Raw genomic sequence first — 115,343 nt, 5'->3', positions numbered from 1 at the left:
TTCCGTTTACTATTTGTCCATTGTTTGGTATTGGTGTTGTAGAAGTAGCTGATGGATACCATACTAATTCTGCACCCGGTATTTGATTTAAATTAACGTTACCGTAATTTAACGTACCACATATTGAAATGGTTTGTGGTGTTAATGATGCTGGTGCTGCGTTAATATCAACCAATACAGCTATTCTACCTGACTCACATGCTCCTAACATTTGCGAAGCATAATAAGTGGTGTTATCAACCAACGGAGTGGTAGATGCCAATGGAGTAGTAGATGTTGCTGAACTATACCATCTGATTTGAGAGCCGCTTACACCTGAAGCTATTAAGGCTGATACTGTTCCGCCGCCACAAACTACTTGTGTAAATTGCGCAGTTGGCAGTGCCAATGGTGTTACCGTTGCTGTAAATGGCACACGTACCGATTTACAATTACCTTGGGTTGCTTCTACATAGTACGTACCTGTTTGGGTAATGTTGGTGATAGGTGTTGTTGCTGTTGCTGAACTATAAAATTCAAAAGTTGCATTTGCACCACCTGTTACAACTACATTACTTACCGGTGTTGCCTGACAAAAAGTTTGACTTTGTACCACTGGTGTAACCACGTCTGCTACGTTTATGGTAATTGCTTTTGTGGTTTCACAACCCGATGGTGCTGTTAACAATGCATTATACACTTGATTCATGGCTACACCCGATGTGGTATAAACCGTTAAAGCATTTGTACCTGCTGTGTATGGAACAGTTGCTGCCGCATCCACATATAAATTGTTTATTGGCGACCACGTTACGTTTGATTGTTCTAAACCAAATTGAACATCTAAACGATCGGTTGTACGTGTTCCTGCAGTAGGGTTTGGATCAGTAGCACTTGTTGCATACATACCTACATTGGAACCTGGTGTGGTTGTAAAATAGGTTTGTGCGTTGTTACCTGAACCCATACCTTCTTGGGTGATTTCTACCAATATGTTTGATTGTCCATCCCAATAGAAAGGACTGTCAAATTGTATAGTTTGCATACCTTGGAAGGTGTGTGTATGATTCACTTCTGAATATACAGTTGATAAATTACCCGTAGCAAAGTTAGTCGTACCAAATGTAGTATTTGGTGTTAACATCATTTTCACAGTGTACATTGGGTTGCTAAAACTTGCTCCTGAATTAATGGTTTCAAATGACAAGCTGTTAATGTATCCTGATGTATTTACACCTTGTGCAATCAATTCTGCTGCCGTATAAATATATTGTTGTTTAGAGTACATTGCACTTTGTACAAAAGCAGACACTTCGCTTGTTGCAGCTGTGGTAGTTAATTTACTACCTATTGATGCCATAGCAGGTATGCTTTCTAAAGCTTCTAACTCTTGAATTTCGTTTTTACAAATGTCGTAAGAACTAGCCAATGTGGTTAATGCTTCCGGTTTTTTACCTGCATATACACGAACTGTTTTAATGTGCTCACAAATACCGTTTGATTGTGTAGCAGATAATACATATTCTTGTTCCACGTTGGTAGCGAAAGTCCAACCATTTACTGCGTCACCGCTTACTCCCGCACTTGGTGTCCATACAAATGTATCGTAGTTACCCAAGTTGGTGGTAATGGTTACAGGATCTGATACTCCGCCCTCACATGAGGTAATGCTCGCTGTGGAAAGTTCAAATGCCGGTTTTAATGAAACCGTTACCGGAATTTCTATCGCTGGGGATATACAGCCTGCGTTTCCAACAAATACTGTGTTTGGACGAATACTAGTTGTTGTAGCTCCAATAAACGGGCTTGAAACACCTGCGTTAGTAACAAGTAATTGAGCTGCACTTGAATTATCAGAATAAAGAATAGCAGTTCTATTAACAGGTGTTGTATGGGTTCTTAATGATCCGTAAGGACTTCCCCAAGCACCATTATATGATACAATTTGAACAACCACATCGCTTACACCATCCCATAGATAAGGCGTAGTGAAAGTAATTGTTTTTATACCCGTTGGAACTGGTTCACTTGGGCTAGAATATACATTAGTTAATGTAGAGTTATCAACCATTGGGAAAGACGCTACCGGTGAAGATGCCGCACCTAAAGAAACACTAAAATCTACTAAAGGATTATTTGATCCTGAGACTGCTATGTCAAACTTTAAAGCTGTTATAGGCCCTGCTACTAGACCAAGAGAACCTAATTCTTCAGCGGTGTATATATAGTGATGCTTATAACCTTCATAATTTGAGTAGTTAAAAGACGAATTATTAGTGGTAGTAGAAGTTCCATTTCCAACTTGGATATCTGAATTTGGCACAACTTTTTGACTGCGTAACCAGAAACTTCTGTTTTGCGTTACATCGTCTTCCGAAACAAAGTTAGATCCAACAAATAATGGCTCTACATCTGTTGCGCTGTCAAACCACGCTGCTTCAAAAGTAGTATCTACTAAAGTGGCGTCTAACACCGCTTTTTGTGGTCCACACAATGCCAACGAAGGCGTGTAAGTTACAAAGTCAGAGTAGTTACACAAAGTAGTTACCGATGGACCTTTTGCCCAATCACTTTGATCTGTTGCCGAACATACTGCACGTACATAAACTGTATAGCCTGTTGACGGTGCTAAACCAGGTACAGTAATATTGGTTACACCAACAGCTGTTACCGTGCTATAAATTGCTCCTGGTGTTCCTGGATTGCCACTTGTGCGCACTTCCACTTCGTAAGCCATTTGGTTCAGGTTGTATATATCCTGCCAAGAAACATCAAATGAGTTTTTGCTTAGATTCGATATTGAAATTGTACTTTCTTCAATTGGTCTACAACTTGGTGCATCTTCGTAATAAATATCATCAATAAAGATGTATTTATTCATACTTTCATTATCAAAAGAAAATGCAAAATAATCATCGGTAGTGCTAATTGGTAAATAAACAATATATTCTTGATAAGCTGTTGATGAAACATTAATGGTTTTAATCAATGTTTTTGTTGCACTTGCTGTATTTCCATCCATACTGTAAATACTCAATTTTTCACCATAACTACCTGAAAAATACAAACGCGCTGAAAAACGTAAACGCTTCGTACCGTTGCCTAAATTATCGGTTTGTGGTGAAACCAAGGTAACTTCACCATCATAAGATGAACCTTGATAAGTATAGAAATGTTTAGAGCCAGTCTTCGGACCAGTTGTGCCAGTATAACCATATGGATAAGTACTATTAGACCCCGTTCTTAAATAGGTCCAACAGTTAGGTACTGTGTTATTTGAAGTGCCTCCTGTATCGGTGTTTTCAAAACCTTCAAAGAATGAACCAGTTATCACGCCACATAAAGTGTTGAATTTAATAGGGAATGATGTCCAAAGTCCATCTGTAGTTCCACATTTACTGCGTATATATACCGTATAACTTGTAGAATGATCTAACCCTGAAATATTAACAGAAGTTGTCGGCGCATTTACGGTGCTTGTTTGAGCCAATCCGGTTGCACCTGAACCAGCAGTACCTGATGTACGAATTTCATATTCATAACCAGTTACACCTGCTGCCAATGATGCATCCCATGAAATGGTAGCCGATGTTTGCGTAATATTCGCTGCTTGCAAGTTCATAGGGAAAACACATGGCGACAAATCTTCGTAATATACATCATCGAGATAAACATATGTAGTTCCGTTTTGACTATCAAAAGAAAAAGCAAAGTAATCATCGGTGCCTGCTGGCAAAGGAATTATAAACTCTTGCCATGTAGTTGTTAGCGGAAAGTTATTCTGTAACAAAGTTAATGTACCAGTGGCTGTAGGATCATTCATTGTATAAAATCCTAGTTTTTGAGTAGCTTCGTAAGTCGTTGAAGATACACGCGCCCAGAAGCGAACTTGTTTTGTGCCATTGCCTAAATTGTTAGTTTCAGGAGAAATTAATAGCATTTCATTACTTGTGCTAGGGCGGTAAGTGTAAAATCCTTTACCTGTTCTACCGGCTGATGTTGTGGTATAACCGTAGCCAGAAGAAGCCTTATTTAGGTATGTCCAACAATTTGGAATGGTAGGATTTGTACTACCACCTGTATCAACACCATCAAAATTTTCATAGAAATTAGCTGTGTAAACTGGGCACAATGTAGTGAACTTGACAGGGAAAGTGGTCCATACCCCTTTATTTGTACCACAGACAGCTCTTACATATACATAATAAGTAGTTGCACCTGATAAGATATTTGTAGTGGCTGTAGTTGAAGGAGCCGTAGTACTGCCGCTAGCAACAGCACCTGCTGTTCCTGGTGTGCCAGATGTACGTACTTCCCACTCATAACCCGTAACTCCCGGAGCCAATGATGGATTCCAAGTAAAAGTTGCGCCAGTGATTGTAATGTTGTTCGCTGCTAAATTAACAGGAAAAATACATGGTGATAAATCTTCATAATACACATCGTCAAGATATACATATGCGGTTCCATTTTGGTTATCAAACGAAAATGCAAAATAATCGTCTGTAGTTACAGGTAATGGAACAATAAATTCTTGCCAAGTAGTTGTTAAAGGAATGTTGTTTTCCACTAATGATAAAACTCCTGTAGATGTAGGGTCGCTCATAGTGTAAACACCTAATTTCTGTGTAGTTTCGTAAGTTGTCGATGATACACGAGCCCAGAATCGAACTTGTTTCGTTCCGTTTCCTAAATTGTTTGTTTGAGGTGAGATCAACAACATTTCGCCCGTTGTATTGGGTCTGTATGTATAAAAACCTTTCCCAGATCTTGCAGCAGTAGTTGTGGTATAACCATAACCCGATGATGCTTTATTCAGATAAGTCCAACATTCTGGTACAGTCGGGGTTGTTGTATTACCTGTTGCTACAGCGTCAAAACTTTCGTAGAAATTAACTGCTGCTAAAGGCTGCCCAACGGTTACAATGTTAGATGTACTAACACCGTTACTATTTGTACAAGTAACAACACAACGGTAATCTGTATCAGCTGTTTGGTTAGTTACTGTATGTGTATTGCCAGTTGCGTTTGGTATTGGTGACCAAGTACCTAATCCGGCAGGAGAACTTTCCCATTGTAAAGAAATTCCACCTCCTAAAGTATAGCTGTTAAGTGTTAAAGTAAAAGGTTGACTTGCACAAGCTCTTGAGCTAGCGGTTGCAGTACCTCCATTTGGTGTTCCGGTACAAGGGATGGTTGATGTAATAATAACAGTACCGTTTCCTGAAGTATCTGGATTAGCAATAAAACCAGATTGCGTGTGATCTCTAGTGATGCCACTAGTTACTCCCGATCCGTTAATATAGCCTGATCCGCCACCGCCACCATTACTAGTGTTGCCTGCGACACTTCCGCCACCGGCTCCACCGCCGTACCAGCCACCACCACCGGCTCCAGCCATATCCAGCGATTGTCCACCTTGCCCGGCTGTACCTGGAGAACCAGAAGTTCCAGCTCCTGCAGCACCTCCTGAGGTTTGGGTTCCGCCTTGTCCTGGATTCGATCCATTGCTGTTAACTCCGGTGAGACCGCCGCCGCCGCCAACTCCGGTACCAGAATTTGAACCACCTCCAGCACCTCCAGCAACTACTATGATGTTGCTACGTACCGTTGCATCTGTTAATAAACCACTTGAGCGGGAAACATGTGTAGCGCCACCTCCAGATCCACGAGTTGCACCTCCTGGGTTTGGTCTAGCACCACCTCCATTATAACCTCCATTAATATCCGCAGGAAGTCCTCCTGTTGCGCCGGCTCCACCAACTACAATGTATAGTGTGCCCCCTGTGTGTGTGTATGAAACTTTTGAATATCCTCCTATACCACCTTGCGAACCTCCTCCATTGGCTCCCCATACTTCAATATCGTATGTTCCCGCCGCTAGGGTAACGCTCTGAACATTTCCTGTATAAGAGAAAGTTTGAGCAATCATTTGAAAACTTGGAAAAAGTAAGCCTAAAATGAATAATATCAAGGTTTTAGTGGTTAACCACCGTATCTTAAACCTAGATAATTGTGTAATTTTTTTCATAAAATACAATATTTAGAATTTGTTGTTTGAACGATAAATTTAAGAGTTTATTTTTAGTTATTTAATTTTTTATATAGTATTTTTTAATTTTTAACATTAAAACATGTTTTTTTTATTAAATTAAAAGCAATTATTGCGTTTTTTGTTTGCGGTTAATCTATTGTATATGTAAAAGGTTAATGGAGTAGAACAAATAAAATAAAAACAAACAAATTTGTATAGTAAAATAAATTGTTTAATTTTGCACTCCCTTTATTGGGAATGGAATGTTTAATTAAAAATAATTTATTGTGGAAAGTTTAAGCTACAAGACAGTATCAGCAAACAAAGCAACTGTTCAAAAAGAATGGGTTGTTGTAGACGCTGAAGGTCATAACTTAGGACGCCTTGCTTCAAAAGTTGCAATGATTTTGAGAGGTAAGTACAAACCAAGTTATACACCTCACGTAGATTGTGGTGATAACGTAATTGTTATCAACGCAGAAAAGATCAACTTAACGGGTAACAAATTGAATGACAAAACGTACATTCGTCACACAGGTTACCCAGGTGGTCAAAGAGAATTAACAGCAAAAGTAATGCAACAAAAAAATCCTGCATTATTAGTAGAAAAAGCTGTAAAAGGAATGTTGCCTAAAAATAAATTAGGTGCACAATTATTCCGTAATTTAAATGTAAATGTTGGTTCAGCTCACAAACACGAGGCTCAGAAACCAAAAACCGTTAATTTAAACGAAATTAAGTAATGGCAGTTATTCACAAAATCGGTAGAAGAAAAACCGCAGTAGCTCGTGTTTATGTTACAGAAGGTTCTGGTAACATCACAGTGAACAAAAAAGATTTCGCAACTTACTTCCCAACGGCAACTTTACAATACAAAGTAATGCAACCACTTTCTATGACAGAAAATGCAGAAAACTTTGATGTGAAAGTAAACGTGTACGGTGGTGGAACAACAGGGCAGGCAGAAGCTGTACGTATGGCTATTGCACGTGCAATGTGTGAAGTTGACGCAGAAAACAGAGCAATCTTAAAACCAGAAGGTTTATTAACGCGTGACCCACGTATGGTAGAGCGTAAGAAATTCGGTCAGAAGAAAGCTCGTAAGAGATTCCAATTCTCTAAACGTTAATATTTTATATTATTATTTAATAAAAAATCTAAGTTTTTGTTGTCGCTGGCTGAGGTCAGAGGTAGTTTAGCATCTAAATGAAGCCTCATAGCAAAGGCATAACGCTACCGCTTGATGGAACATTGCTAATCACAAGAACGTAAACTATTACAAAAATGGCAAACAAAGTAGAAGTTAAAGAATTACTAGAAGCAGGTGTTCACTTTGGACACATGACTAGAAAGTGGGATCCAAACATGGCTCCTTATATCTATATGGAGCGTAATGGAATCCACATTATCAATCTATATAAAACAGCAGCTAAAATCGAAGAAGCAAACGAAGCTTTAAAGAAAATAGCAGCATCAGGTCGTAAAGTATTATTCGTAGCGACTAAAAAACAAGCAAAAGATATCGTTGCTGAAAAAGCAGCAGCAGCAAACATGCCATACATCACTGAGCGTTGGCCAGGTGGTATGTTGACCAATTTCGTTACAATCCGTAAAGCTGTTAAAAAAATGGCTTCTATCGATCGTATGAAAAAAGACGGTACATTTATGACTCTTTCTAAAAAAGAGCGTTTACAAGTTGACCGTTTACGTGCAAAATTAGAAAAGAACTTAGGTTCTATTGCTGATATGACACGTTTACCGGCTGCATTATTTGTAGTTGATATCAAAGCTGAACACATCGCAGTAAAAGAAGCTCAAAAATTAAACATTCCAGTTTTTGCAATGGTTGATACAAACTCTGACCCACGCGAGGTTGATTATGTAATTCCAGCAAATGACGATGCTTCTAAATCAATCGATAAAGTATTATCTTTAGTAACTGGCGCTATCATTGAAGGAAATTCTGAAAGAAAATCTGAAAAAGAAGAAGCTGCTAAAACTGAAGCACAACCTACTGCACAAGAGTAATCTTAACAGTATCTTAAAGTCGTTATGCTGATGGTTTCCTATTTTTGGGTCTGTCAAATAACGACTTTTTCTATTTAATCAAATAATTAATTTAATTCTCAATAAAATGGCAAATATTACTGCTGCAGACGTAAATAAATTAAGACAAACTACAGGTGCCGGAATGATGGACTGTAAAAAAGCTTTGGTAGAAGCTGAAGGCGATTTTGACAAAGCAATCCAAATTTTGCGCGAAAAAGGGCAAAAAGTTGCTGCAAACCGTTCAGACCGTGAATCTACTGAAGGTGCTGCTGTATCTTTTATCAATGCAGACCACACCAAAGGTGCAATTATCACTTTGAACTGTGAAACAGATTTCGTTGGTAAAAATGAATCATTCGTTGCATTGGCAAACGAATTGGTAGAAAAAGCAATCAACTTCTCTTCTAAAGAAGAATTTTTGGCTTCTCCATACAATGAATCAATGACTGTTGCTGAAAAATTAATTGAGCAAACAGGTGTGATTGGTGAAAAAATCGAAATCGGTGGTTTCGAAATTTTAGAAGGTGCTTTTGTGGGAACGTATGTTCATGGTAACAAAATCGCTGCTTTAACTGCTTTATCTTCTAAAATTGACAACGCAGAAGCATTGGCAAAAGACGTTTCTATGCAAGTTGCTTCTATGGGTGCAGAAACATTATCTTACAAAGATTTTGATCCAACATTTGTTGCAAACGAAACAGCTGCGCGCATTGCAGTAATCGAAAAAGACAATGAAGAATTAGCTCGTTTAGGTAAAACTTTGAAAAATGTTCCTAAATACATTTCGTATGCACAAATTACAGATGCTGTTTTGGCACAAGCTGAAGAAGATGCAAAAGCAGAATTGAAAGCAGAAGGCAAACCAGAGCAAATCTGGGATAAAATTTTACCAGGTAAAATTGCGCGTTTTATTTCTGATAACACTACTTTAGATCAAGAAAAAGCGTTATTAGACCAAAACTTTATTAAAGACGATTCTAAAAAAGTAGGTGATTATGTAAAAGGATACAACGTAGAAATCGCAGGTTTCAAACGTGTTTCTTTAGGATAATTCGTCATTTTTAATGATACCAAAAACCCCAAATTCAACTGAGTTTGGGGTTTTGTTTTTACCTCAGCGGGCTTATACTTAAAGTGAACAAGTTTATGATGTTTTATTTCTTTAACTCTAAAATCTGAATGGTGTTTGTGCCATCGGTCGATTTCCATTTTTGAAATTTACGCTCGTTTTCCATAATAATCCATGTTTTTGAAAATTCAGAGCCTTCGCTTTCAATCGAAATGTATTTGTCGTCATTCCATTCCCATTTAAAAGGCAATTCATCGTTTCGATCGATCCCTAAAACCGAGTAATTCAGTTTTTTTTCGCCATCTCCATTCCCTTTAAATTCCATAGTTCCTACATTGTTCAGAGTAATAGATTGTTCGCCAGGTGTAGTGGTTTCAAATTTTGAAACATTCCAAGTACCCACCATTCGGTGTGCACACGATGAGATACAAGTCATCACTATTAATAAAGCCGTAATTTTTGTAAATTTTAAAGTCATTTCTAAATTTTTTTATATACTCAATATAAGTAAAATAAAGCAATTTTCCTAATTTTTAAAAGTCTTTTTTTTGATTTAAAGATCCGATATATATTGCCGAGGATGAAAAATCAATTGTTTTTGTAACAAAACACTGCAATCATTTACTAATTAAAAAAATAATGATGAAAAACATTTTACTTGCTTGCACGTTGCTTTTTGCAGGTTTGCTACACGCTCAAAACATAAAGATTGAAGGATTGGTTACTTTTGAAGGCGAACCTATTCCTGAAACTTTTATTACTATTAAAACAGAAAAGGTTTACCATGCTACTACAAACGATAGCGGCTATTTTATGGTCGAAATTCCTGAAAATGTAACACAATACACTATTACTTGGGAACATTCGCAGTTTAAGGCAGTAACAAAATCATTCCAATACAGTGCAGATGCACCGCTAAATTTACAATTCACAGAACAGCAAGAAGAAGTGCTGAGCGGAATCGTTATTGATCAAACCAATAAAAACATTCGCAGATTTGCCGATAAAACGGTGGTTGATGTGGAAAAGTTGACCGTTTTAAACGCAGGTAGTGTGTTTGATGCGGTGAATAAATTACCCGGAGTGTTGGTTACAGCCAATGGGCAAATTGCGCACAACGGAAAACTGGCAACGATTTTTTTAGATGGCGAACCAACTGGGATGAGTGGTGATCAGCTGACCAATTTTCTGAAAAACCTTCCTGCAAATACGGTGAAAAGCATCGAAATTATTGATCGCCCTGGTGCAAAATACAGCGCAACTTTTAACGGAACCATTATCAATGTCATTACCAAATCGGCGAAAATTGAAGGTATTAGTGGCAGTATCACGCAAGAGAACATCGTGAATAGTCGTATTAAAAATAATACTTCGGCACAAATCATGTTTAAAAAGAACAAATTAAGCTGGAATATGAACACGGGTTATACCCACCATGAGGGCAACACCAATTCTTTGAACGAGTTTAGTTATAACAGTAACGGAGTTGCTGTAAAAGCACGCGAAAATTACTGGAACAATGGCTGGTATCAAAACTATTATCTGCGAAACAATTGGCAGTACAAAATCACCGATTTAGCCAACCTAACGTTTAAATACAACTATAACCACACCTACAGCAAACCAAAATCATACGGCACTATGTTTAATGCTTTTGGCGATACTGAGCTTACCTACAAGCAACAAACTGCCAACCGAAGCAATAACAACATGCACGAATTGCAGTTTATTTATGCGCAAAAACTGGATACTATTGGTACGAATTTCACATTGACATCAAACACCGAATTTCAAAACAATACCAACAGCAATCAATTGTTTGTGGAAGGTGAAAATGTTTCTACTATTTTGGCTGATAATAATTTTGTGTACAGCCAAACCCGAGCCGATTTTGAAACACCTTTTAAGGCAGCAAACGGTACTTTATCTTTAGGCGCACACTACACGCATTCGGTTTCTGGCAACAACGGTTCTTATATTTGGGAGCAGGCACGAACCTATATTCCGTATGATTTTAAATACACCAACAAGGCAGCTTATGCAAGTGTTTCCGGAAAAATTCATTCATTAATGATTTCGGCCGGAGTGCGATTAGAAAACTTAACGTATCAATCAGAAACCGCAGTTGATTCCCTCGATTTAAAGCAAGATTTCACCAATTTGTTTCCAACGGTGAGCTTAAAATATAATTTAATGTCTGGTGTTTATTTAAGCGCGGGATACAGTAAACGCATGAATTTGCCAGGTGCGCAAGCATTTAATCCTAACATCACCTCGCAGAACAGTTTGTTGGTAGCAAATGCAGGAAATCCAAACCTGAAACCGCAAATAAGCCATAATATGAATGCTACCTTAACCGTGTTTGATTATATTTATTTCAATTACAACCTGTCAAAAATGCCTAATCAAAACGTGGTGTTTTACGAAATAGCCGATAATGGTACGTTAGAATCGAAATCGAATAATATAGAAAACGGTTTTTCGCAGAGTTTCAATATGGGATTGCCAATTCCTTATGCCATGTTTACCAAAGGAATTAAAAACATGATCAACGACCGAAACGGATTGAATGTGGATGAGTTGTCGTTCACATATTTGAATGCCGGATATTTTAAAACCACGTATGATGAGGTGATTCCCGATCGATTTCAAAGAGGTGCTTTTTATATATTCACCTATTCGCAGTTTTATTTGGGCAACAACACACGGGCTTTTGTTACCTATTACAACATGTTTAAAGGAGTGATGAATTTGTACGAACTCAACAAACCAGCGCAAAACTTGAATATTTCAGTGAACAAGAAATTTATGGATAATAAATTAACTTTGAATGTAGGGGTTGATAATGTGCTGAATACCGATGGTTTTGATGTGAACGTTTTTGGAAACGGTTTGCAAATGCGTACCGAAACCTTAAACGAACGCCGCATGTTTAAAGTGGGATTAACCTTCAATTTTGGATCGTTTAAAGATCAAAACCAGCAACTATTTCCACAAGGAACTCCGCCTTTTAAGACGAATTAGTATAGAAAAGATAAACCCCAAATTTGTTAGAATTTGGGGTTATTTTACAACTTTAAGTTCAAAGTATAAATCTTCATTTAATGGTATTTCTTTGTAATATTTACCTCGTACCTCATCATTAAATAAAAAGGAGTATAATTTAGTTTCTAAATGAGGACTGTTTATTTCTTTTACTGAGGCAAACATAAGATTGTCGCTAACGTTTACATTAGTTAAATCATTAGGAACAAATTCTACACCTATATAAATTTCTTCCCCTTTTTTTAGTTCAATAATATTGTTAAATATAAATTCTACTCTAAAATCTTTATTATTTAATTTACCGGTATTGTTTTTTGGAATAGTAAATACTTGAACTTCGGAATCAATTTGCGTAGAAGAAGGTTCAATTGTTTTTTTAAAAACAAGCGGTCTTAATCTTTTGGTTAAATAGATACCATTGTTTTTTGCAATAAAGCATATACCATTAAACTTTACATCGGTAGTTGCTTTAAATTTTGTTATTAATGAAAAGCCCTCAATTGCAGGGACAATTGATGCCCATAAATGAGCTTTAGATTTTTTGAAAAATTTTTCCCAACCAGAATTTATAACATCTATTACAATTTCATCTAATAAAAAATCAGCCTTTTTTAATTCAATTTTAATAGAATTATTATCAGCAACTTTTACATTTTTATCTTCATACCCTATACATTTAATGGTGATGGTTTCATTTTGATTTATATTTTTTAAATGAAACGTACCTAAACTATCCGAATATACAGGACGTTCTGATGCTTTTGAATAAATTTGTGCATAAGGTACTGGTTCATTTTCTGAAGTAATTGAACCTTTTATATTTTGTTGAGAAAAACTTATTTGTTGAAATAAGATGAATACAATAAGATAGTATTTATTTGTAATGCTCATATTTATTTTAAAACCTTTAAATATCTTTGTAAAAGATAAATATAATAAAAACAATGAAAAAAATACGTTGCAATTGGGTGTCAAACGATGAGTTGTATATAAAATACCACGACGAAGAATGGGGAAAACCTGTTTATGATGACAACGTTTTGTTTGAATTTTTGGTGCTAGAATCTTTTCAGGCGGGTTTAAGTTGGATTACGATTTTAAAAAAGCGTGAAAATTTCCGTACAGCTTTTGATCAATTCAATTATAAAAAAATAGCAAAATACAACCCCGAAAAAGTGGAAGAATTGTTGCAAAACGAAGGAATTATTCGCCACCGTGGTAAAATTGAAGCTACTATAAACAACGCACGCATTTTTCAGGAAATTCAAAAAGAATTTGGTTCGTTTTCTGAATATGTATGGAACTATGTAAACGGTAAACCGATTGACAATAAACTGAAAAGCATAAAAGACGCTGTTGCAAAAACCGATATTTCAGATGCCATTGCAAAAGATTTAAAAAAGCGTGGTTTTAAATTTATGGGATCTACTACCGTTTATGCTTTTATGCAAGCGGTGGGAATGGTAAATGATCATATTACAGAATGTTTTTGCTATAAAAGCCACTAATGAAACTCACTAAAAAACAAATCGTATTTATACTGTTAGGAGGTGTTTTTATAACAAATGCCATTGTTGCCGAATTAATTGGTGGCAAACTAATAAACGTTGGTCCTTTTATTCTGAGTGTAGGTATTTTGCCTTGGCCCATCGTGTTTGTGGTTACCGATTTAATCAACGAATATTTTGGTAAAGAAGGCGTGAAAAAGCTAACATTTTTAACAACTGGCTTAATTTCCTATACGTTTTGTATGGTTTTTTTGGCGATACAAATTCCGACTTCTAATGTTTCTGCGGTCAGTTTCAGTGCTTTTCAAGAAGTATTTGGTCAGGGTTTGTGGATTATTATTGCCAGTATTATTGCTTTTGTGTGTTCGCAACTGATAGATGCCGCTTTGTTTGTCTTTTTTAAAAAACGAACAGGTGGCAAAATGATTTGGCTTCGCAGCACCGGGTCAACTGTGATTTCGCAGTTGTTTGATAGTTTTATTGTAACCGGAATTGCCTTTTGGCTCACTGGCAAGCTTAGCTTTCAAGATTATGTGAATATGGCAGCAACGGGCTACTCCTTTAAGCTTCTATTAGCTGTTGGCTTAACGCCATTGATCTACTTGGGGCATTACCTCATTAAGAACTTTTTAGAAAGAGAATCAAGTGTTTCATCTTCATAAACAACCTTTAACTGCCTGTTTAGAATTTGCATAAATAACTCGCGTGGAATTTCTTCGGCTCCCAATTGTGCCAAATAATCATTATAAACCTGACAGTCTATCAATTGATAATTCTCGGCTTTTAATTTTTGGGTCAATGCAATAAACGCCATTTTTGAAGCATTTGATACTTTAGAAAACATGCTTTCACCACAAAAAATATGTCCTAAATCGATACCATACAAACCGCCAACAAGCTCCTCATTCTGCCACACTTCCACTGATTTTGCATAACCCATTTCGTGTAATTTAAGGTAGGCTTTTAGCATATCATCTGTAATCCAAGTGCCTAATTGACCGCTGCGTTTTATTTGTTGGCATTGCGTAATTACGTTTTCAAAAGCGGTGTTGAACGTGGTTTTAAAAATGTTTCTGTTGATGAGGTTTCTGGTTGATTTGGATATTTTTAATTGGTTTAAAAACAATACCATTCGCTCTTCAGGTGCAAACCATGTAATTTCTTCTCCGTCTTCAAACCACGGAAAAATCCCACTTTTGTAAGCCAAAATTAGTCTTTCGGGAGATAAATCGCCACCAAAAGCCACAATGCCCGACGAATGGGCGGTTTCCACATTTGGGAAATAGAGTTCTTTGGTAAGTTTGTACATTTAATAAGATATTTGAAACCACATAGTCACATAGCTTTTACCACAGATTAACAGATTAAAAAAAATAAAAATCGGTGCATCTGTGGCAATAATGTTCAATGCTTCAAGCTTCTATCTGGTCAAGATAAAAAAAATCCCGATTACAAATGTAATCAGGATTCAAAATTATTGTTTTTGCGCTATTAAAAAGGCAAATCGTCTTCTGCTTCTTCGTTTTGATTGAAATTTGGAGCAGGAGGAAAGCCTGAATTGTTATTGTTGGCATAACCACCACCTTGGTTTTCAAACGGATTTGGTTGCCCTTGTCCTTGCTGTGGTTGCTGGCTGTAACCTTGTTGTGGTGGTGCATAACCACCGCCTTGAGGTGCTCCGTAACCTTGTTGTGGTTGGTTGTAAGCAGGTTGTTGCATTTGCGGACGATCGATTCTCCAACCTTGGATCGAGTTGAAATAACGCGTTTCTCCTTGTGGATTAACCCATTCTCTTCCGCGCAAATTAATGCCTATACGCACTTGCTCTCCCAATTGAAAAGTGTTCAATAAATCGCATTTATCTTGCGTGAATTCGATTAAAATATGTTGCGGATATTGCTCTTCGGTTGTTACAACCAATTCTCTTTTTCTGAATGTTGGACTTACATCTTGTACAGGTCCAATTACTTTAATTCTTCCTAAAACTTCCATTTGTTATATTTTTGCTGCTAAAATTGTTTTCCAAGCCGATGTTACATCATTTTCGCTTAAAAATTCTTTAGCTTTTTTATAAATTAATTCGTTGTTTTTCTCGTTGCTCCAATTTTTTATTTGAACGTGCTCTTTTAAAAATGCATCAATCTCACTTTCAGTAGGTAAAACCTCTACATTTCCTAAAATTCCCAAGTCATTTCCTGCAAATATACCACTTTTTTTGGCATCTTCGGGTATGGCATCAACACCAATTCCTAAAGTGGTTAGTGGTTTTTCTACTTCGAACATTCCCGGTGTGGCACGTGTGTACCAATTGCCTCCCATGCGGGCAATTAAGTCGATTTTATGTTGATCGATTCCGCCTTTGCCATCTAAAACAGCTTCCGAAATATGAATTTTCACAACTTCGCAAATAATCATGTTTCCAGCACCACCTTGATCGCCCAAAGCAATAATATCGTTTACTTTGCATTCTAATTGTACTGGACTTTCGGCTACGCGAAACGGTTTCACCACATCTGAAGGCAGTTTGGAAAACCCCGACTTTATAAACTCGTCCACCCCATCGCCATACTCGGTAGAAGCCAGCGAAAGTTGCTGCACCATATCATAATTGGCAATGTTTATAACCACTTCTTTAGTAGCTTCACAGTTTAAAAGGGTGTGTTTTACGGTGTTGTTTCGAACCCTACGCGCTGGTGAAAAAACCACAATCGGCGGATTAGAGCTAAAAATATTAAAAAAACTAAAAGGCGATAAATTGGGTGTTCCGTCTTCGCTTATCGTACTGGCAAAAGCAATAGGACGAGGACCAATAGCACCTTGCAAATATGCTTGAACTTGTACCGGCGTTAAATCGGTGGGATGAATGCTGAACATAACTTAAAATTGGTTTCAACAAATATAAGTATTGCATAGAAAATTTTTGGTTCATTTTCCAAAATATTATTAACAAAATAACGTTTTAAAATAGTATCTTGTCATTTACAATCTTATTTATTTAAATGAAAAACGTTGTTCTGATTTTTGTTTCTCTTTTTGCACTGTCTTGTAATAAAGTGTCTAATAAACCTGTTGATTTCAATGAAATGTCTTTTGAATGGATAGGTGAAATTGATAAACCGTTGTATAAGCTTGTTTTGTGTGTGGATTGTTTTTCTCAAAAGGATTTTCTCTTACATAAAATTAAAATATCTGAAGAATGTATGCAAAAAGTCAAAGCAATTGGTTTTGATAATAATCAAGTGAAAATTGATAAAAAGAATAAAGAAGTTATTATGCAAAAATTAAAACAGATTGATAAAATTCTTGATAATGATTTGTGTTCTCATATAGATTGCGATGATGTAAAAATATTTATAAAAAGAATTCCCTAATTTTATTGATTATAAAAAGTAAGCATGTCTATACTTAAAAGAAGTTTGTACACCCGTTGGTTTCTCTTAATTTTTTCGTTGGGAATTTTAATTTTAATTCTTTGGAACACCTATTTGCTTTTTCAAACGTTTAAACATGAAGAACGTGTGAAAATGGAAATTTGGGCGGAAGCTAATAAAAGTATGATTAACACAGATAAAAATAGTGTTGATTTACCTTTGGCAGTTTTAAGTGGAAATACAACTATTCCTGCAATTCTTACTACAAAAACAGACAGTATTATTAGCCACTACAACTTACCAGAAGAAGTTGAAGATGATTTGAAATTACAATATAAGTTTTTAAATGATTTAAAAAAAGAAAACGCTCCGCTTGAAGTAAGATTTTTAGATGAAATTCAATATGTTTATTACGGCAACTCATCATTAATCACCAAATTAAAATATTATCCTTTGGCTTTGGTGGCTATTTTGGTTTTGTTTGGCTTGCTGGTTTATAGTTATTTTCGTACCAGCAGAATATCTTCTGAAAACAAGTTGTGGGCAGGTATGGCAAAAGAAACCGCACACCAAATTGGAACGCCGCTTTCTTCGTTAATGGGGTGGATCGAAATCATGAAGTTAGAAGAAATGGATGCGAATATTGTGGAGGAGGTGCAGAAAGATGTAAATCGTTTACAGACCATTGCCGATCGTTTTTCAAAAATTGGATCCGAACCCAATTTGGAATTGTTGAATATTGTGACCGAAACCAAAAAATCATTTGATTATTTGCAATCACGCAGTTCTAAACAAATCGATTTTGATTTTGAAACCAATACCGATGTGGTAAACTTAATGCTGAACCCCACTTTGCACAGTTGGACAATTGAAAACCTTGTGAAAAACGCTATTGATGCCATTAAAGGCAAAGGAAAAATCAAGGTTGAAATTAAAAATAGCGATGCTTTTATTCATATTTTAGTAACCGATACCGGTAAAGGAATTCCCAAAAGCCAATTCCGAAAAATATTTGAACCAGGTTTTTCAACCAAAAAGCGCGGTTGGGGATTGGGACTTTCGCTTACGCAACGCATTGTTGAAAAATATCACAAAGGAACAATCCGCGTTTTAAAATCAGAAATAGGCAAGGGAACAACTTTTTCTATTCAGTATAAGAAAATTTAGAAAACGTTTACACCGTTAAAGTCATGGTAAGGTTGTCAAAATACGTGTTGTTTTGTTTAAAAAAGTTTGGAATAATTCCGTTTGCTACAAACCCCATTTTTTGGTATAACTGCACTCCCAATTCATTGTCGGTATAAACCTGAAGCCACAGCAATTCTAATATAGGATTGTTTCTTGCCCATTCAATAGTTGCTGAAAGAAATGCTGTACCCAATCCTATATTTTGCCATTCTTGCAGCATGCCCATGCCAATAACGGCTGTATGTTCCATGATTTTTCTGCGACTTCCTGTTGCATCAATATTCCCGATGATTTTGTTTTCATATTCGGCAACCAAAAGCAAAGAATTATCATTTACTAAAAACGAGTTGATCCATTCTTTTTCTTGATCTACTGTTAAAGTAACTTCACTTTCTAATTTTGGAATAAAGTTGCTGGTAGGAATGTAAGTTTTTATACAGTTTAAAAGATTTTCTGCGTCAGAAATTGCTGCCTGTCTTATTAAAACTGTTTTTCTGTTTTTTAGGATGATTTGTTTTGGTTCGAATTTCATTTTATTCTTCTTGCTCTGATTCATCTGCTTCATTTGCTATTTTTTCAACAGCTTCCATTGTCATTATTTCATAGGTATTGTCGTGAATCATCCACATATTTAGATAATTTTTAGAAACTACTATATGATTTTTCCATGAGGTGTATTTTCCATACAACATTAAAGTACAAACATCGGTTGGTGTTAAAAAATCGCCTGTTTCTGGTAAATGTGAATGCATAGTAGATTCCACTTCTTGTTCATGATCACCAAATTCAATAGGAATAATATTTTGATGAAGGCTTTTTTTACTTATTAGTTCATTCTTTTTATTAAATGTTAAAAGATAATCGTTTCCAAAAATAACCACGCCACTTATTGCCGGTCCGGTTAATACATACACCTTATTTATATCTTTCTCAATTAAAGGAATTAAATTGTATTTAGTGTTATTATAATGTTTAAATAAAACGGTATCATTTTCTATAACCTTTTGGGCGCTTTTTCTTAAAAGATAAATCTCGTTTTCATTGCTTTTGAAGTTTCGCTCTGTTAAATCTATAATCGCCTTATCTAAATCAAATTGATTATTATTAAATGTAACGGTTCCAATCACTTTTGGATTCTGGTCGTTTGAATAAAAAGTACAAATATTGTTATTGTTTTCAGCATAGGAAAAATAGCCGCCAATTCTGTCTTTTGTGGAATACTGCGCAATGAACAAGTCGGTTCCGTGCCATGATGCCATTTCAGAATTGTACAGTTTAATTCCTTCTTTTTTTATTTCATTTATTTGTTCTTCTGCTGATTTTTGGGCATATAGGTTTATGCATGCTAGCAATGTAAGTAAATAAGTGATTTTTTTCATAAAGATTATTTTTTAAGGTATCTAAAATACAAAAAAATCCCTTTGAAATTTCAAAGGGATGCATTTTATAAATTTGCTGCTATTTTTTGGGCAGTTTCTTCAAATTCTTCTTTTGTGAGTGCCGCTTTTCGCTGAAAACGCATATCGTCCATATCTTGAAGCGGAATTAAATGCACATGCACATGAGGAACTTCTAAGCCAACAACTGCAACACCTACGCGTTTGCAAGGAACTGCTTTTTCAATTGCTTGGGCCACATCGTACGAAAATTCCATTAAACGGCTATATAAACCTTTTTCCATTTCAAAAATCTTATTGATTTCTTGCTTGGGCACGCACAATGTATGTCCTTTTGCGTTTGGATTGATATCTAAAAAAGCAATAAACTCATCGTTTTCTGCTACTTTGTATGATGGAATTTCTCCGTTGATGATTTTTGTGAAAATACTCATGTTTTTCTGGAATTAATCTCTAGTGATTTCTAAAATTTCAAATTTCAAAGTGCCATTTGGTACGCTGATTTCAGCAATTTCGCCAACCGATTTGCCCAACAAACCTTTTCCAATAGGTGAGGTAACCGAAATTTTCCCGGCTTTTAAATCGGCTTCGCTTTCTGCAACCAATTTATATTTAATCTCCATTCCGTTGGTTTGGTTTTTAATGCGAACAGTAGATAACACCAATACTTTAGAGGTGTCTAACTGTGATTCGTCAATTAAACGAGCGTTTGCCAAAACTTCTTCCATTTTCGCAATTTTTAGTTCTAACAAACCTTGTGCTTCTTTGGCAGCATCGTATTCTGCATTTTCAGACAAATCACCTTTGTCGCGCGCATCTGCAATTGCCTGTGAGGCTTTCGGACGTTCCACGCTTTTTAAATGCTCAACTTCATCTCTTAATTTCTTTAAGCCTTCTGCGGTGTAATAGGATACGTTACTCATTTTCAATTCAATTTATAAAACAGAAAAAATCCCATACATACGGGATTTTGTTTCTTATGCGTTTATTATGTTAATATTTGTTACATTTTTATATAGGTCAAAGTTAAATAATTAAATTTGTTTTTCAAATGTTTTGTAATGAAAAAATTGTTTACTGTAATAATTGGGGCTGCATTCACTTTGAGTGCTTGTTCGAAAGATGAATGGGATACCCGAAACCCATATTTACCTGAAATTGCGGTGAATGTACCCATAAATACGGCTTTGCCCACCTATAATAAATTGCAATATCCAGGCAATGCCGTGTATGTGGCGGGTTATGGTATTAATGGTTTTTTTGTGATTAATACCGGAACAGGTATTCGGGCTTTTGAAGCTACTTGCGCGAACCATGCCATTAATGGTTGTTCCAAATTAACGTTGAATGGGGTGGAAGCTACTTGTGGTTGTTCAGATGCTTTGATTTATAATTTATATTTGGGATTAGCTACAACCGAAGCGCAATATCCACTTAAAGAATATAGGGTGATGCAAAGCGGAACTATTCTGAATGTTTATAATTAAATAGAAACGAGCACCTTTAAAAGATGCTCGTTTTTGGTTGTTGATTATTAAGGTTGATTAGACTAAAATTTAAGGGTTACACCACCCAGAATGTTGAATTGTGCTTGCGGATAGTATCCTGCGCCTTCAATTGTTTGAACAGTTCCTGGGTTCGACCAATCGTCATCATAGGTGTAATAATACCCGTTTGAAATATATTTTACGTTAAAAATATTATTTGCCAATAAATTAAAGGAAACCGATTGAAACCATTTTTTTAAAGGCATTTTATACACCACATTGATATCGTTTGTTAGGTACGAATCCAACTTTGATGCATCGGAATCGGTGTTCCCCATATATTGTTCGCCCACAAATTTGGTAAGCCATGTAAGGTTTAGTTGCTTAACGGGAGAAAAAGTTAAGGCATTCCCCACAATTACGTTGGGCGAAAACGATATATTGGTGTTTCCTAAATGAACCAACGAACCATCTATTTGTGCTTTGTAATCGATGTTTTTATTGGAACTTAAAGTAATATTTGGGTTAATCAACCATTTCGGAGCAAATTGCCACGAACCATCTATTTCAATTCCCAAGCGGTAGCTGTTTCCGCTGTTTTCACGCAATGCTGCACCAACATCGTTCAAAGCACCAGTTAACACCAATTGATCTTTGTACAACATATAATATCCGTTTACGTTTACCGCCAATTTTTGTGAAGCATATCTCCATCCTAATTCAAAATCATTCAATTTTTCAGGGCGCGGATTGCCGTTTTCATAATCGCTGCGATTTGGCTCGCGATTTGCTCTCGCATACGAAAAATAAGCACTGCTGGCATCGTTCATTTTATAGGTGACACCTGCTTTTGGGTTAAAGAAATTAAAGGTGTCGTTTACCAAACCTGTTTCGTTTCCGTTGGCTTTATACGCCACATTGCGCAACTGTAAATCTCCGAATAAAATCCATTGTTCGTTAAAGATATAACTGGCTTTTAAAAAACCATTGATATCATTTTTGGTAGAATAATCGCTGTAATATTTTTGTTTAAATTGATTGATTGGCTGGCTGCGCACCCACAAAACTTCTCCAAAATGATCGTTCTCGTATCTGTTTGCCGCACCACCAAAAAGCACTTCCAAATTGTCTGTGTTATACTGAGCAGAAAATGTAACCCCGTAGAATTGGTTATCCAAGTATTTTCTGCGGATTAAATCAGATGATTCGTTGGTTTCGCCATTTACGGCAATAGGCATTATGTTATAATCGGCAAGAGTTTCATCTACCTTATAATTTTCGAAATATCCAAAACCTTTGGTGTAATGAACCGCCACATTGGAATTCCAATTGCTGTTCCATTTTTCGTTCCAATGCAACTGGTAATGGTCTTGTTTATAATTATCGGTTTCGTTATCATAAAACTGCATATTGCCTTCATTGTCATAATACATTCCCGAAGTGTTAAATCGGCGACCGTATTTGTCAATATCTTTTTGTTCTAAACCATTCCAAGCCTGATACGTTTTCTCGTTTCCACCAAAAACCAATGCTTTCAACAATGTACCTTCGTTAACAAAAGTTCCTTGTAAAAAGTAAGAATTTAGTTTCGATGAGGCCCGGTCGATATATCCATCAGAATACAGATTTGATAAACGCCCCGTTAATTCAAAGGTGTTGTTTACCAAGCCCGTACTGAATTTTGCAGTATGTTTTCTGGTATTGAAACTTCCGATTGAATTAGCGATTTCGCCATTTGCATCATACGAAAATTTGTCGGTCAATAAGTTTAAGCTAGCTCCAAAAGCACCCGATCCGTTGGTAGATGTTCCCACACCGCGCTGTAATTGCAGATTTTCAACACTTGAAACAAAGTCGGGCATGTTCACCCAAAAACTTCCGTGCGATTCGGCATCGTTATAAGGAATACCGTTGATCGTAACATTAATTCGAGTGCCATCGCTTCCACGCACGCGAATTCCGGTGTAACCCACGCCATTACCCGCATCGGTAGTTGAAACAACAGACGGCATAAAGTTCATTAAAACAGGAATATCCTGACCCAAATTGCGTTTTGCCAATTCTTCTTTGCTTAAATTGCTATAAGCGATAGGCGTTTTGTTGGTTGCGCGAACGGCTTGTACCAAAACTTCATCTAAAGTTTCCGATGAAATGGTGTCTTTCTTAGTGTTAGGTTGCGTTTGTGCTTGCATGGAAATTGCCGAAAGACAAAAGCCTGCAAACAAAAAATGAGTTTTCATTCGTAAAAAGAATTTTACAAATAAAAGGGGCATTTATTTTGTTTCGATTAATAAAAATGTTTTCGTTACGAACAGCAACTTATGCGTGCACTCATAAAGTGTATTGTTCCTTTCCCTTGGCAGCATTACCTGCCCAGGTTCAACGGGTATGATCTCAGCCGTATGGCACCCCTTTGAGACGATGCAAAGATAATTCTTTTTTTAGAAGAAAGAGAAAAGATTATAGAAAAAAGACGAACGATTAGAAAGCAGAGCACCTTGTAACCCTTTTTTCTTTTGATTGAAATTGTTTATTTCTTCTTTTAAAGCAATTTGTTTTTCTTCTTCGGTTAATTGGGCGTTGTTTTTAATGCCTGCAACAGCAATTTCGTGCTGTACTTGTAAGCGCATTAACGCTTGTTCTTGAGCTTTTGAATGAAAGTACATAGGTTTTTAGATTTATAAAGCGCAATGGTGAAAATTATTGAATATATTAATGGGAATACGATGAATTTAATATTACCAGCTGAAAAAAAATTCATGTCTGCTAATATAAAAGATAAGAATATAAAAGTAGCTGCTGTTAAACTTATTGATATTTTGTTCCAATACCTGTGATTTTTACAAAAATGTGAGATCAATATGAGAAATACTAAGGTTGGTACAGCGCAAAAAGTACCTATTAAAACAAATAGAAAATAAAAAGTGAAAATATCTTTAACTTCGGTTTTGTATAAATCGCCATCAAAATAAATTAGAAAAATGAAGAAAAACGGACTAATAAGTAATGTTATTAACCATGATTTTAATATGCTTTTGTCAATCCTTTCCATAATCTAAAACCTAAACCTTCTATTCTCTTTTTTATCGGCGTTGCGTTGTTTGTCTTCCAAACGTTTTTTAATTACTGCTTTAGGAATTTTAGTAGCAATACGTTTTTTATCTTTCTTCAACGCATTTTCTAGCAATAGAAACAAACGCTGTGTACACAGTTCTTTGTTTTTAAGTTGGCTGCGGGTTTCGCCACATTCCACCAAAATAAAACCTTCTTTGGTAATACGGTTGGCTAATTTTTCGGTCAACGTTGCTTTTTCATCAGCGGTTAAGCCATTGCTTTGTTCCACAAAAAACTGAATCTGCACTTTTGTAGCTACTTTGTTTACATTTTGTCCGCCGGCACCCGAACTGCGCACGGCTTTGTATTGTATTTCGGTTTGTATAATTTCTTTATTCATAGTTTAATTTTTTTGCCACAGATTCACGGATTATTTAATAATTGTTATGAGATGCTGACCCGAGCTTGCGAACAGAACGAAGTTAATCAAGTTCAGCATGACATTATTGGCGATTAATCAAAATGAAATCTGTGCATCTGTGGGAAAAGAAAATCATTCATTTTCTAATGCATAAACCAAGGTGTAATTTTCAAAGGTTTCAAAATGAAACATAAATTTACAACCAAAGTTTAATTCTTTGCAATCAATCAAAGCAGTGCCTTGATTGATGTTTTGGGTAAAATCGTGAATGTGCATGTCTTGCTTAAAACTCAAACTACGCGAATTACACATTTTGTACAACGCCTCTTTTGCACCCCAAATCACACTTAAATTTTCCTTATAATTTTGTTCGATATTTAAAAAATCGGCTTCAGATCCAATAAATTTATCGGCTATTTTAATGATTTTTTCACGCTGTTTTTCAATGTCGATGCCTACGTTTTGAGAACTGACAATAATGGCCGAAAAATCATACGAATGGGTGATAGAAATATGCTTTCCATCTGCCAAGCTCGGCTTTCCGTTGGTGTCATAATTCAAATCAAAATCGGTGTAACCTGCTTCGTTCAATAATTTCCGAACGCTTAAAAAACCTTTGCGGTGTTGTTCAGAAAGCATTCCGTTTAGTCTGTGCAAATGTTTGTCTTGCAATTGAATAGTAGCATTCAAAGCAGCTTCGGTTTCTGAAATTTTCCAAACAAATATTTGAGTATCAGAGTTGTGAACAATGGTTTTATACAAAGGCATATAATAAGGTTTATGATTTCATTTGCATTGATTTAAAATGAAATGCGTAAATTTGCATGAATTTTGACATACAAATATACAGAATACATGAGTACAAAAACGATACCTTACGTGCCATTTAAAGTGAAAGATATTTCATTAGCAGCATGGGGAAGAAAAGAAATTGAATTGGCAGAAGCTGAAATGCCAGGATTAATGGCACTTCGCGAAGAATATAAAAACGAACAACCTTTAAAAGGTGCTCGTATTGCCGGATGTTTACACATGACCATACAAACGGCTGTGTTAATTGAAACTTTAAAGGCTTTAGGTGCAGAAGTTACTTGGAGCTCTTGTAACATTTTCTCAACACAAGACCAAGCGGCAGCTGCAATTGCCGAAGCGGGTATTCAAGTGTATGCGTGGAAAGGTTTAAACGAAGAAGAGTTTGACTGGTGTATTGAGCAAACGTTGTTTTTTGGCGAAGACCGCAAACCACTAAATATGATTTTAGACGACGGTGGCGACTTAACCAATATGGTTTTAGACCGCTATCCAGAATTAATCGCAGGAATCAAAGGTTTGTCTGAAGAAACCACAACGGGCGTGCACCGTTTGTACGAGCGTGTTAAAAATGGAACATTGCCCATGCCGGCAATTAATGTGAACGATTCGGTTACTAAATCGAAGTTCGATAATAAATACGGATGTAAAGAATCGGCTGTTGATGCCATTCGTCGTGCAACCGATTTAATGTTGGCAGGTAAGCGCGTGGTTGTTTGTGGTTATGGCGATGTGGGCAAAGGAACAGCAGCATCATTCCGCGGAGCTGGATCGATTGTTACCGTTACCGAAATTGATCCCATTTGTGCCTTACAAGCAGCTATGGATGGCTATGAAGTGAAGAAATTAGACACCGTGGTTGGCAATGCAGATATCGTGATTACAACTACCGGAAACAAAGACATTGTTGTTGGTCGTCATTTCGAAAAAATGAAAGATAAAACCGTTGTTTGCAACATTGGTCACTTTGATAATGAAATTGATATGGCTTGGTTAAATAGTACTTATGGTGCCACCAAAGTAGAAATTAAACCACAAGTTGATAAATACAATATAAACGGAAACGATATTATTGTTTTAGCTGAAGGTCGTTTGGTAAACTTAGGTTGCGCAACTGGGCATCCTTCGTTTGTAATGAGTAATTCGTTTACAAACCAAACATTGGCACAAATTGAATTATGGAACAATGCAGATAAATACGAAAACAATGTGTACATGTTACCAAAACATTTAGACGAAAAAGTAGCTGCATTGCACTTAATGAAATTAGGGGTGGAGTTAGAAACCTTATCAACTGAACAAGCAAATTATATTGGTGTGGAGGTTCAAGGACCATTTAAGCCAGAATATTACAGATACTAATATTGTTATCTCATAAAAACGAAAAGCAACTCATTCGAGTTGCTTTTTTTTATATCTTTATCTTTCTAAATGAATTGTTTATGAAGCATATTGTTTTGGTTGTAATGTTTTTTGGATTGCATTTGAATGCCCAAAGTTTAGAGTCTTTTGGGTTGAAAGGAAATGTAAAATCAATTCATGAAGAGCTTAAAATATGTAACCACAAATATGGTAACGAACAAACCACTGCTTGCTCCACATCAACAAGCGAAAGAAAGTTTACAAAAACAGGCGATTTATTGCAACTCAAAAATCTGTTAGAACGCGATAATATAACAAGAAAAAAAGTAGAAACCCCTACTGGCTGGCTGGAAACGATATATAACGAAGAAAATGATACAACAATAAAAATAGCTGAAAATTATTACGACAAGAATAATTTAATGTACAAGAGAATATCTTTTGATGAATCTGGAGCGATTCTCAATACAACAGAATATTTTCACAATAGCACAGGGATGTTAATGAGAATGGAAAGAAATACGTTGAATGATGACGGGGTTACAGAAAAAGCAGTAAATTTTTTTGATCAATACGGTACATTTTGTGGTTTAGAATTTTATCTTGATAACAAACTTAATGAAAAATATGAATTTGATATTCAGTATCAATTCGATGAAATAGGTAATTGGATTCAATCAATTGTTACCACTGAATTTTCTACGGATATTCATAGCAGAACAATTACCTATTACTAAAAAAAGCAACTCATTCGAGTTGCTTTTTTTAATCTTCAAATTCGTCCATTAATTGTTTTAATTCTTTGAGGTATCTTCCGTAAAACTTCTTGATGATCCATTCCGAAAACAAAATCAACAGTACAATTGTTACTATTCCCAAAATCACAACCGTATAAATAAAAGCAGGATCGGTTTGAAAGGTCTCTTTAAAATGATAGAATTTATCTACTAAATCGTATGTTTTATCTTTGCCCGATGTGATTACAAACAGAGCAATTGCAGTGGGCAATAAAATATAGATAGACGATCGATACGTTTCAATCGCAAAGTGAAATTCATAATACAATCTAATAATACTTTCGCGGCTGCTAAACGTGTTGGGTTGTTTAATCATTTTGCTGATCGTGTAAAATCGGCGGTAATAATACAAGCCAAAAACGATAAATTGGCACACCAAAAAGTAGTAAATTAGGCTTAAAACGCCTTTAATTTGGTACATTTCTATCATTGGAACCACCAGAATAAACACAATACTTACTGCCCAAATGAAAGCTTCTCGTTTAAAGCTTTTAATGATTTTTTCGGCCAACGATTTACTTTTGGTTAAATACTCTGGTTTTATATGTATTTCTTTCTCGGGCTGGTTGTTCCATTTTTTTTGTAACTCATCAAAATTCATATCCGTTCTTTTTTATGATGGTTTGTAATTTTTCCTTGGTTCTGTTTAATTTTACGCGTGCGTTCACTTCGCTAATACCCAAATTTTCGGCAATGTCTTTATGGTTCATTCCTTCTAAAAACAAGAAAATTAAGGCTTTTTCTACTTTGTTGAGTTCTTGCACAGCATCGTAAAAATAGTTTAACTGTTCTTCTTTGAAGGCGCTGTCGTCGGCATCTATCCGGTCGTAATTTTCATACAATTCATATTTGTCTTGTTTTTTATCTTCTTTTTTAAAAAAAGTTAGTGCAGTGTTTAGACAAACGCGGTACATCCATGTAGAAAACTGACTGTCGCCTTTAAAGTTTTGGTACGATTTCCACAATTGAAAAGTCATTTCTTGGATTAAGTCTTCTTGGTCTTCGGTGTGGTCAAAATACATCCTCGAAATTTTATATAAAATTCCTTTGTGCTTTTGCATCAAGTCCAAAAATTCTTTTTCGGTAGCTTTCAAGTAGAATAATTTTTACAGAAAGTTAGTATGTTTTATTTTGATTTGTTACAAAACGGGCATAAAAAAACTCGTTATTTTGGTAACGAGTTTTTGTGATGATTATTATCCTAAATAAGTTTTTAAGATTTTACTGCGAGAGGTATGCTTTAACCTGCGGATTGCTTTCTCTTTGATTTGACGCACACGTTCGCGTGTTAAATCAAACGTTTCGCCGATTTCTTCTAACGTCATTGGGTGCTGATCGCCCAAGCCAAAATACAAACGAACCACATCAGCTTCGCGCGGAGTTAATGTTTCCAAGGCACGCTCGATTTCTGTTCTTAACGATTCATGAATCAATTCACGGTCTGGATTTGGAGATTCGCCCGAACGCAATACATCATACAAGTTTGAATCTTCACCTTCAACCAAAGGCGCATCCATTGATAAGTGACGGCCCGAGTTTTTCATTGACTCTTTCACGTCGTTTACCGTCATGTCTAATTCTTTAGCGATTTCTTCTGCCGATGGCGGACGCTCGTTTGATTGTTCTAACAACGCATACATTTTGTTGATTTTGTTGATAGATCCAATTTTATTTAATGGTAAACGTACGATACGTGATTGTTCTGCTAAAGCTGATAAGATGGATTGACGGATCCACCAAACAGCGTATGAAATAAATTTAAAACCACGTGTTTCATCGAAACGTTGTGCGGCTTTAATCAACCCTAGGTTTCCTTCGTTAATTAAATCGGGCAATGTTAAACCTTGGTTTTGGTACTGCTTTGCTACCGATACCACGAAACGTAAATTAGCTTTTGTTAATTTCTCTAACGCGCGTTGGTCGCCCGCCTTGATACGTTGTGCTAACTCTACTTCTTCGTCGGCAGTAATTAAATCTACTTTACCAATTTCTTGTAAATATTTGTCTAACGATGCTGTTTCACGATTGGTTACCTGTTTGGTAATTTTAAGTTGTCTCATGTTTAAATAAATCCTTCCTTAATGTTGTTAACTTTTAGTTATACGCAGTATGTTGCAAAAGGTTACAAAAAATATAAATTTTTTTATTCGTACGAATCTACGGTGATGTAAAATGGGAAATTCATGGGTCCACTTTCCCAACCTTCGTAGATATTTGATCTTAAGGTCATGATATTTGAGGTTGCTGCGCCAACATTCATAATAATGTACCCTTCATTTTTTCCTTTACTAAATTCAATTTTTTGAACTTTAAGAATAGCTGCAATTTTTTTAGTACCATCAAGATAAATGTCTTTATTTTCGGTGTTTAACACCAACCAGCCTTTTTGGTTTTCGTTTATAGAGAAATTTATTTCACTGTGTGGAATTCGTTTCGTTGGCTTATTATTTTCTACTTCATAAAACTGCAAATTAAAAATGGCTCTTTTAAACGTTATGCCGTTTATATGCCAATGAACTTTCTTTAATTTTTTTAAATGATTGCTTGTTTTAATGATTAATCCAAATTCAGCTCCAGAATCTTTATTTTCATTGTCAAAGCGATTCATCTGTCCTTGAATTTTTCCCGATCCTTCATTTGTTCTACCATAAGTTCGTTCTACAATTTTAGCGTTTGCGGGAGGAATAATGATTTCTTGCAATACTTCTATGGCTGGATCTAAAAAAATAGTATAAGCAGTGGTATTGTTTTGCAATGTAATTTCTTTTTTTTCGAAACCAAATTGCTCCACGATTACTTTTAACGGTAATTTGTATTTGTTGGGATCAACCATGAAAATTCCTTTTTCGTTTGACACAAAACTTTTCTTATACTCAGGCAGAAGCACGGTTGCAAACTCGATTGATTCTTTTGTTTCAGAATCTGAAATTTGAAGGTTGATGTTTTGCGCGGTAATAATTTGTGTAACAAGTGTGTACACAAAAAGTAGTAACGTGTTTTTCATAGAGTAAGTTTGTTTTGGTTGTAAAAATAAAAAAACCGATGAGGTTTGCTCATCGGTTTAAAATACATTTAACAAAAACTAGTTGTTTTTTTCTTTCTTGTCGTTAGAAGGTCTGTTGTTATTGTTTCTGTGCGCTGGTCTGTTTTCTCTGTTGTCAGACTTGCCTTCGCCTTTATGTTCTGGTTTGCCTTCTGGTTTTGGAGGGCGTGGTAACAATGCCTTGCGCGATACTTTTTCTTTTCTTGTTTTAGGGTCTATACCTAAATACTTCACTTGGAATACATCGCCCATGTTTACCACGTCGGTAACGTTTTCAGTGCGTTCCCAAGCCAATTCAGATACGTGTAATAAAACTTCATTTCCTGGTGCTGCTGTATATTCAACAACTGCTCCGAATTCTAACATTTTAATTACTTTCACTTCATACGCTTCTCCCACTTGTGGTTTAAAGATAATCGCGTCGATTTTTGCCAACACTGCTGCAATTCCGTCTGCATCTGTTCCAAGAATTTCTACAATTCCTTGCTCGTCCACTTCGTTAATTACAATGGTTGTTGAGGTAGCTTTTTGTAATTCTTGGATCACTTTTCCGCCCGGACCAATCAATGCGCCAATATAAGCACCAGGAATGGTTCTTGTAATAATTTTTGGTGCATGTGCTTTCACTGTTGCGTTTGGTGCTGCAATGGTTTCTGTAAGTTTATTCAAAATGTGCATACGTCCTTCATGTGCTTGCTGCAATGCTTGCTCCATGATATCGTAACGCAAACCATCGATTTTAATATCCATTTGGCAAGCTGTGATACCATCTTTAGTACCAGTTACTTTAAAATCCATATCACCTAAGTGATCTTCATCGCCCAAAATATCAGATAATACAGCAAAACGATTTCCGTCTGTAATCAATCCCATTGCGATACCCGATACCGGTTTTTCAATTTGAATACCTGCATCCATCAAAGCCAATGTTCCTGCACAAACAGTTGCCATAGACGATGAACCGTTTGATTCTAATACATCAGAAACCAAACGAATGGTATAAGGACAATCTGCTGGAATCATGTTTTTCAATGCGCGTTGCGCCAAGTTTCCGTGACCTACTTCGCGGCGTGACACACCACGCAATGGTTTTGCTTCACCTGTTGAAAATGGAGGGAAGTTATAGTGCAAGTAGAAACGTTCTTCGCCTTGCTCACTTGGTAAGTCGATAACGTTTGCCTCGCGCGATGTTCCTAATGTTACAGTAGCCAATGCTTGGGTTTCACCGCGTGTAAATACTGATGAACCGTGCGCTGATGGTAAATAATCTACTTCGCTCCAAATGTTACGGATTTCTGTGGTTTTACGACCGTCTAAACGCTGTCCTTGGTCTAAAACCAAATTGCGAACTGCTTCTTTTTGGGCTTTAGAGAAATATTTAGAAATTAATTCTTTCTTTTCTTCTAGAGTTTCTTCAGAAAAAGTAGCTAATAATTCTTCTTTTAAAGCAGCAAACTTCTCGCTGCGTTCGTGTTTTGCACTTGCTTCTGCTGCAATTGCATAAAATTTATCGTAGGTAAACGAGTGAATTTCGTTTTTCAGCGTGTCATCGTTTTCCTCAGGCTCGTAGGTTCTGTATGATAAATTCAAAGCTGCACGCATTCTTTCTTGCGCTTCGATTTGCACTTTAATTGCTTCGTGTGCAAATTTAATTGCTTCGATCATTTCAGCTTCCGAAATTTCTTTCATTTCACCTTCCACCATACAAACAGAATCTTTTGAAGCTCCAATCATCATGTCAAGGTCTGACTCGTCTAATTGTTGTTTGCTTGGGTTGATGATTAATTCGCCGTTTACACGCCCCACACGCACCTCAGAAATAAGGTTGTAAAAAGGAATGTCTGAAACAGCCAATGCTGCCGAAGCTGCCAAACCTGCCATTGCATCGGGCATCACGTTTTCATCAAACGACATAAGTTGTAGCATGATTTGGGTTTCTGCATGATAATCATCCGGAAACAAAGGTCGTAAACAACGATCCACCAAACGCATGGTTAAAACTTCTTGATCGCTTGGGCGTGCTTCTCTTTTAAAGAATCCACCTGGGAAACGACCTGCAGCCGAAAATTTTTCACGATAATCTACTGTTAATGGTAAAAAATCTACACCTGGGTTTGCTGTTTTTGCAGAAACTGCAGTAGCTAAAATCATACAGTTTCCTGAACGAACTACAACAGAACCGTCTGCTTGTTTGGCTAATTTGCCAGTTTCGATAGTGATGGTTCTTCCATCGCCTAAATCGATAATTTCTTGGGTTACTTTAGGAATCATAAATTTTTAATTCTTAATTAAACAAAGGGAAAATGTTGTTGTTGTGTTGTTGTGTGTTTAGAACCCAATGAAAAACCAAGCTTTTATGCTTTTATATAAAATGAAAAAGGTGCGCATGCGCACACCTCTTTGTAAATTGATTATTTTCTGATACCCAATTCTTTGATAATTTCACGATATCTGTTGATATCTTTTTTCTTTAAGTAATCTAAAAGACTTCTTCTTTTACCTACTAAAAGAACTAATGAACGCTCTGTGTTAAAATCGTGACGATTCTTTTTTAAGTGCTCTGTTAAGTGCGAAATTCTGTAAGTGAATAATGCAATTTGTCCTTCTGCAGAACCTGTGTTTGTTGCTGAACCTCCGTGCTTAGCGAAGATTTCTTCTTTAACTTCTTTAGTTAAATACATGCTAATATTGTTTAAATGATTGTTATGTATGTTTGAATTGAAAAATTCTGTGCAAATGTACACCTTTTTTTTAATTGAACAATTTTAAATTAATCTATTTTGGTGAGGATGATTTCTTTTGCAGAACGGTTTAAAGCATGCCAAGTTATCGTTTCTCCATCATCGCTAAAAAATATTTCATAGGTGTCACCAAAAAAATAATCGGCTAAAAACTGATATTCTTCTGGTAAATCATCAAAATTCATTACAGGCTCTGGGATATAATTATTGCCTACTTGGGCAAAAGCAAATATGGATTGGTTATAAATATTTGGACGTATTAAAGAAGTTGTAAAAGGAATTGTTTCTTGATTGATATAAATAGTTCCATTCAAATAATATTGAAATCTATCGTTTCGCATCTCTTTTTCTTCCACATTGACATCAATTCTACCAACATTGTATAGAACGGTATCGTTTTTAATCATATCCGATCCATTATTTGGAACAATTGCCATTTTTTCAATTTTCCAACTTCCAGAAATTTTAGGTACATGTTCCTTTAAAAATGCATTGTCTATTTTCTTAGAATCGTTAGAATAGGTAAGGTCTAATGCATTATCTGATTCGCAAGCAGTAAAACCTATTGGTACAATTAATAGGGATAAAATGAAAAATTTAATAAGGTTTTTTCTCATGATTAGTAAGTCTTTAGCTTTTATACATTTCTGCAATTTCATTGGTAAGCCATTCTAAGAACGCTTGATCTTCTGCGGTGAATGCGTTTAACGTATTAGAATCAATATCAATCTGGCCAATATTGTTTCCGTTTACAATAATAGGCACCACAATTTCTGATTTCACATGAATGTTGCACGATATGTAATTGTCTTGTGCTTGCACGTCATCAACCAAAAATGTTTGGTTACTTTCTGCAACTTGTCCACAAATGCCTTTTCCAAAGGGAATGGTGGTGTGGTCTGTTGGTAATCCGGCAAACGGTCCTAAATGCAATTCTTTTTTATTGGCATCGGCAAAATAAAATCCCACCCAATCAAAATAACTAATTTCGCTGTGCAATTTGTTGCAAATTTCTTGCAAACGATCATTAATACTTTTATGTGATTTTATGATTTCTGTTAAAGAAATCTTTAATTGTTCTTTTTCCATGAATTTTTTTCAGTAAATTTACAAAAAATTAGAACGCATCAAAACCTAAAACATGTTCCAGCGTTATTTGTATAGTTTATTTTTAACTGCAGCCATACTTTTTACAAATGTAGGGTTGGCGGTTAATATTCACTATTGTGGAAATGCTATCGAGAAAATTGAATTAGGGTATGCTTCGTCTATCAAATGTGCCGAAGACACGCACGAAAAAGCATGTTGCAAAGAAAAAAACGAAACGGTAAAAAAAGATTGTTGTAAAAACGAAACCATTCAACAAAAAACCGATGAAGTGGTTATAAAAGTTGCTGCTTCAAACGATTTTTCAGATTTCATGACACCTGTTGTGTATAAATTGCAACCGCTTGTTATTACTGAAAACAAGCTGCCAAAAAAAATAAATGTTACTTTTCGATGCGAAAGTAACGCCCCACCTTTATACAAACTATACAGCCAATTTCTTCTTTACGCATAATTACACATTTTTTACTAAAAGAATGTTTAATTAATTATGCAAACTCATGAAATATACATTATTATTGTTGTGTGCTTTTGGCATGCAACCAATCTTTGCCCAGGATACTTATAGGGGAAAGGTTTTAGATGTTTACAACAATGCAGTAGAAAATGCAACATTGACAGTAAACGACAGTGTGGTGGCAAACACCAATGAATTCGGAATTTTTAAATTAACCTTACAGCAACCCAACACCGTTTATATTTATGCAGAAGGGTATGAGGTTTTACAAGCTGAATTGAACGATGCTTCGCAATTCCAATTCTTAAAAATGCAACCCGAAGCCGCTTTAGGAGAATTAGTGGTAACGGTGAATAGAAGAAACACCGAACGCAACAAAGGCATCACCAATTCGCAGACCATGAACAGCGGCGAGTTGCTAAAAGCAGCTTGTTGTAATTTGGCGGAGTCTTTCGAAACAAATCCATCAATCGATGTGAATTTTTCGGATGCTATTTCCGGATCAAAACAAATTAAAATGTTGGGATTAACCAGTCCGTATATTTTAATCGCCGAAGAAAATATTCCGAGTGTTCGCGGTGCTTCGCAAGCGTATGGTTTATCGTTCACGCCCGGAACTTGGGTTGAAAGTATTCAGGTTACCAAAGGAGCGGGCAGCGTTGTAAATGGTTTTGAAAGCATTTCGGGGCAAATAAACACCGAATTGATTAAACCGGGGAACGATATTCCTTTCTTTTTGAATTTATACGGATCTACCGATGCACGTTTTGAGATGAATGCGCATTTTAATGAAAAAATATCAGATAAATGGAGCTCTTCTTTGTTTGTTCATGGAAACACCCGTGTGAAGAAGAACGATATGAACCATGATGGATTTTTAGACAATCCGTTGGGAAGTCAAATAAATATCATGAATCGTTGGCAATATCAAAACCTCGAAAAAGGATGGATTGCTTTTTTAACCGCTCGTTATATGAAAGACGAAAAGCAAACCGGCGAGCTAGATTTTGATAGCAAACAACACAAATTATCCACTTTAAAATGGGGTTCAGAACTCAATACCGATAAGTTTGATGCCAGCACAAAAGTGGGATATGTTTTCCCCGATCAGCCCTACAAAAGCCTTGGTTGGCAAAACTCGTTTAGTTATCATAAACAAAATTCGTATTTTGGTTTAAACCAATTCGATATAACCCAGCGCAGTGTTTATTCCAACCTTATTTACAACTCTATAATAAGCAATACGTTGCATAAATTCGCTACCGGAGCTAGTTTTATGTATGATGATTATTCGGAATTTGTAGCCAATTACGGCAATCAAAATTTTGACAGAACCGACACCAGTTATGGGGCTTTCTTTGAATATACGTATGATAATGCCGATAATATAGCATTGGTTTTGGGAGGTAGAATTGATAACTCGAACCGATTGGGGACATTTGTCACTCCGCGCATGCATTTGCGTTACAACCCGTGGGAAAAAACCACCGTTCGTGCATCGGCAGGTCGCGGTAAACGAATTGCTAATATTTTTGCAGAAAACCAGTATTTGTTTGCAAGTTCTCGCAAGTTTAATATCTTAAACGAAGGCGGGAAAGCCTATGGAATGGATCCAGAAATTGCTTGGAATTACGGGATAAGTGTTTCGCAAGATTTTACTTTTTTAGGAAAAAATGCCAATGTAACACTTGATTTTTATCGTACCGATTTCCAAAATCAAATCGTGGTTGATTTAGATCAATCTGCAAGAACCGTTAATTTCTATAATTTAGAGGGAACATCCTATGCCAATTCGTTTCAAGCCGAATTAAATTACAACATCATTAAACACTTAAATTTAAGAACTGCCTACAAGTATTATGATATTCAAACAACTTATGGAACCAAAGATTTAGAGCGACCGTTGCAAGCAAAGCACCGTTTGTTTGCCAATTTAGAATTTTCCACCCACGAGCACAATGGCAGCTATTGGAAGTTCGATGCTACTTGGAATTGGTTAGGCGCTCAGCGTTTGCCTTACACTGCCGACAATTCGGCTGAAAATCAATTACCGAGTTACACCAATCCGTTTTCTACCGTAAATGCACAGGTAACAAAAGTTTTTTCAGATAAATTTGAAATGTATGTAGGTGGCGAAAACATTGGGAATTATCAACAACACCGAGTGATTTTAGGAGCAGATAATCCGTTTGGCAGTGAATTTGATAGTACTATTGTATATGGTCCTATTTTTGGACAAATGTATTATGCCGGATTGCGATTTAAAGTCAAATAATATTTAAAACGAAAATTATAATAGCGAACATTAAAAGTTTGGTTGGTCATTCTGAACGAAACGTTAGTGTAGTGAAGAATCTCCAAAATATCCAGTGTTGAAAAAGATTCCTCCTTCGTCGGAATGGCATTATTGAAATTTTATAGTATAAAAAATAACTAATAATTTAAAAATAAAGAAAAATGAGAAAATATTTAATGGTACTATTAGCTGTTTTAGGTTTTGCATTTACAGCTACAGCACAAGAAAAGAAAAGCAAAAACGCAAAAGTTGATGTAGAAGTGAAAGGCAACTGCGATATGTGTAAAAAACGCATTGAAAAAGCCGCTTTTAGTGTAAAAGGAGTAAAATCGGCCGAGTGGCATCAAGACGACCAAACGCTTCATTTAATCATCAACGAACACAAAACAAATGCCTTAAAAGTAGAAGAAGCAGTTGCTAAATCTGGTCACGATACCAAAGATGTGAAAGCTACCAAAGATGATTACGATAATTTACATGGTTGTTGCCAATATGATCGGGAATCTTAAACTAAAAAAAATCCGAGCATTTACTCGGATTTTTTAGTTTTATAAAGATAAGATTTTTACATCATTCCTGGCATGCCGCCGGCCACTGGCATTTAGATTTACTTTATGCACTATTCTTTAAAATAATTAAAAAAAATTAATTAATTTATTGTGCGACACGTTTTGTCCATCACGCTGTTTATTTTTGAATAAATTAATAGGATATGGCAAAGCAAGACGTGATTAAAAGACATTTTTTAATTGTAGAATTTCTACGAAAAAATCCAGCGACTTTCCAGCAAATCAATAATTTTTTGCTAGATAAAGAACGTGATACAAGTTATGAATTTGCAATAAGCCAGCGTACATTTCAAAGAGATTGTCATGAAATTCTATCGCTTTGGGGAATTGAAATTGCATATAACAAACGCGAAAATTACTATGAAATCGTAAATGAAGAGAATGACTTACATTTTAATAGAATTTTAGAAGCTTTTGATACGGTAGCGATTTTGCGAAATACTAAAAAAGTAGGCAATTATTTATTTCTTGAAAAAAGAAAATCAAAAGGAACGGAATATTTTAATGGAATTCTCTACGCTATACAAAATCAATTAGTTGTAACCTTTCAGCTAAACAGTTATTGGAAAGCAGTATCGTTACGCCGCTGTGTTCCTAAGGCTATCAAAGAATCTCAAAACAGGTATTATTTAATTGCTTATGATTTAGATAAAAACGAATTTCGGAATTACGGTTTAGACCGTATCAGCAATTTCGCTATTACTTCAGAAAAACAAAAAACTCCGGAAATTAACGTAGAGGCATTTTATCAACATGCTTTTGGAATTCAATGTTACGATGATCCTGTTAAAATTGTTTTGGAATTTGCAAACGATCAAAAGCAGTATTTAAAATCGTTGCCTTTACATACTTCACAAAATATCACAAAAGAAAACAATACAACGTTTACAGTAGAACTGTTCATGCACCCAACCAATGATTTTGTGATGGAAATTATGCGTTATGGAGCTATTTGCGAAGTGGTGGAGCCCCCATTTTTAAGAGATCGAATAAAAGACGAAGTAAAGCATTTACAAGAAAAATATCAATTGTAAATGTGGAAACCCGTAAACATTTGTTGAAAATTATAGTGATTTTTGAAAAGAAATATGGAATCTAAAAAGCGTTATTACATTTACACGAATTACCAAGCATGTTATGAATATCTTTATGCAGAGCCAAAGTTTTGTGAAGCTTTAGCTTACTTGTTAACTTTTGAAAAGATGTACGATTTTAGAGTAATACCTCATACTTCAAGTATAGAAATATCAAATGAAAACATAAAAATATTTATTGTTTTAATGGGATCTTTTCAGTTTGATAAATACGATGAAGTTAAAAATGAAAAAAATGTACATTTTGTTTCTTTTGATAGAGCTATAGATGAACGATATGAATTCTTCATAATGAAAAATAAAATTAAGTTTATCAGCATTGGTATGTTAATGGAAACAGTTTCGGCTTTAACCAGAAAGGGTTGGTAAACCAAATGCAAAATTTTAAGGATATAGCGTTTTAAATTAAATTATAAAATAATAAAGACATGGAAAATATGAATTATTCAAGAGAGTTTAAAGATGCTGTAAGTTTTGCCAACGAGCATAACTTATTTTTAGGATATGGAAATCCTAATGGAAAAATTTTAATGATTGGTAAAGAGCATTATTTTGACCATAAACATAAACAAGATACGAAAGAGTTTTATGAAGAAATATTAAATTCTCGAAATAAGGAAAATAGGAAAAATATTCATTCATGGGAAACTAATGTTAAGGAAAATTATGAATTTGATTGGAACGCCAGAACAGAAAGTTTTCTAGACAATAGTAATGCACTTACTGCTTGGTGGAACCAAAAGAATAAACAAGATAGAAATGGAAATGGGGGAACTAGTAATACCTACTTACATTATCAAAAAATTTATCAAAATGTTTTTTTAAATGGTAATACTCAAAGTAATATTAACTTTCAAAGAGAAATTTATACTTCAGAACTAAATGATGTACCTTCTGGAAGAAGCTACAATCTATTAGAATTGAAAAAATTGAGAACAGAATCTATTGAAAAAAGGAAAGATTTATTCCGTAAAGATTTTTTTAAGACTTTTCCTGTAGTGATAATTGCTTCAGGGCATTATCCACGTGATTACAATTTTGATATTGAAGATATTTTTGAAGTAAAGTTCTTTGAAGAAACTAAAATAGTTGGAAAGTCTTGGTATAATTTACATTATAGTTCAGATGGAAAAAGGATGCTAATACATACAAGACAATTAAGTACATCTGTTTCAACAGAGCTTATAACATCATTGAGTAATGAAATAAAAGAATTCCTAAATAGATTATCCCAAAAAGAAAACCAATGAAAACCTTTGCTGCAATAGATTTTGAAACTGCCAACCAGCACCGTAGCAGCGTGTGTAGTATAGGTTTGGTATTTGTAAAAAACGGAATCGTGGTAGATAAATATTACGAACTCATAAAACCAGTGCCTAATTTTTACAGCTATTGGAACACACAAGTGCACGGCTTGGTTTTTAGCGATACCGAACACGCCCAACAATTTTCTGATTTATGGGTTGATATTTCCAAACGAATTAAAAACATGCCTTTGGTAGCACACAACAGTATGTTTGATGAAGGTTGTTTAAAAGCCGTTTTACAGGTTTATGAATTACCTATACATCAGAATAAGTTTTTTTGTACTTACAGAGCGGCAAAAAGTATGTTTCCAAATTTACCTAACCATAAACTACCCACCGTTTCACAGTATCTAGGTTTTAATTTAGATAGCCACCACCACGCTTTAGCTGATGCCGAAGCTTGTGCGCATATTGCGATGCGGGTGTTTTGAGGAATGAGAATTATAAAACATTATAAATATGGATATAAAACAAATAGAAAATTTACTAGAAAAAACGCAAATCATAAGGAATAAGTATGCTGATTTAGCCGAATACACTGGTGAAAATTTTAACGTTTTCAATATTTTGAGACTGGACGAAAAAGAATTGATGCATTCTGCTTTTATTGCCAATTTGCTCAATGTAAAAGGGAACCACGGACAAAAAGATGTTTTTCTGAAACTTTTTATCAACGAAATAAAGGATTTGTTTTCTGATAGTAAATCGAATAGAGAACTTTTAGAAGAGTTTGATGCTTTAAAAAGTTTTGCGAAAGAAGAAGAGTATATTGGGATGGTTGATTATGATTTAGGTAATGGAGGAAGAATTGATATTACGGTAAAAGATGGGAAAAATGTAATTTTAATTGAAAATAAAATAAATCATTTTGACGAGTATAAACAATTGATTCGTTACAATGAGTTTTATAAAAATGCCCCGATAATTTATTTAACCCCTTTTGGAACTGAACCGTCAGAAGATTCAAAAGGAATATTAGAAAATAACAAAGATTTTATTTGTATTTCTTATGAACAACACATTGTAAATTGGATAGAACAGTGTATCAAAGAAATGGCAAATAAACCAATAATTAGAGAAACTTTAAACCAATACTTACACTTAGTTAAAAAAATTACAAACCAAACAACAAACGATAAAATGAAAAAGGAACTTACAGACTTAGTATTAAGTAACGAAAAAAACTACAATGCTTATAATGACCTGTTACACAATCAAAATGAGATACTTAAAAAATTAATTAGTGACTCCGCAATTATATTCATTGATGAAATTATTAAGGTTATTGCTAGTAGAAATGGTTTAAAAGTAAAAATTGATAATGGATTTCTTGGTGGTGAAAAAGAAACAGGAATAACTTTTTACAGTGATGATGTGTTAAAAGATCTCTGTATTGATATAGAGTTTCAAGAAAATGGATTAAGATTGCCTGCTATCGCTTGTTCTGTTAATCAAATTTTGAAATCTGCTAAACACGAAAATTTAGCTTTACAATTTCAAAACTCATTCCATAACGGATTGATTGAATCTAAACATCCACGTTTTATTTTCTCTTTATTCAAAAATTCAAACGAAATGTTTCGTATTCAAAATATTAACTTATTAGAATTAAAATTTAATCTAAATAAAATATCTGATTTAATTGAAGATTATGATAATATTATAAAAAAAATTTTATCTATTGTTCAAAATGAATATTAATAAAATTTGACAGAACTCTCTAGAACTCAAAAAAATCGATAATTTTTATTTTCTACCAGTCACGTTTTGTCCATAGCTACAATTAAATTTGTTAAAAAATCAAACAAAATGGAAAAACAACAATGGTATTACAGCGATTTTAACCGACAATTGCATTATATGCAATTTTGCGAAGAACCCGAATTTTGCAAAGCTTTAGCTTATTTACTTACATTTAAAAAGCACGAAAATTTAAAAGTAACGCCACACAAATTTTCAATTGAAATAAGCAATGAAAATATTCATATTTTCATCATTCACACGGTATTTTTCCAACAAAAAGAATACCCAAAAGTAAAAGAATTAAAGAATGTTCATTTTATATCTTTTGGTAAAGAACTTACCGAAATGAATGAATTCAGCGAAATGAAAAACGAAATTAAATTTGTCAGTAAAGATATGCTAATGTCAACAGTTGAAGCTTTAACAGAAAATAACTTGGTTCGTTCCATTCAAAATTTTAAAGAACTGGATGTTTAACCTGCAAGGTCTATTCGACCTTGTAGGTTTGCAAAATAAATTAAAAGAGTAATGAAAAAACTCTATTTAGACGATTTGCGTCTCATTCCCGAAGGATTTATCGGTGTGCGTTCTTTTGCTGAATTCGTAAACTATATTGAAACCAACGGCTTGCCCGATTTTATTTCATTTGACCACGATTTAGGTTTGCAAGAAAACGGTTTTGACTGTGCCAAGTGGTTAGTCAATCATTGTTTGGATCATAAAGTAAAATTATCTGATTTTGCAGTTCATAGTCAAAATCCGGTAGGTAAGAAAAACATTGAGAGTTTATTGAATAATTTTAGAAAACAGTTTTAGAATTGATCATCAATTATAATAACAGACAAATTGCCGTATTTGCCGACACACACGGAATGCACAGGAAACTTTCTATTAAAGAAGTCGATATTGTCATTCATTTAGGCGATGCGTGTACCTTTGCAAACAACGTACAGTTTACTGATTTCTTAGATTGGTTTAGTAATTATCCCGCAAAATACAAATTGTTTGTAGCCGGAAATCACGAATTACAATGGGAGTTGGAACCAGACGGATTTTTGGAACTGTTTCCACAAAACATTATTTTTTTAGAAAATAGAAGCATTTGTTTGGAAGGTATAAATTTTGCATCTGTTCCAGCTAGAATGAATTTATCAAAGTATCCAAGAATAAAGCTTTCTAAAAAAGTAGATTTTTTGCTGACCCACGCGCCTCCAAATGGAATTTTAGATAATGATTTAGGGTGTCCAATTCTAAAAAAGTTTGTAACTAAAATAGAACCAGCCTATCACCTTTTTGGTCATATACACGAAACGGGTGGAACATATTTAAAAAAAGAGGATACTATATTTATGAATGTCTCTGTATTTAATCAATAAAAAAAATCCGAGCATTTACTCGGATTTTTTAGTTTTATTCAAATATGATTTTTACATCATTCCTGGCATGCCGCCGCCCATTGGCATTTGGCTTCCACCTTCTTCTTTAATATCTACTAAGGCGCATTCTGTAGTTAAAATCATACCCGCAACCGATGCAGCATTTTCTAAAGCCACACGGGTTACTTTTTTAGGGTCGATAATTCCTGCAGCCAACATATCTACATATTCGTCGGTTTTGGCATTGTAACCAAAGTTTCCGGTGCCTTCACCAACTTTTGCTACAATTACAGATCCTTCTAAACCTGCATTTTCAACAATAGTTCTTAAAGGCGATTCAATTGCACGAGAAACAATCTGGATACCTGTTTTTTCATCCGCATTTAAAGCATCAACACTTGATAATGCCGATTTTGCTCTTAACAATGCTACACCACCACCGGCTACAATTCCTTCTTCAACTGCTGCACGTGTTGCGTGTAAAGCATCGTCCACACGGTCTTTTTTCTCTTTCATTTCCACTTCAGATGCGGCACCAACGTAAAGTACTGCAACACCGCCCGCTAATTTCGCTAAACGTTCTTGTAGCTTTTCACGATCGTAATCGGAAGTTGTAGTTTCCATTTGTGCTTTAATTTGGTTCACACGGTTTTTGATCATTTCAGAATCTCCCGCACCGTTTACAATGGTTGTATTGTCTTTATCAATCGAAACGCGCTCTGCTGTTCCTAACATTTCCAACGTAGCGTTTTCTAAGGTATAACCGCTTTCTTCTGCAATTACGGTTCCGCCTGTTAAAATCGCAATGTCTTCTAACATGGCTTTTCTGCGATCACCAAAACCTGGCGCTTTTACAGCAGCAATTTTTAATGCACCGCGTAATTTGTTCACCACCAAAGTTGATAACGCTTCACCATCTACATCTTCTGCAATGATTAACAACGCTTTTCCTGATTGCGCAACTGGCTCTAAAACCGGTAATAATTCTTTTAAAGAAGATATTTTTTTATCGTACAATAAGATATATGGATTCTCGAATTCTGTTTCCATTTTCTCTGGATTGGTAACGAAATAAGGCGAAAGATATCCTCTGTCAAACTGCATTCCTTCTACCACATCCACATACGTATCAGTTCCTTTAGCTTCTTCAACAGTAATCACTCCTTCTTTGCCCACTTTTCCAAAAGCTTCAGCAATTAATTCACCAATCACTTCATCATTATTAGCAGAAATCGATGCTACTTGCTTAATTTTGTCTGTTGTAGAACCCACTTCTTGTGTTTGTTTTGCTAAATCGGCAACAATAGCGTCAACCGCTTTATCAATTCCGCGTTTTAAATCCATTGGATTTGCACCAGCTGCCACGTTTTTCAATCCTTCTTTCACAATAGCTTGTGCCAAAACAGTTGCAGTTGTAGTTCCGTCACCAGCCAAATCGTTGGTTTTGCTTGCAACTTCTTTCACCATTTGTGCCCCCATGTTTTCTAAGGTGTCTTCAAGCTCTACTTCTTTCGCTACAGAAACTCCGTCTTTTGTTACGTGAGGCGCTCCAAACGATTTAGAAATAATTACGTTACGTCCTTTTGGACCCAAAGTTACTTTTACTGCATTTGCCAATGCGTCAACACCGCGTTTTAAACCATCGCGTGCTTCAATATCAAATTTTATATCTTTTGCCATAATTTTTATGCTTTAGGCAGTAAGCGGTTTGCTTTAGGCTTACTGCGATTTTAATTTATTTTTTAAACTATAAATTTTACTTTTAATTGAGTTGATTTTTGTTTCAAGATCGATAAAGATATTTTCTTCTATATATTTTAAATCTTTTGAAAGAATCAACAGATATTCTGTTTCTGAAGCTGAGCCTAATGCAATGTTTAGAAATTGATTGAATTCTGCATCACTATTTCTTCCACAACCTTCAGATATATTTGTTGGTACAGAAGATGATGCTCTACGAAGCTGACTTGTGATACCATACATTTCTTCTTTAGGAAACAAACTTGTGATTTTATAAACTTCTAAGGTAAAATGATGACTTAATTGCCAAATATCGTATTTTTTAAAATCTCTCATTGCTTAAAACTTAATGCTTACAGGTTATTGCTTTATATAATCGCTAAAATATCCTCTTCACGCATAATCAGATAATCCGTACCTTCAAATTTTAGTTCGGTGCCTGCATATTTTCCATATAAAACAGTATCACCAACTTGTACGGTTAATGGTTCATCTTTTTTGCCATTTCCCACAGCAACAACAGTTCCTTTTTGTGGTTTCTCTTTTGCAGTGTCGGGAATAATGATTCCTGATGCAGTTTGAGTCTCAGCTGCAGCCGGTTCAATAATCACGCGGTCTGCTAACGGTTTCATGTTTAATGCCATACTATTTTATTTTTTAAATTTTTATGAATGATAATTTTTTGCTTTTGTCTTGACCAAAAGTGTGCCAACTGTAAAAAATGATATTTTGACAGAAAAAAAAATGCCAGCTTGTCATAAGCTGGCATTTTGTGTATATATTTTCACTTAGTTTGCAGGTTGTGATGGATTGTTTGCAGGCGCTTGATCGCTTGCTGTGTTTGGTGCAGGTGCTGTTTGGTTTTGAGCCGCACCAGCATTTGGCAACGCTGCCGGTGGTGTTGCAACTGCATTTGGATCTAAAATTTGAGAATCGTTTGAATAACCAGAGTTAAAACTTAAACTAGAAACTAAAATTAAAACTACTAAAGCAACTGCCAATGTCCATGTACTTTTGTCTAAAAATTTGTTGGTGTTTTGAACGCCACCAACCGATGTGGAACCACCTAATGATGAATCTAAACCGCCTCCTTTAGGGTTTTGAATCATGATAACAATGATTAAAAGTAAGGCAACTATGGTGATTAACACTAAAAAAATCGTAAACATATTTATTTGTTTTATATATTATTAAACTCTTGTAATTTTTTTATATCGGAAATTCGATTTGCAAATAAACTACTTTTTTCTGGATATTTCAAAATTAAAATTTCATAAGCTTGTATTGCTTTTTGATATTTTTTTTGTTCTAAGTAAATACGTGCTAACGTCTCGGTCATGTAATAGGGTTCTTCTTCTTCGTGCCGATCAAGGTTTATGGCTGGTGTAACTGCCGTTTTGCTTGGTGTTATTTTTGGATTTGCTTCTATGAAACGATCAATTAAATCCATCTTTTTTTGTTTGATTGGAAGCGTTTCTTCCGTATTTTTTTCTTTTTTTGGTAGTTGTTTTTCGCTGTTTTCCGTTTGATTTTCTTCGGAAACAACGTCATTTTCGCGATCAATGGGTTGCGATGTTGTTAATTTCAACCATTCGGTAAACGAAAATTTATCGTTTTCAGAGAAATCTAAAGGTGTGCCCACTTCCAAATTTTCTTCCAATTGATGCACCTCTTCGGTGATTGGGTCGAGTTGGGGCAGGGTTGGTTCCTTTTTTTCGAGTTTGGCTTCGATTTTCGATTTTGAAATTTGATCGATTTTTTGAATCAACCCGGTTTCTTTGTCTTGATTTTCTATATAAACCAAGGTATTCAATACCCTTTTTTCAATATTTTCATCTAATGTGGGTTCGGGCTTTTTGAATTCGATATAATTTTCATCAACCACATTCAAATCTTCAATCTGTAAGGGTTTGTACGCAATAAATTCTTCCGAAATAATATAATCAAACAACACGTCGCGATCGGTGGTATAAGCAGCTGTTTTTTTTAATTCGCTGTTGTATAAAAAACTGCGTTGTTGGTGCAAGGTTTTTAAATACAAAGCTCTTGCCGATTGCAAATACGGGTATTCACTAACGATTTGTTGCAACGAAGCTGTTTGCTGTTCTGTTAATTCGTACGGATTGTTTAACCATTGTGCGTATTGTTGTGCATTCATAAGCTTACCATTTTGCCAGCGAGGCGTTAAAAACATCTTGCGTAATGCGTTCGTATATTTCTTCTAAAGCAGTGGTTAACTGAGCCCCAATTAATTGATTGTTAGCCGGATAATCATAAAAGTGCGAGAAGGTTTTTTCAAAATCATCTTCCGGATTTTTTCTGTTCGTAAAACGCACATTTATAGCAATGTACAAACGGTTTTGCGCAGCTGTTTGGTCGGCAGTTGCCGTCATTGGCGATACACGGAATTGGGTTATTTCGCCTTCATAGACCAAATCGGCATTGGTGTTGGTCATGTTTAAACTGGTTTGGTTTACCAACAAATCTTGTAATCTAATGGTAAATGTACGCTCAATTCCCGGTTCAATCAGTTCGGCATTGTTCAAAAAATAATTCACTTGAAACGTTTCCGCATCGATTTTTCCGGTACCTGTGAAATTATACGCACCGCAGCTCGATAAGATCAAACAGAAAAGAAAGGCTGTAAATTTATATAATGTATGTGGTGTTTTCATTCGATGAATTATTGAATCGTTTGCAATGTTTTTACGACTAAAAATCTACAAGTCATATTGTTTAATTTTTCGGTACAATGTTCTTTCCGAAATTCCCAATTCGTCGGCTGCGGCTTTGCGTTTTCCACTGTTGCGTTCCAAAGCTTTTTTTATGAGTTGAATTTCTTTTTCTTCTAATTTCAATGTTTCTTCATCATCAACCGTTTCAGCAATCAAATAATCATGGTCATCTTCCTCATCCATTATTTCAGATGGATTATTGTTTTTGGTCGATGATGCGTGTTCGGCTAAAGGAATAGAACGATTGTTTGGTTTTGATAGCCCTTCATCGGCCTGGCCATAAATGCGTTGTATTAAAGATTTGTTCGATTCTTGAACTTGTGCCGAATTGGAATTGTTCATTAATTCCAACGTCAGTTTTTTTAAATCGGTTAAATCAGCTTTCATATCAAACAACACTTTATACAAAATCTCGCGTTCGTTGCTAAAATCTCCTTCTGCTTTTTTGGTTTCGATAAGCGATGGCAATTGTGCATTTCGCTGAGGCAGATAAGATTGAATGGTTTTTAAATCGATTTCGCGGTTGGTTTCAATCACCGAGATTTGTTCGGCAATATTGCGCAATTGGCGAATATTACCACTCCAACGGTAATGAATAAGGTATTCGGCGGCATCGGGCGTAAGTTTAATCGGCGGCATTTTGTATTTATGCGCAAAATCCGATGAAAACTTTCTGAACAACAAATGAATGTCGTCGCCCCGTTCACGCAAAGGCGGTAAATTGATTTCTACGGTGCTTAAACGGTAATACAAATCTTCGCGAAATTTGCCTTTATCAATCGCTTCAAACATTTTAACGTTGGTGGCTGCCACAATGCGCACATCGGTTTTTTGAACTTTTGAAGAACCCACTTTGATAAATTCGCCGTTTTCTAACACACGAAGCAAGCGAACTTGTGTGGTTAAAGGCAATTCGCCCACTTCATCTAAAAAAATAGTACCACCATTTGCCACTTCAAAATAACCTTCACGGCTGCCCACAGCACCTGTAAACGCACCTTTTTCGTGCCCAAAAAGCTCTGAATCGATTGTGCCTTCTGGGATAGCGCCACAGTTCACAGCAATATATTTTCCGTGTTTGCGGTGCGATAGTCCGTGTATGATTTTTGGAATACTTTCTTTACCCACGCCGCTTTCACCGGTAACCAAAACAGAAATATCAGTCGGAGCCACTTGAATGGCTTTTTCTAGTGCTCTGTTCAGTTTTATATCGTTACCAATAATTTCGAAACGCTGTTTAATGCTTTGAACGTTTTCCATAGTTTTTTTGTTTAATTCTTTACAAATTCAATTATTTCCTTAAGATCCAATTGTTGATTTGTATTCATGTCCTTCTTTTGGATTATTATTTCCTGTTTTTTATTTAATTGTAAAATATACCATTTTTTATTTTCTGTAATTTTAGAAAAATCTTTCCACTCATATTTATTTTGGAATGATTGACCAATATATTCTATTCCAGTTCTATTTATTATAATGATAATATTTTCCTTTAATTTTGGATCGGATAAAATCATTTTAGTAGATTTATATGGTAGCCAAACCATTATTAACGGAACTAAAAGACTTATTAATATTGGAAATGACAAGAAATCTATAAAATCATTAGCATTTACTGTATTAAAGATAACATTAGCAGTTATTGTCAAAATACATATGATAAAAACAATACTAAAAGATACTTTTTTAAAAAGTAAACTATAATTTATTTTCAAATAGTCATTGAAATTAAAAGACGGTTTGAAAGTGATTTCTTTTTCCATTTTCTTTAATATGTGGTTAAAAAAAATTACTGCATTTCCGAATAACCAACTGCTTCGCCAATTAAGGTTGCTGAGGTACAATCGTTTACTTTTACCAATACAAAATCGCCTACTTTATAATTCCCTTTTGGGAAAACAACTGTGGTGTTTTGTGAATTTCTTCCAGACCAATGTGCATCGGAACGTTTGGATGTTTTTTCAATTAAAACTTCCACCGTTTCGCCTACAAAGCGTTTGGTGCGTTCCATGGCAATGCGTTGCTGTAAATCTACAATTTCTTGTAACCTACGTTTTTTAACCGCTTCTGGCACATCGTCTTCCATTTTTCGAGCAGCCATTGTTCCTGGGCGTTCCGAATATGCAAACATGTATCCAAAATCGTATTTCACATATTCCATTAACGAAAGGGTGTCTTTATGGTCTTCTTCGGTTTCGGTTGGGAAACCTGTAATCATATCTTGCGACAACGAAATTTCTGGAATAATTTTATAGATTCGATCAACCAAATCCATGTATTCTTCACGCGTATGTTGGCGGTTCATTTCACGCAAAATGCGAGTAGATCCCGACTGTACCGGCAAATGAATGTATTTACAAATATTGTGATGCTTTGCCATTACGTGAATCACATCTTCGTGCATGTCTTGCGGATTCGACGTGGAAAAACGGAAACGCATTTTAGGATAAGCCGTTGCGCACATGTCTAGCAATTGTGCGAAATCTACAGCCGTTGCTTTTTGCATCTCGGTTGCTTTGTCGTAATCCTTTTTTAAACCACCACCATACCATAAGTAGGAATCCACGTTTTGCCCCAACAAGGTGATTTCTTTAAAACCACGTTCGTATAGGTCTTTAATTTCTTCCATGATGCTTTGCGGTTCGCGACTGCGTTCACGGCCGCGGGTAAACGGCACCACGCAAAACGTACACATATTGTCGCAACCACGCGTGATAGAAACAAAAGCAGTAACCCCATTGCTGTTTAAACGAACAGGTGCAATATCGCCATAGGTTTCGTCTTTAGAAAGAATCACATTAATAGCGTCGCGCCCTTCTTCAACTTCCTTCAAAAGATTAGGAATGTCTTTGTAAGCATCGGGACCAACCACCATATCCACAATTTTTTCTTCCTCTAAAAACTTGCTTTTTAAACGTTCTGCCATACAGCCCAAAACGCCCACTTTCATAGACGGATTGATCGATTTTACGGCATTGTATTTCTCTAAACGCTTGCGCACTGTTTGCTCTGCCTTATCGCGGATTGAGCAGGTATTTACCAAAACCAAATCGGCTTCTTCTAAATTTTGTGTGGTGTTATATCCTTCGTTGGCTAAAATCGACGCTACAATTTCGCTGTCAGAAAAATTCATCTGGCAACCATAGCTTTCTATAAATAACTTTTTGGTATTATTTTTTTGCGGATCTAAAACTAAGCTTGTTCCTTGTTTTTGTTCTTCAATAACCTTTTCCATATATTCCCAATCGTATTCAAATCAATTCGCAAAGATACAATTAAAATTAAAAGTATGACAAGATGGCAGATGAAATTTAGATATTTTTATTACGTCATTGTGTGTCGTTTTTTAATTGTATATTTACGCTTATGAAAGCCGTTTATCATTACACATGCCATTCGGGCGGGGCAGAGGGAGCCGATTCGTATTTTGAATTTTTTTCAAAGAAATTTCACGTGCGGGTTGTGGCTTATTCCTATCGAACAAAGTTTCACAACTCAGAAAATAAATACGAATTAACTACCGACGAATTCAATGAAGGCGTTGAAAACGTACTGAAAGCAAACGAAGTTTTAAAGCGTTCTAAAATAAATCAATATTTAAAATTTTTGGCTAGAAACTGGTTTCAAGTGAAAAATGCTGATGAGGTTTATGCAGTTACCAATCTAAAATTAATAAACAATCGTTTGCAAGTAAAAGGCGGCACCGCTTGGGCAGTGCAAATGGCTATAAACAGCGGCAAAAAAGTGTTTGTGTATGACCAGCAAGCGGCACAATGGCTGTATTGGGATACCTATTATTTGAATTTTAAACCGCTTACAGAACTACCAAAAATAAACGCAAGTAATTTTGCAGGAATAGGCACGCGAAACATCAATCTGTTTGGCATAGAGGCTATTGAAGCTCTTTTTAAAAATACTTTTGATACGAATTATGGCAAGTAAACACAATTTAATTAGCAGATTAACCCGCATTGTAGAACTTTTTCAGCTACATGGCAGCAGTGGTTTGTCTTTTGATGAGTTAAACAATAAACTAAAAAATGCGTTTGTAGATGAAGATCACAGCGTGTCTTTGCGAACCTTTCAGCGCGATTTAAAAGATATTGAATCGTCTTTAAAAATTAAAATTATTTTTGATAAAGTAAAAAAGAAATATCTTTTGGTGCAAGATGAGTTGCAAAACACTTCAAAAAACACACAATTGTTCACTTTGGAAAGTTTAAAAATGTTGCACATTGCCCAAGATGTTTCTGCCAATAATTTTATTTTAATCGATGAACGCAAGGCAACTGGTTTAGAAAATTATAATTGCATTAAAGATGCGATTTGCTCAAAAAAACATTTAGAGTTCAATTACCAAAAATTTGATCAATACAAAAGCGACCGTAGAAAATTGATGCCTTTGGCTTTGAAAGAAAGCAAAAAGCGTTGGTATGTGGTGGGATTTGAAATAAAAAACGGTTCCAAAATACCGGCACTAAAAACGTTTGCACTAGACCGAATGTATGATTGCGAAGCCACCACCGAATTTATTTTAAAAGATACAATAGACGTGCATAAACACTTTGCTCGTTTTATGGGAGTTACCACCAAACCGCTGGAAGGATTCAGTGAAAAAGTAACGGTGATCCTAGAAACATCCATTGAATATGGGAAATATTTCAGCACGTTGCCAATTCATCCTTCCCAAAAAACCGAAATCGAAAACGGTAAAACCATTATTACCTTGCAGTTAATTCCTACCATGGAGTTGGTGTCTGAAATCCTTTCGCACAATCACCAAATAAAAGTGATCCAACCCAAAGAATTAATCCATATTATTAAAAAAACACTTTCGCAAAATTTAAAACAATACAATTAAAATGGCATCAAAAAAGGCTATTTTAAAAAAATCACATACTTTTGCTTTTCAAATAAAAAAAGAATGGCAAAGAACTTAGTGATTGTAGAGTCGCCTGCAAAGGCAAAAACAATAGAAAAATTTTTAGGGAAAGATTATCAGGTAGAATCAAGCTTTGGGCACATTGCCGATCTGCCTTCTAAAGAGATTGGTGTTGATATTGAGAATAATTTTAAACCAAAATACGAAGTTTCTGCCGATAAAAAAGCTGTAGTAAAAAAATTAAAAGATTTATCAAAAAAAGCCGAAACGGTTTGGTTGGCATCCGATGAAGACCGCGAAGGAGAGGCAATTGCATGGCATTTAGCAGAAGAATTAAAGTTGAAAGAACAAAACACAAAACGTATTGTTTTTCATGAAATTACCAAAACAGCCATTCAAAAAGCCATCGAAAATCCGCGTACCATTGATTACAATTTGGTAAATGCACAACAAGCACGCCGCGTTTTAGACCGTTTGGTGGGTTATGAATTGTCGCCAGTTCTATGGAAAAAAGTGCGCGCAGGTTTATCTGCCGGTCGTGTGCAATCGGTTTCGGTTCGCTTAATTGTAGAGCGCGAACGCGAAATAGAAAGTTTTCAGACTGAGTCATCATTTCATATTGCTGCAGAATTTGTGGCGGCAAACGGGAAATCGTTCAAAGCAAAATTGCCAAAGAACTTTAAAACGCAAAACGAAGCGCAGGCTTTTCTTGAAAAAAATATAAATGCCACATTCAAGGTTTCCGATTTAGAAACCAAACCGGCAAAAAAATCTCCGGCAGCACCGTTCACCACTTCCACATTGCAACAAGAAGCATCGCGCAAGCTGTATTATTCGGTTTCGCAAACCATGATGTTGGCACAGCGCTTGTACGAAAGCGGGTTGATTACTTACATGAGAACCGATAGCGTAAACTTATCACAAGATGCTATAAAAGCTGCCGAAACAGAAATTGTAAACGTGTATGGAAAAGAATTCAGCAAACCTCGAAATTTTTCCACCAAGGCAAAAGGCGCACAAGAAGCCCACGAAGCTATTCGCCCAACAGATATGTCGCGCCATTCGGTAAATGTCGACCGCGACCAAGCTCGTTTGTATGAACTCATCTGGAAGCGTACACTTGCTTCGCAAATGAGCGATGCACAGCTAGAGCGTACCAATGTAACTATTGTTGCAGATAAGCACAACCAGCATTTTGTTGCCACAGGTGAAGTGTTGCTTTTTGAAGGCTTTTTAAAGGTTTATTTGGAAGGAAACGACGACGAAGACGAAGAACAAGAAGGGTTGTTGCCTGCCATGAAAGTAAACGAGCCTTTGCAGAATAATTACATCACTGCAACAGAACGTTTCTCAAGACCACCTGCGCGCTACACCGAAGCGGCTTTGGTAAAAAAGTTAGAGGAATTGGGAATTGGTCGCCCGTCAACTTATGCGCCAACCATTTCAACCATTATTGCGAGAAATTATGTGGAAAAAGGAACTGCCGAAGGTACCGAGCGCAACTATCAATTATTGCGTTTAGAAAGCGGAAACATCAAAACAAGCACACAAATAGAGAAGGTAGGTGCTGATAAAGGAAAATTAATTCCTACTGATATCGGAAATATTGTTACCGATTTCTTGGTAAAGAATTTCGCAACCATTTTAGATTATAATTTCACAGCCCGCGTGGAAGGTAGTTTCGATGAGATTGCCGAAGGAAATTTAGATTGGACCAAAATGATGAATGAATTTTACAGTCATTTTCATCCCAATGTGATCGATGTGGAAAAAAATGCCGAGCGCGAATCAGGCGAACGTATTTTAGGAAAAGATCCCAAAACAGGAAAACCCGTATTGGTGCGTTTAGGGAAATTTGGTCCTATGGCGCAAATTGGCGATGCTGAAGACGAAGAAAAACAATTCGCAAGTCTAAGTCCTACCCAAAACATTGGAACAATAACCTTAGAAGAAGCCTTAACTTTGTTCTTGTTGCCCAAAAACTTAGGAACCTATCAAGGCGAAACAGTTGAGGTAAACAACGGACGATTTGGCCCGTATGTGCGCTATGCAGATATGTTTGTTTCATTAGCCAAAGGCGAAGAACCGCTAGATGTGAGCCTGGAACGCGCTATTGAATTGATAAAAGAAAAGCAAAAAGCCGATGCGCCTATTGCTATTTATCAAGGATTGCCTGTTCAAAAAGGAGTGGGACGTTTTGGACCGTTTATCAAATGGAACAATATGTTTATCAACGTAAACAAAAAATACAATTTTGATGCTCTTTCTCAAGCAGATATTGAAGAATTAATCGCAGATAAGCTTCAAAAAGAAAAAGATAAAGTAATTCACGATTTTAAGGAAGAAGGCATTCGTGTAGAAAAAGCACGTTGGGGCAGATCGGTAATCTTGCAAGGAAAGGTAAAAATTGAATTAAGCAAAGATGTAGATGCAGCTGCTTTAACCTTAGAAGAAATTCAAAAACTGATCGAACAAAAAGCTCCAGCAAAAAAGACGGCTGCAAAAAAATCGACAGCTAAAAAAGCATCCACAAAGAAAACAACAACAAAAAGCACAAAACGTACAACAAAAAAATAGCAACAGATGATGTACGAAATATTAACGCCTATTTCTAAAGAATTAGAACAACTTATCGATACCTTGCCGCAGCATTCCTTAGGAAAAACAATGGCAATTCATAAGCAAAACGCATTTCCTGATCTTGAAAATGTGCAGTTGGCATTGATTACCGTAAACGAAAACCGAGGCAGTTCAGGAACCACCAATCAAGTGGGTTTTGATACGTTTCGAAAAAATTTCTATCAACTTTTTCCTGGTAATTGGACAAAAAAAATGGTAGATTTGGGAACAATTCATGCCGGCGAAACCATTCAAGATACCTATGTGGCCATTAAAATGCTGGTGACCGATTTGCTAAAACAGCGTATTGTACCCATTGTTTTGGGAGGATCGCAAGATTTAACCTATGGGCTTTATCGCGGTTATGATGCCATGGAACAAAATGTGAATTTGGTTTGTATTGATAATAAAATAGATGTGGTGAACGATGTGGAAAATCCGTCGGAAAATTTCATGACCCACATTATAATGGATACACCGGCAAATTTGTACAATTTCAGTGTGCTGGGGTATCAAACCTATTTTAATTCGCAAGAAGAAATCGATTTGATAGATAAAATGTATTTTGAAGCCTATCGATTAGGAGAATTGATCACCGATATAAAAATTGCCGAACCGGTTTTGCGTGATGCAGACATTGTAAGTTTAGATATTCATGCGATAAAATCGGCCGATTTAGGATTTTTTTCAGAATTTTTTCCAAACGGTTTTGATGGGCGAGAAATCTGTGCATTAGCACGTTACGCGGGATTAAGCGACCGTGTAAGTAGCTTTGGAGTTTTTAATATTGATAATATATCAGAAAAAAGTTTGCTAATTACTCAAATTTTATGGTATTTTGTTGAAGGATTTAATTTTAGAATGAATGAATATCCTTATATTAGCAAATCCAGTTACATGAAATACATTGTTCCATTAGAAGAGCAAGAATTGATTTTTTTTAAAAGCGATGTTTCAGAACGCTGGTGGATCGAAATTAACAGTTTAGTGGATGCCAATCGCAAAGTGTTATTCCCTTGTAGCTATGATGATTACAAGCAATCTTTGCAAAATATAGTGCCAGAAAGATGGTGGCGGGCAAACAAAAAACTGCTAGGATAAGAATGTTTAAAATTAAATTGTTAAATATAAATTAAATTTTTTTTTAAGATTTCGTTGTATATTTAAAAATAATTAAATAGGTTTACGCTTTGAATAATTTTTAAAATAAAACCCCAATTAATATATGAAGAAGTTCATTACACTTTCTGCGGTTGCCTCGCTTTTGTTCAGTTGTGGTTCTGGTGACAGAGGAGAACTACTAGATGGAGTACAAGGGAAACGTTGGATTACCGAAAAGCCACAGGGAATGGCTTTTATTCCAGGTGGATCTTTTACAATGGGTAAAACTCACGAAGATTTACTTGGTGCTGAAGATGCCCCTGCACGCACTGTTACAATTGGTTCAATGTACATGGATGAAACGGAAATTACAAACAACCAATACCGTAAGTTTGTAGAGCACGTTAAAGATTCTATTATCAGAACCCGTTTAGCTATTATGGCAGATGAAATGGGTATGGATGCTACTGCAGGTGGAATTGGAGCGTTTGCATTTCAAGAGGTTCAAGATCCATCATTAAATCAAAATCAAACAGCATACGATCGTTATATGTATGATAACTATTACAGTATGGCAATGGATGATGATGAATATGCTGGTCGTCGTTTAAACAAAAAAGCACGATTAATAACAGACCCTCGCCGCTACCCAGATGAATACTATGTAGAGGTGATGGATTCGTTATACATTCCTGCAGACCAAAACTTAAACGGAATGGTTACCTTCGATGTGAATAAATTAAACTTTAAATATTCTTGGTGGGACGAAAACGCATACATTAACGATTCTTCGAACGAGGTAAGAAACCGTCAGGCTAAATTCCTTAAAACAGAGATCGTAAATGTATATCCTGATACTACTGCTTGGGTTAAAAACTTCAACTATTCCTACAACGAGCCAATGTTTAAAGAATATTTTTGGCATGAAGCGTATGGTGAGTACCCAGTAGTTGGTGTTACACATCACCAAGCAAAAGCATTTGCAGCTTGGAGAACATTATACAAAAAAGCATACACATCAGATAGAAACATGGATCATAACTTATATGAATACCGCGTTCCAAGTGAATCTGAATGGGAATATGCAGCTCGTGGAGGTCTAAAAAGCGCAATGTATCCTTGGGGTGGTCCTTACACCACTGATGAAAAAGCTTGTTTCTTAGCAAACTTTAAACCAGATAGAGGTGATTATGCAATAGATGGTGCATTATACACAGCAGAAGCACGTTCATACAAGCCAAATGGTTATAACCTTTATAATATGGCGGGTAACGTAGCAGAATGGACAGATTCGTCTTATGATGAAGAAAGTTACATTTTACAATCTAGTTTAAAACCAAAAGGAAGAACAACTTCAAACCCAATGAAAGTGGTTCGTGGAGGTTCATGGAGAGATCCAAGTTATTTCCTACAAGTAGCAACTCGCGATCGCGAAAATGCAGATTCAGCTCGTTGTTATATCGGTTTTAGAACTGTAGTTTCAGCTCCAGGTCCAGGATTGTTAAACGAGGCAAATACTCCTCAAAGTGGAAGAAACGCAAAATAATTTATACTTAAACATTTAACTAACTAAAATTAAATATTATACAAGATGGCTATACCTAAAAAAGTAATGAATTTCTGCTACGGTATGGGAGCAGCAGTTGTAATCGTAGGTGCATTATTTAAAATCACACATATGGAATTGGGACCTTTAAACGGTAATAATATGTTAACTGTAGGTCTATTAGTAGAAGCATTAATCTTCGCAATTTCAGCTTTTGAACCAGTTGATGAAGATTTAGATTGGGCAAGAGTGTACCCTGAATTAAAAGGCGGAGAGCCTCGTGCAATGCAAGTTGCAGGTAATGTAGGAGTAACTGGTACGGTTTCAACTTCTGCAGTTGGTGGATCTTCATCATCTCAAAGATCAACAGCTCCTGCATATGCAGCAGCGTCAGTATCTTCTCAACCAGCGGTTGCACAACCAACAATGGAAAGAAGTTTATTGTCTGAAAAATTAGATAATATTTTGAAAGAAGCTAAAATCGATGGAAACTTAATGGAAAGTTTACGCGACAGTATCAAAAACTTTGAATCGGCAGCAAAAGGAATTGCTCCAACTGTTGATGCAGTTGCTTCTTCAAACAGATATGCAGAGGAAATGGCTACGGCGGCTTCTCAATTAGAAACTTTAAACACAATGTATAAAGTACAATTAGAGAGCGCTACTAAAAATGCAGACATCAACAGAGAGGTTGCAGAAAACAACTTGAAATTGAAAGAGCAAATGATGTCATTAACATCTAATTTATCTACATTAAATGCAGTTTATGGTGGAATGTTATCTGCTATGGGAAAAACAGCTAATTAGTATTAACTCTTAAAAAAATCTAATTAGATATGGCATCTGGAAAACAAACCCCTAGACAAAAGATGATTAACCTGATGTATCTTGTGTTCATCGCTATGATGGCCCTAAATATGTCAAAAGAAGTGTTAACCGCTTTTGGATTAATGAATGAAAAGTTTGAATCAGCAAATGCAAATGCTGAGGATACAAATAAAGTATTACTTGCAGGCTTGGCAATGAAAGCTGAAGATGAACCTGCACGTTATACCGATCCTTATGAAAAGGCAAAACAAGTTGAAAAGCTTTCCACAGAATTTTATAATTATATAGGTTCTTTAAAAAGCGATGCAACTAAAGGTTTTGAAATAGACTCGGAAACAAATAAATTGCCTTACGAGCAAATGGACAAAGGTCAAACAATTGACTATGGTTGGTTTGAAGGTGAAGGATTATCTGCAAAAGGTAAAGAAATCATGGGACGTATTGCAAAATACAAATCTGATTTTAAAGCTATTGTAGGAAACGATGTTAAGTATAAATTTCTTGTTGATGATATTGAGAAGAGATTTAATACAAGTGATGTTAAGAATAAAGATGGAAAAGATATTCCTTATTTAGATTATCACTTTAAAGGTTATCCAGCAGTTTCTTCTTTGGCTTATTTATCATCAATGCAAAACGATGTGCGCCAATTAGAGCATGAAGCATATAACTTATTCCTTGGAAATTCTTTAAAGCAAGCTGCTTCAATGAAGCATTACCAAGCAATGGTTATTCCTGATAAAGCAGTTTATTACCAAGGAGAGCCTATTAAGTATAAAGTAGTATTGGGTCGTTATGATACTTCAACTGTTCCAACTTCGGTTGTGGTAAATGGAGCAACTATTCCTCAATCAAGAATTAAAGCAGGTCAGGTAGAAGGAACTTCTACTGCGTCTGGCTTAGGAGAGCATAAATTTACTGGTAAATTTACGTTCATGGAAGATGGTGAACCGATTGTAGTAGATATCTTAAACTCTAACTATATGGTGGTTAGCCGTCCAAGTTCTGCAACCATTTCAGCAGATAAAATGAATGTAGTTTACATTGGATTAGACAACCCTATCTCTATTACTGTGGAAGGAATCACATCTGATAAAGTTACTGCTTCTGCTACAAATGGTTCTTTAAGAAAAATTGGTAACGGTAAGTTTATGTTTAAACCTACTGCTGGTAAAGAAGCTGTAATTACTGCAACAGGTACTATGCCTGATGGAAAAGCAATTTCATCAAAGCAAGTATTTAGAATCAAACCATTGCCTCGTCCTCGCGGATTTATCCGAAATGAACCTAATGCTAAAGGACCTGCAAGCAATTTTGCTATATCAACTGTTACTGCTAAAATGGAAGATTTTGACTTTGATGTAACTTTGAGAGTAACTCAATACACCATTGTATTCCCTGGTATTGGTTCTCAAACTGTTAATGGTGGTGGTGCACTTCCTCCTGAAGTTCAAGCAAAAGCAAACCGTTTGCGTCCTGGTGATGTAGTACGAATCACAAACATGAAAGTTAAGTTGGTTGAAGCTCCTGAGGTAATTGTAAAAGACCCAACAGACGCAACTTATACAATACAATAAAAAATTCGAATTTATGAAAAATATTAAGAATTTATTTTTAACGGCTTGTGCAGTATTTGTTTCAGGTGCAACCTTTGCACAGAACAATATTTTAAATGCACAGTCGCCTAATGAGATTGGTGATGAATCAATCGAAGAAATCTATGCAAAGGCTGACGGACCTATACCTTATGAGTACGTGAATGATCGCGATATTATTTTTCAGAAAAAAGTATGGGAAGTATTGCCTTTAGACCAAAGACAAAATTTGGTGTATTATTTTCCAATGGAAGAAACCATGGATCGCAAACCATTATGGAACATTTTAAAAGATGCCGTAATGAACAAAAAGATCAATGAAGTGTATGAAGACGAGAATTTTAAGTTTAAATTAAATATAAAAGACTTAGAATCTAAATTTATGCGTAAGGATACAACAGAGTATGGTAAAGAGCAATTAATGTTAGAGGGTAAAATTGATGAGCAGTATATTTATACTACAGTAATTAGGCCTAATGACGTTCAAGAATACCGTACGATGGGTATGTGGTATTTAGACCGCAATGCAGGAGAGTTAAAATACCGCTTGTTAGGTTTGGCACCAGTTGTAACAGATATAAATACTAAAGGTAGAGAGTTTGAACAAGCTGTTCCTTTATTCTGGATTTTCTTCCCGGATGCACGCGATGTGTTATACAATTCGTATGCTTATAATGAGAAAAATCCGGCAATGAAGATTAACTTTGACTACCTGTTCAATGCACGTAAGTTCTCTAGTACAATTTATAAGGCGGACAATATTTATGGAGACAGAAATATTAGCGACTATGTACAGGGTAATGCCATGATGCAATTATTAGAAGCAGAGCGTATCAAAGAATCGATCCGAGAATTTGAAGATGATTTATGGAATTACTAATTTTGTAATCTAAACTATAAAACTCTTATCATTTGATAAGAGTTTTTTTTATTATTATGAAAGTTGATTATTTAATTGTAGGTGCTGGATTAGCTGGCGTTTGTTTTGCGGATTTTTGTTGGCAAAACAATAAATCGTTTGTGGTAATAGATCATGGAAAACGAACTTCCTCTCAAGTTGCTGGTGGTATGTTTAATCCATTGGTTCTAAAAAGATTTACTTCGATATGGGAGGCCGATGATCAAATCGCTTTGGCCCATAACTTTTATCCGCAAGCGGAGAAATTACTGCAAGATTCTTTTTACTATAAAGTACCTATTTACAGAAAATTTGCATCAATCGAAGAGCAAAATAATTGGTTTTTAGCATGTGATCATCCTTTGACAGCTCCACATTTGAATGTGCAGCTTAAGAAAGAAGAGATTCCGCATATTGATAGTCCCTTTTTGTTCGGAGAAGTTTATAACACCGGATTTTTAAATGTAGGTCGGTTTATAAATGCCTATCAAAGGTTTCTCAAAACGCATGAACTATTCCTTGAAGAGGAATTTATTTATGAGGACGTATATATGAAATCTGAAGGAGTTATTTATAAAAATGTAGAAGCGAAACATTTAATTTTTGCCGAAGGTTTTTCCATGCATAACAATCCTTTTTTTAATCTTTTACCTTTAGATGGAACAAAAGGAGAATTGCTTTATGTACGAATTCCAAATTTGAAGCTGCATAGCATCGTTAAATCAAACATATTTATCATTCCTTTGGGAGATGATATGTACAAGATTGGTGCTACTTACGATTGGGCTGACAAAACCGATGTTCCAACACAGCAAGCAAGGGCAGAACTTTTAGAAGGATTAGAAAAGTTGATTTCTTGTCCGTATGAAGTGATAGATCATGTGGCAGGAGTCCGCCCCACTGTTAAAGACCGCAGACCTTTGGTGGGTGCTCACTATCAATACAAAAATATTCATGTTTTAAACGGTTTGGGTACACGCGGCGTGCTATTAGGGCCGTATCTTGCAGATAAATTGTATCAAAACATAGAAAATAATGTACCTTTGGATCACAATATCAATGTAGCAAGATATTACAAAAAATTACAATTAATAAAATAGCAATATGCTTAATATACACGATTTGTCGGTTGCGTTTAGCGGCGATTTTTTGTTTGAAAATGTAACTTTTCGCTTGGGAGCTGGCGATAGAGTAGGTTTGGTAGGGAAAAATGGGGCAGGAAAATCTACCATGTTAAAAATTCTTTCGGGCGAAGTTGAACCAGATTCCGGAACCATTGCGTTTGACAAAGAAATTAAAATTGGTTTTTTAAAGCAAGATATCGATTTTGTAAAAGGAAGAACCATTTTGGAGGAAGCGTATCAGGCTTTTGATGAAATTCAGTATGTGGAGAAAGAATTGGCAAAATGGAATGCCGAATTGATTAACAGAACCGATTATGAATCAGAAGCATATCACGAAATTATTGAAAAAGTAAGTGATTTAACTCATCGGTTTGATATTTTGGGTGGTTATTTATATCAAGGAAACACCGAGAAAGTATTGTTGGGTTTAGGGTTTAAACGTGCAGATTTTGATCAATTAACCGATACTTTTTCAGGGGGTTGGCGCATGCGTATTGAATTGGCAAAACTATTGCTTCAAAACAATGATATTTTGCTATTAGATGAACCCACAAACCACTTAGATATTGAATCGATTATATGGTTGGAAACCTTTTTAAAATCATTTTCAGGAGCTGTGGTGTTGGTATCGCACGATAAAATGTTCTTAGACAATGTCACCAACCGAACCATAGAAATTTCATTAGGAAAAATCTATGATTTCAATAAGCCCTACACACAATATTTGGTTTTAAGGCAGGAGATGCGAGAAATGCAGTTGGCGGCTCAGAAAAATCAAGCTAAAAAAATAGAAGAAACCGAAAAATTAATCGAGAAATTTCGATATAAAGCCACTAAAGCTTCCATGGCGCAATCTTTAATTAAAAAGTTGGATAAAGTGGAACGGATTGAGGTAGATGAAGACGATAATTCTGTGATGAATATTTCTTTTCCAGTTTCAATCACACCCGGAAAAGTAGTTTTAGAAATGGAAAATGTGCAAAAAGCATTTGATGATAAAATTATTTTTAAAGACATTAACCTTTTTATTGAACGAGGAAGTAAAATAGCTTTTGTAGGGCAAAATGGTCAAGGAAAATCTACCCTGATCAAGGCGATAATGAATGAGTTTGATTACCAGGGAAACATTAAGATTGGACATAATGTACAATTGGGATATTTCGCACAAAATCAGGCAGATTATTTAGATGGCGAGAAAACACTTTTAGATACGATGATTGATGCGGCCACAGATGCAAATCGATCAAAAGTACGCGACATGTTAGGCTCGTTTTTGTTTCGGGGCGATGATGTGGATAAGAAAGTAAAAGTATTATCGGGTGGTGAAAGAAATCGTTTGGCATTGGCCATGTTGCTTTTAAAACCGATTAATGTGTTGTTGATGGATGAGCCAACGAATCACTTGGATATAAAATCGAAGAATGTATTAAAGGCAGCATTGAAAAATTACGAAGGAACGTTGCTTTTGGTTTCCCACGACCGTGATTTTTTACAAGGAATGACCGATAAGGTTTATGAGTTTAAAGATCAAAAAATAAAAGAATATTTAGGCGACATTAATTACTTTCTAGAAGAACGCAACGCCAGTGATATGCGCGATTTTGAACAGAAGAAAGAACAAACTGCAACGGTAAGCGTTAAAGAAGTTCAAAAAGTTGAAAAATCGCTTTCATACGACGAACAAAAACGTATAAAAACATTAAACAATAAGTTAAGCAAAGCAGAAAGCATCATAACCGAATTAGAAAAGAAAATTGCAAAAGCCGACTTAGAATTGGCCGAGAACTATGAGCAATTAATGAATGATAGTAAATGGTTTGCTGCCTACGAAAAATTGAAAACCGATTTAGAACAAACCATGCAAGAATGGGAACAGGTTCAAGAAGAAATAGATGCTATATAAAAAAAGGCTGCATAAAATGTGCAGCCTTTTGAATTTATATACCCTTCGGAATAGCGTCTATCAACTTTTTTGTATAAGCTTTTTCAGGGTTGTTTAACAGCTGATCCGCTTCGTTTTGTTCCTCGATTTTTCCTTTGTTCATCACGATGATCTGATCGGAAATATATTTTACAACTGCTAAATCGTGGGAAATAAACAGATAAGTAAATCCAAAATTATCTTTTAAATCATTTAGTAAATTCAAAACTTGGGCTTGCACCGAAATATCCAATGCCGAAACAGATTCGTCGCAAATTATTAATTTCGGATTCACCGCAATGGTTCGTGCAATACCTATTCGCTGGCGCTGACCTCCCGAAAATTCATGTGGATATCGGTCGTAATGTTCAGGTAATAACCCTACTTTATCCAATAATTCCAGTACTTTTTCTTTGCGTTGCTTGTTATTATCGTACAATTTATGCACTTTCATTGGCTCTAAAATAGCTTCGCCCACTGTTATTTTTGGGTTTAAGGAAGCAAATGGATCCTGAAAAATAATCTGAATTTCTTTTCGCAGTTCTTTTAATTCGCTTTTCGATAATTTGGTAATATCCTTATCTCTGTAAAAAATCTGTCCTTTTGTAGCAGGATCCAACTGTAAAATGGCATTTCCTAATGTAGATTTTCCACAACCGCTTTCACCAACCAAACCTAGTGTTTCGCCTTCATACATCTTAAAACTTACGTTGTTTACCGCCTTAAAATAATCGTTCGACTTGAACAAATGTGTTTTTAAAAGATATTCTTTCGCTACATTTTCAACGCGAAGAAGTGGCTTTTGTGCGTAGAGTTTTTGCAAATGGTTTTCACGCTCTTGGGCTGTTATTTCGGGCTCGTGTGGTTTGTTGTTTAAGTAATCCTGAATAGTTGGCAATCTTCTTAAACGCACATGGAGGGATGGACGAGAAGCGATCAATGCTTTTGTATAAAGATGTTGTGGTTCATGAAAAACTTGTTCCACATTACCTTGTTCTACCACTTCACCTTTGTACATTACTAAGACGCGGTCGCAAATTTCAGAAATCAAAGCTAAATCATGCGAAATAAAAACAACACTCATCTTTGTTTCTTGTTGTAATTTTTTTAGCAATACTATGATTTCTTTCTGAACCGTTACGTCTAGAGCTGTGGTGGGTTCGTCGGCAATTAGCAATTCAGGTTTGCAGGCAATTGCCATGGCAATCATTACTCGTTGCTTTTGGCCACCCGAAATTTGGTGGGGGTATTTATGATAGATTGTTTTTGGATCGGGCAATTTTACTTGCTCAAACAACCGCAATACTTCAGTTTTAATTTCTTTTTCTGAAAGCTGGGTGTGGGTTGCTAAAATTTCAGCCACTTGTTCGCCACATGTTATCGACGGATTTAAAGAACTCATTGGTTCTTGGAAAATCATCGATACTTTTTTACCGCGAATTTTCTGAAATGCCTTATCGGAATATTTGGTGATGTCTTCGTTTTTAAAAAAGATCGATTCAGGATGCACTTTCGAAACATTCTTGGGCAACAATCCCATTACAGCCAAGCTTGAAACCGATTTTCCAGAACCCGATTCTCCAACAATTCCCACAATTTCGTTCGGAAAAACATCAAACGATATTGCGTGAATAACCTCATTCCATTTTTTTTCCTGCAAAAACGAAATGCTTAAATTTTCTACCCTTAAAATCGGTTCTTTCATAAAAAATACTACCCCTAATTATAAAAACTAAAGGTAGTAAAAACAAACTAAACAATTTTTTTAAGCGAATAGTTTTTGGTCATTCCTTGCTAAATCAAGCTACTTTTTGCGTATAATCTTTGGTTACTACAAAATCAATGGGTGTTGAATTGAGTAAATTATCATATACTGGGCAACGTTCTTTGATTTCATCCATCCAAAATTTTAAGGTTGTTAGATCGGCATTGGTTACGGGTTTCACGCTAAGTTCAATCCGCTGAAAACCATTGCGATCTTTTGTTTTATTGCCTTGCTTTTTAGTGGTGTTTATAATTCCTTTGATTTCAATTTGAATCGATTTTAAATCCATGCCCAAGTCATCTGCAACCTGATGTCCCACCATATTGATACACGCTGCAAATCCTGCTAAAAGATATTCAAAATGGGCGTTTGAATGTTTCTTCATATCATTTTGAGTGATTGAAAATTGCAATTCGCTGCTTTTAATGTTTAACTGGCTTTGGTTGGCAAAACTTAATAATGAAATTTGTTCTAGGCTCATGATTACTGGTTTATGGATTAATATTAAATTATTGGGCAAAAAAAAAAATCCCCTGCGGTTGGGCAGAGGATTCACATTATTATATTGTAAAAATGGTTACAATTCAGTGCATACAAAACCTCTGCGGGAATATTTCCACATCTTACAGTTGTTTGTATGTTTTATAAATTGTTGCATTTTAATTTTTATGTCGATCTTTATTTCGGAACAAAATTCTAAATTTATTTTTTAAAAAGAAAATTATTTTTAAAATTTAACATTTTGACATTGAAAATAGAAATATTTTCAGTTTGTTTGAAATTGTTTTTATTTAAACCTACAAGGTTTTTAAAACCTTGCAGGGATTTAAACCGAAACAATTTCAGAATCACTCAAAATAGGTTCATTGCGCATTCTCAAGAAAATTTGTGCAACAGCAACCACATCACGCTCACAATATTTTGAAATTCGGTCGATGTTTTTTTCGTTGTAATATACATTGCGCACTTCGCTACCATCGATATCTTCTTTTGGCGACGGAATGTTTAAAACATAAGTCAATAATTTTAGTGACGTATAATGTTTGTAATCACCAAATTTCCATAGTTCTAAGGTGTCTAAATGCGGAATTTCCCAAGGTTTTCTGCCAAAAAGTTGCAGTTTTTCAGGGATGTTTATTCCGTTGATCAGCATGCGGCGACACATATAGGGAATATCGAATTCCTTGATATTGTGTCCGCAAAACACAAATGCCGGATTGGAAAAATGTGTTTTTACCAGATCATTAAATTCTTCCAACAATTGTTTTTCTTCGCCAATAATCGATTTTGTTCTAAACTGGCGTTCGGCATTTTTAATCGTGAAATATCCTACCGAAATGCAGATGATTTTTCCAAATTCTGCCCAAATTCCTGCACGATTGTAAAATTCTTCGGGTGTTAAATCGTCTTTTCGTTGATACTGCGTTTTATCGGCAAATAATTGTTGTGCTTCTTCGGGCAAATCATTGAAAAATGCTGATTGCGGCACGGTTTCAATATCCAAAAAAAGAATATTTGGTAAAACTATTTTATCAATCATAGTGCTTGGTTTAACATTTTATAGGTTTCATCGATATACACGTACAAATCATTGCTGTGCGGATCGGTTGTAGTCTGCAAGCCTTTGATGTGTCCCAAACGAACAATGATGATGTTGTCTTCGGGAATTACGATGGTGAATTGTCCCAAATGACCGCGCATGTAGTAAATGTGCTTGTTTTTGTAGTTCGATAACCACCAACCATATCCATATTGCGGGCTTTCTTTGAAGCGGGGATTGATTGCTTTAAAAATAAAGCTGGTAGATAGAATTTGTTCACCATTCCAAATTCCGTTTTGCAAATACAATTTTCCGAATCGAGCAAAATCACGCGCATTGCTGGCTACACAACAATAGGCTTTCTCAATTCCGTCGTTTTTATGGTCGATTTGCCACAATGCATCATGTTCCATTCCCATGGGTTGCCAAAAGTGTTTCGACACAAAATCAGCCAAATGCATTTTAGTAGCTTTTTCTAAAACCATTGCCAGTAGTTGCGTGTCGCCACTTTGATAGCTAAATTTCTGTCCCGGTTTTTCATCAATCGGTAAACTCAACATCAGCGAACGCAAATCGGTTTTAAAATAAGCCTGTGTTGTTACAGAAGTTGGTCCGTAATAATTTTCGTCCCATTTTTGCCCCGATGCCATGCTTGCCAAATCGCCAACGGTTACTTCTTTCGCAAATTTGCCCGTTAGTTCGGGTAAAAAGTCAATTACTTTGGTTTCTAAACTTTGAATCATTCCTAAATCAATTGCTTTGCCTAATGCCGATACCACAATGCTTTTCGCCATAGAAAACGAATTGGTTTTACTGTCTTCTTTGCCGATATCAAAATAATTTTCATGAAAAATACTGTCGTTTTTAATGATTAAGAACGATGTAGTTTGCAAGTCTGTATGCGTTTGATTCAACTTTTCGGTAGCCGGAATTTTATTGTAATTTTTAGATAGATGCCAAGGCTGTGCTGTTCCTTTTTTAATTTCTCGATTGTTGAAATACGTGTAATCTTCTAAAAAAGCTGTTTTATGACCAGTTAAATAGGTTACACGTATCCCACGAAGCAAATAGCCATAGCCAAAAATATATAACAAAGCAATAAGCGTTACCAAAATAATAAGTAGCCATTTGAGTGTTTTAAGAATATATTTCATATTTTTTCAGTTTGATAATTAAAGATAACAAAATATATTCATGCTCTGGTTTATTTTTTGTCAGAGATTTTTTTCATTAATTTTTTGGATACTTCTATAGTTATAGTTGTGATAATGGTTTAATATAAAATCTGTGCATCCATTGTAAGATTATTCATCGTCTAACTGAAAGATTTCGTTTACAGTTACTTGGAACATTTTAGACATGCGCAAAGCGAGTTCTACTGAAGGAGCGTATTTCCCGGCTTCGATTGCATTGATGGTTTGCCTTGTAACACCTAATTTTTCTGCCAATTCTGCCTGCGTGATGTTATGAATGGCGCGGAATACTTTAATCTTCGTTTTCATAACTGAATTGTTTTTTATAGATGAATAATTTGGTGTAGTAGAAGATGTTTAAAAAGAGAATAAACGAATAAAAATAAATCATTAAAAAGCTTAAAAATGCCCAGCCATAAATAAAAATTTCACTTAATACTAATAAAAGTATTGTAAAATATGTAGCATAAACCAAAGATTTAAATCTAATAAAAGTAATTAATTCATCTTCAATTTTTTCTTTTGAAAATGCTAAAACAATACCACTGATGAAAAACATGCATTCTATAATTTCATCAGTAATGCTATTTGTTATTATTGAAGAATATTCCGCAGAAGGATTAAATAAATTTCCCTTATCAGAAACTACAGCAAAAACAGATGTTTTTAATTCGGGTAAAGTATAAATTTCTGCAGCTTCTAATAGCATTGCAATGCAAGAAAATAAGAAAAGTACTAATGCCGGAATTTTTAATTTGTTCGGGAATAGATAAATATTTTTCATAATATATAGTTTTAAAAATTGATTCGAATCAAATGTAATAAAAAAATTACATTATGTAAAAAATATTTTACAAATAGTAAAAATAAAAATACTTAATACACTCAGTTCGATAGAAACCACTTTGATATATAGATAAGATACTGATTGGAATGCTGCAAGGTTTTTAAAACCTTGTAGCTCTTTTTTTTAATGATACCTACAAGGTCCAAAAGAAGACCTTGCAGGATTAGTTAATATGTGTTTATGGTTAATTATCAGCGAATTTAGATTCAAATTTGGGTTTATAGTTTTTTTATGAAACCCTGAAAACAATTTCGGGATAATATGAATAAAAAAAGCTCTATAAAGTTTGCACCTTATAGAGCTTTTGGCTTAAAGCATATTGCTTATAACTCTTTACAAATTCTGAAAGAAATCGTTTCCTTTATCATCGGTAATAATGAATGCAGGAAAATCTTTAACGGTAATTTTACGAACGGCTTCCATTCCCAATTCAGGAAAATCTACAACTTCTACACGCAAAATATTGTCTTTAGCCAAAATAGCTGCCGGACCACCGATTGATCCTAAATAAAAACCGCCGTGTTTTGCACAAGCATCAGTAACCTGTTGCGAGCGGTTTCCTTTTGCCAACATGATCATAGATCCGCCGGCTGTTTGAAATTGATCCACATAACTGTCCATACGTCCCGCGGTTGTTGGTCCAAAAGAGCCAGAAGGCATCCCTTCCGGAGTTTTTGCAGGTCCTGCGTAATAAACCGGGTGATTCTTGAAATATTCTGGCATTGGTTCGCCGTTATCTAATAGTTCCTTGATTTTTGCATGGGCAATATCGCGGGCAACAATAACGGTTCCGTTCAACATTAATCGGGTTTTGATTGGATGTTTGGTCAATTCTGTCAAAATGTTTTCCATAGGTTGATCCAAATCAATATGTACGGGTTCTTCTAAATGCGGAGCCGTTTCGGGTAATAATCTTGCAGGATTTGTTTCTAATTGTTCCACAAAAATACCATCGGCAGTAATTTTTCCTTTGATATTTCGATCGGCAGAACAAGAAACCCCCAAACCAACCGGGCAAGATGCTGCGTGGCGTGGCAAACGAATTACGCGCACGTCGTGTACCAAATATTTACCGCCAAATTGCGCACCCACACCTGATTCCTGACAAATTTGCTGCACGCGTTTTTCCCATTCCAAATCGCGAAATGCTTGTCCGGCCATGTTTCCGGTTGTTGGTAAATGATCGTAATACCCCGCAGACGCTTTTTTAACGGTAGCCAATGTAGCTTCGGCCGAGGTTCCACCAATAACCAACGCCAAATGGTAAGGAGGGCAAGCCGCCGTTCCCAAATCCATGATTTTAGCCTTTATGAACGCTTCTAACGATTTTTCGTTTAATAACGATTTGGTCTGTTGATATAAAAAGGTTTTATTTGCTGATCCACCACCTTTTGCCAAGAATAAAAATTCGTACGAATTTCCTTTTTTAGCATAGATATCAATTTGAGCCGGAAGGTTTGATCCCGAGTTTTTCTCTTCGAACATTGAAATTGGAACGATTTGAGAATAACGTAAATTTTTATTGATATAGGTGTTGAAAATACCTTTGGATAAAGCCTCTGCATCATCAATTCCGGTATAAACATTTTCGCCTTTTTTTGCTAGTACAATTGCCGTTCCAGTATCTTGGCACGATGGTAATTCGCCATCAACCGCCACAGCTGCGTTTTGCAATAAGTTGTAAGCAACAAAACGGTCATTGTCTGTAGCTTCGGGATCATCGATAATAGCGCGTAATTTTTCTAAATGCGACGTACGCAGCATAAATGAAACATCGGTCATTGCTGTTTCTGCCAATAATTCCAATCCTTTTGGATCCACCGTTAAAATTTCCCGATTGCCTAATTTTTCAACTTTTACATAATCTGAAGAAATTTTTCGGTACGTTGTATCATCTTTTTGAACAGGAAATGAATCCTGATATAGAAAATCAATCATTTTTAGTGTAATGTTATTTATTAGCGTAAATTTAATGAAATCAGTCTAAAATTTAATTGAATTTCATAAAAAAAAGAGAATGGTTGTTTTATCTTCTGTTCGAAATGTAGTTCATTAATGCTGTTTTTTTTACTTTTAAATAATAGTAATCGTGTATATTTTGTGCCTTTTTGAATAAAGTAAAAAATCTACTTGAGTATAGCAATTAATTCTTTTCGATATTGCGAATGATCGTTAATACCGATATGACCTTGGTTTTTAAGTAGAAAAATAGTGTCTTTATTTTTTATAAGAGGCTTCAATTGCAATGAGTTTTCTGGTGCAATAACATAATCTTTTTCACCATGGAAAATAAAAATAGGACTCTTCACTTTCGATAAATAGAGATTGTTTTGTTTGAAATAATTATCTGTGCATCTGTGGGAATTGTAAAATACTCTTTTGGTTGTTGATTTTGTTAAATTTTGATACAAAAAAAGGAAAGACGTTTAAACCTTTCCTTTTGTAATTATTTCTGACGGAAGTAAATCTCGATCGGTACTCCTTCAAAATTATAAATTTCGCGTAATTTGTTTTCTACAAAACGCTTGTATGGATCTTTAATATATTGCGGTAAATTGGCAAAAAACACAAACTGCGGCACAGGTGTTGGCAATTGCATACAATATTTAATTTTAATGTATTTCCCTTTAATTGCCGGTGGTGGATTGTGTTCAATAATCGGCAACATGGTTTCGTTAAATTTTGATGTTGCGATACGTTGTTTGCGGTTTTCATACACTTCTACAGCTGTTTCTAACGCTTTTAGTAAACGTTGTTTTGTTAAAGCTGATACAAAAAGAATAGGCACATCGGTAAACGGCGCTATTTCTTCGCGTATTTTTTTCTCGTAATCAAACGAGGTCATGGTGTCTTTTTCAACCAAATCCCATTTGTTTACCAAGATTACAATTCCCTTGCGGTTTTTTTCTGCCAACCAAAAGATGCTTTGATCCTGACCTTCAAAACCACGAGTTGCATCAATCACTAAAATACAAACATCGGCATGCTCAATAGCACGCACAGAGCGCATTACCGAGTAAAATTCTAAATCTTCTTTTACTTTTGCTTTTCTACGGATACCTGCTGTGTCCACCAAGTTGAATTCAAAACCAAAACGGTTGTATTTTGTGTCGATCGCATCGCGCGTTGTTCCTGCAATATCGGTAACCACAAAACGATCTTCGCCAATTAAAGCGTTAATAAAGCTGGATTTCCCTGCATTTGGACGACCAACCACTGCAAAACGAGGCAATTCGTCTTTTACTTCTTCAACTTCTGGCAATTCCGGTAAAATTTCAACAATCTTGTCTAATACTTCGCCCGTTCCAGAGCCACTCATTCCAGACATGGTCACGTATTCGCCCAAGCCTAAATTGTAAAATTCAAAAGCATCTTGCTCGCGTTTGGCATTGTCCACTTTGTTAACAACCAACAAAACCGGTTTGGTAACCTTGCGCAACAATTTTGCCACTTCATCATCCATTGGGGTGATTCCTTCTTCCACATCAACCAAAAATACAATCGCATCGGCTTCATCAATTGCCAATTCTACTTGTTTGCGTATTTCAGCTTCAAAAATATCATCTGATCCTTTAATATATCCACCGGTATCGATTACAGAGAATTCTTTTCCGTTCCATTCACTTTTTCCATAATTGCGATCACGGGTAACACCACTTACCGAATCTACTATGGCTTCGCGTCTTTGAATAAGACGGTTAAAAAAGGTTGACTTTCCTACATTGGGTCTTCCTACTATTGCTACAATGTTGTTCATATAATGTGCACTTTTAAAAAGTGTGATTTTTTATTTTTGTTGATATCCGAAACGGCGTAATTGAAATTGGTTGTTTCGCCAATCTTTATTCACTTTTACAAAAAGTTCGATATGCACTTGCTTGTCGAAAAACTTCTCTAAGTCGGCGCGCGCTTCCATTCCCACTTTTTTTAGTGCCGATCCTTTGTGACCAATGATGATGCCTTTTTGGCTGTCGCGTTCCACCATAATCACCGCTTTTATATGAATGATTTTTTCTTCTTCTTTAAATTCTTCTGTTTCGATTTCTACCGAATACGGAATCTCTTTTTGATAATTTAAAAGAATTTTTTCGCGGATGATTTCATTCACAAAGAAGCGTTCGGGTTTGTCGGTTAACGCATCTTTTGGATAATAAGGTGGCGATTCGGGCAGCAATTCTAGAATGCGGTTGAAAACCGTATCCACATTAAAATTGTTTAGTGCCGATATAGGAAGTATTTCTGCGTTGGGAACTTTTTCCTTCCACAAAGCCACTTGTTCTTCTAAATGTTCTTGGTTTGATTTATCGATTTTATTCAACAGCAACAAAACCGGTACTTTTGCATGTGTGATTTTTTTAAAGAAAGCTTCGTCTTTCAATTCGCGTTCGCCTACTTCCACCATATACAAAAGAATGTCCGCATCTTCAAAAGCCGATTTCACGAAATCCATCATCGAACTTTGTAATTCATAAGCAGGCTTGATGATTCCGGGTGTATCCGAAAAGACCATTTGAAAATCGTCGCCATTTACAATTCCGAAGATGCGGTGGCGTGTTGTTTGTGCCTTTGAGGTGATGATGGACAAACGCTCACCAACAAAAGCATTCATAAGAGTTGATTTACCAACGTTTGGATTTCCGATAATATTTATAAAACCAGCTTTGTGCGACATAAATTTCTGTAATAATTTGCAAAGTTAGTCAATATTCGTGAAACACACTAATTTTAAAAATTGTTGTAAAAACTTTGGTAGTTCAAAAAGTTGCCTTATCTTTGCACCACAATAGCGCGGGATAGAGCAGTAGGTAGCTCGTTGGGCTCATAACCCAAAGGTCACTGGTTCGAGTCCAGTTCCCGCTACTAAGACTAGAAGTCCTTTTAAAAAATGTTTAGAATTTCGTTTTTTAATCGTAATAAAAATTCAATTTAACGCACAGCGCGGGATAGAGCAGTAGGTAGCTCGTTGGGCTCATAACCCAAAGGTCACTGGTTCGAGTCCAGTTCCCGCTACTAGAAAGCTTCAGAGAAATCTGGGGCTTTTTTTGATTTTAATAAATGGAGGAATTTGTAGTTTAACAGTATATAAATTTAAATGTGTCGGGTTTCAGCCCGATGGTATTACATGGTGTGTTATAAGACTTTAGTCAAAATTCTTATATAATGATTAAAAAAAAGCAGCTCCAATGAACTGCTTTAAATATTTTAAATGGTTTTTACCAACTTCCGCCGGCACCACCACCAGAGAATCCGCCGCCACCGAAGCCACCGCCAAATCCGCCACCGAAGCCACCGCCGCCAGAAGAGCCTCCAAAACCGCCACCGCCGCCTCCACGACCTAGACTGCTTAAAATAATAATATCCATTAAGTCGGGGCCGCCGCGACGTCCGCGATTGTTTCCTTTACCGCCGCCCGATTTACTGGCAATAATTATTATAATAACAATAAGGATGATAAAAAAAACAGGAAAACCACTGCTGCTTTTTTTGTTTTCTTGTCGAGTTCCTTTGTAAGTTCCCGAAAAAAGATCCATCAGCTTGGTGGTTCCAATATCTAATCCGGCATAATAATCACCTTTCTTAAATTCGGGGATGATATAATTTCTAATAATTTCGCCGTTAATTCCAGCTGTTAAAAGATGTTCCAATCCATAACCCGGAGCAATCCATATTTTTTTTTCTTTTTCTGCTAATAGAATGAAAACACCGTTGTCTTTATCTTTTTGACCAATTCCCCATTTGTGTGCCCATTTCGGAGCCAATTCTCCTTCATATTCGCCTTGCAAACTAGGAATAATGGCTATCACAATTTGTGTTGTTGTGGTATCGGCATATTTTATTAACTTTTGTTCTAATTGTTGTTTTTCGTTGGGTGATAATAAATTAGCGTAGTCATACACACTGGTTTGTTCGCTTGCCTGGCTTGGTTTTGCGGGTATATTAAATTGTGCCAGAACCAATAAAGGGAAAAGCAAAACAAATAGAGTGGTTATTTTTTTGAATGGATTCATTAACCTCTTGAAATTTCGTTAGGTAATTCGTTTACGTCATCTGCACCCTGATACGGAAAAAAATATTTCAGTTGCTTACCTGTATGCAGAATACCTGCTATTAAACCTTGTTTGTATTGATTGGCTTTGAAATGATCAATGACTTTTTTCTTTGTTGCTTCCCAAAAATCGTAGGGAACCACCGCATCAATTCCATCATCGCCAATAATTGCAAAATGCCGGTCTTTAACGCCTATATAAAACAAAACGCCATTGCGGGCGCTTGTTTTATGCATTTCTAATTGTTTAAAAACTTCTTGGGCACGTTCTAGTACAGGCAAATCAGAATGTTCTTCTATGTGCACACGTATTTCACCCGATGTTTCTTTTTCGGCCGTTACAATGGCGGCTACAATTTCCTGTTCTTCAGAAAGGCTTAAAAAATCTTCGGTTATCGACATCTTATTTAAAATCAAAATTTACTTCAGGTGCATTTTCCGCTCCTTCTGAGGCTTTAAAATATCCTTTTTCGCTAAATCCTAAAATACCTGCTAACAAGTTATTTGGGAATACTTTTATATGGTTATTGTATGGTTTTACTGCTTCATTAAAACGGGTACGTGCTGTTAAAATTTGATTTTCTGTGGAAACCAACTCATCTTGTAATTTAATAAAATTTTGATTTGCTTTTAAATCAGGATATTTTTCAACAGTAACCAACAAACGCGATAGCGCACTATTTACACCGCTTTGTGCTTGACTAAAGGCTGCTAATTGTTCAGGTGTAATATTGGTTGGATCAATAGTTGTTTGTGTTGCTTTTGAACGAGCATTGATAACTGCTTCTAGTGTCGATTTTTCAAAATCGGCAGCTCCTTTTACCGTATTTACAAGATTTCCTATCAAAGAGTTTCTTCTTTCATAAGCAGTTTCAACATTTCCCCAACTTTCTTTAATATTCTCGTTTAAAGTTACTGCGGTGTTGTTTACTCCTTTTACCCATGAATAAATTCCAATTGCTACTACTGCAATTATTATTAGAGGAAGCCATTTTTTCATAATTTTCTAAATTAAAGTTCGTTTTTAATATTTATTAATTGTTTTTTAATAAGCTGCAATTTTTCGATAATTTCAACAGTGTTTAGGGGCGCTTTTTTGCTGTTTTTTAAAAAATCTTTTGCCCCATCAAGTGTAAACCCTTTTTCTTTTACTAAATGATAAATGGTTTTTAAGTTTTTTAAATCCTCAGGAGTAAACATTCTGTTGCCTTTTGCATTTTTTTTCGGCTTCAAAACATCAAATTCCTTTTCCCAAAAACGAATCAGTGAAGCGTTTACACGAAATGCTTTTGCAATTTCGCCTATGCTGTAATATCTTTTTTCAGGTAACTCAATCTGCATTATCGTTTCATTTTGCTGCATGCTAATATACAATTTTTTGAATTTATTCTGCAAGTAGTTTAATAATATCTTACAATTGCTGTAATTCTACCAAAAATCATTAATTTTGCACGTTAATTCACTTTTTTAAAGTGTTAGTTTTGAACGATTCATAATTTAGATATATCGAATGAAATCACAAGATATCAGAAAAAAATTTCTTGATTTTTTTGAAAGCAAAGGACATTTAATTGTTCCATCGGCACCAATTGTTTTAAAAGACGATCCAACCCTTATGTTTAACAACTCGGGGATGGCACAGTTTAAAGAATATTTTTTGGGCAATGCCGTTCCAAAATCAAACCGAATTGCCGATACACAAAAATGTTTGCGTGTTTCGGGCAAGCACAACGATTTGGAAGATGTAGGTTTTGATACCTATCACCACACCATGTTCGAAATGTTGGGCAATTGGTCTTTTGGTGATTATTTCAAGAAAGAAGCTATTGCTTGGGCTTGGGAATTTTTAACCGAAGTTTTAAAGATTGATAAAGACCGCTTGTATGTTTCTGTTTTTGAAGGAAACGATGCTGAAAATGTACCTTTTGACCAAGAAGCTTGGGATTTATGGAAACAATATGTAGCCGAAGACCGAATTATTTTGGGAAATAAAAAAGATAATTTCTGGGAAATGGGCGATCAAGGACCATGCGGACCGTGTTCTGAAATTCATGTGGATTTACGTCCGGATGCAGAAAGAAGTGAAGTTTCAGGTAGATCTTTAGTAAATGCCGATCATCCGCAAGTGGTTGAAATTTGGAACAACGTATTTATGGAATTCAACCGTAAAGCTGATGGATCTTTAGAAAAATTGCCTGCAAAACACGTTGATACCGGAATGGGCTTTGAGCGTTTGTGTATGGCAATGCAAAACGTTACATCAAACTATGATACCGATGTGTTCACCCCGCTTATTGCAAAAGTGGAAGCAATTACTGGTAAAAAATATACAACAAATGATGTCATTCTGAACGACAGTGATGGCTCGAGCGATAGCGAATTGGCGAAGCAATCTCAAGAACAAAACAAAACCAATATTGCCATTCGCGTCATTGTTGATCACGTGCGTGCGGTTGCGTTTGCAATTGCCGATGGACAGTTGCCGTCAAACAACGGTGCAGGTTATGTAATTCGCAGAATTTTACGCAGAGCCATTCGATACGGTTTTACGTTTTTGGGAACAAAAGAACCATTTATTTATGAGTTGGTTGATGTATTGTCGGCTCAAATGGGACAATTCTTTCCTGAAATCGTTTCACAAAAAGATTTGGTTAAAAACGTGATTAAAGAAGAAGAAGCTTCTTTCTTAAGAACCTTGGATCAAGGTTTGCATTTGTTGGATTCAGTAATCGAAAAAACCGAAGGTAAAATTGTTGAAGGTGAAAAAGCATTTGAATTGTATGATACTTTTGGTTTTCCGATTGATTTAACAGCATTGATTTTACGTGAAAAAGGATATGAATTAGACGAAGCTGGTTTTGATGCTGCAATGAAAGCACAAAAAGATCGTTCGCGTGCTGCATCTGAAATTTCTAAAGACGACTGGAATGTGTTGATCGAAGGAAATGTGGAAACTTTTGAAGGATACGATAAGGTTGAAAACGAAGTAAAAATCACGCGTATTCGTAAAGTGGAATCTAAAAAAGACGGTACGCTGTATCAAATTGTTTTAGATCACACGCCGTTTTATCCCGAAGGCGGTGGGCAGGTTGGCGATAAAGGGGTTTTGGTATCGGCAAATGGCTCGAGCGATAGCGAACAGGCGAAGCAAACTATTGAAATCATCGATACTAAAAAAGAAAACAACCTTATTTTACATTTTTCAAAGCAAATTCCCGAAAATTTAGAAGGAACTTTCGTAGCAAAAGTAAATACAGATTTGCGCACAAAATCGTCTAAAAATCACTCGGCAACGCATTTGCTGCATCAGGCATTGCGCACCATTTTGGGTACACATGTAGAACAAAAAGGATCGTTGGTTGCGCCAAATTATTTACGTTTCGATTTTTCGCACTTCGCAAAAGTTACCGATGAGGAGTTACAGCAAATTGAAGCTTTTGTAAACGCACGTATTCAAGAGCAGTTGCCTTTGATTGAACGCAGAGAAATTCCGTTTAAACAAGCAATTGAAGAAGGCGTAATGGCATTGTTTGGAGAAAAATACGGCGATACCGTTCGTGCTATTAAATTTGGTGATTCTATGGAATTGTGCGGTGGAATCCACGTGCAGAATACCGCCGATATTTGGGCGTTTAAGATTGTATCTGAAAGTGCGGTTGCTGCAGGTATTCGTCGCATAGAAGCAATAACCGGCGATGCTGTTCAAGATTTCTACAATAACCAAGAAGCTACTTTAAAAGAGCTAAAAGAAGCCTTGAAAAATCCACAGGATACCATGAAAGCAGTTCTTTCGTTGCAAGATGAAAATGCTAAATTGAAAAAACAAGTTGAACAGTTGCTGAAAGAAAAAGCAAAAAGTTTAAAAGGCGATTTGTTGAAAGAAGTTCAAGAAATAAACGGCGTGCAATTTTTAGCAAAGCAGGTCGATTTAGACGCAAGCGGAGCCAAAGATCTGGCTTACGAAATTGGCGCAACAGGAACTAATTTCTTTATTTTGTTTGGAACCGTTACAAACGACAAACCTATGTTGACTGCCTATGTTTCTAAAGAAATTACCGAAACAAAAGGCTTAAATGCTGGACAAATTGTTCGCGAATTGGGTAAATACATCCAAGGCGGCGGAGGCGGACAGGCATTTTTTGCTACAGCCGGCGGTAAAAATCCTGCTGGTATGGGAGAAGCGGTTGCAAATGCTGTGAATTTTGTGAAGTAATAAATTTAATGGAGCAATTCCGCTTCATCATTAAATAAGTAAAACCGTTGTATAATAAACGTACAACGGTTTTTTTCAATTCTACAAAACCCTACTAACCGTTAAACCATCGCGTATTGGCAATAAAACGGTTTCAACCCGTGGGTCTTCATTCACAATTTTGTTGTATTCTAAAAGTACTTGGGTAGACCTATCATTCTTTTTAACAGTTTCTAAAACCTTGCCGCTCCACAACACATTATCACTTAAAATAATTCCCCCTTTATTCATTTTGGGCACCACCAAATTCCAGTAATTAATATAGTTCTCCTTGTCGGCATCAATAAAAACCAAATCAAATTTTTTATCCAAAGTAGGAATAATGTCCATAGCGTTTCCAATGTGCTGAGTAATTTGATTTTTAAATTCTGAAGCGTTAAAATATTTTTGCTGCATGGCCTCCAACTCTTCATTAATATCGATAGTATCAATTGTACCATCTGTTTTCAAACCTTCCGCTAAGCATAAAGTCGCATAGCCTGTATAAGTGCCCACTTCTAAAATATGTTTCGGGTGCAGTATTTTTGAAAGCATACTCAACACACGCCCTTGAAAATGTCCGCTCAGCATACGCGGTTGCAACACTTTTTGATGGGTTTCTTTGTTCAATTGCTGTAAAAGTTCGGGTTCAACAGCCGAGTGTTTTGCTATATATTGTTCTAATTCTTCGGAAATAAAATGCATAATGATAATTTTTTAAGTAAAGATAGCCAAACAAATCCAAAGCTTTTAAACTACACCCAAATTATTGTAACTTTGCCAAATGAATACAGTTAAAAAAGACATACGCAGTTTAACCAAAGAGCAAATACGCGACTTTTTTGTAGCGCAGGGCGATAAAGCCTTTCGCGGCAATCAAGTGTACGAATGGTTGTGGAGCAAAGGCGCACACAATTTTGATGATATGACCAACATATCAAAAGAAACCCGTGCTTTGCTAGAACAGCACTTTGTGATAAACCACATTAAAGTAGATACCATGCAACACAGCAACGACGGTACTATAAAAAATGCGGTGCGTTTGCACGATGGTTTAATCGTAGAATCTGTTTTAATTCCTACCGAAACCCGCACTACAGCCTGCGTTTCAAGCCAGGTTGGTTGCAGTTTAGACTGTAATTTCTGTGCCACGGCACGTTTAAAACGCATGCGTAATTTAGCACCCGATGAAATTTACGACCAAGTGGTGGCAATTGATCAAGAAAGCCGATTGTATCACAACCGTCCATTATCAAATATCGTATTCATGGGCATGGGCGAACCACTGATGAACTATCCAAACGTTATGAAAGCGATCGAAAAAATCACATCAAGCGAAGGCTTAGGAATGTCGCCCAAACGCATAACTGTATCCACATCGGGCGTTTCAAAAATGATTAAAAAAATGGCCGACGATGAGGTGAAAGTCAAGCTGGCTGTATCGCTGCACTCCGCAATCGAAGAAACCCGAAACCAAATCATGCCCTTCACCAAAAGTTTTCCGTTGCCCGAATTGCGCGAAGCCTTGGAATATTGGTACCGCAAAACCAAAAGTAAAATCACCTATGAGTATGTGGTCTGGAAAGGAATAAACGATGATAAAAAAGCCATTGACGCCTTGGTAAAGTTCTGCAAATACGTGCCCTGCAAAGTAAATATTATCGAGTACAATCCAATCGACGATGGTGCATTTCAACAAGCCGATCCAACGGTTATCGATGCATACATAAAAGCTCTCGAAAACGCCGGAATTGTAGCAAAAGTCCGTCGATCACGCGGAAAAGACATTGATGCTGCCTGCGGACAATTGGCTAACAAATCATAATTTACTTTAATTTTGTCACTCTGAATCAAATTCAGAATTTCATCATAAGTTCATGTTTCGTTATTTTTATTGGAAGCCATTTCCGGCTTTCCGCTATATCTTTTGCTCCACTTCGTTCCACAAAAGGATGCCGCTGCAATCCGGGCTATTTAATGAAATTGGTTTTTCAATTGTAAATTTTAGTTAACTGTAAAACACTCTATATAAGAATACTTCCAAAAAAAAATTCAAAAAAAAAAAATAATCACTATACAACCTTTTTGATTTCTTTTGCGTCTATATAATAAACAGCCAAAAGTTGAAGGTAATAAACCATTTTTCCGAGACAGAATTAATTCAACAAGTGCAGAATAACAATCGGGTGGCACAAAAACAATTGTTCGATCAGTTTTCACCGAAAATGTTGAGTACTTGTAGGCAGTACATTAAAGATCTTCACAATGCAGAAGATGTCATGCTGTGCGCCTTTATGAAAGTATTTCAAAATATAAATCAGTACCGGAACGATGGCAGTTTTGAAGGCTGGATCCGAAAAATCATGATTCGCGAAAGCTTGTCGTTTCTTCGTTCAAAAAAAGAACTCGATTTTATAGAAGACGCCAGTCAGTCGGTATTAAGTGTGGTTTCAGATTCCTACGAAACATCGAACGATTACCAAAAACTGATAGACGATTTGCCACAAGGCTGCCGATATGTTTTCGTGTTGAGTGTGATTGAAGGATACAAACACCAGGAAATTGCCGAAATGCTGCATATTTCAGTAGGAACATCGAAATCGCAGCTCGCTTACGCTAAAAAATTATTGAAACAACAAATTGCATTAATACGATAGATGATGGAAGATTTTGAAAAAGATATGAAAGATTTTTTCCAGCGCCGTGAAATAAAACCATCAAAAGATGCATGGCAGCGAATGGAACATCTTTTAAACGAACCACAAGCAAAACCAAAAATATATAGAATTTATTGGGCAGTAGCAGCATCTGTTGTTGTACTATTTGGGTTGTTTATGTTACTACAGAAGCAAGATTCGGAATTGATTCAACCAGCTTCCAATAATGTGTATGTATCAAAAGACACATTGTCAAATAAAATACAGCAACCACAAAACCATCATTCAATTGTGAAAACAGCAGTTGTTCCGCAGAAAACAGAAGATACTAAAAACCAACCGGCAATAATCAAGAAAGTTCCTGTAGAAATCGTTCAAAATAATAAAAATCAACCAAAAGAACATGAAGTAGGTCAGCCAATCGAAAGTTATTCTATCATTCAGAAAGCAGAAAAGCACATCGAAGAAGAGCCTTTGATAGCTGCATCAAAAGTTGAAATCAAAGTGAATCCAAGCAAATTGTTGCGAAGCGCCGAAATGGAACGCCAAACCGATAATATGGTTTCAAACGGTCAAAATTTCTGGAAAAAAGTAAAAGAAATAAACACAGTTGTAGCACATTCAAAATAATCTATTATGAAAAAAGTACTTTTAACAACCGCATTTTTATTAAGCATTTTAAGTGTTCAGGCACAAGAATTTTTTAGCGACAAACGCCCAGTGCAATCGGCAAATGAGTTTACAAAAAAGGTAAACGATATTTCGTATGATATCGATCTAATCATTAAAAACAACAAAGAAAAGCTGAAACAAGATTTGAACGAAATCGACCAAAAAGTTGAAAACAACCAATTAACAAAAGCCGAAGCCGATAAGTTGCGCAACGAAAAAGCCGAGTTCTACGCCAAACAAATCGAAGAAGAAACCAAAATTCAGGAAGATAAAATTAAGGTCTTAATCAATAACAAAATCGAAGACAATATTAATTTCAGTACCGATATGAGTGCGTATCAAAAGCAGTTGGTAGAAAATAAAACCCTTTTTATGGCAGAGCTTACTCTTGGAAACAGCATGATGTTGGTAGATAATAAATTAAAAAATGATTATTATTCAGGTTCGGGCTTGTCTTCTTTAGGAATTGGTTTAGGAGGAAAAACACGTTTGGGAAAAGAAACTTCGCCTTTTTTCATCAGATATGACTTGGGGTATATGTTGCATTCCTTTAAACCCAAAGGGAATAAAATAATGGAATCTGTTAACAATGAAACCTTATTGGTGAATGCACCTTATGATGTAGATAGATCCCGAATTAATAGTTTAGAATTTCGTTTGTCTAATTATTTTGAATACGACTTTTCTAAGAAGAAATACGACGAATTTGGAAACACAATTATAAAATCACGTCAGTCTTTTTACGGTGGTTTAGGTGGATTTATAGGGCTAAATACAAATCTAACCAATTCATTCAGGTATCAAATCAATGGGGAAGATTACAATGCGTCTATCATATCAAAATACAACGCTCAAAAGTTCACCTACGGTATCGGTGCATATATAGGATATAGAGAGCTTAACTTAAAAGCTACCTATAATTTAAACAGTGTATTCAAAAAATCATTTGCAGATCAAAACGTTTTCAATGTAAGTTTGGTGTTTAATTTGCTATAAAATTTTAATAAAATGTTAAAAACGGCACAAGCTTTGTGTTTGCATGTAACAAATTATTAAATTACACACTTACTTAAAAAATAAAATACTTAAGAATGAAAAAACTATTATGTTTTGCATTATTTGCATTCACTGCATCGGTACAAGCTCAAAATATCGATAGCCTGATCGAAAAAAACACTGCAATAAAAGAAGCGGTTGCCAACGAAGATTATTCGTTAACCGATAAAATCAAAGTGGTAAATAATCAGGTAGATAATGGGCGCATCACAAAAGAGCAAGCCTATCAAATCATCACGAAACTATCAAACGAGCCGCCAGTAGCGATCCAAGTTGTTCCAGTTGTGGAAGAAGTAGAAGTAGTTGAAGTTCAAGCAGAAGATGCAACCAAAGAAAACTACGACTACGATTGGGGCAAAGAAACCTCACCTTTCGATTTTGCCATGGGCGTACAAATGGATACCGTAGTAAAATACCGCACTAAAGTCACCCCTTATCTGGCATTTGGTATAGGCAATGTAGCAACCGATGGCGCTTTCGCCAATTCAGAATTCGGTTATCTGCGTTCCAATTATTTCGAATGGGGAATCGCCGCACGAGCACCTTTCAGCAAAACCAATAACAAATGGGGAATTCGTTACGGTTTAGGTTTTAAATACAACGGATTAGCAACCACACAAAATCGCGAATTCACCCTTGCAGGCAACCAAACAGTAACAGCGCCTTCAACAAAAGAATTGCGTAAAAACTACGCCTATTTGCGAAACACCTATATAACCATACCCCTTTCGTTAGATTTCACAACCACCACAAAAACCTATAACCAAGCAAACCGCCGATTCACAACAAACGAAGGAATCAACTTTGGGATAGGGGGATATGTAGGGTACAACATCAATTCCAAACAATTCATCAGATACGAAAACGCCGATGGATACAAAATTTCCGAACAGCAAAAAGGCGATTGGAACGTAAACGATTTTCAATACGGTTTAACCGCTTATGCAGGAAAAGACACGTTCAAGCTGGTGATAAAATACGATCTAAACCCTGTGTTTAGTGACAATACAGTAGATCAAAACTATTGGAGCATCGGCCTTCAATTAGGCTTATAAAACAAAAAACCAGCTCATCGGCTGGTTTTTTTATGCACGGGTGGAGGGATTCGAACCCCCATCAACGGTTTTGGAGACCGCTATTCTACCCTTGAACTACACCCGTAGAATATTTCGGATGCAAATATAAACGCAAAAAGCTTACAAAACCTAATAAATTAGCCAAAGAAATTTAGCTTAACCTCTAATCTGTTTAATTTCAGCGCCTTTAATAATTATAAATTAAATATGGGCGTTCCCCTTCCATTCCGTTTCAAAACAAAACTCAGAACCCACACACCATTTCGTCCATCACAGAAAAATACAAGCAAAAAGTCGGGTCGGGCTATTCGCTACAATCTTTTTGTTCGCAAGCTCACAAAAAGGATTTTCGCTGCTATCCCTAACGCGGTTTTACTGTATAATGTAAATTGTATTTTGTAAAATTGTACATCTTTGCCAAAGTTCCCAACTTTGGCAAAGATTATTTTCACCTAGCTTAAACTTCAAAACCACACGCTGTCAAACAATTACAAAAAAGATTAAAAAACTTTCCAAAACCATTTGCAAAAGCCAAAAAAAGAGTAGTATATTTGCAACCGCTTTCAGGACAACGAAAGCTACGTTCATAGGAAAAAAAGTAAAAAATAAATTTGGATGGTATAGAAAAAGGTTATTATCTTTGCAGTCCGTTCAAAAAAGAAAAAGGGCGATTAGCTCAGCTGGTTCAGAGCACCTCGTTTACACCGAGGGGGTCGGGGGTTCGAACCCCTCATCGCCCACAAAAAAAACTTTTTCAAAAAAGCAAAAATAAATTTGCTGATTAAAAAATAAGTTTTACTTTTGCAACCGCTTTGAGAGAGAAGCGAAGGTAAGAAGAATAAGTTCATAGACATATTGGATTAACAGAGAATTAAAGAGTAAAAGCTCTTGGATAACCAAGAGGTTTTAAACGACACATCAACAATATAAAAAATTATACGATGAAGAGTTTGATCCTGGCTCAGGATGAACGCTAGCGGCAGGCCTAACACATGCAAGTCGAGGGGTAGAAGCAGCTTGCTGTTTTGAGACCGGCGCACGGGTGCGTAACGCGTATGCAATCTACCTTATACTAAGGGATAGCCCAGAGAAATTTGGATTAATACCTTATAGTTAATAGCATTGGCATCAATATTATTATAAAGATTTATTGGTATAAGATGAGCATGCGTCCCATTAGTTAGTTGGTGTGGTAACGGCATACCAAGACGATGATGGGTAGGGGTCCTGAGAGGGAGATCCCCCACACTGGTACTGAGACACGGACCAGACTCCTACGGGAGGCAGCAGTGAGGAATATTGGTCAATGGGCGCAAGCCTGAACCAGCCATGCCGCGTGCAGGATGACGGTCCTATGGATTGTAAACTGCTTTTGTACAGGAAGAAACACTCCCATGCGTGGGAATTTGACGGTACTGTAAGAATAAGGATCGGCTAACTCCGTGCCAGCAGCCGCGGTAATACGGAGGATCCAAGCGTTATCCGGAATCATTGGGTTTAAAGGGTCCGTAGGCGGCTTTATAAGTCAGTGGTGAAAGTTTTTGGCTTAACCAAAAAAATGCCATTGATACTGTAGGGCTTGAATATTTGTGAAGTAACTAGAATATGTAGTGTAGCGGTGAAATGCTTAGATATTACATGGAATACCAATTGCGAAGGCAGGTTACTAACAAATGATTGACGCTGATGGACGAAAGCGTGGGTAGCGAACAGGATTAGATACCCTGGTAGTCCACGCCGTAAACGATGGATACTAGCTGTTCGAACTTCGGTTTGAGTGGCTAAGCGAAAGTGATAAGTATCCCACCTGGGGAGTACGGGCGCAAGCCTGAAACTCAAAGGAATTGACGGGGGCCCGCACAAGCGGTGGAGCATGTGGTTTAATTCGATGATACGCGAGGAACCTTACCAGGGCTTAAATGTAGTTTGACGTATTTGGAAACAGATATTTCTTCGGACAAATTACAAGGTGCTGCATGGTTGTCGTCAGCTCGTGCCGTGAGGTGTCAGGTTAAGTCCTATAACGAGCGCAACCCCTGTTGTTAGTTGCCAGCGAGTCATGTCGGGAACTCTAGCAAGACTGCCAGTGTAAACTGCGAGGAAGGTGGGGATGACGTCAAATCATCACGGCCCTTACGTCCTGGGCCACACACGTGCTACAATGGCCGGTACAGAGAGCAGCCACTTGGCGACAAGGAGCGAATCTATAAAACCGGTCACAGTTCGGATCGGAGTCTGCAACTCGACTCCGTGAAGCTGGAATCGCTAGTAATCGGATATCAGCCATGATCCGGTGAATACGTTCCCGGGCCTTGTACACACCGCCCGTCAAGCCATGGAAGCTGGGGGTACCTGAAGTCGGTGACCGCAAGGAGCTGCCTAGGGTAAAACCGGTAACTAGGGCTAAGTCGTAACAAGGTAGCCGTACCGGAAGGTGCGGCTGGAACACCTCCTTTCTAGAGATGGTTTAAACATCTTTTACTCTTTAACTGTTGGTTCAAAAAAAAAAGCAGAATAAAAAAATACAGAGTCTCGTAGCTCAGCTGGTTAGAGTACTACACTGATAATGTAGGGGTCGGCAGTTCGAGTCTGCCCGGGACTACAAATTATTTTATTCAAAGGAAATTCTAGGGTTGAGGGATTATTAAATTTAGTTCATAATTCATAATCCACAATTCATAACTAAATTGGGGGATTAGCTCAGCTGGCTAGAGCGCCTGCCTTGCACGCAGGAGGTCAAGGGTTCGACTCCCTTATTCTCCACCACAAGAGATTCAGCCAAAAGGGGCTGGAGCGTCCCGCTATAGGCGGGAAGGTCAAGGGTTCGACTCCCTTATTCTCCACCACAAGAGATTCAGCCAAAAGGGGCTGGAGCGTCCCGCTATAGGCGGGAAGGTCAAGGGTTCGACTCCCTTATTCTCCACAAGAAGCAATAAGCTGTAAGCTTAAAGCTAAAAGCCTAGTGCGTAAAGCGCGAAGCAAAAAGTTCATTGACATATTGAGATACATTTAAAAAGTAGAAAAGATATTAGAAATAATATAAAGCACATTTTTTGGTAGTACGTTATAAGAAATACGTTTTAGGTTTTCGAACCTATAACCTATAGCTTACAACATAGAACTAAAAAAGTAGAGCACAATAAGCAAAATAAGGGCGTATGGGGAATGCCTAGGCTCTCAGAGGCGAAGAAGGACGTGATAAGCTGCGAAAAGCTACGGGGATTGGCACACACGAGGTGATCCGTAGATATCCGAATGGGGCAACCCACTAGATTGAAGATCTAGTATCCTGATAAGGAAGCAAACCCGCTGAACTGAAACATCTAAGTAGGCGGAGGAGAAGAAAACAAAAGTGATTCCGTAAGTAGTGGCGAGCGAACGCGGAAAAGCCCAAACCAAAGTTGTTACGGCAATTTTGGGGTTGTAGGACCACAGAATTTTATGCAAATCGAATAAGAATCATTTGGAAAGATGAACCGCAGAGGGTGATAGTCCCGTATTGGTAAGAGATGTAATAAATAGTGGTATCCTGAGTAGGTCGGGGCACGTGAAACCTTGATTGAAACCGGCGGGACCATCCGCCAAGGCTAAATACTCCTGAGAGACCGATAGTGAACCAGTACCGTGAGGGAAAGGTGAAAAGAACCGTGAATAACGGAGTGAAAAAGAACCTGAAACCATACGCCTACAAGCGGTCGGAGCCCATTCGTTGGGTGACGGCGTGCCTTTTGCATAATGAGCCTACGAGTTACCGTTGCTGGCAAGGTTAAGTAATTAAGTTACGCAGCCGAAGCGAAAGCGAGTCTGAATAGGGCGCATGAGTCAGTAATGGTAGACGCGAAACCGTGTGATCTACCCATGGGCAGGTTGAAGTTTGGGTAACACCAAATGGAGGACCGAACCGGTTGACGTTGAAAAGTCTTCGGATGACCTGTGGGTAGGGGTGAAAGGCCAATCAAACTCGGAAATAGCTCGTACTCCCCGAAATGCATTTAGGTGCAGCGCTGAAAAAGTTTAATAGAGGTAGAGCTACTGATTGGATGCGGGGGCTTCACCGCCTACCAATTCCTGACAAACTCCGAATGCTATTAAATGATTTTCATCAGTGAGGGCATGGGTGCTAAGGTCCATGTCCGAGAGGGAAAGAACCCAGACCATCAGCTAAGGTCCCCAAATGTATGCTAAGTTGAAAAAACGCGGTTTGATTGCCCCGACAGCTAGGATGTTGGCTTGGAAGCAGCCATTCATTTAAAGAGTGCGTAACAGCTCACTAGTCGAGCGATCGAGCATGGATAATAATCGGGCATAAGCATACTACCGAAGCTATGGATTGTACAAGGTACAGTGGTAGGGGAGCATTCTAAACTGGGTAGAAGGTGATTTGTGAGAATTGCTGGACTGTTTAGAAAAGAAAATGTAGGCATAAGTAACGATAATGCGGGCGAGAAACCCGCACACCGTAAGACCAAGGTTTCCACAGCTATGCTAATCAGCTGTGGGTTAGTCGGGACCTAAGGCACACCCGAAGGGGGACGTCGATGGCCAACGGGTTAATATTCCCGTACTTGTAATAATTGTGATGGAGTGACGCAGTGGTGAAAGTACCGCGAACTGACGGAATAGTTCGTTAAAGCACGTACCTATATCTTTAATAGTAAAATGCGTTAGAGATGGAGAAATGCGATAGTACTCGGAGCCTTCGGGCAAAGAGATAGTGTACCTAAAGGCTGTCAAGAAAAGCTTCTAAACCTAGATTATTAGAACCCGTACCGCAAACCGACACAGGTGGTCGAGGAGAGTATCCTCAGGTGCTCGAGAGATTCATGGCTAAGGAATTAGGCAAAATAGACCTGTAACTTCGGGAGAAAGGTCGCCACGCTCAGGCGTGGCCGCAGTGAAAAGGTCCAGGCGACTGTTTATCAAAAACACAGGGCTCTGCTAAATCGTAAGATGACGTATAGGGCCTGACACCTGCCCGGTGCTGGAAGGTTAAGAGGAGATGTTATCTTCGGAGAAGCATTGAATTGAAGCCCCAGTAAACGGCGGCCGTAACTATAACGGTCCTAAGGTAGCGAAATTCCTTGTCGGGTAAGTTCCGACCTGCACGAATGGTGTAACGATCTGGACACTGTCTCAGCCATGAGCTCGGTGAAATTGTAGTATCGGTGAAGATGCCGATTACCCGCAGTGGGACGAAAAGACCCTGTGCACCTTTACTATAGCTTAGTATTGTTCTTGGATAAGTGATGTGTAGGATAGGTGGGAGACTATGAAGCGGCGTCGCTAGGCGTTGTGGAGTCATTGTTGAAATACCACCCTTTGCTTATCTGAGATCTAACCCCGCGTTTCGGGGGACATTGCTTGGTGGGTAGTTTGACTGGGGTGGTCGCCTCCAAAAGAGTAACGGAGGCTTCTAAAGGTTCCCTCAGCACGCTTGGTAACCGTGCGTAGAGTGCAATGGCAAAAGGGAGCTTGACTGAGAGACCTACAAGTCGATCAGGTACGAAAGTAGAGCATAGTGATCCGGTGGTTCCGCATGGAAGGGCCATCGCTCAAAGGATAAAAGGTACGCCGGGGATAACAGGCTGATCTCCCCCAAGAGCTCATATCGACGGGGGGGTTTGGCACCTCGATGTCGGCTCGTCACATCCTGGGGCTGGAGAAGGTCCCAAGGGTTGGGCTGTTCGCCCATTAAAGTGGCACGCGAGCTGGGTTCAGAACGTCGTGAGACAGTTCGGTCTCTATCTACTGTGGGCGTTAGAAATTTGAGTGGATCTGATTCTAGTACGAGAGGACCGAATTGGACCAACCTCTGGTGTATCAGTTGTGCCGCCAGGTGCATCGCTGAGTAGCTACGTTGGGAAGGGATAAGCGCTGAAAGCATATAAGCGCGAAACCCACCACAAGATGAGATTTCTTTAAAGGGTCGTTGGAGATGACAACGTTGATAGGCTATAGATGTAAAGGCAGTAATGTCATAGTCGAGTAGTACTAATAGCCCGTATGCTTATGTGCTCTGGAAGTTGCTTTGTAAATACCGGCTTTAGGCTTAAAGCCTTAAGCTATAAGCTAATAAAATATCTATAAGAAAAGTATCGAAAATATGTTAACAATATAAGCTTAACGCATAGGGCATATAGCCTAGAGCGCGAAGCAAAAAGCTTAAGGTGGTTATAGCATCGGGGCTCACCTCTTCCCATTCCGAACAGAGAAGTTAAGCCCGATAGCGCAGATGGTACTGCATCTTCATGTGGGAGAGTATGTCGCCGCCTTTTTTTAGTAAAGCCTGTCTTTTTCAAGATAGGCTTTCTTTTTTTATTTACTACGTACCGTTCGCTTCGCTCGGGTGGTGCGGCGCAATTCGCAAGCTCGGGTCGCCGCCTTTTTTTAATAAAGCCTGTCTTTTTCAAGACGGGCTTTCTTTTTTTATTTACTACGTACCGTTCGCTTCGCTCGGGTGGTGCGGCGCAATTCGCAAGCTCGGTGGATCGGGTTGTCGCCTTTTTTTCTACAATATACAGTAATACAATTTACATTATACATGAAGTGTGGCTAAGGCCTATTGTAAATTTACATCATAACTATCGAACTAAGGTTCGAGGCAAGTTCATCTAAAAAGAACTTGAAATCTTAAACAGACTAACTACAGATTTATAGTTTTACACGTATTTTTACATTATACAATCATGCAATCTACATTATACAATCATCCAATCTGCATTATACATAAAATGTGGCTAAAGTCAATTATAATTTACATCATAACCATCGAAATAAGGTTGGAGGGAGCTCATCTAAAAGAACTTGAAACTTTAAGTAAACCACAGATCAAACAGATTAACTCAGATTTTTTAAAATATACAGCATTACAATTTACATTATACATGAAATATGGCTAAAGTCAATTGTAAATTTACTAACTATCCTTTATTTGCGTATTGTAACAAAACGAAAGCGAAGTTTATGAGCTATTTAATGGCTAAAAGTTGTGTGAAGGTACATTGTGTGATTTTGCTCAACGTTTTATGTGATAAATGATGAGATATGAAATGTTATAGCCTATATTCTTTATCTTACGCATTAATAAGCTAAGCTAGTTATAGTAAAAAACCGTCTCAATAGCATTGAGACGGTTTTGCTTACCTATTAAAAGAACTAAAAATTATTTTTTAACAAACTTAGAAGAAGCTTTTCCTTCCTTAGTAGTGATATCAATTAAATAAGTACCTGCAGAAAGATCAGAAACATTAATTGTAGAAACATTGTTTAATGTTCTTACCACTCTTCCAGATAAATCGGTAATTTTAATTTCTTTCATTTCTAAACCGTTTTTAGATGAAATATATAATACATCTGCAGTTGGGTTAGGGTATAAGTTAAAATTTTGAGCAAAGAATTCAGTTGATGATGCGTTAGGGTTATCAATTAAATCTATGACAATTTTTCCATTTGCTGTTGCTGATACAGCTGCAAATGTGGTTGGTGTTGTTACATTACAAGTAGCAGCTCTTATGTAGGCAGGTGCTGTTTCACTTCCGCTGATAGCTCCCATGTAATATGCGTTTCCAGCATTTGTAGCAATATTATTAACCTCTACAACAATTATATCACCAGCAGCAACTGATATAGGAGAGCTAAAAGGTACATCTATAGCTGTTGCGGTAGATGTGGTTGTTAAATTTTTCGTAGTCGAAGCAATTTGAGTAAGACCGGCAGGGTACGAAGCAGGAAAGGCTCCAGAACTTTTGTGTAATTTTACAGTGATTGGCACTGTTCCAACTACAGTTCCAACACCGACTTTTACTGAAGTAATGTTCATATTAGCGTTTAATGTGTAAGCTCTATAGTACGAGTTCTCGGCTAGTGATGGAGCTTGATTATTTCCACATGCAACAGTACCAACTGTAGGTGCAGCACCACCAGTTTGTGATAAAACAGTTTGTGCATTTGTTGTAAATGTTGCAGCACCTATAAATGCTAAAGAAAGTAAAAATTTTTTCATGGTTAGAATTTTTTAAAATTATTATATAAAAGTAATTAAAAATTCAATATCTGCAAATAAAAATTATATTATTATCAATAAAAGTAAAAAATGACAATGCGTAGTTTGTTTGTGATAGAATTGTAGTTACATCTTCAAATAAAAGTCTTTTGTTAGATTTATGTAAGCTTCAGTGTAGTTATGGCGGGTTGTTTCAATGGTTAATTCATCAATAATAGATTCTTGTTTGAATCTAGAAAAAGCGATTAAACTGCGTTTTATTTCAGATACCGTGTTTCCTTTAACTCGTGTTATCTTTAACGGGAACAATCCAACAGATTCCGCTAAATCAATAAAGTTTTTTTCTTCTTTATAGGGAATGATCACTGCGAAGATGCCCTTTTCAGATAATAATGCTTGTGCACATTCTATTAGTTCATCAAACGGTAAAGCTTCTTGAAAGCGTGCTTGATCGCGTTTTTCGTATCCCGATGAATAATTTTCAGAATAAAAAGGTGGGTTCGATACAATTAAATCATATTCTTCTTCATCCTCAAAAAATTCTTCTGTGAATTCATCAATCGATGCATGATAGCAAAATAAACGGTCGTTCCAAGGGCTTCGTTCAAAGTTGTAAACGCATTCTTCATAAGCATCTTCATCAATTTCCACGGCATCAATTTGTGTTGCATCGCTTCGCTGTGCCAGCATTAATGCAATTAAACCGGTTCCGGCGCCAATGTCTAATATGTTGAAAGGTTGGTGAAAAATAGGAGTCCAAGCGCCAAGCAAAACACCGTCTGTACCAACTTTCATGGCACTTCTCTCTTGTTGAATGGTAAATTTTTTGAATTGGAACATTTTTGAAGTGGGTTTTTACTTCAAAAATACTGCTTTAAAATGAAAGTTAGGGATAATTATAAATACAAATCGATCAAACCTTCTGGCGTGTTGAAAAGAATGGATTTATTTTCACGATTTACTTCAATAATAAATGCGTCTATTAAAGGAACTAAAATCAAGGCGTCATCTTTTTGAACTTCAAACAAGGCTTGTACGCCGTTGTCGCTTATTCGGGCAATAGTTCCAAAATTACCTAATCGCTGGTCAATGGCATCAAAACCAACCACTTCATGGTAGTAAAATTTGTTTCCTTCTAATTTCGGAAGCATGGTAAGTGGCAAATACACATCTTTTCCCACTAAATCATCAGCTGCATCTTCAGAATGCACATCTTCAAATTGTGTGCGAAGAAATTTTTCTTTGTGTATGGATGCTTTTTCAATAAAAAAAGGAACCAAATGTCCGTTTATTTCAACGAACATTGATTCCAATTCTGTGTACAATTCAGGCTCATCGGTGTCTAAAAACACCAAAACTTCGCCTTTGAAACTAAATTTCTTTGCGATTTTTCCTAAGTAAAAACAATCTTTTATACGCATTCAAAATCGCTTACAAATTATGCTTCCGTTTCTTCTGTATTTTCTTCTACTTCAGGAGTAGCTTCTTCTGCAGTTGCAGCTTCAGCAGCAGCTTTAGCTTCTTGTGCAGCAGCAATACGTTTTGCATTTACTTCTTTTTCAGCGTTTAATGCAGCAGCTTTAGCAGCAGCTTTGTTGTCAGCCAATCCAGAAACTTTAGAGTTTACTTTGTTTGCTTTTTCTTCCAACCAAGCAGCAAATTTTGCATCAGCTTGTTCTTGAGTTAAAGCACCTTTGCGAACACCTCCGTTTAAGTGGTGTTTTAATAATGCACCTTTGTACGATAAAATTGCGCGAGCAGTATCGGTTGGTTGCGCACCATTAAATAACCATTTTGCAGCAGCATCAACATTTAAGTCAATCGTTGCAGGATTTGTGTTTGGATTGTAAGTTCCGATTTTTTCTAAGAATTTACCATCTCTTTTAGCACGTGCATCAGCAGCTACTACCCAGTAAAAAGGTTTTCCTTTTTTACCGTGTCTTTGTAATCTAATTTTTACAGACATAATCTTTTAATGATTTAATCGAGGTTCCCGACCTCATTTGTTATAAATTTCAATGTGCAAAATTAGTTATTTTTTTTATACCACCCATTTTTTGCGATTAAAAATAGGTGAAATTGTGTTAAATTTTAAAAAAGTTAAATAATTATTAAAAAAAATGATTGGCTGTAAAGAAAATATTCTATTTTTGTTTGTAAACATTGAATTCAGAATCTAAATAAATATGAAAAAATATTTTTTACTTGCATTAATGGCAGTCTCATTAGTTTCGTGCGAAGAAGAATTAAGCACTAATACACCCACTTTAGAAGTCATGAATGGTTATACGTTTTGGCGAGCAAACAACTTGGCAGCAAACGTGAATAGTGATGGTGATTTAGTTATTGTAGGTGTAAACGAATCTGAAAATGTTACCCTATTTATAGATAACTATGAATTTGGTGGCGAATATACCTTAGGAGTTTCTAACTTAAATGTAGCAACTTATTCTAAAACTATAGATGATAAAATGTATTTATACAGCACTTCATCATCAACAGGAAAAGGATACATTAAGTTGGATCCAGTTGAAAAACAAGTTCCCGGAACAATCTCTGGTACCTTTATGGCAGAAATGGTGCCAGTTGACGAAGCAATGGTTTTGCCTGAAATGCCTATTGTGAACTTAAACAAAGGGGTGTTTTTTAGAATTCCATTATCGTATCCATCTGCACCACCACAAGCACCCAAACAATAATAATATATTATATGTGTTTAACACATCCTTAAGTCGTTCTTTTTTAAGAGCGACTTTTTTTTATTGTAACTTTGTAGGAATTAACTTGCTTTAGAATACATGTATATAATTTTTGATACCGAAACCACAGGTTTACCAAAGGATTGGAATGCACCTATTACCGATGTTGACAATTGGCCGCGATGCATACAAATTGCTTGGCAGTTGCATGATGAATTGGGGAATCTGGTGGCGCATGAAGACTATTTGATAAAACCCGATGGTTTTGACATTCCTTATGATTCAGAACGAATTCATGGTATTTCTACTTTATTGGCAACCGAAAAAGGGGTCGATATAAATACGGTTCTTGCGAAGTTTAACACGGCTTTGAGCAAAGCCAAATTTGTTGTGGGGCAAAATGTAGGTTTCGATTTGAATATAATGGGTGCCGAATTTCACAGGGCAGCCGTGCAATCGTCTTTAAACAATATGCCGGTGCTTGATACGTGTACCGAAGTTACAGCCGATTTGCTGAAAATTTCTGGCGGACGTGGAGGCAGATACAAATTACCCACTTTAACAGAGTTACACGAATATTTGTTTGGAGTGCCTTTTGGCGAAGCACACAACGCTACTGCCGATGTAGAAGCTACCACACGATGTTTTTTTGAATTGATTCGTAAAAACGTTTTCACAGAAAGTGAATTGCAGCAACCAGCCGGATATTTACAACATTTTAAAGAAGTAAATCCGCAACCTTTTCAGTTAATCGGTCTAAAACATATCAACCTAAAAAAAGCATCTGAAGAAATTCGGAAACAATTAGAAGCAGCGGGCGTTATAAAAGAAGAAGCGAAGCAAGTAATATCTACCGATGTTAAAAAAGCTTACGAAGCTGCTGTTTTTGCGCATTTGCACAATCACACACAGTTTTCGGTCTTGCAATCTACGATTGATATTGGTGCAATGATTAAAAAAGCTGCCAAAGAAAAAATGTCTGCCGTGGCAATGACCGATCACGGAAACATGATGGGTGCTTTTAAGTTTGTAAGTGCGGTTTTAGATCACAACAAAAATGCAAAAAAAGCCAATGAAGCAGCGATTGAAAACGGTGAGCAACCTACTGAATCGGAACTAAAACCTATTGTTGGTTGCGAGTTTTTTGTGTGCGAAAATCATACCGATAAATCTAAAAAAGATAACGGATATCAAATCGTATTGTTGGCAAAAAATAAAAACGGATACCACAATCTTGCGAAATTATCATCAATTGCATCGATAAATGGGTTTTATTATGTGCCTCGTATCGATAAAGAAACATTATTAAAATATAAGGAAGATGTAATCGTGCTTTCTGGTAATTTGTTTGGTGAAATTCCCAATAAAATTTTAAACATTGGTGAAAAGCAAGCCGAAGAAGCCCTGTTATGGTGGAAAGAACATTTTCAAGATGATTTTTATTTGGAAATCATGCGCCACAACCAAGAAGATGAAGACCGTGTAAACAAAACATTGATTGCTTTCTCACAAAAGCACCACGTGAAATTAGTGGCGACGAACAATACCTATTATTTAGAAAAATCCGATGCCAATGCCCACGATATTCTTTTGTGTGTAAAAGACGGCGAAAAACAAGCAACACCAATTGGACGCGGACGCGGATACCGCTACGGCTTACCGAACCAAGAATATTATTATAAAACTCAAGCGGAAATGAAGGCGCTTTTTAAAGATTTGCCTGAAGCCATCATTAATATTCAAGAAATTGTAGATAAGATTGAAGTATATTCGTTGTATCGAGATATTTTATTGCCAAAATTTGATATTCCTGCTGAATTTATCCACCCAGAAGATGCGATTGATGGAGGAAAACGAGGTGAAAATGCGTATTTACGCCATTTAACCTATGAAGGAGCCAAACGCCGATACAAAGAAATTGACGAAACAATTACCGAACGCTTAGATTTTGAACTAAAAACAGTTGAAAATTCAGGTTATCCGGGTTATTTTTTAATTGTGCAAGATTTCATTGCGGCAGCCCGAAAAATGGGTGTGTCGGTTGGTCCGGGGCGTGGTTCTGCTGCGGGTTCGGCGGTGGCCTATTGTTTGGGAATCACCAATTTAGATCCTATTAAATATGATTTGCTTTTTGAGCGTTTTTTGAATCCAGACCGTGTGTCGATGCCCGATATTGATATCGATTTCGATGATGAAGGGCGTGGGCGTGTTATGGATTATGTAATCAACAAATACGGTGCAAATCAGGTGGCACAAATCATTACTTATGGTAAAATGGCAACTAAATCGGCTATTAAAGATGCGGCGCGTGTGTTGGATTTGCCTTTGTACGAATCGGAACGTATCGCCAAAATGATACCTACCATGATGCCGAGTAAATGGAATTTGCGTCGTTTTTTATCAGAACCAGAGGAAGATATCAAAAAAGTATTGCGTTCGGAAGAGTTTGATGCGGTGAAAGAATTAATCAACGTTGCCAAACAAAACGATTTGCTTTCGGAAACCATTCAGCAGGCAAAAATCATTGAAGGTTCTATGCGAAACACCGGAATTCATGCTTGTGGAGTAATCATTACGCCCGATGATATTACCAATTTCGTGCCTGTGCAAACGGCAAAAGATTCTGAATTGTATGTAACCCAATTTGATAACTCGGTTGCCGAGAGTGCTGGTTTGCTCAAGATGGATTTCTTGGGTTTAAAAACCCTTACATTAATAAAAGATACCATTGCGATTATCAAGCAGCGTACCGGTTTAGAAATAGATCCGGAAGAAATTCCGATTGATGATGCGAAAACCTATGAATTGTTCCAACGCGGAGAAACCGTAGGTGTGTTTCAATACGAATCTCCGGGAATGCAAAAATACATGCGCGAGCTGAAACCTACGGTTTTTGGTGATTTAATTGCCATGAATGCTTTGTATCGCCCCGGACCGTTGGAATATATTCCATCGTTTGTTCGAAGAAAAAATGGTGAGGAAGAAATTACCTACGATTTAGATGCCTGCGAAGAATACTTAAAAGAAACCTACGGAATCACTGTTTATCAGGAACAGGTAATGCTTTTGTCGCAAAAATTAGCCGATTTTACTAAAGGTGAAGCCGATGTATTGCGTAAGGCAATGGGTAAAAAACAAAAAGATGTTTTGGATAAAATGAAACCTAAATTTGTAGAACAAGCAGCTGCAAAAGGACATGACCCTAAAACATTAGAAAAAATCTGGAAAGATTGGGAAGCTTTTGCTTCGTATGCTTTCAACAAGTCACACTCTACTTGTTATGCGTGGGTGGCTTATCAAACCGCTTATTTAAAAGCACATTACCCAGCAGAATATATGGCTGCTGTGCTTTCAAACAATATGAACGATATTAAATCGGTTACGTTTTTCATGGAAGAATGCCGCCGCATGGGGTTAGACGTGTTAGGACCTGATGTAAATGAGTCGCACTACAAATTTGCCGTAAACGAGAATTATCAAATTCGCTTTGGAATGGGTGCTATTAAAGGAGTTGGCGAAGGTGCTGTAAACACCATTATCGAGAATAGAAAAAACGGAAATTATAAATCGATTTTTGATTTGGCAAAACGCATCGATTTAAGATCAGCCAATAAAAAAGCCTTCGAAAATCTGGCATTAGCCGGTGGTTTTGATTGTTTTTCAGATACGCATCGTGCACAATATTTTTATACCGAAGGCGATGGAATTACCTTTTTAGAGAAAGCAATGAAATACGGAGCTAAATTTCAAGAAAATGAAAACTCTGCCCAAGTGAGTTTGTTTGGAGAAAGCAGCGAAGTACAGATTCCCGAGCCTGTAATTCCAAGTTGCGAAGAATGGACAACGATGGAAAAATTGGCAAAAGAAAAAGATGTAGTGGGTATTTACATTTCGGGGCATCCGTTAGATGATTTTAAGTTTGAACTGAAATATTTCTGCAATGTAAAATTAGAGCAGTTAAAACATTTAGATCTTTTGGTGGGCAGAACCGTAACTTTTGGCGGAATGATTTCAAATGTGCAATTCAAAACCTCTTCAAAAGGAAAAGATTGGGCGATTTTTACGGTAGAAGGATATGATGAAAGCATTGAAATGCGCATGTTTAATGAAGATTATCTGAAAAACCGTCACTTTTTGTTGAACAACACTTTTGTGTATTTTAAAGTGTATGTGAAAGAAGGCTGGATTAAGAAAGATACCAACGAACGTTCAGAACCGCGCATGCAGTTTGTTGAGCTAAAGTTGTTAAACGAAGTAATTCCAACATTTGCAAAAAAATTAATTATTCAAATCGATGTTCGCCAATTAAAAGAAATGCAAGTTGAAAAAATTCGTTTTATAATGGATCAAAATCCAGGTTCAAAAGCAGTTGTTTTTGAAGTTTTTGAATTGGAAGAAGTGCAAAATCGTTTGCAAACCGAAGAGATCAACAAATTATTGCCCGATGTGTCAGACGAAGAAACGGCAGAGCTCATTGAAGAAAAAACCACCGATATTCCATTGCCCGAGGTGCAGTATTTGAAAAAAAATCTATTAGAAATGCCCAGCAAAAATATGCGTATAGAAATTTCATCTGATTTGTTGGAAGAATTAGAGCGTATGCAGGTTTCCTTTAGATTGAATTAAAAAAGCTTATTGTGCAATAGACAGAAGTTATGATTTGGGGCTTGCATCAATTAAAAAAATGATTAAATTTGTATAGAACATAGATATAAAAAATAAATTATGGCTTTAGAAATAACAGATGCTACCTTTGACGAAGTAGTATTAAAATCAGACAAACCAGTAGTAGTAGATTTTTGGGCAGAATGGTGTGGTCCTTGTAAAATGTTAGGTCCAACTATTGAAGAACTATCAGGTGATTTTGATGGAAAAGTAGTGGTAGGAAAAGTAGATGTAGATGCAAATCAAGATTTTGCATCGCAATACGGAGTGCGCAATATACCAACAGTTTTAATTTTCCAAAACGGAGAAGTAGTTGGTCGCCAAGTAGGTGTAGCACCAAAACAAACATACGTTGATGCTTTAAACAAACTTTTATAAGCAATATACATACAAAAGATGCCGGATTTATTCCGGTATTTTTTTTGTAAATAACTGAAAAATAACCCTCTGAAAAAAATATGTGCAACAACAATTGAATTTTTTAAAAAAATGTTTGCACCATTAGTAAATGGTCGTATATTTGCACCGTTGAATTAATGAAGAACACATTAAGTTCACAAACGGTTTGGTAGTTCAGTTGGTTAGAATACATGCCTGTCACGCATGGGGTCGCGGGTTCGAGTCCCGTCCAGACCGCAAAAAACAAAAGAACAAGTTTCTTTACAATTTTGCGAAAGTAAAATTTCTTTGACATAAAACATTATCTTGGTTTGGTAGTTCAGTTGGTTAGAATACATGCCTGTCACGCATGGGGTCGCGGGTTCGAGTCCCGTCCAGACCGCCAAGATACAATAGCCCTTCGGTTACGAGGGGCTTTTGTGCCCTTTAATGTTTTGGTTTGGTAGTTCAGTTGGTTAGAATACATGCCTGTCACGCATGGGGTCGCGGGTTCGAGTCCCGTCCAGACCGCGAAATTCGCGAAAGAATTTAAACTTAGTTGTGTTGTTTAGGTACGCAAGTACCTGGTTTAGTAGTTAGACCAATGAAAAGCTTTCCAAATCGGAGGGCTTTTTTGATTTTTATCTTTCCTAATAAAAGTTTAGATTTGTGTTTTAACTATATTCCATCATGAAAAAAGCACTTTTACTACTTTTACTCCTTATTCAAAGCTTTTCAATATTTGCACAAGACGAAGTGAAATCATTCGTTCAGCAGAAAGCATATCCAAAAGAAGGTTTGCAGACTTTTATGGAAGAGTTTGTAAACAAATTTGATTATAAAAACGCAGATAAAATTCCTAACGATGTAACTGAAATTAAATTACGTCTAAAATTTGTGGTTGAAAAAGATGGAACATTTAACGATATTACTTTAGTTGATGATACCTACAATTTTAAAAATGAAGTAATACGTATTTTAAATGAAATGCCTACTTGGAATGCAGCTGTTCACGAAGGTGATCTTGTACGATCATCTTTTACAATGCCGATAAGAGTTAATTATGACCATTCAAAATCATCATCAGAAACTGATTTTTTTGTTAATAAAAATCAAATAAATAGTTATGTTGAAACACTGAATAGTAACAAGATTGAAACCGACTATTTTGATTTAACGTGTAATTGCACGATCGTTAAAACCTCTAGAAATAGTGAATTAACTACAGAGGAGTTTTTTTTGATGGCGATAGACGATAAAGTTTCTTATACAATTGGCTTTAAAAAATTAGAACAGCAAAAAGCTATTGATGAAATTCAAAAGATAAAAAAAGAAGCTGAGCAACAACAAGTCTATGTTAGAGATGTGGTGTTCATGGCGTATAACAATGCTTTGAATGTTGCATTTTACATGAACGAGGGTGGATATGATAGCCAATATCAAACCCTTTTTGTGCCTGCCAAAAATTATTTAGTTTTAATCAGCCTAAGATCTGGAAACAAACAATTGACTAATTTATCGTTTGCACACTTATTAAAAAACTTTAAATTAAAAATTTAACTATATTTAAAAAAAATACAGTCAATGAAAAAAAATCTTTTCTTAATGCTATGTGTGTTTGGTTTTAGTTTAGGCTTTGCACAAGATAAAATTTATAAAAACAATGAAGTAGATGTGATTGCAGCACCGTATGAAGGTATGTCTGCTTTTTATCAAACTATTGCCAAGGAAATCGATATAGTGAATCTTGAAAAATTGCCCAACAAAAAAGTTGATTTCAGAGTGTTTTTTATAGTTGAAAAAGACGGAAGTTTTACTGATTTTAATACAGAAGGTATCAGCTTTGGACGTGCCAATGAAGTGATAGCGGCTCTCAAAAAAATGCCAAAATGGAAACCCGCTGTATATAACAGTGAAAATGTGAGGTCGCAAATGATTATTCCCATCTCATTAATCGGTTCAAAACCTAAAAGATAAAAATGAAAAAGGTACTCATCATATTTCTTGTTTTTTGTGCTTCAACTGCAATGCAAGCGCAAGAATCAAGCGCGCGTGAGGATAACAAAATATATCGATTTGTACAGAAACAAGCAGCACCCAAACAAGAAATGTCTGCTTTTTTGCAAGCTTTCACCAATGAGTTTAATCCTTTGGTTATTCCGCCAAAATATGATGAAATTTCTTTTAAACTGCAATTTGTAGTCGAAAAAAATGGGTTGCTTTCTAATGCTGAAATAAAAGGAAATGAACATGCTTATGGTTATATCGGTGAAATAATCAGGGTTTTAAAAATGATGCCGGCTTGGAAACCTGCCGAAAAAAATGGAAAAATAGTTCGTTCTTTTCATACGGTGCCGATTACACTTAGGTTTCCCATGCGAAATGTTGATAAAGCCTTATTAGACAAAGCCATTTTAGAGCGAACAGTTAGCACCGATTATTTTGAATTTGAGTGTAGTTGTAAATTAATCAATAGCAGTACCAATCAATACAATAAGGTGAAAGAGTTTTCATACAGCACCGCAGACAACAGCACTTTTTACTCCATTACCATAAAGGAAATACTTTTGAGCAATACAACGCACCATTTGAATATCATTAAAGCAGATGCTGCGTTGAAAAAAACAGCAATTAAGGAAGTTGATTACAAAAGCTATAAAGCCTTAGAAGGTCATTTCAGCGTGAATAGTAATGAAGTGATGTATTATAACAACACCATTTACTTTATCGCTGGGACCTATTTAATCAATATCACAGTGATTTCGCCTAACGCGCAAATTTCAAAGTTTAATTTTGCTGATTTGAAACGAACTTTTAAATTAAAAACAGATACATTATGAAAAATACAATATTAATTTTCTTTTTTCTTTTGATAGGATTTAAGACAATAGCACAAGAAACAATTGATGTTGATGATATTAAGGTTCACACCTTTGTGCAAAGAAAAGCTGAACCTAAAGAAGGAATAGCAGGTTTTTATCAGAGTTACTCAAAGAAATTCAATTCATCAAAATTTTCATCTTCCACCGGCACATTAGATGTAAGATTAAAATTTATTGTCGAAAAAGATGGTACTTTCAGCGATATTCAAGTTCTAAATGAAAGTAATGAAGGTTTAGGCGAAGAAGCAATTCGTGTCTTGAAAACAATGCCTGCTTGGAAACCAGCTACACACAAAGGTAAAATAGTTCGCTCTGTTTTTAGATTACCAATGAAAATACGTGCTGATGAAAAAACTGAAAAAAGTGAAGAAGTGGAAGAAAAGTCTTTAAGTCAAGTTTTAGAAAAGAAGGAAGCTATATCTCAAACCTATTTAAAATCATTAGATAATTTCCTTGTTAACACAGATCTGTTTGAGTTTAGATGCAACTGTACATTTGTTAAAAATGATCATAAAAAAGAGTATCGTTATGAAAGTCAAGATGGGTTTGTTTATTATCAAATTTCGATTGAAAAGAAAGATGCGAAAGAAGCTGAACAGACTATAAATGATGTGAAAAGCAATATGATTAACCAAGGTTTTATAGTTAGTGAAATACAACTATCTGGAAATAAAGCTGTAGAGTTGACAATTAATACAAGAGGTTACGGACCATATGGTAAATCAAAAATGATTATATTGTATAATGAAGGTTATTTTATAGGTATAATTATATCATCCGAAGACCCGCAAATTGCCGATGCTGTTACAGAACATTTCAAACAAACCTTTAAACTTAAATTATAAATATGAGAAATATTTTTTTTAACTATTTTCATTCTCCTAGTTGGATTTCAGTCAATTGCACAAGAGAATACGCAGGAAGAAGATAATAGAATTCATACTTTTGCTCAAGTCAAGGCAATTCCATCTGAAGGTCTAAATAAATTAAAATATAAGTTAGCTATTGAACTTAAAAGATATAAAAATGAAAAAGGTCTTGATGCTCTAATATTTCAATTTATTGTTGAAAAAGATGGGTCACTTTCAAATATTCAGGTAAAAAATGAGAATTTATCTGAAAAAAACATTCAAAAAGCAATATCTGTTTGAAAAAATCAAAATGGATTCCAGCAAAACACGTTGGGAAATCTGTTCGTTCACGATTTACTATATCTATGAGTTTAAATGCAGATTAAGAGTTTGATTTAATCTCGATAGTATAGTTTAAAATCTAAAACCAAACACTCCCATATTTCCAAACGGTGTGAATGTACATTCCCAATAAAATCATACAAAATACAAATTTTACAAAAGTAGAGGCTACAAAACCTATAAAAGAACCCGTAGCTGCTTTCAATGCACGTTTAGAATCGTTTTGGTCGTAAATCAATTCCCCAATAAAAGCACCTAAGAATGGGCCAATAATAAATCCAAAAGGAGGAAAGAATAGCCCCACAATCAATCCAATGTTTGTGCCCCAAATTCCATATTTACTGCCTCCAAAACGTTTGGTGCCTTGTGCCGGAATCACATAATCTAAAATCACAATGATCAGCGTAAAAACAAAGGTAATTCCCAATAACCAATAATCAAAAGCAATGCCGGGTGTGGTGTATAAAATCAGCAGTCCAATCCAGCTAATAGGCGGTCCGGGCAAAGCAGGCAACACGCTGCCAACAATTCCGGCAATTACAAATAACAAACTTATAATCAGTATTAAAATTTCCATAGTAATTTTTTTGTATTTTTGTTTTTAAATTTACGATTTAATTGTTCATGAAGAATTATTGGGCATTTCTTTTTTTTAGTATTTTTCTTACTTCTTGCAATTTCGCACAGAAAGAACTACCCAATTCCCAAGAGTTGTTAAGACGCGAATTGCATACTATCGATTGGAATAAAGTAGATACCTATCCTACTTATGATGCCTGCGAAAAGCTAAAGACGGAAGAAGAAAACAAAGCCTGTTTTTTTGACCGATTGCATTTTGAAGTGGTTCATGTTTTAAAAACCGATTCACTGGTGCAGATTTCTACTATTGATACCGTTCAGTTTTTGGTAACTATTTCTCCGAAAAGCAACCTTCAGTTCAAAACGCAAATGGTAAATGAAAAACTGCTTCCCAAAAAAATGCTAGACAGTATTATGGCGCATCATCAAAAAAGTTTTTCAAAAATACATCCGGCAACCAAACGCGGCATTCCCGTTAAAACCCAATTTATATTGCCTGTTGGTTTGAATTCTTCTTCGGATTAAAAATAAGCAGCAAAACACTTCCAATTGATATAGGAATTACCAAATTCAACAACCAAATAAGAGCGGCTACAAGCGTTACAATCCATCCGTCCACACCAAAAAAGCTGAATAAATAAATAGCCACACTTCCTTTCAAAGCAAAGTCAACTGCCTGAAAATTGGGCAAGCTCGATGCCAACAGATAAATACTCGCCACCACAGCCAATAACACAAAATACGGGATTTCTACATGGAAAAGCGTGTACAGAATAAAATACTGATGGATCAACACTAAATACCTTAACAATGCCAAACCGATGTTTTTTCGATGAATTGTCTTAGGAATTTCGTTTAAACTTTTGAAAAGGCTTTGTAAAGAATAACCCTTTATGCGAATGTTTTTAACGGAAAGAATCACTAAAATTACAGCTATTAAAACCCCGAAGAATAGTACAATATATTTTGTAGCAATAAATTGGTGTAAGGAATTTATGTAAAACGTACCAATTAACCCAAAAAGCACTGAAAAAACCACTTGAATACCGTTGCAAACCGCATTTAAAAAGATAATTTTCACGGTGTTTTTCCGCTCATAAAACCATGCTTTTCCTGCGTATTCGCCAATACCGTTTGGTGTAACAATGCCAAAAGTAATACCAATCAAAACCTGTTTGGTGCTTTCCCAAATACTGATTGGCTTTACAGTTTGTGCCAAATTTTTCCATTTCAAAATCTCGATAAATCTGTTTAAAAAGGTAAGCAGCAATAATATGCCCACTAAAAACCAAGCATTTGGTGTGTGTAATGCTTTGGCAATAATTTCCCAATCGAAATCTTTCTCGGTGAGCTGTTTGTTAATAAAATAAAAAGCGCCGCCAACCACTGCTATTTTTAGCAACAGCATTAGGAATTCTTTCATTTTGGGCGATAGCAATTTCATAGTGCAAAGAAATGATTTTTTTAAGCACATGCATATTAAATTAACGAATTATATGGATGATTAGCTTCGATTAAAATAAAAAATGCTCCAAATTTTATTGGAGCATTTTTATAGATGTTCTTTAAAAAAACTAACTAACTTCTTCGTTTTCTTTATCCAAATATTCCTGAACAATCTCGATTGCATTGGTAATTACATCACTCAAGGCAGTAATAAAAGTGCCGTCTTCGGCGCTGTTTATTGCGTGTTTTATAGCCTCGGTTTCTTTAGTAATGATTTCATAAGTAACAGTGCGTTCTGATTCTGAAATGCCCTCCATAATCAAATCGATGATTTCTTGTTCGGTTCTGCCACGCAAGTGTTTTTCCTGTCGAATAATAATATGGTCAAACATTCGGGCAGCAATCATGGCACATTCTTTAATGTCTTCATCTCTGCGATCGCCAACTCCGGCAATAATTCCTATTTTTTTAGTGGCTTCCACGGTGCTTAAATATTCTTCCACACCACGATAACCAGCAGGATTATGTGCAAAATCAATCAAAACTTTAAACTTTTTAAACTCAAAAATGTTCATTCGTCCCGGAGTTTGTGCAGCACTCGGAATAAATGTTTGTAGGGATAAACTAATATCTTCGGTTTTAAATCCTTGCAAATATGCCGCTAAAGTTGCTGCCAACACATTGGCAATCATAAATTTTGCTTTTCCACCAAGAGTTAACGGAACATGAGTGGCTCTTTCTACACGAATTTTCCATTCACCTTTTTTTATGGTGATGAAACCGTTTTCATAAACCGCTACAATTTTTCCTTCTTTTGCAAATTGTTTTACGATTGGGGCATTTTCATCCATGCTGAAATAAGCCACATTGCAACTTAAATCCTTTGCAATTTTCAGGCATTGTTCATCTTCTGCGTTTAAGATTGCCCATCCATCTTCTTTCACACTGCGCACAACCACACTTTTTACGCGGGCTAAATCGTCTAACGTATGAATATCAGACAATCCCAAATGATCTTCTTGAATATTTGTGATGATTCCAATATCACAACGACTAAATCCAAGCCCCGATCTTAAGATGCCTCCCCTTGCCGTTTCTAAAACAGCAAATTCTACCGTAGGGTCTTTCAATATATATTCTGCTGAAATAGGTCCGGTGGTGTCGCCTTTTTCCATCATGTGGTTTTGCACGTAAATTCCGTCTGATGTGGTGAAACCTACCTTGTAACCGTTATTTTTTACAATATGTGCAATTAATCGGGTGGTAGTTGTTTTGCCATTTGTTCCTGTTACAGCAATGATAGGAATACGGCTTGGTTTTCCCGGCGGATACAACATATCAATCACCGGAGCGGCAACATTTCTGGGTAAGCCTTCGCTTGGAGCCAAGTGCATGCGGAAACCAGGAGCTGCGTTTACTTCTAAAATACATCCACCATTTTCTTTAAGTGGTTGTGTTAGATTTTCTGCCATGATATCAATTCCGCAAACATCTAAACCAATTACGCGAGAAATGCGTTCGCAAAGAAAAATGTTTTCGGGATGCATCATATCAGTCACATCAACCGATGTTCCACCAGTGCTTAAATTAGCAGTAGATTTTAAATATACAATTTCGCCTTTGTTGGGAATTGTTTCTAAAGTATAGCCCAATTTGTCCAATAAATCGGTGGTGTCTCGATCCACATCAATTTGCGTTAAAACATTTTCATGTCCGTACCCGCGTCTTGGATCTTGATTGGTTTCATCGATTAATTGTTGAATGGTTTGCACGCCATCACCTTTCACATGAGCGGGTTCTCTTTTGGCAGCCGCAACCAATTTATGATCGATTATCAACACACGGAAATCAAATCCGGTAATAAATTTTTCAACGATCACTCTGCGGCTGTAATTTTTTGCATAAGCCAATCCGGTGACCGCATCTTCCCAATTTTTCACGTTGATTGATGCACCCTTGCCGTGATTGCCATCTAAAGGTTTAATCACAATTGGATATCCAATTTTTTTCACTACTTCTTCTAAATCTTCTTCATCCACACAAATGCCGCCACTTGCCACAGGAATCGATGCCAATTCTAACAAGCGTTTGGTTTCTTCTTTATCACAAGCAATGTCCACAGCAATATTGCTTGTTTTGCAAGTGATAGTTGCCTGGAAACGCATTTGATTAATGCCGTATCCCAACTGAACTAAGGAATTAGTGCCTAAGCGAATCCAAGGAATATCGCGTGCAACTGCTTCTTCCACAATGCTTCCGGTTGACGGTCCCAAACGAACGCGTTCACGAATTTCACGCATTCTTTGAATGTCTGCTTCCACATCGTATTCGGTTCCAGCAATTAAAGCTTCGGCAATACGAACAGCACTTTCAGCCGCAAACAAGCCCACGTTTTCTTCGGTATAACTAAAAACCACATTATAAACACCGGGTGTTTTGGTTTCACGCGTTCTTCCAAAGCCTGTTTCCATGCCGGCTAGCGTTTGAATTTCTAATGCAATATGCTCAATAACATGTCCCATCCACGTGCCTCGTTCTACACGAGAGAAAAAACCACCTCTGGTTCCTTCTGAACAGCGATGTTCAATCATCGTTGGAAACATTGCTTCAATTCGCTCTCTAAATCCTTCAATTTTATTGGTGGGAAATTCTTCCATTTCTTCCAAATCTAATCGCATTTGGATTAATTTTTTTCTGCGAACGCTCCAAATGTTAGGTCCTCTTAAGGCTTGTATTTTTAATATTTTCATAAAAAACAATAATTTTTTCTTATATGATGTTCATTTTGTTAAAAATAAAAAAATATTTTAAATGTTGGTTGTTTTTGGTAAAAAAAACGAAATAAATAGTGTCTGTATCAATTAGCGCTTGCTTTCTGAAAGATTCCTTGCGTTTGACGATTTTTTTTGAAAAGTGTGTAAAAAAAATTATCATTTTCTTTCGGGTTGGAATTTGTGTAATTTCAAGAAATAGTTATTTTTACGCCATGGAAATATTAGGAAAATTAATTATAATAGGTGGTGCTGTAGATAAGGGAAGTTTTACAGAAACCAATTTAGATAAAGACGCTTCAAAGAATTTGAATTTTTTTGAAACAGGTATTCTAAAAAGAATCATTGAGGAATCAAAACATAAGGAAAAATCGCGTATTGAAGTGATTACAACTGCGTCGAAAATTCCAAGAGAAATAGGCCCCGAATATATTAAAGCATTCAGCTATTTAGAGGCAAACAACGCCGATGTTTTATATATTGAAAACCGCGAGCAAGCAAGCAATCCGGAGGTTTTAGAGCGCTTAAAAGCAGCAGATGTGGTAATGTTTACCGGCGGTGATCAATTGCGTTTAACTTCTATTTTAGGCGGAACTCCTTTTGTGGATTTATTGATTTCGAAATACACCAACACCGAATTTATCTATGCTGGAACATCAGCAGGTGCAGCAGCAGCCTCAAACAGCATGATTTATCAAGGAAGCAGTTCCGAAGCCTTGCTGAAAGGTGAAGTAAAAATCACGTCGGGTTTAGGGTTGATAGACGATGTGGTGATTGATACACACTTTGTTCAAAGAGGGCGAATTGGTCGTTTGTTTCAAGCAGTGGTGAGCAATCCAAAAGTTTTAGGTGTTGGTTTGGGTGAAGATACGGGCTTGTTGATTACCAACGGGCATCAAATGGAAGCTATTGGTTCGGGCTTGGTGATTCTGGTTGACGGACGAGAAGTGAAAGACACCAGTTTAACACAAGTGGAATTGGGTCAGCCTATATCAATCAATCATTTGGTAACACACGTGATGAGTCAATTTGATAAATTTGATCTAAATACATATAAAATGAGTATTCATTCTTCGCAATATACAAATTAAGAGGTTATGAAAATCATTATTCACGGTGGTTTTTTCTCTGAATCAACCACCAATTTAGAAACCAAAATTGCCAAACAACAAGCACTTTTACGCATTGTGAAAGATGCTTATGCGTATTTGCAAAATCATTCGGCATTAGAAACAGTGGTCTATGCAGTTTCGCAGTTAGAAGACGATGAATTGTTTAATGCTGGAATTGGTTCTCAAATTCAATCCGACGGAAAAATAAGAATGAGTGCTTCTTTAATGGATGGCGAAAGTCAGAAAATGAGCGGTGTGATTAATATCGAAGATGTAAAAAACCCCATTCAAGTGGCAGAGGTTTTAATGCAGGTTGACGACCGGATTTTAGGCGGAAGCGGAGCGACAAACTTTGCCCGAAAGCACGGATTTGAAGTTTTTTCTACTGAAATTTCACAGCGAAGAGCCGAATACGAAGCAAAAGTACAATCGTTAGGAACAGGAACTGTTGGTTGTGTTGTTTTAGATAAAAACGGAAAAATTGCAGTTGCTACTTCAACAGGCGGTAAAGGTTTTGAAATTCCTGGACGAGTGTCCGATTCAGCTACCGTAGCCGGAAATTATGCCAATTCATTTTGCGGTGTAAGCTTAACAGGTGTGGGGGAAGATATTGTGAGCGGTGCTGTGGCAGCAAAAATTGTAACCCGTGTTACCGATGGTTTTTCGTTAGAACAAGCGTTTGAAAAAACCTTTGCCGAATTAAAACCTTACGATGGTTTTGCAGGAGCAATTGCGATTGACAATCAGGGTAATATCTTTCATCAAGATTCGCATCCGTCGATGGTATTTGCAAGTTTTGATGGTGTAAAGGAAGAAGTTTTTCAGTAATGAAAAATCAAATATATGCCGCAACTTCTAAATAATAGTTGTAACTTTAATTGCTGAAATTTGGTTTAATATTTCGCTGATAATTAGTTTATTACACGTTTATTTTAAATTAAATTCTACAGTATTTCAATTTATAAAGACAATTTTGGCAAACGAACGTATTATATTAGGAATTGATCCCGGAACAACCATTATGGGTTTTGGATTGATTAAAGTGGTGAAAAATTCCATGGAATTCATGCAACTGAACGAGTTAAATCTTGCCAAAATGACCGATCCTTATTTAAAGTTGCAACGCATTTTTGAACGCACCATTGAATTGATCGATACGCATCATCCCGATGAAATAGCAATAGAAGCACCGTTTTTTGGAAAAAATGTACAATCGATGCTGAAATTGGGTAGGGCACAAGGTGTGGCAATGGCAGCAGGTTTGTCGCGACAAATTCCTGTAACCGAATACGAGCCCAAAAAGATAAAAATGGCAATTACAGGCAACGGAAATGCAAGTAAAGAACAAGTAGCCAAAATGTTGCAGCAATTGTTGGGTTTAAAAGAATTGCCCAAAAACCTAGATTCTACCGATGGTTTGGCAGCTGCGGTTTGTCATTATTTTAACTCAGGAAAAACCGTTGTGGGCAAAAGCTATTCAGGTTGGGGCGCGTTTGTTAGTCAAAACGCCGATCGTGTAAATAAAAAATAATGGCAGGTATTTATATCCATATTCCTTTTTGTAAACAAGCTTGTCATTACTGCGATTTTCATTTTTCTACCTCGATGAAAAAGAAAGAGGAAATGATTGCCGCATTGCATCGGGAACTTTTTTTGCGAAGAAATGAAATTACAGAGCCCGTAGAAACCATTTATTTTGGTGGAGGAACTCCGAGTGTTTTATCGAACAATGAAATTAATTTGTTGGTTGATGCCATTTATCAGCTATTTGATGTTGTTCAGAAGCCGGAGATTACATTGGAAGCCAATCCAGATGATTTAACGGCAGATCGAATCAAAGAATTGGCTCTATCGAAAATTAATCGTTTAAGTATCGGAATACAATCTTTTTTTGATGAAGATTTAAAAATGATGAACCGGGCGCATAATGCTGATGAAGCGTGGAATTCGTTGCAAGAAGCCAAAAAATATTTTGATAATATTTCGATCGATTTAATTTATGGAATTCCCGAAATGACAGTTGATCGCTGGCAGCAAAACGTTCAGAAAGCCTTAGATTTAAACATTCCGCATATATCGAGTTACGCTTTAACTGTTGAACCCAAAACAGCATTGGCCACCTTGATAAAAAATGGAAAAATCCCCATGCCAGACGACGGAGTTGCCCACGAACATTTTTTGTTATTGATAGAAATGCTGGAAAAATCAGGATTTATTCATTACGAATTATCTAATTTTGGAAAACCCGATTATTTCTCTAAAAATAATTCTGCGTATTGGTTAGGAAAGAACTATTTAGGAATTGGTCCTTCGGCGCATAGTTTTAACGGTGAAAACCGCTCGTGGAATATCGCCAATAATTCGTTGTACATAAACGCCATTCAGCAAGATAAATTACCAAGCGAAGAGGAAGTTTTATCCAAAAATGATCGCTACAACGAATATATAATGACGGGGTTGCGAACGGTTTGGGGTGTATCATTAGAAAAAATTAAAAGCGATTTTGGACAATATTATCTAGATTATTTATTGAAAAACACAGAAATTTTTCTGATTAACGAACAGTTGATAATTGAAAACAATATTTTAAAAACCACATTAAAAGGTAAATTCTTTTGCGACGGCATTGCAAGTGAATTGTTTAAAATTAACTAGATATGAAATCTATTAAAATTGTTGCTGTTGTTACAGTTTTTATGTTATTATTGGCTTTATTGTTAGGTAGATACTCGTATTATTCAGGACATCTTCATCCTATGAGTAAACCAATATTTCTTTTTTGTTTAGCAATTTTACCACTAGCTCCAGTTTTATCACTTATGAATTTACTAAATTTATATCAGTACAAAGTTCAGTTTAAAAAGAAAATATTTTGGTATTGTATTTCTTTTATACCTTTTTTAATACCTCTATCAATTTTTGTTTTAATAATTTATACTACTTTATCTGAATGAAAACAACCATACAACATAACAACAAAACATACGCTATCGATTTATCACAACCCATCGATATTTCGTTACCCATTCAAAACAATGAGCAAAATCCCATTGCTTGGTATTTGGATCAGCCTGAAATAAATCCGGTGGTTATGGGCGATTTTGTGGGTAGTGTGGCATCGGGCAAATCATCAACAAACTTTAATAATATTTTGTTCAATCCGCATGGTCATGGTACGCATACCGAATGTTTGGGGCATATTACCAAAGATTTTTATTCAATTAATCAAACCCTAAAAACGTTTTTTTTTACGGCTGAATTAATTTCTATTGAGCCTGAATTGATTGATGATGATTTGGTTATTACCAAAAATCAAATTGAAAATGCATTGCAAAATGAATCACCTGAAGCTTTAATTATCCGAACACTTCCAAATTCAATCGATAAAAAGCATAAAAAATATTCCAATACCAATCCAGCTTATTTATCAGAAGAAGCGGCGGTTTTCATCAGAGAAATGGGAATAGAGCATTTGTTGATCGATTTGCCAAGTGTGGACAAAGAAGTTGATGAAGGGAAATTAGTGGCGCATAAAGCCTTTTGGAATGTAACAAACATTCATCAAGTAAATGCCGATGCTCGTTTTCATTGCACCATTACCGAATTGGTTTTTATTGAAAATGAAATCGAAGACGGAACGTATATTTTAAACCTGCAAATTGCTTCTTTCGAAAACGACGCATCACCAAGTAAACCTGTGGTTTTTAAAGTTTTATAAATAAAAAAAGACCATTTTTCATGGTCTTTTAATTAAATTTAATTCTCCAAAGGTAAGAAATTATAATTTTTAGAGTAATACAACATTTGTTCTGCAAAGGTTTTGGGGTAGGTGACCACTATATCGGTAATTTCGCCTTGTTCATTGGTTACAGGAACTAAAATTGGGTTTACAAAACCGCGATATGGTGCTGTGTTGAATTTTTTGTTGCGTTCCAACACTTCTTTATGCAGTTCTTTGTCAACTTTTACCCCGTAGTTTTCTACCAAACTTTTAGCGGCTTTAAAATCACCTTCCGATTTTATGCGTTGCGTTTCTCGCAGTAGTTCTCCAAACAATTCATGTAAACGTTCATAATTGTTTATTTTAAAATAGGTTTTGTTGTCCCGAACCACTTTTTCTATTACATTTTCTGCTTTTCCTTTTTCATACACCCAAGCCGAAACCCATTGGCGATTGCGCATGTGTGCTTCTTCAATATCACTGCCTGGTTCAATACGCACCAATTGCGTCATTAAGCCA

At 36.2% G+C, this 115,343-nt stretch carries 105 protein-coding genes, 10 tRNA genes and 3 rRNA genes (2 of these 118 only partly in view); 64 read left to right on the top strand and 54 right to left on the bottom strand.

Annotated elements, in window-relative coordinates; translation table 11 throughout:
* Positions 1-6,010 carry the 5' portion of an Ig-like domain-containing protein gene (locus NPX36_RS02765; protein ID WP_257499902.1) on the bottom strand. The gene continues 1,019 nt to the left of window position 1, outside the view, so only the first 6,010 of its 7,029 coding nucleotides appear in the window; the start codon lies at positions 6,008-6,010; its stop codon lies beyond the left edge, outside the window.
* Between the two features lie 290 nt (positions 6,011-6,300).
* On the opposite strand from NPX36_RS02765, the gene rplM reads away from it, so the two are divergent.
* The 4 genes from rplM (at position 6,301) to tsf (ending at position 9,113) form a co-directional block, all read left to right on the top strand.
* Positions 6,301-6,756 (top strand): 50S ribosomal protein L13, encoded by a 456-nt coding sequence (gene rplM, locus NPX36_RS02760; RefSeq protein ID WP_257499901.1) that lies wholly within the window; start codon positions 6,301-6,303, stop codon positions 6,754-6,756.
* Positions 6,756-7,142 carry a 30S ribosomal protein S9 gene (gene rpsI / locus NPX36_RS02755; RefSeq protein WP_257499900.1) on the top strand — a complete coding sequence of 129 codons (387 nt, stop codon included), beginning with the start codon at positions 6,756-6,758 and terminating at the stop codon, positions 7,140-7,142. The genes rplM and rpsI overlap by 1 nt, the downstream gene beginning before the upstream one ends.
* A 155-nt stretch (positions 7,143-7,297) precedes the next feature.
* Complete coding sequence (gene rpsB, locus NPX36_RS02750) at positions 7,298-8,041, top strand: 30S ribosomal protein S2 (protein ID WP_257499899.1); 744 nt, start codon at positions 7,298-7,300, stop codon at positions 8,039-8,041.
* A gap of 106 nt (positions 8,042-8,147) precedes the next feature.
* On the top strand, positions 8,148-9,113 hold the full coding sequence (gene tsf / locus NPX36_RS02745; protein ID WP_257499898.1) for a translation elongation factor Ts: 966 nt from the start codon (positions 8,148-8,150) through the stop codon (positions 9,111-9,113).
* 103 nt (positions 9,114-9,216) lie between these two features.
* Here tsf and NPX36_RS02740 read toward each other — a convergent pair whose 3' ends face one another.
* Positions 9,217-9,609, bottom strand: a complete 393-nt coding sequence (locus NPX36_RS02740; RefSeq protein ID WP_257499897.1) for a hypothetical protein — start codon at positions 9,607-9,609, stop codon at positions 9,217-9,219.
* A 161-nt stretch (positions 9,610-9,770) separates the two neighbouring features.
* Here NPX36_RS02740 and NPX36_RS02735 point away from each other — a divergent pair, with 161 nt between their 5' ends.
* Positions 9,771-12,155, top strand: coding sequence for a TonB-dependent receptor domain-containing protein (locus tag NPX36_RS02735; protein ID WP_257499896.1), 2,385 nt, complete (start codon positions 9,771-9,773; stop codon positions 12,153-12,155).
* Between the two features lie 39 nt (positions 12,156-12,194).
* On the opposite strand, the gene NPX36_RS02730 is transcribed toward NPX36_RS02735, so the two are convergent.
* Positions 12,195-13,067: a carboxypeptidase-like regulatory domain-containing protein gene (locus NPX36_RS02730; RefSeq protein ID WP_257499895.1), complete on the bottom strand. Its 873-nt coding sequence runs from the start codon at positions 13,065-13,067 to the stop codon at positions 12,195-12,197.
* Between the two features lie 53 nt (positions 13,068-13,120).
* Here NPX36_RS02730 and NPX36_RS02725 point away from each other — a divergent pair, with 53 nt between their 5' ends.
* Both NPX36_RS02725 and NPX36_RS02720 read left to right on the top strand, forming a co-directional pair.
* Positions 13,121-13,684 (top strand): DNA-3-methyladenine glycosylase I, encoded by a 564-nt coding sequence (locus NPX36_RS02725; protein ID WP_257499894.1) that lies wholly within the window; start codon positions 13,121-13,123, stop codon positions 13,682-13,684.
* Positions 13,684-14,346: a queuosine precursor transporter gene (locus tag NPX36_RS02720; RefSeq protein WP_257499893.1), complete on the top strand. Its 663-nt coding sequence runs from the start codon at positions 13,684-13,686 to the stop codon at positions 14,344-14,346. The genes NPX36_RS02725 and NPX36_RS02720 overlap by 1 nt, the downstream gene beginning before the upstream one ends.
* Here NPX36_RS02720 and aat read toward each other — a convergent pair.
* The 3 genes from aat to NPX36_RS02705 form a co-directional block, all read right to left on the bottom strand.
* On the bottom strand, positions 14,295-14,993 hold the full coding sequence (aat, locus tag NPX36_RS02715) for a leucyl/phenylalanyl-tRNA--protein transferase (RefSeq protein WP_257499892.1): 699 nt from the start codon (positions 14,991-14,993) through the stop codon (positions 14,295-14,297). The genes NPX36_RS02720 and aat overlap by 52 nt on opposite strands.
* Positions 14,994-15,175: 182 nt before the next feature.
* Positions 15,176-15,676, bottom strand: coding sequence for a DUF3127 domain-containing protein (locus NPX36_RS02710; RefSeq protein WP_257499891.1), 501 nt, complete (start codon positions 15,674-15,676; stop codon positions 15,176-15,178).
* A 3-nt stretch (positions 15,677-15,679) separates the two neighbouring features.
* On the bottom strand, positions 15,680-16,558 hold the full coding sequence (locus NPX36_RS02705; RefSeq protein ID WP_257499890.1) for a flavin reductase family protein: 879 nt from the start codon (positions 16,556-16,558) through the stop codon (positions 15,680-15,682).
* A gap of 125 nt (positions 16,559-16,683) precedes the next feature.
* Between NPX36_RS02705 and NPX36_RS02700 the strand changes: the two genes are divergently transcribed.
* The gene (locus NPX36_RS02700) at positions 16,684-17,055 is read left to right on the top strand and encodes a hypothetical protein (RefSeq protein WP_257499889.1); all 372 of its coding nucleotides are present in this window, start codon (positions 16,684-16,686) and stop codon (positions 17,053-17,055) included.
* Between the two features lie 24 nt (positions 17,056-17,079).
* Complete coding sequence (locus tag NPX36_RS02695; RefSeq protein ID WP_257499888.1) at positions 17,080-18,222, top strand: sensor histidine kinase; 1,143 nt, start codon at positions 17,080-17,082, stop codon at positions 18,220-18,222.
* A gap of 7 nt (positions 18,223-18,229) precedes the next feature.
* Here the strand turns inward: NPX36_RS02695 and NPX36_RS02690 are convergent, their stop codons facing one another.
* The 4 genes from NPX36_RS02690 to greA form a co-directional block, all read right to left on the bottom strand.
* Positions 18,230-18,775 (bottom strand): GNAT family N-acetyltransferase, encoded by a 546-nt coding sequence (locus NPX36_RS02690; RefSeq protein ID WP_257499887.1) that lies wholly within the window; start codon positions 18,773-18,775, stop codon positions 18,230-18,232.
* A gap of 1 nt (position 18,776) precedes the next feature.
* The gene (locus NPX36_RS02685) at positions 18,777-19,622 is read right to left on the bottom strand and encodes a hypothetical protein (protein WP_257499886.1); all 846 of its coding nucleotides are present in this window, start codon (positions 19,620-19,622) and stop codon (positions 18,777-18,779) included.
* Positions 19,623-19,687: 65 nt separating this feature from the next.
* Positions 19,688-20,074: an HIT family protein gene (locus NPX36_RS02680; RefSeq protein WP_257499885.1), complete on the bottom strand. Its 387-nt coding sequence runs from the start codon at positions 20,072-20,074 to the stop codon at positions 19,688-19,690.
* 12 nt (positions 20,075-20,086) lie between these two features.
* On the bottom strand, positions 20,087-20,563 hold the full coding sequence (greA, locus tag NPX36_RS02675) for a transcription elongation factor GreA (RefSeq protein WP_257499884.1): 477 nt from the start codon (positions 20,561-20,563) through the stop codon (positions 20,087-20,089).
* Positions 20,564-20,701: 138 nt separating this feature from the next.
* Between greA and NPX36_RS02670 the strand changes: the two genes are divergently transcribed.
* Positions 20,702-21,127, top strand: coding sequence for a hypothetical protein (locus NPX36_RS02670; protein ID WP_257499883.1), 426 nt, complete (start codon positions 20,702-20,704; stop codon positions 21,125-21,127).
* Between the two features lie 62 nt (positions 21,128-21,189).
* Here NPX36_RS02670 and NPX36_RS02665 read toward each other — a convergent pair whose 3' ends face one another.
* From NPX36_RS02665 to NPX36_RS02650, 4 genes are all read right to left on the bottom strand, one after another.
* The gene (locus NPX36_RS02665) at positions 21,190-23,367 is read right to left on the bottom strand and encodes a TonB-dependent receptor (RefSeq protein ID WP_397376455.1); all 2,178 of its coding nucleotides are present in this window, start codon (positions 23,365-23,367) and stop codon (positions 21,190-21,192) included.
* Positions 23,368-23,568: 201 nt separating this feature from the next.
* Positions 23,569-23,793: a hypothetical protein gene (locus NPX36_RS02660; protein WP_257499882.1), complete on the bottom strand. Its 225-nt coding sequence runs from the start codon at positions 23,791-23,793 to the stop codon at positions 23,569-23,571.
* A gap of 389 nt (positions 23,794-24,182) precedes the next feature.
* On the bottom strand, positions 24,183-24,581 hold the full coding sequence (gene arfB / locus NPX36_RS02655; RefSeq protein ID WP_257499881.1) for an alternative ribosome rescue aminoacyl-tRNA hydrolase ArfB: 399 nt from the start codon (positions 24,579-24,581) through the stop codon (positions 24,183-24,185).
* A gap of 153 nt (positions 24,582-24,734) precedes the next feature.
* Positions 24,735-25,370 carry a 4'-phosphopantetheinyl transferase family protein gene (locus NPX36_RS02650; RefSeq protein WP_257499880.1) on the bottom strand — a complete coding sequence of 212 codons (636 nt, stop codon included), beginning with the start codon at positions 25,368-25,370 and terminating at the stop codon, positions 24,735-24,737.
* 87 nt (positions 25,371-25,457) lie between these two features.
* Here NPX36_RS02650 and ahcY point away from each other — a divergent pair, with 87 nt between their 5' ends.
* Positions 25,458-26,774 (top strand): adenosylhomocysteinase, encoded by a 1,317-nt coding sequence (gene ahcY / locus NPX36_RS02645; protein ID WP_257499879.1) that lies wholly within the window; start codon positions 25,458-25,460, stop codon positions 26,772-26,774.
* Positions 26,775-26,854: 80 nt separating this feature from the next.
* Positions 26,855-27,511: a hypothetical protein gene (locus tag NPX36_RS02640; protein WP_257499878.1), complete on the top strand. Its 657-nt coding sequence runs from the start codon at positions 26,855-26,857 to the stop codon at positions 27,509-27,511.
* Positions 27,512-27,539: 28 nt separating this feature from the next.
* On the opposite strand, the gene NPX36_RS02635 is transcribed toward NPX36_RS02640, so the two are convergent.
* The 8 genes from NPX36_RS02635 to NPX36_RS02600 form a co-directional block, all read right to left on the bottom strand.
* Positions 27,540-28,172, bottom strand: coding sequence for a hypothetical protein (locus NPX36_RS02635; protein ID WP_257499877.1), 633 nt, complete (start codon positions 28,170-28,172; stop codon positions 27,540-27,542).
* Positions 28,162-28,665 (bottom strand): RNA polymerase sigma factor, encoded by a 504-nt coding sequence (locus NPX36_RS02630; RefSeq protein ID WP_257499876.1) that lies wholly within the window; start codon positions 28,663-28,665, stop codon positions 28,162-28,164. The genes NPX36_RS02635 and NPX36_RS02630 overlap by 11 nt, the downstream gene beginning before the upstream one ends.
* Before the next feature lie 102 nt (positions 28,666-28,767).
* A complete protein-coding gene (locus tag NPX36_RS02625) occupies positions 28,768-29,631 on the bottom strand; it encodes a sigma-70 family RNA polymerase sigma factor (RefSeq protein WP_090677933.1) in 864 nt (287 codons plus the stop codon).
* A gap of 83 nt (positions 29,632-29,714) precedes the next feature.
* The gene (locus tag NPX36_RS02620) at positions 29,715-30,575 is read right to left on the bottom strand and encodes a carboxypeptidase-like regulatory domain-containing protein (protein WP_257499875.1); all 861 of its coding nucleotides are present in this window, start codon (positions 30,573-30,575) and stop codon (positions 29,715-29,717) included.
* Positions 30,576-30,653: 78 nt separating this feature from the next.
* The gene (locus NPX36_RS02615) at positions 30,654-32,885 is read right to left on the bottom strand and encodes a polyribonucleotide nucleotidyltransferase (RefSeq protein WP_257499874.1); all 2,232 of its coding nucleotides are present in this window, start codon (positions 32,883-32,885) and stop codon (positions 30,654-30,656) included.
* 140 nt (positions 32,886-33,025) lie between these two features.
* On the bottom strand, positions 33,026-33,295 hold the full coding sequence (gene rpsO / locus NPX36_RS02610; RefSeq protein ID WP_257499873.1) for a 30S ribosomal protein S15: 270 nt from the start codon (positions 33,293-33,295) through the stop codon (positions 33,026-33,028).
* Between the two features lie 89 nt (positions 33,296-33,384).
* Positions 33,385-33,972, bottom strand: coding sequence for a hypothetical protein (locus NPX36_RS02605; protein ID WP_257499872.1), 588 nt, complete (start codon positions 33,970-33,972; stop codon positions 33,385-33,387).
* Between the two features lie 13 nt (positions 33,973-33,985).
* The gene (locus tag NPX36_RS02600; protein ID WP_257499871.1) at positions 33,986-34,444 is read right to left on the bottom strand and encodes a GAF domain-containing protein; all 459 of its coding nucleotides are present in this window, start codon (positions 34,442-34,444) and stop codon (positions 33,986-33,988) included.
* Between the two features lie 52 nt (positions 34,445-34,496).
* Here NPX36_RS02600 and NPX36_RS02595 point away from each other — a divergent pair, with 52 nt between their 5' ends.
* The 11 genes from NPX36_RS02595 (at position 34,497) to NPX36_RS02545 (ending at position 43,304) form a co-directional block, all read left to right on the top strand.
* Positions 34,497-34,916: an HYC_CC_PP family protein gene (locus NPX36_RS02595; protein WP_257499870.1), complete on the top strand. Its 420-nt coding sequence runs from the start codon at positions 34,497-34,499 to the stop codon at positions 34,914-34,916.
* A gap of 46 nt (positions 34,917-34,962) precedes the next feature.
* Entirely contained in the window at positions 34,963-37,194 is a 2,232-nt protein-coding gene (locus tag NPX36_RS02590; RefSeq protein ID WP_397376454.1) for a TonB-dependent receptor plug domain-containing protein, read from the top strand.
* A gap of 182 nt (positions 37,195-37,376) precedes the next feature.
* Entirely contained in the window at positions 37,377-37,724 is a 348-nt protein-coding gene (locus tag NPX36_RS02585; RefSeq protein ID WP_257499869.1) for a heavy-metal-associated domain-containing protein, read from the top strand.
* A gap of 203 nt (positions 37,725-37,927) precedes the next feature.
* Positions 37,928-38,818 (top strand): helix-turn-helix transcriptional regulator, encoded by an 891-nt coding sequence (locus NPX36_RS02580; protein ID WP_257499868.1) that lies wholly within the window; start codon positions 37,928-37,930, stop codon positions 38,816-38,818.
* 54 nt (positions 38,819-38,872) lie between these two features.
* Entirely contained in the window at positions 38,873-39,247 is a 375-nt protein-coding gene (locus NPX36_RS02575) for a hypothetical protein (RefSeq protein ID WP_257499867.1), read from the top strand.
* A gap of 59 nt (positions 39,248-39,306) precedes the next feature.
* Positions 39,307-40,128, top strand: a complete 822-nt coding sequence (locus NPX36_RS02570; protein ID WP_257499866.1) for a hypothetical protein — start codon at positions 39,307-39,309, stop codon at positions 40,126-40,128.
* Complete coding sequence (locus NPX36_RS02565) at positions 40,125-40,616, top strand: 3'-5' exonuclease (protein WP_257499865.1); 492 nt, start codon at positions 40,125-40,127, stop codon at positions 40,614-40,616. The genes NPX36_RS02570 and NPX36_RS02565 overlap by 4 nt, the downstream gene beginning before the upstream one ends.
* A gap of 28 nt (positions 40,617-40,644) precedes the next feature.
* Positions 40,645-41,886: a PDDEXK-like family protein gene (locus tag NPX36_RS02560; protein ID WP_257499864.1), complete on the top strand. Its 1,242-nt coding sequence runs from the start codon at positions 40,645-40,647 to the stop codon at positions 41,884-41,886.
* Positions 41,887-41,994: 108 nt separating this feature from the next.
* Entirely contained in the window at positions 41,995-42,405 is a 411-nt protein-coding gene (locus tag NPX36_RS02555; RefSeq protein WP_257499863.1) for a hypothetical protein, read from the top strand.
* A gap of 51 nt (positions 42,406-42,456) precedes the next feature.
* A complete protein-coding gene (locus NPX36_RS02550; RefSeq protein WP_257499862.1) occupies positions 42,457-42,744 on the top strand; it encodes a cyclic-phosphate processing receiver domain-containing protein in 288 nt (95 codons plus the stop codon).
* A gap of 2 nt (positions 42,745-42,746) precedes the next feature.
* On the top strand, positions 42,747-43,304 hold the full coding sequence (locus NPX36_RS02545; protein ID WP_257499861.1) for a metallophosphoesterase: 558 nt from the start codon (positions 42,747-42,749) through the stop codon (positions 43,302-43,304).
* Between the two features lie 51 nt (positions 43,305-43,355).
* Here the strand turns inward: NPX36_RS02545 and groL are convergent, their stop codons facing one another.
* The 9 genes from groL to miaB all read right to left on the bottom strand — a co-directional run bounded on the left by groL (position 43,356) and on the right by miaB (position 51,014).
* The gene (gene groL, locus NPX36_RS02540) at positions 43,356-44,984 is read right to left on the bottom strand and encodes a chaperonin GroEL (protein ID WP_257499860.1); all 1,629 of its coding nucleotides are present in this window, start codon (positions 44,982-44,984) and stop codon (positions 43,356-43,358) included.
* A 39-nt stretch (positions 44,985-45,023) separates the two neighbouring features.
* Complete coding sequence (locus tag NPX36_RS02535; RefSeq protein ID WP_257499859.1) at positions 45,024-45,380, bottom strand: four helix bundle protein; 357 nt, start codon at positions 45,378-45,380, stop codon at positions 45,024-45,026.
* A 32-nt stretch (positions 45,381-45,412) separates the two neighbouring features.
* Positions 45,413-45,688: a co-chaperone GroES gene (locus NPX36_RS02530; protein WP_257499858.1), complete on the bottom strand. Its 276-nt coding sequence runs from the start codon at positions 45,686-45,688 to the stop codon at positions 45,413-45,415.
* Positions 45,689-45,832: 144 nt separating this feature from the next.
* On the bottom strand, positions 45,833-46,219 hold the full coding sequence (gene secG / locus NPX36_RS02525) for a preprotein translocase subunit SecG (RefSeq protein WP_257500711.1): 387 nt from the start codon (positions 46,217-46,219) through the stop codon (positions 45,833-45,835).
* A 5-nt stretch (positions 46,220-46,224) separates the two neighbouring features.
* Positions 46,225-47,202 (bottom strand): tetratricopeptide repeat protein, encoded by a 978-nt coding sequence (locus tag NPX36_RS02520; protein WP_257499857.1) that lies wholly within the window; start codon positions 47,200-47,202, stop codon positions 46,225-46,227.
* A gap of 4 nt (positions 47,203-47,206) precedes the next feature.
* Complete coding sequence (lptE, locus tag NPX36_RS02515) at positions 47,207-47,719, bottom strand: LPS assembly lipoprotein LptE (RefSeq protein ID WP_257499856.1); 513 nt, start codon at positions 47,717-47,719, stop codon at positions 47,207-47,209.
* Between the two features lie 45 nt (positions 47,720-47,764).
* Complete coding sequence (locus NPX36_RS02510) at positions 47,765-49,039, bottom strand: sigma-54 interaction domain-containing protein (protein ID WP_257499855.1); 1,275 nt, start codon at positions 49,037-49,039, stop codon at positions 47,765-47,767.
* Between the two features lie 11 nt (positions 49,040-49,050).
* Complete coding sequence (locus NPX36_RS02505) at positions 49,051-49,542, bottom strand: YcxB family protein (RefSeq protein WP_257499854.1); 492 nt, start codon at positions 49,540-49,542, stop codon at positions 49,051-49,053.
* Between the two features lie 26 nt (positions 49,543-49,568).
* Positions 49,569-51,014 carry a tRNA (N6-isopentenyl adenosine(37)-C2)-methylthiotransferase MiaB gene (gene miaB, locus NPX36_RS02500; RefSeq protein WP_257499853.1) on the bottom strand — a complete coding sequence of 482 codons (1,446 nt, stop codon included), beginning with the start codon at positions 51,012-51,014 and terminating at the stop codon, positions 49,569-49,571.
* A 131-nt stretch (positions 51,015-51,145) separates the two neighbouring features.
* Here miaB and NPX36_RS02495 point away from each other — a divergent pair, with 131 nt between their 5' ends.
* The 10 genes from NPX36_RS02495 to NPX36_RS02450 all read left to right on the top strand — a co-directional run bounded on the left by NPX36_RS02495 (position 51,146) and on the right by NPX36_RS02450 (position 64,275).
* The gene (locus NPX36_RS02495) at positions 51,146-51,721 is read left to right on the top strand and encodes a hypothetical protein (RefSeq protein ID WP_257499852.1); all 576 of its coding nucleotides are present in this window, start codon (positions 51,146-51,148) and stop codon (positions 51,719-51,721) included.
* The gene (locus NPX36_RS02490) at positions 51,711-52,640 is read left to right on the top strand and encodes a helix-turn-helix transcriptional regulator (protein ID WP_257499851.1); all 930 of its coding nucleotides are present in this window, start codon (positions 51,711-51,713) and stop codon (positions 52,638-52,640) included. Before NPX36_RS02495 ends, NPX36_RS02490 begins: the two co-directional genes overlap by 11 nt.
* Positions 52,641-52,703: 63 nt before the next feature.
* Entirely contained in the window at positions 52,704-55,238 is a 2,535-nt protein-coding gene (gene topA, locus NPX36_RS02485) for a type I DNA topoisomerase (RefSeq protein WP_257499850.1), read from the top strand.
* 6 nt (positions 55,239-55,244) lie between these two features.
* Complete coding sequence (locus NPX36_RS02480) at positions 55,245-56,381, top strand: formimidoylglutamase (RefSeq protein ID WP_257499849.1); 1,137 nt, start codon at positions 55,245-55,247, stop codon at positions 56,379-56,381.
* Positions 56,382-56,505: 124 nt separating this feature from the next.
* Entirely contained in the window at positions 56,506-57,927 is a 1,422-nt protein-coding gene (porK, locus tag NPX36_RS02475) for a T9SS ring complex lipoprotein PorK/GldK (protein ID WP_257499848.1), read from the top strand.
* Between the two features lie 45 nt (positions 57,928-57,972).
* Positions 57,973-58,734: a type IX secretion system motor protein PorL/GldL gene (gene porL / locus NPX36_RS02470; protein WP_257499847.1), complete on the top strand. Its 762-nt coding sequence runs from the start codon at positions 57,973-57,975 to the stop codon at positions 58,732-58,734.
* A gap of 29 nt (positions 58,735-58,763) precedes the next feature.
* Positions 58,764-60,332, top strand: a complete 1,569-nt coding sequence (gene porM, locus NPX36_RS02465; RefSeq protein WP_257499846.1) for a type IX secretion system motor protein PorM/GldM — start codon at positions 58,764-58,766, stop codon at positions 60,330-60,332.
* 13 nt (positions 60,333-60,345) lie between these two features.
* Positions 60,346-61,230 carry a type IX secretion system ring subunit PorN/GldN gene (gene porN / locus NPX36_RS02460; RefSeq protein WP_257499845.1) on the top strand — a complete coding sequence of 295 codons (885 nt, stop codon included), beginning with the start codon at positions 60,346-60,348 and terminating at the stop codon, positions 61,228-61,230.
* A gap of 56 nt (positions 61,231-61,286) precedes the next feature.
* Positions 61,287-62,348, top strand: coding sequence for an NAD(P)/FAD-dependent oxidoreductase (locus NPX36_RS02455; RefSeq protein ID WP_257499844.1), 1,062 nt, complete (start codon positions 61,287-61,289; stop codon positions 62,346-62,348).
* Between the two features lie 4 nt (positions 62,349-62,352).
* Entirely contained in the window at positions 62,353-64,275 is a 1,923-nt protein-coding gene (locus NPX36_RS02450) for an ABC-F family ATP-binding cassette domain-containing protein (protein ID WP_257499843.1), read from the top strand.
* Positions 64,276-64,309: 34 nt separating this feature from the next.
* Here NPX36_RS02450 and NPX36_RS02445 read toward each other — a convergent pair whose 3' ends face one another.
* From NPX36_RS02445 to era, 9 genes are all read right to left on the bottom strand, one after another.
* Positions 64,310-65,998, bottom strand: coding sequence for an ABC transporter ATP-binding protein (locus NPX36_RS02445; RefSeq protein WP_257499842.1), 1,689 nt, complete (start codon positions 65,996-65,998; stop codon positions 64,310-64,312).
* A gap of 94 nt (positions 65,999-66,092) precedes the next feature.
* On the bottom strand, positions 66,093-66,539 hold the full coding sequence (locus NPX36_RS02440) for an OsmC family protein (RefSeq protein ID WP_257499841.1): 447 nt from the start codon (positions 66,537-66,539) through the stop codon (positions 66,093-66,095).
* 345 nt (positions 66,540-66,884) lie between these two features.
* A complete protein-coding gene (locus tag NPX36_RS02435; RefSeq protein WP_257499840.1) occupies positions 66,885-67,598 on the bottom strand; it encodes a 3'-5' exonuclease in 714 nt (237 codons plus the stop codon).
* Positions 67,595-68,752, bottom strand: coding sequence for a serine hydrolase domain-containing protein (locus NPX36_RS02430; RefSeq protein ID WP_257499839.1), 1,158 nt, complete (start codon positions 68,750-68,752; stop codon positions 67,595-67,597). The genes NPX36_RS02435 and NPX36_RS02430 overlap by 4 nt, the downstream gene beginning before the upstream one ends.
* A gap of 150 nt (positions 68,753-68,902) precedes the next feature.
* Positions 68,903-69,100: a helix-turn-helix transcriptional regulator gene (locus NPX36_RS02425; protein WP_257499838.1), complete on the bottom strand. Its 198-nt coding sequence runs from the start codon at positions 69,098-69,100 to the stop codon at positions 68,903-68,905.
* Positions 69,084-69,575, bottom strand: coding sequence for a hypothetical protein (locus NPX36_RS02420; RefSeq protein WP_257499837.1), 492 nt, complete (start codon positions 69,573-69,575; stop codon positions 69,084-69,086). Before NPX36_RS02420 ends, NPX36_RS02425 begins: the two co-directional genes overlap by 17 nt.
* A 396-nt stretch (positions 69,576-69,971) precedes the next feature.
* Positions 69,972-71,573: a fumarate hydratase gene (locus NPX36_RS02415; protein WP_317618273.1), complete on the bottom strand. Its 1,602-nt coding sequence runs from the start codon at positions 71,571-71,573 to the stop codon at positions 69,972-69,974.
* 511 nt (positions 71,574-72,084) lie between these two features.
* A complete protein-coding gene (gene der / locus NPX36_RS02410; RefSeq protein WP_257499835.1) occupies positions 72,085-73,395 on the bottom strand; it encodes a ribosome biogenesis GTPase Der in 1,311 nt (436 codons plus the stop codon).
* A 30-nt stretch (positions 73,396-73,425) separates the two neighbouring features.
* On the bottom strand, positions 73,426-74,310 hold the full coding sequence (gene era, locus NPX36_RS02405; protein WP_257499834.1) for a GTPase Era: 885 nt from the start codon (positions 74,308-74,310) through the stop codon (positions 73,426-73,428).
* A 115-nt stretch (positions 74,311-74,425) separates the two neighbouring features.
* Here era and NPX36_RS02400 point away from each other — a divergent pair.
* Together NPX36_RS02400 and NPX36_RS02395 are read left to right on the top strand one after the other, a co-directional pair.
* Positions 74,426-74,498, top strand: a tRNA-Met gene (locus NPX36_RS02400).
* A 77-nt stretch (positions 74,499-74,575) separates the two neighbouring features.
* Positions 74,576-74,648: transfer RNA gene (locus NPX36_RS02395), tRNA-Met, on the top strand.
* A 203-nt stretch (positions 74,649-74,851) separates the two neighbouring features.
* On the opposite strand, the gene NPX36_RS02390 is transcribed toward NPX36_RS02395, so the two are convergent.
* From NPX36_RS02390 to NPX36_RS02375, 4 genes are read right to left on the bottom strand one after another with little or no spacing between them, the layout of a single operon-like run.
* Positions 74,852-75,646: a TPM domain-containing protein gene (locus NPX36_RS02390; RefSeq protein WP_257499833.1), complete on the bottom strand. Its 795-nt coding sequence runs from the start codon at positions 75,644-75,646 to the stop codon at positions 74,852-74,854.
* Entirely contained in the window at positions 75,646-76,086 is a 441-nt protein-coding gene (locus NPX36_RS02385; protein WP_257499832.1) for a TPM domain-containing protein, read from the bottom strand. Before NPX36_RS02385 ends, NPX36_RS02390 begins: the two co-directional genes overlap by 1 nt.
* A 1-nt stretch (position 76,087) precedes the next feature.
* Positions 76,088-76,684: a LemA family protein gene (locus NPX36_RS02380; RefSeq protein WP_257499831.1), complete on the bottom strand. Its 597-nt coding sequence runs from the start codon at positions 76,682-76,684 to the stop codon at positions 76,088-76,090.
* An 11-nt stretch (positions 76,685-76,695) separates the two neighbouring features.
* Positions 76,696-77,025, bottom strand: a complete 330-nt coding sequence (locus NPX36_RS02375) for a MerR family transcriptional regulator (RefSeq protein ID WP_257499830.1) — start codon at positions 77,023-77,025, stop codon at positions 76,696-76,698.
* 169 nt (positions 77,026-77,194) lie between these two features.
* On the opposite strand from NPX36_RS02375, the gene alaS reads away from it, so the two are divergent.
* A complete protein-coding gene (gene alaS / locus NPX36_RS02370; RefSeq protein ID WP_257499829.1) occupies positions 77,195-79,897 on the top strand; it encodes an alanine--tRNA ligase in 2,703 nt (900 codons plus the stop codon).
* An 81-nt stretch (positions 79,898-79,978) separates the two neighbouring features.
* On the opposite strand, the gene NPX36_RS02365 is transcribed toward alaS, so the two are convergent.
* Positions 79,979-80,620, bottom strand: coding sequence for an O-methyltransferase (locus NPX36_RS02365; protein WP_257499828.1), 642 nt, complete (start codon positions 80,618-80,620; stop codon positions 79,979-79,981).
* A 79-nt stretch (positions 80,621-80,699) separates the two neighbouring features.
* Between NPX36_RS02365 and rlmN the strand changes: the two genes are divergently transcribed.
* From rlmN to NPX36_RS02340, 5 genes are all read left to right on the top strand, one after another.
* Positions 80,700-81,740: a 23S rRNA (adenine(2503)-C(2))-methyltransferase RlmN gene (gene rlmN, locus NPX36_RS02360; RefSeq protein WP_257499827.1), complete on the top strand. Its 1,041-nt coding sequence runs from the start codon at positions 80,700-80,702 to the stop codon at positions 81,738-81,740.
* Between the two features lie 298 nt (positions 81,741-82,038).
* Positions 82,039-82,572, top strand: coding sequence for an RNA polymerase sigma factor (locus NPX36_RS02355; RefSeq protein ID WP_257499826.1), 534 nt, complete (start codon positions 82,039-82,041; stop codon positions 82,570-82,572).
* Entirely contained in the window at positions 82,573-83,202 is a 630-nt protein-coding gene (locus NPX36_RS02350; RefSeq protein ID WP_257499825.1) for a hypothetical protein, read from the top strand.
* Positions 83,203-83,208: 6 nt separating this feature from the next.
* Complete coding sequence (locus tag NPX36_RS02345; protein WP_257499824.1) at positions 83,209-84,240, top strand: hypothetical protein; 1,032 nt, start codon at positions 83,209-83,211, stop codon at positions 84,238-84,240.
* 95 nt (positions 84,241-84,335) lie between these two features.
* On the top strand, positions 84,336-85,355 hold the full coding sequence (locus NPX36_RS02340; protein WP_257499823.1) for a PorT family protein: 1,020 nt from the start codon (positions 84,336-84,338) through the stop codon (positions 85,353-85,355).
* A 35-nt stretch (positions 85,356-85,390) separates the two neighbouring features.
* Here the strand turns inward: NPX36_RS02340 and NPX36_RS02335 are convergent.
* Positions 85,391-85,461: transfer RNA gene (locus NPX36_RS02335), tRNA-Trp, on the bottom strand.
* A gap of 580 nt (positions 85,462-86,041) precedes the next feature.
* On the opposite strand from NPX36_RS02335, the gene NPX36_RS02330 reads away from it, so the two are divergent.
* The 7 genes from NPX36_RS02330 (at position 86,042) to rrf (ending at position 91,651) form a co-directional block, all read left to right on the top strand.
* Positions 86,042-86,116: transfer RNA gene (locus NPX36_RS02330), tRNA-Val, on the top strand.
* Between the two features lie 198 nt (positions 86,117-86,314).
* Positions 86,315-87,832 (top strand): 16S ribosomal RNA (locus NPX36_RS02325).
* 72 nt (positions 87,833-87,904) lie between these two features.
* Positions 87,905-87,978, top strand: a tRNA-Ile gene (locus tag NPX36_RS02320).
* 87 nt (positions 87,979-88,065) lie between these two features.
* Positions 88,066-88,142: transfer RNA gene (locus NPX36_RS02315), tRNA-Ala, on the top strand.
* Positions 88,143-88,225: 83 nt separating this feature from the next.
* Positions 88,226-88,299: transfer RNA gene (locus NPX36_RS02310), tRNA-Tyr, on the top strand.
* Between the two features lie 215 nt (positions 88,300-88,514).
* Positions 88,515-91,390: ribosomal RNA gene (locus tag NPX36_RS02305) — 23S ribosomal RNA — on the top strand.
* A 149-nt stretch (positions 91,391-91,539) separates the two neighbouring features.
* Positions 91,540-91,651 (top strand): 5S ribosomal RNA (gene rrf / locus NPX36_RS02300).
* The 16S, 23S and 5S rRNA genes sit together here with 4 tRNA genes alongside, the layout of an rRNA operon.
* Positions 91,652-92,538: 887 nt before the next feature.
* Here rrf and NPX36_RS02295 read toward each other — a convergent pair.
* From NPX36_RS02295 to NPX36_RS02280, 4 genes are all read right to left on the bottom strand, one after another.
* On the bottom strand, positions 92,539-93,378 hold the full coding sequence (locus tag NPX36_RS02295; RefSeq protein WP_257499822.1) for a T9SS type A sorting domain-containing protein: 840 nt from the start codon (positions 93,376-93,378) through the stop codon (positions 92,539-92,541).
* 126 nt (positions 93,379-93,504) lie between these two features.
* Positions 93,505-94,218 carry a tRNA1(Val) (adenine(37)-N6)-methyltransferase gene (locus NPX36_RS02290; protein WP_257499821.1) on the bottom strand — a complete coding sequence of 238 codons (714 nt, stop codon included), beginning with the start codon at positions 94,216-94,218 and terminating at the stop codon, positions 93,505-93,507.
* A gap of 56 nt (positions 94,219-94,274) precedes the next feature.
* Positions 94,275-94,799: a ribosome maturation factor RimM gene (gene rimM / locus NPX36_RS02285; protein WP_257499820.1), complete on the bottom strand. Its 525-nt coding sequence runs from the start codon at positions 94,797-94,799 to the stop codon at positions 94,275-94,277.
* A gap of 17 nt (positions 94,800-94,816) precedes the next feature.
* Complete coding sequence (locus NPX36_RS02280; RefSeq protein ID WP_257499819.1) at positions 94,817-95,344, bottom strand: 30S ribosomal protein S16; 528 nt, start codon at positions 95,342-95,344, stop codon at positions 94,817-94,819.
* A 220-nt stretch (positions 95,345-95,564) separates the two neighbouring features.
* Between NPX36_RS02280 and NPX36_RS02275 the strand changes: the two genes are divergently transcribed.
* The 10 genes from NPX36_RS02275 (at position 95,565) to NPX36_RS02230 (ending at position 104,847) form a co-directional block, all read left to right on the top strand.
* Positions 95,565-96,077, top strand: coding sequence for a DUF6252 family protein (locus NPX36_RS02275; protein ID WP_257499818.1), 513 nt, complete (start codon positions 95,565-95,567; stop codon positions 96,075-96,077).
* 99 nt (positions 96,078-96,176) lie between these two features.
* On the top strand, positions 96,177-100,703 hold the full coding sequence (gene dnaE, locus NPX36_RS02270) for a DNA polymerase III subunit alpha (protein ID WP_257499817.1): 4,527 nt from the start codon (positions 96,177-96,179) through the stop codon (positions 100,701-100,703).
* 99 nt (positions 100,704-100,802) lie between these two features.
* A complete protein-coding gene (gene trxA, locus NPX36_RS02265) occupies positions 100,803-101,120 on the top strand; it encodes a thioredoxin (RefSeq protein WP_257499816.1) in 318 nt (105 codons plus the stop codon).
* A gap of 184 nt (positions 101,121-101,304) precedes the next feature.
* A tRNA-Asp gene (locus NPX36_RS02260) sits at positions 101,305-101,378 on the top strand.
* Positions 101,379-101,449: 71 nt separating this feature from the next.
* Positions 101,450-101,526: transfer RNA gene (locus NPX36_RS02255), tRNA-Asp, on the top strand.
* A 51-nt stretch (positions 101,527-101,577) separates the two neighbouring features.
* Positions 101,578-101,651: transfer RNA gene (locus tag NPX36_RS02250), tRNA-Asp, on the top strand.
* A 159-nt stretch (positions 101,652-101,810) separates the two neighbouring features.
* Positions 101,811-102,680 (top strand): hypothetical protein, encoded by an 870-nt coding sequence (locus tag NPX36_RS02245; protein WP_257499815.1) that lies wholly within the window; start codon positions 101,811-101,813, stop codon positions 102,678-102,680.
* A gap of 24 nt (positions 102,681-102,704) precedes the next feature.
* On the top strand, positions 102,705-103,097 hold the full coding sequence (locus NPX36_RS02240; RefSeq protein ID WP_257499814.1) for an energy transducer TonB: 393 nt from the start codon (positions 102,705-102,707) through the stop codon (positions 103,095-103,097).
* 2 nt (positions 103,098-103,099) lie between these two features.
* On the top strand, positions 103,100-103,960 hold the full coding sequence (locus NPX36_RS02235) for an energy transducer TonB (protein WP_257499813.1): 861 nt from the start codon (positions 103,100-103,102) through the stop codon (positions 103,958-103,960).
* Positions 103,957-104,847 carry an energy transducer TonB gene (locus NPX36_RS02230; RefSeq protein WP_257499812.1) on the top strand — a complete coding sequence of 297 codons (891 nt, stop codon included), beginning with the start codon at positions 103,957-103,959 and terminating at the stop codon, positions 104,845-104,847. The genes NPX36_RS02235 and NPX36_RS02230 overlap by 4 nt, the downstream gene beginning before the upstream one ends.
* Before the next feature lie 427 nt (positions 104,848-105,274).
* Here NPX36_RS02230 and NPX36_RS02225 read toward each other — a convergent pair whose 3' ends face one another.
* Entirely contained in the window at positions 105,275-105,772 is a 498-nt protein-coding gene (locus tag NPX36_RS02225; RefSeq protein ID WP_257499811.1) for a DUF456 domain-containing protein, read from the bottom strand.
* 47 nt (positions 105,773-105,819) lie between these two features.
* Here NPX36_RS02225 and NPX36_RS02220 point away from each other — a divergent pair, with 47 nt between their 5' ends.
* A complete protein-coding gene (locus NPX36_RS02220) occupies positions 105,820-106,299 on the top strand; it encodes a hypothetical protein (RefSeq protein ID WP_257499810.1) in 480 nt (159 codons plus the stop codon).
* Here the strand turns inward: NPX36_RS02220 and NPX36_RS02215 are convergent.
* Both NPX36_RS02215 and cphA read right to left on the bottom strand, forming a co-directional pair.
* Entirely contained in the window at positions 106,262-107,197 is a 936-nt protein-coding gene (locus NPX36_RS02215; protein WP_257499809.1) for a flippase-like domain-containing protein, read from the bottom strand. The genes NPX36_RS02220 and NPX36_RS02215 overlap by 38 nt on opposite strands.
* 151 nt (positions 107,198-107,348) lie before the next feature.
* Positions 107,349-109,970: a cyanophycin synthetase gene (gene cphA, locus NPX36_RS02210; protein WP_257499808.1), complete on the bottom strand. Its 2,622-nt coding sequence runs from the start codon at positions 109,968-109,970 to the stop codon at positions 107,349-107,351.
* Between the two features lie 236 nt (positions 109,971-110,206).
* Here cphA and NPX36_RS02205 point away from each other — a divergent pair, with 236 nt between their 5' ends.
* The 5 genes from NPX36_RS02205 to NPX36_RS02185 all read left to right on the top strand — a co-directional run bounded on the left by NPX36_RS02205 (position 110,207) and on the right by NPX36_RS02185 (position 114,821).
* Positions 110,207-111,082 carry a cyanophycinase gene (locus tag NPX36_RS02205; protein ID WP_257499807.1) on the top strand — a complete coding sequence of 292 codons (876 nt, stop codon included), beginning with the start codon at positions 110,207-110,209 and terminating at the stop codon, positions 111,080-111,082.
* A gap of 6 nt (positions 111,083-111,088) precedes the next feature.
* Complete coding sequence (locus NPX36_RS02200) at positions 111,089-111,931, top strand: isoaspartyl peptidase/L-asparaginase (RefSeq protein ID WP_257499806.1); 843 nt, start codon at positions 111,089-111,091, stop codon at positions 111,929-111,931.
* Between the two features lie 145 nt (positions 111,932-112,076).
* A complete protein-coding gene (ruvC, locus tag NPX36_RS02195; protein ID WP_257499805.1) occupies positions 112,077-112,634 on the top strand; it encodes a crossover junction endodeoxyribonuclease RuvC in 558 nt (185 codons plus the stop codon).
* Complete coding sequence (gene hemW / locus NPX36_RS02190; RefSeq protein WP_257499804.1) at positions 112,634-113,758, top strand: radical SAM family heme chaperone HemW; 1,125 nt, start codon at positions 112,634-112,636, stop codon at positions 113,756-113,758. Before ruvC ends, hemW begins: the two co-directional genes overlap by 1 nt.
* Positions 113,759-114,053: 295 nt before the next feature.
* On the top strand, positions 114,054-114,821 hold the full coding sequence (locus NPX36_RS02185) for a cyclase family protein (RefSeq protein ID WP_257499803.1): 768 nt from the start codon (positions 114,054-114,056) through the stop codon (positions 114,819-114,821).
* A gap of 38 nt (positions 114,822-114,859) precedes the next feature.
* On the opposite strand, the gene NPX36_RS02180 is transcribed toward NPX36_RS02185, so the two are convergent.
* Positions 114,860-115,343, bottom strand: the end of a protein-coding gene (locus NPX36_RS02180) for a dipeptidyl peptidase 3 (RefSeq protein WP_257499802.1). The gene runs 1,556 nt beyond the window's last position; only the last 484 of its 2,040 coding nucleotides appear in the window; its start codon lies off the right edge, out of view; the stop codon is at positions 114,860-114,862.

Source organism: Paenimyroides aestuarii (assembly GCF_024628805.1).
GTDB classification, from domain to species: Bacteria; Bacteroidota; Bacteroidia; order Flavobacteriales; family Flavobacteriaceae; genus Flavobacterium; species Flavobacterium aestuarii_A.
This window is presented reverse-complemented; position numbering and strand designations above follow the sequence as displayed.

Excerpts from the sequence above, each read along its gene's own strand:
- rpsI (WP_257499900.1), top strand. The coding sequence starts at position 6,756 with ATGGCAGTTATTCACAAAATCGGTAGAAGAAAAACCGCAGTAGCTCGT.
- rpsB (WP_257499899.1), top strand. The coding sequence starts at position 7,298 with ATGGCAAACAAAGTAGAAGTTAAAGAATTACTAGAAGCAGGTGTTCAC.
- tsf (WP_257499898.1), top strand. The coding sequence starts at position 8,148 with ATGGCAAATATTACTGCTGCAGACGTAAATAAATTAAGACAAACTACA.
- NPX36_RS02740 (WP_257499897.1), bottom strand. The coding sequence starts at position 9,609 with ATGACTTTAAAATTTACAAAAATTACGGCTTTATTAATAGTGATGACT.
- NPX36_RS02735 (WP_257499896.1), top strand. The coding sequence starts at position 9,771 with ATGATGAAAAACATTTTACTTGCTTGCACGTTGCTTTTTGCAGGTTTG.
- NPX36_RS02730 (WP_257499895.1), bottom strand. The coding sequence starts at position 13,067 with ATGAGCATTACAAATAAATACTATCTTATTGTATTCATCTTATTTCAA.
- NPX36_RS02725 (WP_257499894.1), top strand. The coding sequence starts at position 13,121 with ATGAAAAAAATACGTTGCAATTGGGTGTCAAACGATGAGTTGTATATA.
- NPX36_RS02720 (WP_257499893.1), top strand. The coding sequence starts at position 13,684 with ATGAAACTCACTAAAAAACAAATCGTATTTATACTGTTAGGAGGTGTT.
- aat (WP_257499892.1), bottom strand. The coding sequence starts at position 14,993 with ATGTACAAACTTACCAAAGAACTCTATTTCCCAAATGTGGAAACCGCC.
- NPX36_RS02710 (WP_257499891.1), bottom strand. The coding sequence starts at position 15,676 with ATGGAAGTTTTAGGAAGAATTAAAGTAATTGGACCTGTACAAGATGTA.
- NPX36_RS02705 (WP_257499890.1), bottom strand. The coding sequence starts at position 16,558 with ATGTTCAGCATTCATCCCACCGATTTAACGCCGGTACAAGTTCAAGCA.
- NPX36_RS02700 (WP_257499889.1), top strand. The coding sequence starts at position 16,684 with ATGAAAAACGTTGTTCTGATTTTTGTTTCTCTTTTTGCACTGTCTTGT.
- NPX36_RS02695 (WP_257499888.1), top strand. The coding sequence starts at position 17,080 with ATGTCTATACTTAAAAGAAGTTTGTACACCCGTTGGTTTCTCTTAATT.
- NPX36_RS02690 (WP_257499887.1), bottom strand. The coding sequence starts at position 18,775 with ATGAAATTCGAACCAAAACAAATCATCCTAAAAAACAGAAAAACAGTT.
- NPX36_RS02685 (WP_257499886.1), bottom strand. The coding sequence starts at position 19,622 with ATGAAAAAAATCACTTATTTACTTACATTGCTAGCATGCATAAACCTA.
- NPX36_RS02680 (WP_257499885.1), bottom strand. The coding sequence starts at position 20,074 with ATGAGTATTTTCACAAAAATCATCAACGGAGAAATTCCATCATACAAA.
- greA (WP_257499884.1), bottom strand. The coding sequence starts at position 20,563 with ATGAGTAACGTATCCTATTACACCGCAGAAGGCTTAAAGAAATTAAGA.
- NPX36_RS02670 (WP_257499883.1), top strand. The coding sequence starts at position 20,702 with ATGAAAAAATTGTTTACTGTAATAATTGGGGCTGCATTCACTTTGAGT.
- NPX36_RS02665 (WP_397376455.1), bottom strand. The coding sequence starts at position 23,367 with ATGAAAACTCATTTTTTGTTTGCAGGCTTTTGTCTTTCGGCAATTTCC.
- NPX36_RS02660 (WP_257499882.1), bottom strand. The coding sequence starts at position 23,793 with ATGTACTTTCATTCAAAAGCTCAAGAACAAGCGTTAATGCGCTTACAA.
- arfB (WP_257499881.1), bottom strand. The coding sequence starts at position 24,581 with ATGAATAAAGAAATTATACAAACCGAAATACAATACAAAGCCGTGCGC.
- NPX36_RS02650 (WP_257499880.1), bottom strand. The coding sequence starts at position 25,370 with ATGCCTTTGTATAAAACCATTGTTCACAACTCTGATACTCAAATATTT.
- ahcY (WP_257499879.1), top strand. The coding sequence starts at position 25,458 with ATGAGTACAAAAACGATACCTTACGTGCCATTTAAAGTGAAAGATATT.
- NPX36_RS02640 (WP_257499878.1), top strand. The coding sequence starts at position 26,855 with ATGAAGCATATTGTTTTGGTTGTAATGTTTTTTGGATTGCATTTGAAT.
- NPX36_RS02635 (WP_257499877.1), bottom strand. The coding sequence starts at position 28,172 with ATGAATTTTGATGAGTTACAAAAAAAATGGAACAACCAGCCCGAGAAA.
- NPX36_RS02625 (WP_090677933.1), bottom strand. The coding sequence starts at position 29,631 with ATGAGACAACTTAAAATTACCAAACAGGTAACCAATCGTGAAACAGCA.
- NPX36_RS02620 (WP_257499875.1), bottom strand. The coding sequence starts at position 30,575 with ATGAAAAACACGTTACTACTTTTTGTGTACACACTTGTTACACAAATT.
- NPX36_RS02615 (WP_257499874.1), bottom strand. The coding sequence starts at position 32,885 with ATGATTCCTAAAGTAACCCAAGAAATTATCGATTTAGGCGATGGAAGA.
- rpsO (WP_257499873.1), bottom strand. The coding sequence starts at position 33,295 with ATGTATTTAACTAAAGAAGTTAAAGAAGAAATCTTCGCTAAGCACGGA.
- NPX36_RS02605 (WP_257499872.1), bottom strand. The coding sequence starts at position 33,972 with ATGAGAAAAAACCTTATTAAATTTTTCATTTTATCCCTATTAATTGTA.
- NPX36_RS02600 (WP_257499871.1), bottom strand. The coding sequence starts at position 34,444 with ATGGAAAAAGAACAATTAAAGATTTCTTTAACAGAAATCATAAAATCA.
- NPX36_RS02595 (WP_257499870.1), top strand. The coding sequence starts at position 34,497 with ATGTTCCAGCGTTATTTGTATAGTTTATTTTTAACTGCAGCCATACTT.
- NPX36_RS02590 (WP_397376454.1), top strand. The coding sequence starts at position 34,963 with ATGAAATATACATTATTATTGTTGTGTGCTTTTGGCATGCAACCAATC.
- NPX36_RS02585 (WP_257499869.1), top strand. The coding sequence starts at position 37,377 with ATGAGAAAATATTTAATGGTACTATTAGCTGTTTTAGGTTTTGCATTT.
- NPX36_RS02580 (WP_257499868.1), top strand. The coding sequence starts at position 37,928 with ATGGCAAAGCAAGACGTGATTAAAAGACATTTTTTAATTGTAGAATTT.
- NPX36_RS02575 (WP_257499867.1), top strand. The coding sequence starts at position 38,873 with ATGGAATCTAAAAAGCGTTATTACATTTACACGAATTACCAAGCATGT.
- NPX36_RS02570 (WP_257499866.1), top strand. The coding sequence starts at position 39,307 with ATGGAAAATATGAATTATTCAAGAGAGTTTAAAGATGCTGTAAGTTTT.
- NPX36_RS02565 (WP_257499865.1), top strand. The coding sequence starts at position 40,125 with ATGAAAACCTTTGCTGCAATAGATTTTGAAACTGCCAACCAGCACCGT.
- NPX36_RS02560 (WP_257499864.1), top strand. The coding sequence starts at position 40,645 with ATGGATATAAAACAAATAGAAAATTTACTAGAAAAAACGCAAATCATA.
- NPX36_RS02555 (WP_257499863.1), top strand. The coding sequence starts at position 41,995 with ATGGAAAAACAACAATGGTATTACAGCGATTTTAACCGACAATTGCAT.
- NPX36_RS02550 (WP_257499862.1), top strand. The coding sequence starts at position 42,457 with ATGAAAAAACTCTATTTAGACGATTTGCGTCTCATTCCCGAAGGATTT.
- groL (WP_257499860.1), bottom strand. The coding sequence starts at position 44,984 with ATGGCAAAAGATATAAAATTTGATATTGAAGCACGCGATGGTTTAAAA.
- NPX36_RS02535 (WP_257499859.1), bottom strand. The coding sequence starts at position 45,380 with ATGAGAGATTTTAAAAAATACGATATTTGGCAATTAAGTCATCATTTT.
- NPX36_RS02530 (WP_257499858.1), bottom strand. The coding sequence starts at position 45,688 with ATGGCATTAAACATGAAACCGTTAGCAGACCGCGTGATTATTGAACCG.
- NPX36_RS02520 (WP_257499857.1), bottom strand. The coding sequence starts at position 47,202 with ATGAATGCACAACAATACGCACAATGGTTAAACAATCCGTACGAATTA.
- lptE (WP_257499856.1), bottom strand. The coding sequence starts at position 47,719 with ATGAAAACACCACATACATTATATAAATTTACAGCCTTTCTTTTCTGT.
- NPX36_RS02510 (WP_257499855.1), bottom strand. The coding sequence starts at position 49,039 with ATGGAAAACGTTCAAAGCATTAAACAGCGTTTCGAAATTATTGGTAAC.
- NPX36_RS02505 (WP_257499854.1), bottom strand. The coding sequence starts at position 49,542 with ATGGAAAAAGAAATCACTTTCAAACCGTCTTTTAATTTCAATGACTAT.
- miaB (WP_257499853.1), bottom strand. The coding sequence starts at position 51,014 with ATGGAAAAGGTTATTGAAGAACAAAAACAAGGAACAAGCTTAGTTTTA.
- NPX36_RS02495 (WP_257499852.1), top strand. The coding sequence starts at position 51,146 with ATGAAAGCCGTTTATCATTACACATGCCATTCGGGCGGGGCAGAGGGA.
- NPX36_RS02490 (WP_257499851.1), top strand. The coding sequence starts at position 51,711 with ATGGCAAGTAAACACAATTTAATTAGCAGATTAACCCGCATTGTAGAA.
- topA (WP_257499850.1), top strand. The coding sequence starts at position 52,704 with ATGGCAAAGAACTTAGTGATTGTAGAGTCGCCTGCAAAGGCAAAAACA.
- NPX36_RS02480 (WP_257499849.1), top strand. The coding sequence starts at position 55,245 with ATGATGTACGAAATATTAACGCCTATTTCTAAAGAATTAGAACAACTT.
- porK (WP_257499848.1), top strand. The coding sequence starts at position 56,506 with ATGAAGAAGTTCATTACACTTTCTGCGGTTGCCTCGCTTTTGTTCAGT.
- porL (WP_257499847.1), top strand. The coding sequence starts at position 57,973 with ATGGCTATACCTAAAAAAGTAATGAATTTCTGCTACGGTATGGGAGCA.
- porM (WP_257499846.1), top strand. The coding sequence starts at position 58,764 with ATGGCATCTGGAAAACAAACCCCTAGACAAAAGATGATTAACCTGATG.
- porN (WP_257499845.1), top strand. The coding sequence starts at position 60,346 with ATGAAAAATATTAAGAATTTATTTTTAACGGCTTGTGCAGTATTTGTT.
- NPX36_RS02455 (WP_257499844.1), top strand. The coding sequence starts at position 61,287 with ATGAAAGTTGATTATTTAATTGTAGGTGCTGGATTAGCTGGCGTTTGT.
- NPX36_RS02450 (WP_257499843.1), top strand. The coding sequence starts at position 62,353 with ATGCTTAATATACACGATTTGTCGGTTGCGTTTAGCGGCGATTTTTTG.
- NPX36_RS02445 (WP_257499842.1), bottom strand. The coding sequence starts at position 65,998 with ATGAAAGAACCGATTTTAAGGGTAGAAAATTTAAGCATTTCGTTTTTG.
- NPX36_RS02440 (WP_257499841.1), bottom strand. The coding sequence starts at position 66,539 with ATGAGCCTAGAACAAATTTCATTATTAAGTTTTGCCAACCAAAGCCAG.
- NPX36_RS02435 (WP_257499840.1), bottom strand. The coding sequence starts at position 67,598 with ATGATTGATAAAATAGTTTTACCAAATATTCTTTTTTTGGATATTGAA.
- NPX36_RS02430 (WP_257499839.1), bottom strand. The coding sequence starts at position 68,752 with ATGAAATATATTCTTAAAACACTCAAATGGCTACTTATTATTTTGGTA.
- NPX36_RS02425 (WP_257499838.1), bottom strand. The coding sequence starts at position 69,100 with ATGAAAACGAAGATTAAAGTATTCCGCGCCATTCATAACATCACGCAG.
- NPX36_RS02420 (WP_257499837.1), bottom strand. The coding sequence starts at position 69,575 with ATGAAAAATATTTATCTATTCCCGAACAAATTAAAAATTCCGGCATTA.
- der (WP_257499835.1), bottom strand. The coding sequence starts at position 73,395 with ATGAACAACATTGTAGCAATAGTAGGAAGACCCAATGTAGGAAAGTCA.
- era (WP_257499834.1), bottom strand. The coding sequence starts at position 74,310 with ATGTCGCACAAAGCTGGTTTTATAAATATTATCGGAAATCCAAACGTT.
- NPX36_RS02390 (WP_257499833.1), bottom strand. The coding sequence starts at position 75,646 with ATGAATCCATTCAAAAAAATAACCACTCTATTTGTTTTGCTTTTCCCT.
- NPX36_RS02385 (WP_257499832.1), bottom strand. The coding sequence starts at position 76,086 with ATGTCGATAACCGAAGATTTTTTAAGCCTTTCTGAAGAACAGGAAATT.
- NPX36_RS02380 (WP_257499831.1), bottom strand. The coding sequence starts at position 76,684 with ATGAAAAAATGGCTTCCTCTAATAATAATTGCAGTAGTAGCAATTGGA.
- NPX36_RS02375 (WP_257499830.1), bottom strand. The coding sequence starts at position 77,025 with ATGCAGATTGAGTTACCTGAAAAAAGATATTACAGCATAGGCGAAATT.
- alaS (WP_257499829.1), top strand. The coding sequence starts at position 77,195 with ATGAAATCACAAGATATCAGAAAAAAATTTCTTGATTTTTTTGAAAGC.
- NPX36_RS02365 (WP_257499828.1), bottom strand. The coding sequence starts at position 80,620 with ATGCATTTTATTTCCGAAGAATTAGAACAATATATAGCAAAACACTCG.
- rlmN (WP_257499827.1), top strand. The coding sequence starts at position 80,700 with ATGAATACAGTTAAAAAAGACATACGCAGTTTAACCAAAGAGCAAATA.
- NPX36_RS02350 (WP_257499825.1), top strand. The coding sequence starts at position 82,573 with ATGATGGAAGATTTTGAAAAAGATATGAAAGATTTTTTCCAGCGCCGT.
- NPX36_RS02345 (WP_257499824.1), top strand. The coding sequence starts at position 83,209 with ATGAAAAAAGTACTTTTAACAACCGCATTTTTATTAAGCATTTTAAGT.
- NPX36_RS02340 (WP_257499823.1), top strand. The coding sequence starts at position 84,336 with ATGAAAAAACTATTATGTTTTGCATTATTTGCATTCACTGCATCGGTA.
- NPX36_RS02295 (WP_257499822.1), bottom strand. The coding sequence starts at position 93,378 with ATGAAAAAATTTTTACTTTCTTTAGCATTTATAGGTGCTGCAACATTT.
- NPX36_RS02290 (WP_257499821.1), bottom strand. The coding sequence starts at position 94,218 with ATGTTCCAATTCAAAAAATTTACCATTCAACAAGAGAGAAGTGCCATG.
- rimM (WP_257499820.1), bottom strand. The coding sequence starts at position 94,799 with ATGCGTATAAAAGATTGTTTTTACTTAGGAAAAATCGCAAAGAAATTT.
- NPX36_RS02280 (WP_257499819.1), bottom strand. The coding sequence starts at position 95,344 with ATGTCTGTAAAAATTAGATTACAAAGACACGGTAAAAAAGGAAAACCT.
- NPX36_RS02275 (WP_257499818.1), top strand. The coding sequence starts at position 95,565 with ATGAAAAAATATTTTTTACTTGCATTAATGGCAGTCTCATTAGTTTCG.
- dnaE (WP_257499817.1), top strand. The coding sequence starts at position 96,177 with ATGTATATAATTTTTGATACCGAAACCACAGGTTTACCAAAGGATTGG.
- trxA (WP_257499816.1), top strand. The coding sequence starts at position 100,803 with ATGGCTTTAGAAATAACAGATGCTACCTTTGACGAAGTAGTATTAAAA.
- NPX36_RS02245 (WP_257499815.1), top strand. The coding sequence starts at position 101,811 with ATGAAAAAAGCACTTTTACTACTTTTACTCCTTATTCAAAGCTTTTCA.
- NPX36_RS02240 (WP_257499814.1), top strand. The coding sequence starts at position 102,705 with ATGAAAAAAAATCTTTTCTTAATGCTATGTGTGTTTGGTTTTAGTTTA.
- NPX36_RS02235 (WP_257499813.1), top strand. The coding sequence starts at position 103,100 with ATGAAAAAGGTACTCATCATATTTCTTGTTTTTTGTGCTTCAACTGCA.
- NPX36_RS02230 (WP_257499812.1), top strand. The coding sequence starts at position 103,957 with ATGAAAAATACAATATTAATTTTCTTTTTTCTTTTGATAGGATTTAAG.
- NPX36_RS02225 (WP_257499811.1), bottom strand. The coding sequence starts at position 105,772 with ATGGAAATTTTAATACTGATTATAAGTTTGTTATTTGTAATTGCCGGA.
- NPX36_RS02220 (WP_257499810.1), top strand. The coding sequence starts at position 105,820 with ATGAAGAATTATTGGGCATTTCTTTTTTTTAGTATTTTTCTTACTTCT.
- NPX36_RS02215 (WP_257499809.1), bottom strand. The coding sequence starts at position 107,197 with ATGAAAGAATTCCTAATGCTGTTGCTAAAAATAGCAGTGGTTGGCGGC.
- cphA (WP_257499808.1), bottom strand. The coding sequence starts at position 109,970 with ATGAAAATATTAAAAATACAAGCCTTAAGAGGACCTAACATTTGGAGC.
- NPX36_RS02205 (WP_257499807.1), top strand. The coding sequence starts at position 110,207 with ATGGAAATATTAGGAAAATTAATTATAATAGGTGGTGCTGTAGATAAG.
- NPX36_RS02200 (WP_257499806.1), top strand. The coding sequence starts at position 111,089 with ATGAAAATCATTATTCACGGTGGTTTTTTCTCTGAATCAACCACCAAT.
- hemW (WP_257499804.1), top strand. The coding sequence starts at position 112,634 with ATGGCAGGTATTTATATCCATATTCCTTTTTGTAAACAAGCTTGTCAT.
- NPX36_RS02185 (WP_257499803.1), top strand. The coding sequence starts at position 114,054 with ATGAAAACAACCATACAACATAACAACAAAACATACGCTATCGATTTA.